Origin of the sequence: Photobacterium sp. J15, from assembly GCF_963870815.1 — a bacterium.
GTDB classification, from domain to species: Bacteria; Pseudomonadota; Gammaproteobacteria; order Enterobacterales; family Vibrionaceae; genus Photobacterium; species Photobacterium marinum.
Genome location: NZ_CAWMUI010000001.1, coordinates 2,708,677 through 2,824,019, shown reverse-complemented (window position 1 = coordinate 2,824,019; position 115,343 = coordinate 2,708,677). Strand labels below are relative to the sequence as shown.

The 115,343-nt window shown below is 46.9% G+C and carries 96 protein-coding genes and 1 tRNA gene (2 of these 97 only partly in view); 55 read left to right on the top strand and 42 right to left on the bottom strand.

Annotated features, from left to right (window positions below; translation table 11 throughout):
- From AACQ93_RS12605 to wecA (AACQ93_RS12595), 3 genes are all read left to right on the top strand, one after another.
- Positions 1-226 carry the 3' end of a nucleotide sugar dehydrogenase gene (locus AACQ93_RS12605; protein ID WP_064605340.1) on the top strand. Its footprint begins 941 nt before the window's first position, so the window shows 226 of its 1,167 coding nt (coding positions 942-1,167); its start codon lies beyond the left edge, outside the window; the stop codon is at positions 224-226.
- 271 nt (positions 227-497) lie between these two features.
- Positions 498-1,418 carry a UTP--glucose-1-phosphate uridylyltransferase GalU gene (galU, locus tag AACQ93_RS12600; RefSeq protein ID WP_064605338.1) on the top strand — a complete coding sequence of 307 codons (921 nt, stop codon included), beginning with the start codon at positions 498-500 and terminating at the stop codon, positions 1,416-1,418.
- Positions 1,419-1,594: 176 nt separating this feature from the next.
- Positions 1,595-2,707, top strand: coding sequence for a UDP-N-acetylglucosamine--undecaprenyl-phosphate N-acetylglucosaminephosphotransferase (wecA, locus tag AACQ93_RS12595; protein WP_064605336.1), 1,113 nt, complete (start codon positions 1,595-1,597; stop codon positions 2,705-2,707).
- Positions 2,708-2,837: 130 nt separating this feature from the next.
- Here wecA (AACQ93_RS12595) and AACQ93_RS12590 read toward each other — a convergent pair whose 3' ends face one another.
- Entirely contained in the window at positions 2,838-3,014 is a 177-nt protein-coding gene (locus AACQ93_RS12590; RefSeq protein ID WP_157097566.1) for a hypothetical protein, read from the bottom strand.
- A gap of 335 nt (positions 3,015-3,349) precedes the next feature.
- Positions 3,350-4,408, bottom strand: a complete 1,059-nt coding sequence (gene wecA / locus AACQ93_RS12585; RefSeq protein ID WP_064605334.1) for a UDP-N-acetylglucosamine--undecaprenyl-phosphate N-acetylglucosaminephosphotransferase — start codon at positions 4,406-4,408, stop codon at positions 3,350-3,352.
- A 443-nt stretch (positions 4,409-4,851) separates the two neighbouring features.
- Between wecA (AACQ93_RS12585) and AACQ93_RS12580 the strand changes: the two genes are divergently transcribed.
- The 3 genes from AACQ93_RS12580 (at position 4,852) to AACQ93_RS12570 (ending at position 8,131) form a co-directional block, all read left to right on the top strand.
- Complete coding sequence (locus AACQ93_RS12580; protein WP_064605328.1) at positions 4,852-6,243, top strand: MBL fold metallo-hydrolase RNA specificity domain-containing protein; 1,392 nt, start codon at positions 4,852-4,854, stop codon at positions 6,241-6,243.
- A 202-nt stretch (positions 6,244-6,445) separates the two neighbouring features.
- The gene (locus tag AACQ93_RS12575; protein WP_064605326.1) at positions 6,446-7,612 is read left to right on the top strand and encodes a nucleotide sugar dehydrogenase; all 1,167 of its coding nucleotides are present in this window, start codon (positions 6,446-6,448) and stop codon (positions 7,610-7,612) included.
- A 204-nt stretch (positions 7,613-7,816) separates the two neighbouring features.
- A complete protein-coding gene (locus tag AACQ93_RS12570) occupies positions 7,817-8,131 on the top strand; it encodes a hypothetical protein (protein WP_064605321.1) in 315 nt (104 codons plus the stop codon).
- A 126-nt stretch (positions 8,132-8,257) separates the two neighbouring features.
- On the opposite strand, the gene mnmC is transcribed toward AACQ93_RS12570, so the two are convergent.
- The gene (gene mnmC / locus AACQ93_RS12565; RefSeq protein ID WP_064606699.1) at positions 8,258-10,273 is read right to left on the bottom strand and encodes a bifunctional tRNA (5-methylaminomethyl-2-thiouridine)(34)-methyltransferase MnmD/FAD-dependent 5-carboxymethylaminomethyl-2-thiouridine(34) oxidoreductase MnmC; all 2,016 of its coding nucleotides are present in this window, start codon (positions 10,271-10,273) and stop codon (positions 8,258-8,260) included.
- A gap of 205 nt (positions 10,274-10,478) precedes the next feature.
- On the opposite strand from mnmC, the gene fabB reads away from it, so the two are divergent.
- From fabB to purF, 10 genes are all read left to right on the top strand, one after another.
- The gene (gene fabB, locus AACQ93_RS12560) at positions 10,479-11,693 is read left to right on the top strand and encodes a beta-ketoacyl-ACP synthase I (RefSeq protein WP_064605319.1); all 1,215 of its coding nucleotides are present in this window, start codon (positions 10,479-10,481) and stop codon (positions 11,691-11,693) included.
- Positions 11,694-12,142: 449 nt separating this feature from the next.
- Complete coding sequence (locus AACQ93_RS12555; RefSeq protein WP_064605314.1) at positions 12,143-13,315, top strand: 4-phosphoerythronate dehydrogenase; 1,173 nt, start codon at positions 12,143-12,145, stop codon at positions 13,313-13,315.
- Complete coding sequence (locus AACQ93_RS12550; RefSeq protein WP_007470139.1) at positions 13,312-14,325, top strand: aspartate-semialdehyde dehydrogenase; 1,014 nt, start codon at positions 13,312-13,314, stop codon at positions 14,323-14,325. Before AACQ93_RS12555 ends, AACQ93_RS12550 begins: the two co-directional genes overlap by 4 nt.
- A gap of 246 nt (positions 14,326-14,571) precedes the next feature.
- Positions 14,572-19,659, top strand: a complete 5,088-nt coding sequence (locus AACQ93_RS12545) for a FimV/HubP family polar landmark protein (RefSeq protein ID WP_157097564.1) — start codon at positions 14,572-14,574, stop codon at positions 19,657-19,659.
- 180 nt (positions 19,660-19,839) lie between these two features.
- The gene (gene truA, locus AACQ93_RS12540) at positions 19,840-20,625 is read left to right on the top strand and encodes a tRNA pseudouridine(38-40) synthase TruA (RefSeq protein WP_064605309.1); all 786 of its coding nucleotides are present in this window, start codon (positions 19,840-19,842) and stop codon (positions 20,623-20,625) included.
- 212 nt (positions 20,626-20,837) lie between these two features.
- Entirely contained in the window at positions 20,838-21,755 is a 918-nt protein-coding gene (accD, locus tag AACQ93_RS12535) for an acetyl-CoA carboxylase, carboxyltransferase subunit beta (RefSeq protein ID WP_064605307.1), read from the top strand.
- A 146-nt stretch (positions 21,756-21,901) separates the two neighbouring features.
- Complete coding sequence (gene folC / locus AACQ93_RS12530) at positions 21,902-23,173, top strand: bifunctional tetrahydrofolate synthase/dihydrofolate synthase (RefSeq protein WP_064605304.1); 1,272 nt, start codon at positions 21,902-21,904, stop codon at positions 23,171-23,173.
- Positions 23,174-23,175: 2 nt separating this feature from the next.
- Positions 23,176-23,742 carry an SPOR domain-containing protein gene (locus tag AACQ93_RS12525; protein ID WP_064605303.1) on the top strand — a complete coding sequence of 189 codons (567 nt, stop codon included), beginning with the start codon at positions 23,176-23,178 and terminating at the stop codon, positions 23,740-23,742.
- A gap of 64 nt (positions 23,743-23,806) precedes the next feature.
- On the top strand, positions 23,807-24,298 hold the full coding sequence (gene cvpA, locus AACQ93_RS12520) for a colicin V production protein (RefSeq protein ID WP_064605302.1): 492 nt from the start codon (positions 23,807-23,809) through the stop codon (positions 24,296-24,298).
- Between the two features lie 137 nt (positions 24,299-24,435).
- Positions 24,436-25,950, top strand: a complete 1,515-nt coding sequence (gene purF, locus AACQ93_RS12515; RefSeq protein WP_064605301.1) for an amidophosphoribosyltransferase — start codon at positions 24,436-24,438, stop codon at positions 25,948-25,950.
- Between the two features lie 151 nt (positions 25,951-26,101).
- Here the strand turns inward: purF and AACQ93_RS12510 are convergent, their stop codons facing one another.
- Together AACQ93_RS12510 and AACQ93_RS12505 are read right to left on the bottom strand one after the other, a co-directional pair.
- Positions 26,102-26,701: a Yip1 family protein gene (locus AACQ93_RS12510; protein WP_007470124.1), complete on the bottom strand. Its 600-nt coding sequence runs from the start codon at positions 26,699-26,701 to the stop codon at positions 26,102-26,104.
- A 284-nt stretch (positions 26,702-26,985) separates the two neighbouring features.
- Positions 26,986-27,861, bottom strand: a complete 876-nt coding sequence (locus AACQ93_RS12505; protein WP_064605300.1) for a LysR family transcriptional regulator — start codon at positions 27,859-27,861, stop codon at positions 26,986-26,988.
- Between the two features lie 345 nt (positions 27,862-28,206).
- On the opposite strand from AACQ93_RS12505, the gene AACQ93_RS12500 reads away from it, so the two are divergent.
- Complete coding sequence (locus tag AACQ93_RS12500) at positions 28,207-29,256, top strand: response regulator (protein ID WP_064605299.1); 1,050 nt, start codon at positions 28,207-28,209, stop codon at positions 29,254-29,256.
- A gap of 136 nt (positions 29,257-29,392) precedes the next feature.
- Here the strand turns inward: AACQ93_RS12500 and AACQ93_RS12495 are convergent, their stop codons facing one another.
- Complete coding sequence (locus tag AACQ93_RS12495; protein ID WP_369808742.1) at positions 29,393-30,784, bottom strand: peptide MFS transporter; 1,392 nt, start codon at positions 30,782-30,784, stop codon at positions 29,393-29,395.
- A gap of 408 nt (positions 30,785-31,192) precedes the next feature.
- Between AACQ93_RS12495 and rfaH the strand changes: the two genes are divergently transcribed.
- Both rfaH and galU (AACQ93_RS12485) read left to right on the top strand, forming a co-directional pair.
- A complete protein-coding gene (gene rfaH / locus AACQ93_RS12490; protein ID WP_064605297.1) occupies positions 31,193-31,690 on the top strand; it encodes a transcription/translation regulatory transformer protein RfaH in 498 nt (165 codons plus the stop codon).
- A 79-nt stretch (positions 31,691-31,769) separates the two neighbouring features.
- Entirely contained in the window at positions 31,770-32,687 is a 918-nt protein-coding gene (gene galU / locus AACQ93_RS12485; protein ID WP_064605296.1) for a UTP--glucose-1-phosphate uridylyltransferase GalU, read from the top strand.
- Positions 32,688-32,800: 113 nt separating this feature from the next.
- Here galU (AACQ93_RS12485) and folD read toward each other — a convergent pair whose 3' ends face one another.
- A complete protein-coding gene (gene folD / locus AACQ93_RS12480; protein WP_064605295.1) occupies positions 32,801-33,658 on the bottom strand; it encodes a bifunctional methylenetetrahydrofolate dehydrogenase/methenyltetrahydrofolate cyclohydrolase FolD in 858 nt (285 codons plus the stop codon).
- A gap of 349 nt (positions 33,659-34,007) precedes the next feature.
- Between folD and AACQ93_RS12475 the strand changes: the two genes are divergently transcribed.
- A tRNA-Arg gene (locus AACQ93_RS12475) sits at positions 34,008-34,084 on the top strand.
- A 99-nt stretch (positions 34,085-34,183) separates the two neighbouring features.
- On the opposite strand, the gene AACQ93_RS12470 is transcribed toward AACQ93_RS12475, so the two are convergent.
- Positions 34,184-34,930: an SDR family NAD(P)-dependent oxidoreductase gene (locus tag AACQ93_RS12470; protein WP_064605294.1), complete on the bottom strand. Its 747-nt coding sequence runs from the start codon at positions 34,928-34,930 to the stop codon at positions 34,184-34,186.
- Positions 34,931-35,397: 467 nt separating this feature from the next.
- Between AACQ93_RS12470 and tig the strand changes: the two genes are divergently transcribed.
- The 7 genes from tig to AACQ93_RS12435 all read left to right on the top strand — a co-directional run bounded on the left by tig (position 35,398) and on the right by AACQ93_RS12435 (position 44,393).
- Positions 35,398-36,705 carry a trigger factor gene (gene tig / locus AACQ93_RS12465; protein ID WP_064605293.1) on the top strand — a complete coding sequence of 436 codons (1,308 nt, stop codon included), beginning with the start codon at positions 35,398-35,400 and terminating at the stop codon, positions 36,703-36,705.
- A 107-nt stretch (positions 36,706-36,812) separates the two neighbouring features.
- Complete coding sequence (gene clpP, locus AACQ93_RS12460; RefSeq protein WP_064605292.1) at positions 36,813-37,436, top strand: ATP-dependent Clp endopeptidase proteolytic subunit ClpP; 624 nt, start codon at positions 36,813-36,815, stop codon at positions 37,434-37,436.
- Positions 37,437-37,552: 116 nt separating this feature from the next.
- Entirely contained in the window at positions 37,553-38,833 is a 1,281-nt protein-coding gene (gene clpX, locus AACQ93_RS12455; protein ID WP_064605291.1) for an ATP-dependent protease ATP-binding subunit ClpX, read from the top strand.
- 137 nt (positions 38,834-38,970) lie between these two features.
- Complete coding sequence (gene lon, locus AACQ93_RS12450) at positions 38,971-41,343, top strand: endopeptidase La (protein ID WP_064605290.1); 2,373 nt, start codon at positions 38,971-38,973, stop codon at positions 41,341-41,343.
- Between the two features lie 224 nt (positions 41,344-41,567).
- A complete protein-coding gene (gene hupB / locus AACQ93_RS12445; RefSeq protein WP_036801403.1) occupies positions 41,568-41,840 on the top strand; it encodes a nucleoid-associated protein HU-beta in 273 nt (90 codons plus the stop codon).
- A gap of 219 nt (positions 41,841-42,059) precedes the next feature.
- Positions 42,060-43,949: a peptidylprolyl isomerase gene (gene ppiD / locus AACQ93_RS12440; protein WP_064605289.1), complete on the top strand. Its 1,890-nt coding sequence runs from the start codon at positions 42,060-42,062 to the stop codon at positions 43,947-43,949.
- 183 nt (positions 43,950-44,132) lie between these two features.
- Positions 44,133-44,393, top strand: coding sequence for a ComEA family DNA-binding protein (locus AACQ93_RS12435; RefSeq protein WP_369808741.1), 261 nt, complete (start codon positions 44,133-44,135; stop codon positions 44,391-44,393).
- Between the two features lie 71 nt (positions 44,394-44,464).
- On the opposite strand, the gene rrtA is transcribed toward AACQ93_RS12435, so the two are convergent.
- Positions 44,465-45,097 carry a rhombosortase gene (rrtA, locus tag AACQ93_RS12430; protein ID WP_198160129.1) on the bottom strand — a complete coding sequence of 211 codons (633 nt, stop codon included), beginning with the start codon at positions 45,095-45,097 and terminating at the stop codon, positions 44,465-44,467.
- Between rrtA and AACQ93_RS12425 the strand changes: the two genes are divergently transcribed.
- Entirely contained in the window at positions 45,051-45,665 is a 615-nt protein-coding gene (locus AACQ93_RS12425) for a tRNA-uridine aminocarboxypropyltransferase (RefSeq protein WP_064605286.1), read from the top strand. The two genes, rrtA and AACQ93_RS12425, sit on opposite strands and share 47 nt — an antisense overlap.
- A gap of 90 nt (positions 45,666-45,755) precedes the next feature.
- Here the strand turns inward: AACQ93_RS12425 and AACQ93_RS12420 are convergent, their stop codons facing one another.
- The 3 genes from AACQ93_RS12420 to AACQ93_RS12410 form a co-directional block, all read right to left on the bottom strand.
- A complete protein-coding gene (locus AACQ93_RS12420) occupies positions 45,756-47,123 on the bottom strand; it encodes an anti-phage deoxyguanosine triphosphatase (RefSeq protein ID WP_064605285.1) in 1,368 nt (455 codons plus the stop codon).
- The gene (gene yfbR, locus AACQ93_RS12415) at positions 47,123-47,707 is read right to left on the bottom strand and encodes a 5'-deoxynucleotidase (RefSeq protein WP_064605284.1); all 585 of its coding nucleotides are present in this window, start codon (positions 47,705-47,707) and stop codon (positions 47,123-47,125) included. The genes AACQ93_RS12420 and yfbR overlap by 1 nt, the downstream gene beginning before the upstream one ends.
- A 201-nt stretch (positions 47,708-47,908) precedes the next feature.
- A complete protein-coding gene (locus AACQ93_RS12410) occupies positions 47,909-49,123 on the bottom strand; it encodes a pyridoxal phosphate-dependent aminotransferase (protein WP_007470061.1) in 1,215 nt (404 codons plus the stop codon).
- A gap of 436 nt (positions 49,124-49,559) precedes the next feature.
- Between AACQ93_RS12410 and AACQ93_RS12405 the strand changes: the two genes are divergently transcribed.
- From AACQ93_RS12405 to menE, 6 genes are read left to right on the top strand one after another with little or no spacing between them, the layout of a single operon-like run.
- Positions 49,560-50,873 carry an isochorismate synthase gene (locus AACQ93_RS12405; protein WP_064605283.1) on the top strand — a complete coding sequence of 438 codons (1,314 nt, stop codon included), beginning with the start codon at positions 49,560-49,562 and terminating at the stop codon, positions 50,871-50,873.
- Positions 50,870-52,621, top strand: coding sequence for a 2-succinyl-5-enolpyruvyl-6-hydroxy-3-cyclohexene-1-carboxylic-acid synthase (gene menD, locus AACQ93_RS12400; protein ID WP_157097563.1), 1,752 nt, complete (start codon positions 50,870-50,872; stop codon positions 52,619-52,621). The genes AACQ93_RS12405 and menD overlap by 4 nt, the downstream gene beginning before the upstream one ends.
- Positions 52,605-53,411, top strand: coding sequence for a 2-succinyl-6-hydroxy-2,4-cyclohexadiene-1-carboxylate synthase (menH, locus tag AACQ93_RS12395; RefSeq protein ID WP_064605282.1), 807 nt, complete (start codon positions 52,605-52,607; stop codon positions 53,409-53,411). The genes menD and menH overlap by 17 nt, the downstream gene beginning before the upstream one ends.
- A gap of 3 nt (positions 53,412-53,414) precedes the next feature.
- Complete coding sequence (gene menB / locus AACQ93_RS12390) at positions 53,415-54,281, top strand: 1,4-dihydroxy-2-naphthoyl-CoA synthase (RefSeq protein ID WP_007470053.1); 867 nt, start codon at positions 53,415-53,417, stop codon at positions 54,279-54,281.
- A gap of 15 nt (positions 54,282-54,296) precedes the next feature.
- On the top strand, positions 54,297-55,271 hold the full coding sequence (gene menC, locus AACQ93_RS12385; protein WP_064605281.1) for an o-succinylbenzoate synthase: 975 nt from the start codon (positions 54,297-54,299) through the stop codon (positions 55,269-55,271).
- A complete protein-coding gene (gene menE, locus AACQ93_RS12380) occupies positions 55,259-56,662 on the top strand; it encodes an o-succinylbenzoate--CoA ligase (protein WP_064605280.1) in 1,404 nt (467 codons plus the stop codon). Before menC ends, menE begins: the two co-directional genes overlap by 13 nt.
- Positions 56,663-56,742: 80 nt before the next feature.
- Here menE and AACQ93_RS12375 read toward each other — a convergent pair whose 3' ends face one another.
- The 3 genes from AACQ93_RS12375 to AACQ93_RS12365 all read right to left on the bottom strand — a co-directional run bounded on the left by AACQ93_RS12375 (position 56,743) and on the right by AACQ93_RS12365 (position 59,915).
- Complete coding sequence (locus tag AACQ93_RS12375) at positions 56,743-58,617, bottom strand: MFS transporter (RefSeq protein WP_064605279.1); 1,875 nt, start codon at positions 58,615-58,617, stop codon at positions 56,743-56,745.
- Positions 58,618-58,634: 17 nt separating this feature from the next.
- Entirely contained in the window at positions 58,635-59,231 is a 597-nt protein-coding gene (locus tag AACQ93_RS12370; RefSeq protein ID WP_007470045.1) for a TetR/AcrR family transcriptional regulator, read from the bottom strand.
- A gap of 288 nt (positions 59,232-59,519) precedes the next feature.
- Positions 59,520-59,915, bottom strand: coding sequence for an NINE protein (locus AACQ93_RS12365; protein WP_064605278.1), 396 nt, complete (start codon positions 59,913-59,915; stop codon positions 59,520-59,522).
- 262 nt (positions 59,916-60,177) lie between these two features.
- On the opposite strand from AACQ93_RS12365, the gene AACQ93_RS12360 reads away from it, so the two are divergent.
- Both AACQ93_RS12360 and AACQ93_RS12355 read left to right on the top strand, forming a co-directional pair.
- Complete coding sequence (locus AACQ93_RS12360; protein WP_007470041.1) at positions 60,178-61,047, top strand: Tim44 domain-containing protein; 870 nt, start codon at positions 60,178-60,180, stop codon at positions 61,045-61,047.
- A gap of 193 nt (positions 61,048-61,240) precedes the next feature.
- On the top strand, positions 61,241-61,486 hold the full coding sequence (locus tag AACQ93_RS12355) for a TIGR02647 family protein (protein ID WP_064605277.1): 246 nt from the start codon (positions 61,241-61,243) through the stop codon (positions 61,484-61,486).
- 44 nt (positions 61,487-61,530) lie between these two features.
- On the opposite strand, the gene AACQ93_RS12350 is transcribed toward AACQ93_RS12355, so the two are convergent.
- On the bottom strand, positions 61,531-61,779 hold the full coding sequence (locus tag AACQ93_RS12350) for a YkgJ family cysteine cluster protein (RefSeq protein WP_007470036.1): 249 nt from the start codon (positions 61,777-61,779) through the stop codon (positions 61,531-61,533).
- A gap of 223 nt (positions 61,780-62,002) precedes the next feature.
- Here AACQ93_RS12350 and AACQ93_RS12345 point away from each other — a divergent pair, with 223 nt between their 5' ends.
- Complete coding sequence (locus AACQ93_RS12345) at positions 62,003-62,440, top strand: YcgN family cysteine cluster protein (protein WP_064605276.1); 438 nt, start codon at positions 62,003-62,005, stop codon at positions 62,438-62,440.
- A gap of 92 nt (positions 62,441-62,532) precedes the next feature.
- On the opposite strand, the gene dusC is transcribed toward AACQ93_RS12345, so the two are convergent.
- Entirely contained in the window at positions 62,533-63,483 is a 951-nt protein-coding gene (dusC, locus tag AACQ93_RS12340) for a tRNA dihydrouridine(16) synthase DusC (RefSeq protein WP_064605275.1), read from the bottom strand.
- A gap of 110 nt (positions 63,484-63,593) precedes the next feature.
- Positions 63,594-64,292, bottom strand: a complete 699-nt coding sequence (locus AACQ93_RS12335; RefSeq protein WP_064605274.1) for an NAD(P)H-binding protein — start codon at positions 64,290-64,292, stop codon at positions 63,594-63,596.
- Positions 64,293-64,523: 231 nt separating this feature from the next.
- On the opposite strand from AACQ93_RS12335, the gene AACQ93_RS12330 reads away from it, so the two are divergent.
- Positions 64,524-65,171 carry a YecA/YgfB family protein gene (locus AACQ93_RS12330; RefSeq protein WP_064605273.1) on the top strand — a complete coding sequence of 216 codons (648 nt, stop codon included), beginning with the start codon at positions 64,524-64,526 and terminating at the stop codon, positions 65,169-65,171.
- A complete protein-coding gene (locus tag AACQ93_RS12325; protein WP_064605272.1) occupies positions 65,171-65,602 on the top strand; it encodes a (deoxy)nucleoside triphosphate pyrophosphohydrolase in 432 nt (143 codons plus the stop codon). The genes AACQ93_RS12330 and AACQ93_RS12325 overlap by 1 nt, the downstream gene beginning before the upstream one ends.
- A 92-nt stretch (positions 65,603-65,694) precedes the next feature.
- Here AACQ93_RS12325 and dsbB read toward each other — a convergent pair whose 3' ends face one another.
- Entirely contained in the window at positions 65,695-66,219 is a 525-nt protein-coding gene (gene dsbB, locus AACQ93_RS12320) for a disulfide bond formation protein DsbB (protein WP_007470025.1), read from the bottom strand.
- A gap of 122 nt (positions 66,220-66,341) precedes the next feature.
- Complete coding sequence (gene nhaB / locus AACQ93_RS12315; protein ID WP_007470023.1) at positions 66,342-67,934, bottom strand: Na(+)/H(+) antiporter NhaB; 1,593 nt, start codon at positions 67,932-67,934, stop codon at positions 66,342-66,344.
- Positions 67,935-68,395: 461 nt separating this feature from the next.
- Here nhaB and fadR point away from each other — a divergent pair, with 461 nt between their 5' ends.
- Entirely contained in the window at positions 68,396-69,247 is an 852-nt protein-coding gene (gene fadR, locus AACQ93_RS12310; protein ID WP_064605271.1) for a fatty acid metabolism transcriptional regulator FadR, read from the top strand.
- 160 nt (positions 69,248-69,407) lie between these two features.
- Here the strand turns inward: fadR and AACQ93_RS12305 are convergent, their stop codons facing one another.
- The 3 genes from AACQ93_RS12305 to AACQ93_RS12295 are packed head-to-tail and all read right to left on the bottom strand — an operon-like array spanning position 69,408 to position 74,212.
- Entirely contained in the window at positions 69,408-70,937 is a 1,530-nt protein-coding gene (locus tag AACQ93_RS12305; protein ID WP_064606695.1) for a SpoVR family protein, read from the bottom strand.
- Positions 70,938-70,967: 30 nt separating this feature from the next.
- Positions 70,968-72,239: a YeaH/YhbH family protein gene (locus AACQ93_RS12300; RefSeq protein ID WP_064605270.1), complete on the bottom strand. Its 1,272-nt coding sequence runs from the start codon at positions 72,237-72,239 to the stop codon at positions 70,968-70,970.
- A 38-nt stretch (positions 72,240-72,277) separates the two neighbouring features.
- Positions 72,278-74,212, bottom strand: coding sequence for a PrkA family serine protein kinase (locus AACQ93_RS12295; RefSeq protein WP_064605269.1), 1,935 nt, complete (start codon positions 74,210-74,212; stop codon positions 72,278-72,280).
- 532 nt (positions 74,213-74,744) lie between these two features.
- On the opposite strand from AACQ93_RS12295, the gene AACQ93_RS12290 reads away from it, so the two are divergent.
- Entirely contained in the window at positions 74,745-75,125 is a 381-nt protein-coding gene (locus AACQ93_RS12290; RefSeq protein WP_007470014.1) for a VOC family protein, read from the top strand.
- 72 nt (positions 75,126-75,197) lie between these two features.
- On the opposite strand, the gene AACQ93_RS12285 is transcribed toward AACQ93_RS12290, so the two are convergent.
- Both AACQ93_RS12285 and gap read right to left on the bottom strand, forming a co-directional pair.
- A complete protein-coding gene (locus tag AACQ93_RS12285; RefSeq protein ID WP_064605268.1) occupies positions 75,198-76,073 on the bottom strand; it encodes a D-hexose-6-phosphate mutarotase in 876 nt (291 codons plus the stop codon).
- Positions 76,074-76,459: 386 nt separating this feature from the next.
- The gene (gene gap / locus AACQ93_RS12280; protein ID WP_007470011.1) at positions 76,460-77,455 is read right to left on the bottom strand and encodes a type I glyceraldehyde-3-phosphate dehydrogenase; all 996 of its coding nucleotides are present in this window, start codon (positions 77,453-77,455) and stop codon (positions 76,460-76,462) included.
- Positions 77,456-77,804: 349 nt separating this feature from the next.
- Here gap and msrB point away from each other — a divergent pair, with 349 nt between their 5' ends.
- Entirely contained in the window at positions 77,805-78,206 is a 402-nt protein-coding gene (gene msrB / locus AACQ93_RS12275) for a peptide-methionine (R)-S-oxide reductase MsrB (protein WP_084419146.1), read from the top strand.
- A 65-nt stretch (positions 78,207-78,271) separates the two neighbouring features.
- Here the strand turns inward: msrB and AACQ93_RS12270 are convergent, their stop codons facing one another.
- Positions 78,272-79,093 (bottom strand): DUF2989 domain-containing protein, encoded by an 822-nt coding sequence (locus tag AACQ93_RS12270; RefSeq protein ID WP_064605267.1) that lies wholly within the window; start codon positions 79,091-79,093, stop codon positions 78,272-78,274.
- Positions 79,094-79,363: 270 nt separating this feature from the next.
- On the opposite strand from AACQ93_RS12270, the gene AACQ93_RS12265 reads away from it, so the two are divergent.
- The gene (locus AACQ93_RS12265) at positions 79,364-79,657 is read left to right on the top strand and encodes a YeaC family protein (RefSeq protein ID WP_064605266.1); all 294 of its coding nucleotides are present in this window, start codon (positions 79,364-79,366) and stop codon (positions 79,655-79,657) included.
- A 69-nt stretch (positions 79,658-79,726) separates the two neighbouring features.
- Here the strand turns inward: AACQ93_RS12265 and AACQ93_RS12260 are convergent, their stop codons facing one another.
- The 3 genes from AACQ93_RS12260 to sppA all read right to left on the bottom strand — a co-directional run bounded on the left by AACQ93_RS12260 (position 79,727) and on the right by sppA (position 83,567).
- Positions 79,727-80,410, bottom strand: coding sequence for a glutathione S-transferase family protein (locus AACQ93_RS12260; protein WP_064605265.1), 684 nt, complete (start codon positions 80,408-80,410; stop codon positions 79,727-79,729).
- 209 nt (positions 80,411-80,619) lie between these two features.
- Positions 80,620-81,630: an asparaginase gene (ansA, locus tag AACQ93_RS12255; protein WP_064605264.1), complete on the bottom strand. Its 1,011-nt coding sequence runs from the start codon at positions 81,628-81,630 to the stop codon at positions 80,620-80,622.
- Positions 81,631-81,713: 83 nt separating this feature from the next.
- Positions 81,714-83,567, bottom strand: coding sequence for a signal peptide peptidase SppA (gene sppA, locus AACQ93_RS12250; protein WP_064605263.1), 1,854 nt, complete (start codon positions 83,565-83,567; stop codon positions 81,714-81,716).
- A gap of 261 nt (positions 83,568-83,828) precedes the next feature.
- On the opposite strand from sppA, the gene AACQ93_RS12245 reads away from it, so the two are divergent.
- The 5 genes from AACQ93_RS12245 (at position 83,829) to AACQ93_RS12225 (ending at position 91,157) form a co-directional block, all read left to right on the top strand.
- Positions 83,829-85,841 (top strand): NADPH-dependent 2,4-dienoyl-CoA reductase, encoded by a 2,013-nt coding sequence (locus AACQ93_RS12245; RefSeq protein ID WP_064605262.1) that lies wholly within the window; start codon positions 83,829-83,831, stop codon positions 85,839-85,841.
- A gap of 221 nt (positions 85,842-86,062) precedes the next feature.
- Positions 86,063-86,611 (top strand): NAD(P)H nitroreductase, encoded by a 549-nt coding sequence (locus tag AACQ93_RS12240; protein ID WP_064605261.1) that lies wholly within the window; start codon positions 86,063-86,065, stop codon positions 86,609-86,611.
- A 134-nt stretch (positions 86,612-86,745) separates the two neighbouring features.
- On the top strand, positions 86,746-87,783 hold the full coding sequence (gene selD / locus AACQ93_RS12235; RefSeq protein ID WP_064605260.1) for a selenide, water dikinase SelD: 1,038 nt from the start codon (positions 86,746-86,748) through the stop codon (positions 87,781-87,783).
- Positions 87,783-88,877, top strand: coding sequence for a tRNA 2-selenouridine(34) synthase MnmH (gene mnmH, locus AACQ93_RS12230; RefSeq protein WP_064605259.1), 1,095 nt, complete (start codon positions 87,783-87,785; stop codon positions 88,875-88,877). The genes selD and mnmH overlap by 1 nt, the downstream gene beginning before the upstream one ends.
- Before the next feature lie 294 nt (positions 88,878-89,171).
- Positions 89,172-91,157 (top strand): DNA topoisomerase III, encoded by a 1,986-nt coding sequence (locus AACQ93_RS12225; protein WP_064605258.1) that lies wholly within the window; start codon positions 89,172-89,174, stop codon positions 91,155-91,157.
- On the opposite strand, the gene AACQ93_RS12220 is transcribed toward AACQ93_RS12225, so the two are convergent.
- Both AACQ93_RS12220 and AACQ93_RS12215 read right to left on the bottom strand, forming a co-directional pair.
- Complete coding sequence (locus AACQ93_RS12220) at positions 91,154-92,773, bottom strand: sensor domain-containing diguanylate cyclase (protein ID WP_064605257.1); 1,620 nt, start codon at positions 92,771-92,773, stop codon at positions 91,154-91,156. The genes AACQ93_RS12225 and AACQ93_RS12220 overlap by 4 nt on opposite strands.
- A gap of 243 nt (positions 92,774-93,016) precedes the next feature.
- Positions 93,017-93,712: an SDR family oxidoreductase gene (locus AACQ93_RS12215; RefSeq protein WP_064605256.1), complete on the bottom strand. Its 696-nt coding sequence runs from the start codon at positions 93,710-93,712 to the stop codon at positions 93,017-93,019.
- 156 nt (positions 93,713-93,868) lie between these two features.
- Between AACQ93_RS12215 and AACQ93_RS12210 the strand changes: the two genes are divergently transcribed.
- The gene (locus tag AACQ93_RS12210; RefSeq protein ID WP_064605255.1) at positions 93,869-94,144 is read left to right on the top strand and encodes a hypothetical protein; all 276 of its coding nucleotides are present in this window, start codon (positions 93,869-93,871) and stop codon (positions 94,142-94,144) included.
- A gap of 69 nt (positions 94,145-94,213) precedes the next feature.
- On the opposite strand, the gene AACQ93_RS12205 is transcribed toward AACQ93_RS12210, so the two are convergent.
- Both AACQ93_RS12205 and AACQ93_RS12200 read right to left on the bottom strand, forming a co-directional pair.
- Positions 94,214-96,073 (bottom strand): DUF3413 domain-containing protein, encoded by a 1,860-nt coding sequence (locus AACQ93_RS12205; protein ID WP_064605254.1) that lies wholly within the window; start codon positions 96,071-96,073, stop codon positions 94,214-94,216.
- A gap of 44 nt (positions 96,074-96,117) precedes the next feature.
- The gene (locus AACQ93_RS12200; RefSeq protein WP_007469979.1) at positions 96,118-96,336 is read right to left on the bottom strand and encodes a YejL family protein; all 219 of its coding nucleotides are present in this window, start codon (positions 96,334-96,336) and stop codon (positions 96,118-96,120) included.
- Positions 96,337-96,410: 74 nt separating this feature from the next.
- Between AACQ93_RS12200 and yejK the strand changes: the two genes are divergently transcribed.
- The 3 genes from yejK to AACQ93_RS12185 all read left to right on the top strand — a co-directional run bounded on the left by yejK (position 96,411) and on the right by AACQ93_RS12185 (position 99,494).
- Positions 96,411-97,424: a nucleoid-associated protein YejK gene (gene yejK / locus AACQ93_RS12195; protein WP_064605253.1), complete on the top strand. Its 1,014-nt coding sequence runs from the start codon at positions 96,411-96,413 to the stop codon at positions 97,422-97,424.
- A gap of 276 nt (positions 97,425-97,700) precedes the next feature.
- Positions 97,701-98,990: an Hpt domain-containing protein gene (locus tag AACQ93_RS12190; RefSeq protein ID WP_064605252.1), complete on the top strand. Its 1,290-nt coding sequence runs from the start codon at positions 97,701-97,703 to the stop codon at positions 98,988-98,990.
- Positions 98,991-99,107: 117 nt separating this feature from the next.
- Positions 99,108-99,494: a nitrous oxide-stimulated promoter family protein gene (locus tag AACQ93_RS12185; RefSeq protein WP_339367449.1), complete on the top strand. Its 387-nt coding sequence runs from the start codon at positions 99,108-99,110 to the stop codon at positions 99,492-99,494.
- 107 nt (positions 99,495-99,601) lie between these two features.
- Here AACQ93_RS12185 and fldA read toward each other — a convergent pair whose 3' ends face one another.
- From fldA to nhaC, 7 genes are all read right to left on the bottom strand, one after another.
- Positions 99,602-100,096 carry a flavodoxin FldA gene (gene fldA, locus AACQ93_RS12180; RefSeq protein WP_064605251.1) on the bottom strand — a complete coding sequence of 165 codons (495 nt, stop codon included), beginning with the start codon at positions 100,094-100,096 and terminating at the stop codon, positions 99,602-99,604.
- A gap of 81 nt (positions 100,097-100,177) precedes the next feature.
- Entirely contained in the window at positions 100,178-103,747 is a 3,570-nt protein-coding gene (gene nifJ, locus AACQ93_RS12175) for a pyruvate:ferredoxin (flavodoxin) oxidoreductase (protein ID WP_064605250.1), read from the bottom strand.
- A 158-nt stretch (positions 103,748-103,905) separates the two neighbouring features.
- Positions 103,906-105,255 (bottom strand): hydroxylamine reductase, encoded by a 1,350-nt coding sequence (gene hcp, locus AACQ93_RS12170; RefSeq protein WP_064605249.1) that lies wholly within the window; start codon positions 105,253-105,255, stop codon positions 103,906-103,908.
- A gap of 568 nt (positions 105,256-105,823) precedes the next feature.
- A complete protein-coding gene (locus AACQ93_RS12165) occupies positions 105,824-106,960 on the bottom strand; it encodes a M20 family metallopeptidase (protein WP_064605248.1) in 1,137 nt (378 codons plus the stop codon).
- Between the two features lie 98 nt (positions 106,961-107,058).
- On the bottom strand, positions 107,059-107,520 hold the full coding sequence (locus AACQ93_RS12160) for a YjiG family protein (RefSeq protein ID WP_064605247.1): 462 nt from the start codon (positions 107,518-107,520) through the stop codon (positions 107,059-107,061).
- The gene (locus AACQ93_RS12155) at positions 107,520-108,251 is read right to left on the bottom strand and encodes a nucleoside recognition domain-containing protein (RefSeq protein ID WP_064605246.1); all 732 of its coding nucleotides are present in this window, start codon (positions 108,249-108,251) and stop codon (positions 107,520-107,522) included. The genes AACQ93_RS12160 and AACQ93_RS12155 overlap by 1 nt, the downstream gene beginning before the upstream one ends.
- 508 nt (positions 108,252-108,759) lie before the next feature.
- On the bottom strand, positions 108,760-110,196 hold the full coding sequence (gene nhaC / locus AACQ93_RS12150) for a Na+/H+ antiporter NhaC (protein WP_064605245.1): 1,437 nt from the start codon (positions 110,194-110,196) through the stop codon (positions 108,760-108,762).
- 796 nt (positions 110,197-110,992) lie between these two features.
- Here nhaC and asd point away from each other — a divergent pair.
- Positions 110,993-112,111: an aspartate-semialdehyde dehydrogenase gene (asd, locus tag AACQ93_RS12145; RefSeq protein WP_064606693.1), complete on the top strand. Its 1,119-nt coding sequence runs from the start codon at positions 110,993-110,995 to the stop codon at positions 112,109-112,111.
- An 87-nt stretch (positions 112,112-112,198) separates the two neighbouring features.
- Here asd and sodB read toward each other — a convergent pair whose 3' ends face one another.
- Positions 112,199-112,783 carry a superoxide dismutase [Fe] gene (gene sodB / locus AACQ93_RS12140; protein WP_064606691.1) on the bottom strand — a complete coding sequence of 195 codons (585 nt, stop codon included), beginning with the start codon at positions 112,781-112,783 and terminating at the stop codon, positions 112,199-112,201.
- 325 nt (positions 112,784-113,108) lie between these two features.
- Here sodB and AACQ93_RS12135 point away from each other — a divergent pair, with 325 nt between their 5' ends.
- Positions 113,109-113,450: a Grx4 family monothiol glutaredoxin gene (locus AACQ93_RS12135; RefSeq protein WP_064605244.1), complete on the top strand. Its 342-nt coding sequence runs from the start codon at positions 113,109-113,111 to the stop codon at positions 113,448-113,450.
- A gap of 122 nt (positions 113,451-113,572) precedes the next feature.
- Here the strand turns inward: AACQ93_RS12135 and AACQ93_RS12130 are convergent, their stop codons facing one another.
- Positions 113,573-114,895: a Na+/H+ antiporter family protein gene (locus AACQ93_RS12130; RefSeq protein ID WP_064605243.1), complete on the bottom strand. Its 1,323-nt coding sequence runs from the start codon at positions 114,893-114,895 to the stop codon at positions 113,573-113,575.
- Between the two features lie 368 nt (positions 114,896-115,263).
- Here AACQ93_RS12130 and AACQ93_RS12125 point away from each other — a divergent pair, with 368 nt between their 5' ends.
- Positions 115,264-115,343 carry the 5' end (the start) of a peroxiredoxin C gene (locus tag AACQ93_RS12125; protein ID WP_007469947.1) on the top strand. Its footprint extends 526 nt past the window's final position, so 80 of the gene's 606 nt are visible here — the first part of the coding sequence; it begins with the start codon at positions 115,264-115,266; its stop codon lies off the right edge, out of view.

Genomic DNA, 115,343 nt, shown 5'->3' with positions numbered 1-115,343 from the left:
CGCATCTAGTATCCAAGGCATCATGAAACGTATCAAAGCCAAGGGAATTGAGGTGGTGGTTTATGAACCAGTACTTAAAGAGAAAGAGTTCTTTAATTCATTGGTTATGGATGACTTAAATGAATTCAAACAAAACTGTGATGTGATTGTCTCGAACCGTATGGCTACAGAGCTCGAAGATGTTGCTGACAAAGTCTATACTCGTGACCTTTTCGGTAGTGATTAACTCTGATTAAACTCAGCTAATTGTCAACGGTTATTTTGACTCATTGGTTGGAGCCATTACCAATCCACAATGGTCTGTTTTCGCACTATATCGCATTCAAGGACCATTGATTTTGTCAGTTGTATATATTTAGTGACTACTTCCTTATTTAACCGGTTGGGCGTGCAGGCCTTACCGGTTGTTGCATTCTCTGCATTCTCGGTGAATAGTTCATCGCTTAGTCGTCACAGTATAATAGACGACAATGTGGACGTATATTTCAAGGTCTTTTATGAAAAAAATAACAAAAGCCGTCATTCCTGTGGCAGGGCTAGGGACACGTATGTTGCCGGCAACAAAGGCAATTCCAAAGGAAATGTTGCCTCTTGTAGATAAGCCACTTATTCAATATATTGTGAATGAGTGTGTGGCAGCAGGAATTAAGGAAATTGTGTTAGTTACTCACTCATCTAAGAATGCCATAGAAAACCACTTCGACACGTCTTATGAGCTGGAAGCGACGCTTGAAAAGCGAGTGAAGCGCCAAGTTCTTGATGAAGTTCAGTCAATCTGTCCACTTGATGTTACTATTATGCATGTTCGTCAGGGACATGCCAAAGGTTTAGGGCATGCAGTATTGTGCGCGAAATCGTTAGTTGGTGAGTCGCCATTTGCTGTTGTGCTACCTGATGTCATTTTGGATGAGTACACTGCAGAGCAATCTTCTGAAAACTTGGCTGTAATGGTTCAACGGTTTGAGGAATCTCGTTTTAGTCAGATTATGGTAGATTCGATACCTATGGAAGAGGTATCAAAGTATGGTGTGGTTGACTGTGGTGGCGCGGAACTTAACAGGGGCGAATCTCATGTAATGACCGCTATGGTGGAAAAGCCAGCAGTAGAAGACGCGCCCTCAAATCTGGCTGTTGTTGGCCGTTATGTACTTTCTTCTAAGATTTGGGATAAGTTAGCCATTACTCCTCCTGGTGCTGGTGATGAAATACAGCTAACGGATGCCATTGATATGCTGATGAGGGATGAGACGGTAGAAGCGTTTCATATGACAGGCAAATCTCACGATTGTGGCGATAAGCTGGGTTACCTGAAAGCTTTTGTTGAGTACGGCCTTCGTCATGACACGTTAGGTAATGATTTTGCTTGTAATCTGAAGACATTGATGTGCGAAGATAAGACCTTGAAGTTGGTTGGATAAAGAGTGGCTTTATGACTTTGTGATTCTATGGATAAGCAGTTTAGAGTCAAGAGATCCTAGTGGATCGGTGATGCAACACAGCATTAGGACTTCAGAGTCCTTGCTTGCAGGACCATTCGTTTAAATCACCATTATTTAATACTATTCCGTTATTCGACACATATAAGAACTAACTTATGACTACCGCATTTCTTTTTGTTTTTGTTTTTGTTTTGTCGTTTTGTAGCCTGTTTGTTTTCAGGAAGATTGCAAAACGTATTGGCCTCGTTGATAAACCAAATGCACGTAAGCTGCATCAGGGAGTGATTCCACTTGTTGGTGGTGTATCGATCTTTGTTACACTCGCTATTGCATTCTTACTCTTTTTAGAAACGGATGCTGATACTTTTCTATTCATAGCTTGTGCAACTGTGCTAGTGATCACTGGGGTAATTGATGATCGCTATGATATTAGCTTTAAGATACGTTTGGTGATTCAGGCAGGCGTCTCATTAGCGATGATTTTGATTGGCGGTAAGAGCCTTCACAATTTGGGCTATCTGATGGGGAGTGAAGCCATTGAGCTATCTGTTGCTGCCAGTTATGTCATCACTATAATGGGGGTGATTGGTGCCATTAATGCCTTTAATATGGTTGATGGTATTGATGGTTTGTTAGGTGGCTTGGCTTCTGTCACGTTTGGCGCTCTGGGCTTTATGTTCCTGGTTGATGGTAACATGAAGCTTGCTATGGTGTGTGGCTTAATTGTGACAGCTATGGTGCCTTACATTTTGCTTAATCTTGGTTTTCCGCTTGGCCGTCGTTTTAAAGTTTTTATGGGAGATGCCGGTAGTATTTTCATCGGCTTTACCGTAATTTGGCTTTTGATTGAAGCGACGCAAGGCACTAATACTACTCATATTCGTCCGGTAACGGCTTTGTGGGTAATTGCGATTCCTTTGATGGATATGGCTACTATTATGATCCGTCGCATTCGCAAAGGACAGTCACCATTTAAACCTGATCGTGAACATTTGCATCATATTTGCCAACGTATTGGTATGTCATCTCATATGTCACTATTTGTGATTTGTTTAATGGCATCTATTATGGCTGGAATTGGTGTGTGGTCAGATATGGAAAAGATTAATGAATGTGTAATGTTCATTAGTTTTCTGTCTGTGTTTGCCATTTATTTCTTTGTCATTAGTTATATTTGGCGCATCACAACCTTCATCCATCGCTTATTTGGTATAAAATCTGCTCAAACTGACAGTACGGTTACTGTTGGTACACAAAGTGCTGATTAGTCACTCTGTGTTTTTAATTAAGCGGTAGCTGTAATGATAAGAGGCGAGAGATTTCTCTCGCCTTTTTATTAAGACGCTATACTACTCACTACTCACTACTCACTACTCACTACTCTCTACTCTCTACTCTCTACTCTCTACTCTCTACTCTTAATCTATCTTCCCGTCGCATCGCTTTTGCCATTTTGTCGTATCTTTCCAGTTCATCGAAAAACAGCTGACACTTCCAGAGTAATACAAATCCATGATGCAGAATTACTTCGAAAACAAAATTTTTGTTGATTAATGTCATCGCTTGGTTTTGCATACATCCCTCCTTGCAGCCGATATTCTGGCTGAGCAATGCGGTCGGAGTTTGAGTGGTTTGAAATCGTAATCTCATGCCGACGAATTGATATGCCATCTAAGACATATTTATAGTGTAGCTCTAAATTGAGAGTAGTTGGTTGTTATTGTTAATAAAATGTGAATCAGCTGGGCGGGAGTGATACTTCACGGGGTATATCACGAAAAACTGAGGACTGTTAGATGAGAATTAGGGGAAAATAGCGCAAGCTGAGTGTCGAGCATCTGGTCGCTAATTTTCGATACTCGATACTCATTTTCGTCATTATTTATAATAAGGACATAAAACTATGTGTCTCAAACCACTTTTACATTCACTCTGTGTAGGAGAGCCGTGATACCCCTGATGTAATTGATGGTGGAGAAGTAGGCAACAAACGTAATCATAAAGGCACAGAACATGACTGACTCACTTATTTGATAGTGTTCACTAACAATACCAACAAGTGCAAAGATACCTGAGAGGGTACAAATGGTCAGCAATGTCATTCGAGGAGACAAGCCAATTCGTTGGCAGATATGATGTAAATGTTCACGATCGGGTTTAAATGGTGAGTGACCTTTCTTTACTCTGCGGATCATAATGGTTGCCATGTCCAGTAAAGGCAGGGCGATAAGCCAAAGGGCTGTGACAGGTCGGAAGGCAGCACTTTCACTCTGTGAGCCAACGATAAGTAACCAGACTACAGTAAAGCCGATAAAGACACTGCCGGCATCCCCCATAAAGATTTTATATCGCCGACCGAATGGTATACCCAAATTCAGCATAATGTAGGGAAGGGTTGCAAGCACAATAACCAGACAGAATAGCGCGGCATTAGTTTGACCTTGTAAATAGAAGAGGTAGCCAAGAGAGGCAAAAGTTACTGTCGACAGGCCCCCTAACAAGCCGTCAATTCCATCGACCATATTGAAAGCATTAATCGCCCCCAGTGTTGCTAAGATAGTGATGAGATAGCCAAGAGGTAGAAGTAGCTTTAACTCTCCCCACCCGAGCAAATTTCCCAAGTTAGTTAAGTAAAGATTACCGGCTGAAATCATAAAAACAGACATCAGAGTTTGGATGATCAGCCTTGCTTTGAAGCTGATGTCATACTTGTCATCAATTGCGCCAGTGAGTACTAATATGGAGGAGCAGAAGAGGTATAGTGTGGGCTCCAAAGTCAGTTCTGAGTTTTGCAATAGTGCTATAGCTACAGTCAGGAAAATACCAATACCGCCAACTAAAGGAATTGCTCCCTCATGGTGTTTTCGGGCAGATGGGATATCAACGAGTTCAATTCTTTGTGCAATCTTTCTGAGGGTTAAAAGACTACAAAAGGAAATGACAAAAACTAGCGCAAGTTCAAAGTTCATCTGTTATACCTTTTGCCGAAAAAGTAAAAACCGACACATATTATACCAGTTGCCTATCTCGATAAAGTTACATTCATATCTGGCAGGTATTTCTTTGCATATATTGAGCTGTTTAACGTTTTGTAGGCGTAGTTTGTCAATAAAAATGGTCCAGCTTATGACAAGTTTTCATTATCGAAAGCTTAGTAAATTTTTGATGTGCTATCTATTAATAAATTAAAAAATTGATGTAACGAAAAATGCTAGGTCTTAGATATTTTTGCCAAAGTTTTGCCTAGCTTACACGATACGATCGACTTGGCGTTATACCTGATTGATGATGTGAGCTGAAAGATTTATCGTGATTTTCCTCTGGCTATCAATTGTTTTCTCTTACCTGTACGTTTGGCTCTGTCATTATCCTTCCATCTGGGTAAGGAAGCTAAAAGGATATTGAGGAGCCAGTGGAAGGCGTAAGAATCATTCATCACGGCGCTCGTGTCGGAGTGACCGGGTCGTGTCATGAAATAACGATTGGAAATTACAGTATTTTGATTGATTGTGGTTTGTTTCAGGGTAAAGAGGCGAACGGTTTTCCTGATATTGACTTTCCTGTTAGCCATATTCAAGCGCTGTTGTTGACTCACTGCCACATCGACCATGTCGGTCGTCTGCCTTGGTTGCTGGCTGCGGGCTATCGTGGTCCGATTTATGCCACTGAGGCGACGGCTGCTTTATTGCCAATGATGCTTGAAGATGGGCTGAAAATTCAACTTGGGTTAAATACGTTGCAGTGTGAACGCTTTACCCGCATCGTCAAAGCTCAAATTAAACCCATACCTTATGATTGCCACGTGCAGTTTATATTACCCGATAGCAAGCAGCTTAGCTTTTGCTTTCGCCCTGCGGGTCACATTCTCGGTTCTGCCTATATTGAACTGAGGATGCCTTGTGGTAAATCTGTCGTCTTTTCCGGTGATATAGGCCCTACCAATACTCCCTTACTTGTTGACCCTCTTCCTCCTGAATCTGCCAATCTTTTAGTTCTTGAAAGTACCTATGGAGACAAGCTACATAACTCAGTGAGTGAGCGAGAAAGCCGCTTATTCGAGATTATTGAGCGCTCACTTCGCGATGGTGGGGCGATACTGGTCCTGGCATTTAGTGTCGGTCGAACGCAAGAGTTACTGTTCGATCTCGAAAACATTATATCAAGAACGGTACAGGAGGAGCAGACAAGAGCCTGCTTTAATTGGCAACAGTTGCCTGTGGTTTTAGATTCTCCTTTGGCGGTTGAAATAACTAAGCAGTATCTGACTTTTCAGCGTCTCTGGGCTAAAGAAGCTAAGTCTCGTCTAAATTCTGGTCGCCATCCTCTTTCGTTTCAGCAATGCATTACTATCAATCAGCACTCCGATCATTTGGCTTTGGTTAATCGTCTAAAGGCGACAGGGGAGCCGGCTATTGTAGTGGCTGCCAGCGGTATGTGTACGGGTGGGCGAATTATGAATTATCTTGAAGCTTTGCTGCCGGACTCTCGGACAGATGTTATTTTGGTTGGTTATCAGTCTGAAGGGACGCTGGGACGTTGTTTAATGGAGCAGCATAAGCAGGTCGAACTTAATAGTCATCGAGTGGAAGTTGCCGCTAGAGTTCATTCGCTTTCAGGCTATTCAGCGCATGCTGATCAGTTTGATTTACTAAAGTTTGTAAGAGGTATAAAGCAAGGGCCGCAGCAAATTCGTGTGGTTCATGGTGATGTAAAGGCTCAGCGAGCTTTAGCAAGTGAATTGGTTAAGTTGAAACCAGGTTGTGAGGTTATTGTTGCAGCCGATGAAATGTATAATCTAATTTGACTGTAATTTGATGATTATCAACATGAAGTAACCTTGGTTTGGAAGATGCGCTACTCTAATAATGCTATTTGAGGTACCATTTTCGCATTAATTTTTTTGTACTGGTTTTGTTACTGATTAATAGAGGTGGTTCTTCACATCGATAGTAATCTCAGTCAATGATGTAACCAGTTGCGGATAGTTTAATTTTTGAGGTCGAGTAATGAAAATTACTGTTGCGGGAACGGGTTATGTTGGCCTGTCCAATGCTGTGCTGCTGGCACAAAATAACGAGGTCGTTGCTCTTGATATCGTTGAAGAAAAAGTCACTTTGATCAATCAACGTGTGTCTCCGATTGAAGATAAAGAGATTAGTGAATATCTTAATGGGCATTCATTAAATCTGACCGCAACAACAGATAAGCGACAGGCTTATCAGGATGCAAAGTTTGTTATTATCGCGACACCGACAGACTATGATCCGATTACCAATTACTTCAATACTTCAACAGTTGAAGCGGTGATAAAGGATGTAATGGCAATTAACCCTGATGCCGTTATGGTGATTAAGTCAACAGTGCCAGTTGGCTATACTCGTCGTATCAAAGAAGAATTCGGCTGTGAAAACCTTATCTTCTCACCTGAGTTTCTTCGGGAAGGTCGAGCACTGTACGATAATTTGTACCCGTCGCGAATTATTGTCGGTGAACGTTCTCAGCGAGCAGAACAGTTCGCACAGCTATTAGTGCAAGGTGCTTGTAAAGAAGATATTCAGGTTCTTTATACTGATTCAACAGAAGCTGAAGCAGTTAAGCTTTTTTCAAACACATATCTTGCAATGCGTGTTGCTTACTTCAATGAACTGGACTCTTATGCCGAAGCTCATGGTTTAAACTCTCGTCAAATCATTGAGGGGGTTGGCCTGGATCCTCGAATTGGCTCCCACTACAACAATCCGTCCTTTGGCTATGGTGGTTACTGTTTGCCGAAAGACACTAAACAGTTGCTTGCGAACTATCAGGAAGTGCCAAACAATATTATTGGCGCAATTGTTGAGGCGAATCGTACTCGTAAAGACTTTATTGCAGATTCTATTTTGCATAAACAACCTAAAGTGGTTGGTGTGTATCGCTTGATTATGAAAGCTGGCTCAGATAATTTCCGAGCTTCAAGTATTCAGGGGATCATGAAACGGATCAAAGCCAAGGGTGTCGACGTGGTCGTTTACGAACCGGTACTTAAAGAAGATGATTTCTTTAACTCTAAAGTTATCAGAGATCTGGAGCAGTTTAAGCAGATGTCTGATGTGATTGTATCAAACCGCATGTCGCCAGATTTAGAAGATGTTGCAGATAAGGTGTATACCCGCGATTTGTTTGGCTCAGACTAAGAGCTAACGAATTTTTGGATGCGAGAGTTTAGATATAAGAATTATTGTATCAATCTAACTCTCGCCTCCATAGTTAATCTATTAAGAATAATATTCTCAGTTCTAAGACTTCTCTCTCCATTCTTAATACTCACCTCAAGATTTTCAGATCTCTCCTATACTTATTTTCATATCAATAAGGTCGCAGCGTTTTCGGGGAATGATATGGATAAGTCAATAATTGCGCTCATATTTGCTGGAATGATGAGTATGTCGGCTTGCGCTGCCGACGGAACAGCGGCTAGGGAAGGATCTGGGATAGCAACTTCTTCTACTGCGACAACGGCTTCACAGGCTGCTGCAGATGTTTCTGCAACCGGGACGGCTGCCGGAGTTAATTCTGCTTTAGCTGCATCAGCTGGAGGGTTGACCGCAACTGTTATTGCTGTCGGTGTGGCGGCAGTCGTGATTGGTGTTGCTGTATCTGACACCGGAGGGGGCGATGATCCGGCTCCTCCAGTAACGGTTCAAGCGGAATAACCATTAGCTTTTGGATAATTCTGTTTTAATAAAGTCGTTTTGGACCATCTTTTCTTTGGTGGAATTAGAAAGCGAGTGACATATGCCACTCGCTTAGTTTTGTTATGGGTTCTTACTTTTCTGCTTTTAAATCTTCTTCCCTTTCAGCAGCTTTCTTACCCACATTCGTCCCGGGTGAAGGGCATCCAGGACATCTAAAGGTAGTGGCAGCGGATCACCGCAAATTTCTGATGCCAGCAGTTCACCCAGTAGTGGTGCGGAGCTTAGGCCGCGAGAACCCAGGCCAATCATTGAATAAAGGTTCTGGTAGGTTGGTACTTGCTCTGCCTGATCTTGTTGGTCTTTCAGGTCATCGTATTGCTCAAGCAGTGATGTGTAATCACAGACATTACCGACAAACGGCAGATGATCACGACTGGCACAGCGTACACCGACGCGAGCCTGGTTTGCAGATACATCAACATCCGTAGGCCAGTCGACACACGGCAGGCAGTTAACCAAGCGCTGTTTATTATCAAGCTGTTCAGCTTCACTGAACATCAGGTCTGTCTGGCCGCGGTTATAGCTGGCACCGATGCAGTGGCTTTGCGTCTCCTGGTTAACCGGGGTTAGATAACCGTCGTAGCAAAGTACGGTTTTCAGCTTTGTCAGTTCGGTATTGGTTGGAATATGGCTCACTTGGCCGCGAACAGAGTAGGCCGGAATTTCTTTGGTTTGGGCAAACTCTGCAAAACGGTGACCATTAGCCACAATGACACTGTTGTGCTGATACTGATTGTTCTGGCTGTCAGTAAGTAACCAACTTGTTTTGTCTGACAACTGTTTCAGCTGACGTATATCAGTATCTGTTTTGATTGTCAGCAGGCCGCTTTCTTCAGCAAGCTGGAGCAGGGCCCGTGTCAGATCCTGAGGACAGAGCCAGCCGCCCAGCGGATAATTAACACTGCTGTGGCCGGAAGGCAGGCCGATGATTTGCTCTGTATCTTCAATGTCTAATGCGCGGATAAGCTCTTTTGGGAAGCCTCCGGTCAGCATTTTGCCCAGTTTCTTTTCAGCATTGTCATCCCAGGCCAACTGAGTGACACCGCACCAGTCATGGGCAAACGTCTTTTTCGTTGCCGCTTGCTCAACAAACTGGCGGGCATAAAGGAATGCCGGGGCAAAAAAGCGCGACAGGGAGTCGTTTGAGCCGTTAAGCAGCGGATAAACTGCGCCCTGGCGGTTGCCAGATGCACCTTCTGCCAGCTGGTGGTCTGCACAGTAAAGGGTAACATTCACACCGCGACGTACCAGTGATAACGCTGTGGTCGCTGAGCCGACACCGCCGCCAATGATAGCGACATCCTGTGCACTGTCAGCTGCAGTTCGAGCATACCAGGGTTTGAAGTTAGCTTTGTAACGGCGCTCGGTAACTTTACCGGCCAGCATTTCACGCTTAGTGCCAAAGCCTTTGACTTTGCTCATCTCAAAACCGGCTTCAATCAGGCCGCGGCGGACAAAACCGGCGGCGGTAAAGGTGGCGGTGGAACAACTTTCACGGGCAAGTTTGGCCATGCCATTGAACAAATCCTGGTTCCACATCTCCGGGTTTTTACTTGGGGCGAAGCCGTCTAAGAACCAGGCATCCACGATACCTTCATCATTGGTCCATACTTGAGGCATACATTCTTTAATATCGCCGAACCATAAATCGAGGGTGATCATGCCGTCTTCCAGTACGATACGGTGACAGTCGGCAACGGCAGGCGGGTAGTGAACGTGCAATTGCTCTGCTAGTTCTGCCAGCTCAGGCCATGACTGGTGAGCCTTGACTAGATCGGCTTTGGTGACCGGGAATTTCTCGAAGCTGATGAAGTGCAGCTCTTTGGTTTTTGCTTCAGGATTAGCCGCGCGGAACGCCTTGAACCATTGCCAGACGGCAAGGAAGTTCAGTCCGGTGCCGAATCCGGTTTCCGCGACGACAAAGCGGCGGCGGTTAAAGGTTTCCCAGCGCTCGGGGAGGCCGTTTTGTTTGAGAAAAACATAACGTGTTTCTTCCAGGCCGTTTGCATTGGAGAAATAAACATCGTCAAAGTCATTGGAAACAGGTGTTCCGGACTCATTCCAGTCAAGAATGGCATTTTCAATGCGCTTGTTGGACAGCTCAGACAAGGGGAAACCTCATTATACGGTGTAACTGGGTGTCGTTAGTGCCTGAATCTGTTCAGTAAAGATACAGAACCAGTAGCAATAACGAACTGAAAAAGTGAAATTGACAGGGATTGTACCTGATTGAAGGGAAAGCTGACCACTTTCTGTAAATAAACCCGTTATTATCTTGGGCGTTAAATGACAGTAGGAATTCATCATGAAACGAGCCGTAATTACAGGCATGGGTATCGTATCCAGTATCGGTAACAACGTTAAGGAAGTGCTGGAATCTTTGAAAGCGGGTAAATCCGGTATTAACTTCTCTGAACAGTTCGCAGAAATGAAACTGCGAAGCAATGTTTGGGGCGATTTGAAGATGGTCCCGTCCGAACATATCGATCGTAAGAAAATGCGTTTCATGGGCGATGCGGCAGCATTTGCGTATTTGTCTATGGAACAGGCAATTGAAGACGCAGGTCTGACTGAAGATCAGGTTTCTAATGACCGAACTGGCCTAGTGGCGGGTTCCGGTGGTGCATCTTCTCAGAATCAGTGCACAGCAGTAGATACACTGCGCGAAAAAGGCGTGAAGCGAGTTGGTCCTTACATGGTACCTCGTACTATGTCATCAACCGTGTCAGCATGTCTGGCAACACCATTTAAAATTCGTGGTGTGAACTACACCATGAGCTCTGCGTGTGCAACATCAGCACACTGTATCGGTCATGCGCTTGAACTTATTCAGCTAGGCAAGCAGGACGTTGTTTTTGCCGGTGGCGGTGAAGAACTGGACTGGACGCTGACTATGATGTTTGACGCTATGGGCGCGCTGTCGACTAAGTACAACGACGATCCAAGCAAGGCGTCACGTACTTATGATGCAGACCGTGACGGTTTCGTGATCTCCGGTGGTGGCGGTATGCTGGTTGTCGAAGAACTGGAACACGCTCTTGCGCGTGGCGCTAAGATCTACGGTGAGATCGTAGGCTACGGTGCAACGTCAGATGGTTACGACATGGTAGCGCCGTCTGGTGAAGGTGCGGTTCGCTGTATGAAGATGGCGATGCAGGATCTGGATGAGCCGGTTGACTACATCAACACTCACGGTACTTCTACTCCGGTAGGTGATGCGAAAGAGCTTCAGGCGATTAAAGAAATTTTCGACGGTAATAGTCCGGCAATTTCTGCAACCAAGGCGATGACTGGTCACGCACTGGGTGCTGCAGGTGTTCACGAGGCGATTTACTCAACGCTGATGCTTGACAACGACTTTATTGCGCCAAGCATTAACATTGAAAACCTGGATCCGGCTGCTGAAGGCCTGGATATCGTTACTGAAACCCGTGATAAGGAACTGAAGACTGTTATGTCAAACAGCTTCGGCTTCGGCGGTACAAACGCCACACTGGTTATCAAGAAGTACGAAGGTTAGTTAATACCCGAGTAATAAAAGGCGGGGTTTGGGACATGAGAAGGAACTTCTCGGCACTCGACACTTGAACCTCGCCTCTCTTAGTATTTTGGTCTTTTTCCGGGGTGGCACTGGCCAGAGAACCAATCTTGTCAGACTTTTGGCGAGGTACCGAAAGATTGGCGATTGTGGCCAGTGCCGTTTAAACAGACGCGGCATTAACTTTTCGTGAATAGTATTTTCTTTTTTGGGAGCTGTCTATCATGAAAGTTAGTGTTTTTATAACCTGGATTTTTTTACCCGGCGCTTAGCCGGGTTTTTTTGTTGCCTCTCTAGTCGCCACTCTAAGCTATTCTCTTTCCTCTACTCCCTTGATTTAACTTGAATCCCCTCACATTCCCCAATACTATTTTGTCAGTTCACTCAGCCAGGCTTTGTTCACAGACCTCGGCCTCTAAAGGAATCCCTTCATGAAAATCCTCATTGACGAAAATATGCCTTATGCCGCTGAGCTATTCAGTCAGCTCGGCGACGTTATCTCCAAACCCGGACGCACACTGAAAGCTGATGATTTAGTTGATATTGACGCTCTGATGATCCGATCGGTCACCAAGGTAAATGCAGTATTACTGGAGAAGGCAAACAAGTTACGTTTTGTTGGCACAGCAACAGCCGGGCAGGATCATGTTGATCAGGCATTGCTGGCGGAGCGAGGGATAACCTTTACGGCGGCACCGGGCTGTAACAAAGTTGGTGTGGCGGAATATGTGCTCAGTAGCTTGATGGTACTAGGGCAGCAACAAGGTTTTTCAGTCTTCGATAAAACTATCGGTATTGTCGGAGCCGGTAATGTCGGCAGCTATTTGGCGCAATGCCTTGATGCATTGGGTATCCGTTACTTGTTGAATGATCCTCTGAAAGAGGCAGAAGGTGATCCGCGTCAGTTTCATAACCTGGATACGCTGCTTGAACAATGTGATGTGATCACCCTGCACACGCCAATTACCCGTGACGGCGACTATCCGACTTATCATCTGGCGGATGAAGCGTTTATTCAAAAGTTAACCTCGGGAGCTATTTTAATTAACGCGGCTCGTGGCCCTGTCGTGGACAATCAGGCGTTGAAGGAAGCGCTGCAACGAAGTGAATCCGGTGAAGGAAAAGCATTGACTGCTGTTCTGGACGTGTTTGAGCATGAGCCTCTGGTCGATCCTGAATTGTTGCCTCTTCTGGCATTTGCAACTCCGCATGTTGCCGGTTACGGCCTTGAAGGTAAGGCTCGTGGTACGACGATGGTTTTCAACAGTTACTGTCAGTTCCTTGGCCTTGATAAGTATGTTGCGGCTTCAAGCCTGCTCCCGGTTGCTCCTGTGCCTTATGTACAATTGAGTCAACAGTGGCAGGAGCCGGATCTGTTCTCGCTTATTCAACTGATCTACGATGTGCGTAAAGATGACGCACTGTTCCGTCGCGAAATGGTGCGCACTGTCGGTGATGATGTCCAAATGGCAAACGCTTTTGACCGGATGAGAAAAAATTACTGGGATCGACGTGAATATAGTGCGATTACAGTAGCCGGAGAGGGCCGTTTTGGGGTAGAGTCGCTGGCTAAATTAGGTTTTACAGTAGAGGAAACTCAATGAGCCAGGAATATGACATTGCAGTACTCGGCGCAACAGGCGCTGTTGGCGAGACTATTGTAGAGGTCCTGGAGGAACGCAATTTCCCTGTCCGCAATCTTCATTTGCTTGCATCTGACCGCAGTGCAGGAAAAACCTTGCGCTTTAAAGGCAAAAGCGTACGCGTAACTGATGTAGAAGAATTTGACTGGGGTCAGGTACAGATTGCCATTTTCTCTGCAGGTGCAGAAGCGTCTGACCGCTGGGCGCCGATTGCTGCCGATTACGGTGTGGTTGTTATCGATAACACCTCTCGTTTCCGCTACGAGTATGATGTACCACTGGTTGTGCCGGAAGTTAACCCGCACGCACTGGCGGATTACCGCAACCGCAATATTATAGCTAACCCGAACTGCTCAACTATTCAGATGCTGGTGGCGCTAAAGCCAATCCAGGATGCATACGGCATTGAGCGAATTAATGTTGCCACTTACCAGTCAGTATCTGGTTCAGGTAAGAAGGGCATTGATGAGTTGGCGGGACAGACTGCGAAGCTGCTTAACGGCTTGCCAGCAGAGCACAATGTTTACGACAAGCAAATTGCCTTCAACTGCCTGCCGCACATCGACGAGTTCATGGATAACGGCTACACCAAAGAAGAAATGAAAATGGTGTGGGAAACGCAGAAGATCCTGGGTGACGGCAATATCCGTGTGAACCCGACCTGTGTGCGTGTACCTGTGTTTTACGGTCATGCTGAAGCGGTTCATGTTGAAACTTGCCAGCCGGTTCATGTTGAAGAAGCGATTAACCTGCTTGAAAATGCAGAAGGTATTGAAGTTTTCCACGGCAATGACTACCCGACTCAGGTCGGTGATGCAACCGGTAAAGATCACGTGATGGTTGCCCGTATCCGTGAAGACATCAGCCACCCTTGTGGCCTGAACATGTGGGTAGTGGCAGATAACGTTCGTAAGGGCGCTGCAACTAATAGTGTTCAGATTGCAGAAAAACTGATTGAAGAATATCTTTAAGTCATTGGTATCCTGAAATCCACTCTTGGGTTTCAGGATATTTTTTCAATCATGATCTTCATTGTAAAACCCTATTGACAACCTTGACATACCTGTCAGGTAAGCAACAATCCTCTTTTACTGCTTAAGAGTCTTGATGAGAGGTCGATAGATTCTTTATGCTAAGCACCATTAACAATCGATCTCGTTCCAATAACTCGGTGCCCGAAACGAATTACTTATCTCTGCCAGAGAGGATTACAGGCAGTGTCTGACCTATCGACTATGATCAAACGAATTTTATTGCCGGCTATTATCGCAAGTGCAGCCTTCCATATGCCGGCTCAGGCGAATGCAGTTCGCATTATTGGCCCTTCAGCGGTTGAAGCGCCAGCCACAGTCGTGGAACGCACACCGGCAAGGACCAGTCCCCAGCGTGTTCCGCAGAATACAACATCTGCAACCAGCAGTGCAGCTGTCGACCCCTCATTCTTATATGGTCCGACTAAGCCGAGTGAAACCTTGTGGTCGATTGCTTCTCGTAGCATGCCAGAAGGGGGCGGAGTTTCTGTTTACCAGATCATCGGTGCTATTCATCGGGCCAACCCGCAAGCGTTTGAGAACAACAACATTCACGGTTTGATACCGGGAAGTACCCTTGTAATGCCGACCCTGGGGCAGGCGATTCAGGAAGATGTCGACAGCGTTAAGCGTCGACTTGAAGCTGACAAGCGCCAGCCACGTCAGCGAGCTGGCAGAAGCTCGGCTCCGAAACCCAAACCGACACCTGCTGCGACTGCACCTGAACCGGTTGTAGTTGCTTCGGTACAGCCAAAGCCAGAGCCGGTTAAAGAAACAGTGGTGAAGGACTCACCAAGAGTGACATCCGCTTCACCACAGGCCGGAGATTCAGCCAAAAACGTAATTCCGCCAAAACCCTCTGCGCTTCAGCAGCAATTGGACTCTTCTGATGTAGAAGTTACTAAGTTGCTGGAGAGTAATCATCTGCTGCGTGTTCGTCTGTCAGAAATGCAACATGAAGTGGCTGCATTGCGTGATCAGGTAAGCAGTGATGACATTCTGCGCGAGCAAATCAAAGATTTTATTGAACAGCAGAAAGCCCAGACCCCGGAAATGGTTGAGCCTGAACCATCATGGGTAGATACCCTGACAGAGAGCCCTTGGGCTCTGGCTGCTGTTGCCTTTATTCCGGGTGCACTGATTGCCGGTGTGCTGGCGTTCTTCATGATGAGACGCAAGAAGGAAGACGAAGAGGATGAGGTTAAGTCACTTGATGCTCCAGAGGCACAAGAGCCGGCAATGGTGCCGCCTCCGGGTGATGATAATGGTCCTGACAGTAACGATGATTTGGATGAGCTTTTCGGCGCTGATGAAGATGTTCTGTTTAACGATCCTGAAACCAGCCTGTTCTCGGCCGAAGGGGATGCATCCGCTGAGAAGGCGTCGGATTCATTGGATATGTTGGACCTTTCAGCGAACAGTAATGATGAGTTCGAAATTGACAGCGGTCTGACTCCAAGCAGTATTTCTGTCAAGAGTGACGAAGAGGCTATCGGCCTTGAAGACATGGAACGCGCGCTTGATGAAATGGATCAGTCGTCGGATCAGAGTTCGGATGAAGCGCTGGCTTCTATGTGGGAGCAGTCGCTGCAGAATGACTCTGATGACGATGATAACTTCGATCTTGCTGACAATGGTTCTGCGGGTAAGCTTGATGATGACCTTGTTTCAGACCAGGGTATTGAAGATGGTCTTCTGGATCAGTCGATTCTGGATGATTTGTTGTCGGAAGTGGACGCTGAAAAAGAGCAGCCGGAAGAAGACCCGTCTGAGCAGATCATCAATCAGGATGATTTAGATTCACTATTTGCAACCATCGGTGAAGAAGCGCCGGAAGATATCAAGGCGGCTCCTGTAAGTGGAATTGATGAGCCTGTCGTAGATGAAGCTGAAGAGACAGCTCAGCAAGCTGCTGTAGATCAGGCTCTGGCCGATGCTGATGCTATTTTCGCAGCTGAAGAGAATGCGCTGCCGGAAGAAGATCTGGATTCTCTTTTTGCTGAAAACAATGCTCAACTACAGAATGAGCAGATTGACGAAACCCAGCCAGCTGACGATGAAAGCGTGTTCGATGAAACCAATGCAGAATTGCTGGATGAGCTACTGGAAGAAAATCAGCCCGCTGATGATGAAAGCGTGTTTGATGAAACCAGTACAGAATTGCTGGATGAGCTACTGGAAGAAAATCAGCCTGTTGCGGATGATGACATCGTAATTGATGAAACCAGCACAGAGCTGTTGGATGAGTTGCTTGAAGAAAATCAACCTGCTGCTGATGATGAAATCGTAATTGATGAAACCAGCACAGAGCTGCTGGATGAGCTGCTTGAAGAAAATCAGCCTGCTGATGACGACATTGTAATTGACGAAACCAGCACAGAGCTGTTGGATGAGTTGCTTGAAGAAACCCAGCCTGTTGATGATGAAATCGTAATTGATGAAACCAGCACAGAACTGCTGGATGAACTTCTGGATAGCGATGACTCAGATAAGTCTTTATTTGATAATGATATATCAATTGACGAAAACAGCACTGCGTTACTTGATGAGCTTGTAGATGGGCTTGATAGTGACACTGGTGATGTTCAGGATATCGCCGAGGCGTTTGATGAGCTGAACATCGAAGAGCCTGCAATTGATGCTACTGATGTCGTTATTGATGAAACCAGCACAGATTTGCTGGATGACATTCTTGAACATCACAGTGATCAGCCAGATGTGGCGGCAGCTGACAGCGAAGGTGACGCAGAGCTTTTAGCTGATGCGGAATTCGATATCCCTTCAGAAGCACCTGAGCTGAATAATGCATCCACAAAGGTGGGTGCAAATGAGTCGGATACACTTGATGATCTTTTCTCTGATCCTGAGTTTGAATCTGAGCTTGCTGTTGATGAGCAGGTGTCACCGCAGCCAGAAGCGTTAGCTGATGATGAATTGATTCCAAGTGTCGAAGCTGCGGAGCAAGAACCTGAAGATGCTGATTTTCCGGATGCCGAAAATAGTGCATTTGATGCGATTTTAAATGATGCACTGAATGAGCAGGAAACTCAGGAACTTGCAGAGCCAGATGTAGGCGTTGAAAGTGATGAGGCGACAGCTGAAGCTCATGAGAGCGTTGATGAGATTAACGCTCTGCTTGATGGTCTTGACGATATATCGGCAACTGATTCAGCAGCAGAACAGCAGCAGGTTGATGATGTTCAAAATATTGAACAAAGTGTCGATGAGTTGCTTGAAAGTCTGGATGCTCAGGAAAACCAGGAAGAGCCGTCAGTAGAAGCACTCGAGCAGGAAGAAGCGGCGTCAGACGAACAACCTGCTTCTGTATTTGAAGATGCTTTCGCTGCAGCAGAAGAGCATGCTGCATCTGATGAGTCAGAGACACAAGAAACACAATATGCTGTAGATTTGGATGAGCTTCTTCAGGATACTGAATCTGCAGAAGCAGAAGCAGAAGCAGAAGCAGAAGCAGAAGCAGAAGCAGAAGCAGAAGCAGAAGCAGAAGCAGAAGCAGAAGCAGAAGCACCGTTTGTTCCAGAACAGCTGGAAGAAGATTTGGAAGAAGGTTTACTCTCAGCTATTGCGGATGATGAGTTTCCGACCTTCGATGAAGAAGTGGCGTTGGCAGAGTCTGAGCCTGATGAGTCTCCGGAGGCCTTTGAGCCGACATCCTTTGATACAGGAGAAATTGAGCCGCTCAATCTTGATGATTTACCTGAATTTGATGAAGACGCCGCATTCAATGATCCTGAAGCTGAAGAGATTGAAGATGAGCCATCTGCACTTTCTGACGGTGATGAGCAGGCTGCACTTGACCAGATCGTAAGGCAACTGCAGCAAGCGGCTGAAGCGGCGCCGGCAGGTAGTCAGCCAGTAGCTGATTTGCAACAGGCTGAAGTAGCAACTGAAGAAGATGAAGTCACTTCGGTTGAGAATTCAGAACTGTCAGAAGAGGGCTCTGATGAGCCTGTTGAGGCGAAGCCTTATTCGGTTCACGGTGAGCAGTCTATTGAATTTGAAACTCTTGACCCGAATTCGTTGCCGGAATTCAGTGAAGATGAAGCGCTGCAGGCATCATTCGATGAACAGCATGAACTTGAACAGTATGAGCGTGAACAGGGTCTGAAGAATAATCGCCAGCCTGCTGTTCCAGAACAGGTTCAAGCTCCGCAACAGTTACAGGCTGAAGAGCCAGCCAGCATCTTTGATGATGAGCTGGTGGATGCAGCGGGCCTGGATATGGCTGCACTGCTAAGTGAGCCGGATGCAGAGCCAGAGTCGGTGCTGGGTGATGCCATTGCTGATGAAAAGCCGTCTGATTTTGATGTTCAGAATCCTGTATCGACAGAACCGGAAGTAGTCTCTGCTCCGGCAGAAGAAAACGTGCCGACTGACAGTTCCGAAGCTGTATTTGATAGTGTTGAAACTGTACCGGATTTCACTGAATCAAACTTGGTCAGTGAAGATGAACGATCAGAGCCGACCCAGCTATTCGCTCAGGATTCTGAAAGCGATGTTGTCGAGTATCCGGAGACAATGGTTGATGACAACGCTGTTGTTTTGGGTACCGGACTTGAGGAGGCCGGAGAGGCTATTGTCGAGCCTGAAGTGCTTGATGAAGAACAGGTTGCGAATAATACAGAGACTGGACCTTCAAGCTTTAATTTTGAACCGGCTGACTGGGCGCTGCATGATGAACTGGATGCAGAGCGTGAGCAGTTGCTTTCCAGCTCATTTGCTGAGGACAGTCTTTCTACGACCGAGTTAGAAATGTCGGAAGAAGATTCCGAGATTTGGGCGGCATCTAGCCCTGAACCGGAAATTGCGACTGAAGACTGGGCTGAACAACCACAGATGCAGCTTGAAGATGTTGATGCTTTTGATACGGAATCTTTGCTGGCTGAGCTGGATGAACAGGGTAATTTCTCTGCTCAGCCTGACAGTGAACTGGTTGATAAGCAGATTTCACCAACCGATTACATCAGCATTGATGAACTGCTAAAAGAAATGGAAGCGGAAGAGTCGGCTGAAGCGGAAGACAAACCGCTGAATCTGGAGGTCGGTCTGGATGAATTCCCGGATGTGTTATCTGATGTTGCAGCCTTTGATGTAGACAGTCAGGGGGAGTACGCAAGCAAGTTGGATTTAGCAAATGCTTACCTTGAGATGAATGACAGAGAAGGTGCGCAGGATTTGCTGGAAGACATTGTTAAAAATGGTGATACGCAAAGCCAGCGTCAGGCGCAAGCGTTGCTGACGAAGATCCTTCGCTAGAACCATCGACAGGGTTAACCTAGAGAAAAAGCGAATGGCTGAAGTCATTCGCTTTTTTATTATTCGGCGTTTCGGTCGTCCCAGGACTGGGCTACCCTCGAAACTCATCGCTTTTTTCCCTATAATCCCCATCTCTTTAAAAACAGGCCATCTGCGCCGACAGTAAGAACGAAGTAAATTATGCGAATAGCTTTAGGTGTCGAGTACGACGGTGCCAAATATTATGGCTGGCAGCGTCAGCGTGAAGTTGACAGTGTTCAGGAGCGACTGGAAAAAGCATTAACCAAGATTGCGAATAAGCCTGTAGAAGTTCAGTGTGCAGGCCGAACTGATGCCGGTGTTCACGGAACTGGCCAGGTTGTACATTTTGACGTTGATGTAAACCGTAAAATGGCAGCCTGGACAATGGGGGTGAATGCCCAATTGCCAAAAGATATTGCTGTTCGCTGGGCAAAGGAAGTCAGTGAGGATTTCCATGCCCGCTTCTCTGCTACTGCTCGTCGCTATCGTTATATCATCTATAATCATGCACTAAGACCTGCAATTCTGGGTAAAGGTGTAAGCCATTACCATGGTGAACTTGATGCAGAAAAGATGCACGAGGCCGGTCAGCATCTGTTGGGTGAGAATGACTTCACATCCTTCCGTGCTGTGCATTGTCAATCACTTAGTCCCTGGCGTAATCTAATGCACCTGAATGTGTCTCGCCAGGGTAACTTCGTTATTATTGACATTAAGGCGAATGCATTCGTTCACCATATGGTTCGAAACATTACAGGCAGCTTGATCAAAGTCGGTCGTGGTGAAGAGAAACCAGAATGGATTGAATGGTTGTTAGAGCAAAAAGACCGCACCCTTGCTGGGGCAACAGCTAAGGCTGAAGGCCTGTATTTGGTTGAAGTGGATTATCCGGAGGAGTTTGAGTTGCCAAAGGCACCAATTGGTCCTCTGTTTTTGCCGGATTAATAGATGATGTCGGGGCCGTTTATCGGTTCCATATCACGCATAATCGGAATTATTTGAACTAAGATCTCAAATTCGGGTCTTGTTAACTAACTAGTACAACCAGTTTTTTATCTACAGATCGATAACTTTGTGCTTTAATTCCACGTCGGTAATTTAACGAATTTGTAATTCTCTGCTATGTAGCAGGGAAATAAGAAGATTAAAGGTCATTCATGAGCTGGCTTGAAAAGATCCTTACGAAAAGCAACATTGTTTCTTCTCGAAAAGCGTCTATCCCTGAGGGGGTATGGACCAAATGTACGTCATGTGAACAAGTGCTTTATCATGCAGAGCTAGAACGTAATCTGGAAGTCTGCCCTAAGTGTGATCATCACATGCGCATGAAGGCGCGTCGTCGCCTGGAAACTTTCCTGGATGCAGAAGGCCAGGTAGAGATCGCAGGTGAGATGGAGCCACAGGATAAACTGAAGTTCCGCGATTCGAAAAAATATAAAGATCGTCTGTCGTCGGCGCAAAAAGCGAGCGGCGAGAAAGATGCTCTGGTCGTAATTAAAGGTACCCTGTTGGAGCAGCCTTTGGTTGCCTGTGCCTTTGAGTTTTCTTTCATGGGCGGTTCAATGGGCTCTGTTGTCGGTGCTAAATTTGTTCGCGCTGTTGACGAAGCGATTGCTAACAACTGTGCTCTGGTATGTTTCTCTGCCAGTGGCGGTGCCCGCATGCAGGAAGCTCTGATGTCTCTGATGCAGATGGCAAAAACCAGTGCTGCTCTTGAGCGTCTGTCAGCCAAAGGTCTGCCATTCATCTCGGTTCTGACAGATCCGACGATGGGCGGTGTATCTGCAAGTTTGGCAATGCTGGGTGATATCAATATTGGTGAGCCGAAGGCCCTGATTGGCTTCGCCGGTCAGCGTGTAATTGAGCAGACTGTACGTGAGAAACTGCCGGAAGGCTTCCAGCGTAGTGAGTTTCTGCTTGAGCACGGTGCGATTGATATGATCGTAGATCGCCGTGAAATGCGTCAGCGTATTGGTGGTCTGGTTGCTAAAATGACTCATGCGACATCACCAATGGTGGTACCGGTACAAAAGCCGGCCGATGAAACACCGGAAGCTGATAACGAACAGGAATAACTGTTTGTTAACGTTGAAGCGGGTCTGAGTGGTAATCACAGCAGGAAATAATCTGTTGATTGAATTTATTGTTGTGATTACATGAATTCAGACTCGTTTCAGTGTTAAATTAGTACCCATTATTGGTACTGATTAGAATGAATACAATGTCCGGACAGACAGCTCCACAAGCCACGGCACCTCTTTCCTCCTGGCTGACTTATTTAGAACATCTCCACACCAGCGCTATCGATCTTGGCCTTGAACGTGCACTTGCTGTTGCAAAGCGCGCTCAGTTAACTAAACCTGCACCTCGCGTAATTACTGTTGCCGGTACCAATGGCAAAGGTTCAACCTGCGCGATCCTTGAAGCCATCTTGCTTGAAGCCGGTTACAAGGTTGGTGTTTACAGTTCTCCTCATCTGGTTCGCTATAACGAGCGGGTACGTATTAATGGTCAGGAACTGGCTGATAGCGAACATACTCATGCTTTTGCTGCTATCGAACAAAATCGTGCTGATACCAGCCTGAGCTTGTTTGAATTCGGTACTCTGGCTGCACTGCAACTGTTTAAGCAAAATTTGGTCGATGTGGCTATTTTGGAAGTCGGTTTGGGCGGACGTCTGGATGCAACCAATATTGTTGACCATGATGTGGCGGTGATCACCAGCTTGGCGGTTGATCATGTTGACTGGCTGGGTGATGACATTGAAGTTATCGGTTATGAAAAGGCGGGTATCTTCAGGTCTGAAAAACCGGCTATCTGTGGTCAGCCGAATCCTCCGGCAAGTGTGCCAGCCCATGCTGATGATATCGGTGCACAGCTCTACCAGGTTGGCTATCAGTTTGATTACCAGCTGAACGGTGATAGTTGGAGCTGGCACTGTGGTGCATTTGATTTGCAGGATCTGCCGATGCCGTCATTGCCATTGCCAAATGCAGCAACGGCGCTGATGGCGCTGGGTGTTGCTGAATTGGATATTACTGATGAGCATATTGCTGCTGGGCTTGCCAAAGCATCGCTGCCGGGACGTATGGAGAGAGTCTCTCTGTCACCGCTGACAATTCTGGATGTTGCCCACAACCCACATTCGGCACAGTATTTTGCTGAGCAACTGACGAAGATCCGACAAAGCCAAAACAAACAACGTATTCACGCCGTGGTTGCCATGCTGCATGATAAAGATATCGCAGCAACAATGGCTGAGATGAAAGGCATTGTTGACGTCTGGTATCCGGCCTCACTTGAAGGCCCTCGTGCTGCTAAAGCGGAAGAAATTATTTCGCATTTAGAAGGGGAGCAGGCTGTTTTTGATTCTCCGGAGCAAGCTTATGATGCGGCACTTGCCCAGGCTGAAAGCGATGATATGGTAATCGTGTTTGGCTCGTTTTACACTGTCGGTCAAGTTTCCAGCCATATTACATCAACACAGGAGTAAACGTGGCAAGTAAATTCCAAAGCCGCCTGGTCGGAACCATTATTCTGGTCGCTATCGGCGTTATCTTCCTGCCTGATTTGTTCGATGGTAAGAAACAGCATTATCAGGAACAGTTCGCCAGTATTCCTCTTCAGCCACAAATTGGTACTGAAGAGGAGTTTACAACTATCCCAGAGCCTGAGTTTGTCGACATCGATTTGCCGCCTGAGCCTGTTACTGTGGTTATTGATGAGCCAACAGAGTCCCAGGGACCAGAAGTCGCAGCTAAACCCTTGAAGGTTGCACCTCAACCTGTCGAAAAACCGAAGGTTGGCAATCATGACAGTGGATGGGTGGTTCAGTTGGGTGTTTTCCGCAATATCGATAACGCAAATCAGCTGGTATCAAAATTACGAGATGCCGGTTATCAGGCGCATGTTTTTCCCAAACAGCCAAAACCTGGAGATCTGGCTCGGGTTGTTGTCGGTCCTGATGTATCCAAATCGAAGTTGTCAGCACAGCTCAAAGATTTGGAAAAATTAACTGGATTGAAAGGCCGATTGCTCAGATTTAACCCACTAAACCCTTAGGTAAACGTTTGCGTTCTCATTTTTTCTGTTAGAATACGCACCAACAAGACGAAAACAACAAATGATGATTTGGATTGATTACGTAATTTTAGGCGTAATAGGCTTCTCTGCACTGGTCAGTTTGATCCGTGGTTTTGTAAAGGAAGCATTGTCACTGGTTATATGGTTTGCTGCCTTTTTCATTGCCAGTAACTTTTATACTCAGCTGGCAGCATATTTCACGAATATTCATGATGAGATGGTGCGGAACGGCAGCGCCATCGCGGCATTATTCATCGCGACACTGATTGTCGGTGCGGTAGTGAATTATGTTATCGGACAATTAGTTCAGAAAACCGGATTGTCAGGAACGGACCGGGTTCTGGGAGTTGTCTTTGGTGGGGTGAGGGGCGTGCTGATTGTATCGGCCATACTATTCTTCATCGACGCTTTTACGGGATTTGCCAAGGCAGACTGGTGGCAGCAGTCACAGTTGATCCCGCAATTTGGTGTAGTGATTGAATGGTTCTTCACTTATCTCAAGGACACGTCAAGTTTCTTACCCGGCGCATTATAGTGCCGGTGTACAGGCTGCTTTTTGATATGCATTTCAGCAGGTGTTTGGTTAAATTTTATTAGCCGGAGCCTGCTGAAAAATGAGTAATTGTTCAAGCAGCTTTAACTGCTACTTAATGCGTGACGAGGATTTAGGACATGTGTGGTATTGTCGGAATCGTGGGATCTACCCCGGTAAACCAGTCTATCTATGATGCACTGACCGTGCTACAGCATCGCGGCCAGGATGCCGCCGGTATTGTTACCTTAGAAAGCAATCGTTTTCGTCTGCGTAAGGCTAACGGTTTGGTGCGGGATGTGTTTGAGGCCCGGCACATGCAAAGGCTGCAGGGGAACGTGGGAATAGGTCATGTAAGATACCCGACGGCAGGGAGTTCCAGTGCTTCAGAGGCTCAGCCGTTTTATGTTAACTCTCCTTTTGGCATTTCTATGGCGCATAACGGCAATTTGACTAATGCCACAGATATTCAGGAGAGTCTTTTTAAAGAGGCCCGGCGCCACGTTAATACCTCCTCAGATTCCGAAATCCTCCTAAACGTACTGGCTAATCAACTGGAAAAAGCCGCTTCCTATCCTCTCTCTCCTAATGATATTTTCTCCGCCGTCCGGGCTGTTCATCAAATTGTATCGGGTGCTTATGCTGTTGTTGCGATGGTGATTGGCCATGGCTTGACTGCATTTCGGGATCCTAACGGTATTCGTCCGTTATGCTTGGGACGACGTGAAGTCGATGGAAAACCGGAATATATGGTGGCATCTGAATCTGTTGCTCTGGATGCGGTCGGCTTTGATTTTGTGCGTGATATCGCACCGGGTGAAGCTGTATACATCGACTTCAATGGTGAACTATACACTGAGCAATGTGCAGAAAACCCAGCGCTTCATCCGTGTATTTTTGAGTTTGTCTACTTTGCTCGTCCGGATTCATTCATTGATAAAGTCTCAGTCTACAGTGCTCGTGTATGTATGGGGCAGAAACTGGGTGAGAAAATCAAACGGGAATGGTATGACCATGATATTGATGTCGTTATTCCTATCCCTGAAACCTCCTGTGATAGTGCGTTAGAAATTGCCCGTACACTTGATAAGCCGTACCGCCAGGGGTTTGTGAAAAATCGTTATGTCGGTCGTACCTTTATCATGCCGGGGCAGCAGATGCGCCGTAAATCTGTGCGGCGTAAGCTTAATGCCATCCGGTCTGAATTCAAGGATAAGAATGTTTTGTTAGTGGATGACTCCATTGTTCGTGGTACTACGTCTGAACAGATCATTGAAATGGCCCGCGAAGCCGGAGCTCGTAAGGTTTATCTGGCATCAGCAGCGCCGGAAGTACGTTTTCCGAATGTGTATGGTATTGATATGCCAAGTGCTAATGAGCTGATTGCTCATGGTCGTGAAGTTGATGAAATCTGTAAGATGATTGGGGCTGATGGCCTGATTTTTCAGGATCTTGATGACCTTGTCGCGGCGGTGGCCGAAGGTAACCCGAATATTAAACAATTCGAAACCTCTGTGTTCAGTGGCACTTATGTAACCGGTGACGTTAACCAGCAATATCTTGATTACCTCGAAAGCCTGCGTAGTGAAGATTCTAAGGCTCGTGAGATTCAGCAGGATCTGGCGAACCTTGAGTTACATAACGAAGGTGTTTAGTTGTTTGATTAGAAGCATGCAAGAAAACAGTGGCGTTTTTGATAATTAGCTACTGTTTTCTCCATAAACCAATCAACAAACAAAAGCGAGAGCCTTTGCTCTCGCTTTTGTTTGAACTCAATAAGCTACCAGAAGGTGGTAGTAAGAAAGATTAGTGGCTAAATTGCGGTCCGAGGCCAAGATTCCAGAGAATAACTGAACCGGCAATGATGGATACCAGCAAAACCAGTCCACAGGTCACAATGGAGCTGGCATAAATAAATCCACGCTCTTCTGGGATGTGCATTAAAATTGGCACTCCTGTGTAAAGCAGGTATACAGAATAGGCGACACCAATCAATCCTGCGATCATCAGGAACCAGACTTGTGGGTAAATGGCTGCAATGCTGACCATAAATAATGGGGTCGCTGTGTAAGCTGCCAGTTCAAGTGCTTGGGTAAAAGTTGGGGTAGAACCAAATGTATGGCTCATCCAGTGGGCCAGATAAGCCAAGGCAAAAACACCGGCAATTAATGCAAAGTACATGGCAACAGACATACCCAGAGCGCTGCTCTGAGTCAGGAATATCGGCTCTCCGGCTCCTATACGCCAGCCGATAAATACGCTGGAGATAAAGGCAAACGTCGGAGGGAGCAGCGCAATCAGCATGATATGAGATAGACTGCTTTGAATACCTTCGTGTTCCTTGTCAATGGTACGCCACTCTTGTTTAGGGTGGGTATATAGCCCAAATAAATGTCCCAGAATCATAGCATTACCTCGTAATCAGGTGCGTAAATCATCATGATAAGTTTGCTTGTTTGAAAACTTACGATGGCACGAAGGTGGAATCGGCGTTCGCAAACATTACATAAAAGAAGGGAGCATGGTTCCGATGTCTGATTTTTTGTACTGATTATTTGGGGTGGTCAGACACCAAAGCACAGATAATTCCCTTATTCAGTACATTAACATTTAGTCGGGGTTATCTGGCTTGGCAAGAAATTGGTAAGCCCAGTCAGCAAGGCTGGCTGGACTTAAAGTGGAGAGTTTGGCTATAACTTGAAGTATTCGCTGGCAAATTCAATAAATAAGCGTAGTTTTTCCGGTTGATAGTCACGGTGGTTATATAGCAGATAAACTTCACGCAGATTGGCAGACCAGTTTTCAAGGATTCGAACCAGTTCGCCAGACTCAATATATTTTTCCAGCATTACATCCGGCATCAGGGTAATACCCAGGCCGTTGACACAGGCTTTACGAACAACATTAAGTTGGTTGGCTTCAAAGCGGCCTCGCTCATTAACAGTAATGGTTTCACCGTTACTGTCGGTCAGACGCCAGCGCAGAAGAGGCTTGCCTTTGAGTAATGAATGCTGGTGAAGATCCTGAGCATGCTTCGGTTCAGCGTTGTTTTTCAGGTATTCAGGGCTGGCGACCAAAATATCTTTAACTGCACTGATCTTTCTGGCAATCAGGGTCGAGTCTCGCTGTGGGCCGACACGGAAAATAACATCCCAGTCAGTTGGATCCAGTTGCTCTGGTTCGCTGCTCATGTGCAGTTCGATACTGATGGCTGGATGCTCCGACATAAAAGCATTGAGCATCGGTTGCAACATCACTTTCGTCAGGTTGGACGGTGCGGCAATTTTTAGTTTACCCGCGGCTCCTTTACATTCTTCGCTGATGTGCTCTGTCGTATCAACCAGCTGCTGGAGCATCGGACTGCATTCGTCATAGAATTTTTGTCCGGCTTCCGTAAGTGATAGCTTGCGGGCGTGACGGTTTAACAGTCGAATACTCAGGCATTCTTCCAGAGCCTGGATACGTCGGGTTAGGGTTGCGACAGGAACCTGAGTTTTGCGCGAGGCGGCGGTATAGCTGCCATTGTCGACAACCATACGAAACAAATTTAAATCGTCAAGCTTCATAGATACACAATAACTGAAAACTTATAATTGGGAATTGTATAACAAAATGTGATAAAAGATGTCACTATCCTAACAGGTTTTGCTGTAAATCAATATTTCCCTGCATTAAATATTAATAAGCACATTATTTTGTCCTAAAAAGGCAATTCTTTGAACCTGGTTGCATTATCAGACTATGTATCCCTGGAAAGTGACTCTTGCCATGACGGAATACAATTTCCGACCTATGCTTTTGAGAGGTTGATTAGCTGTTGGGCTTTCATGCGCACTTATTCAGATAAACCAGTCAATTCCCCTAATGAAAAGCGGGGCATAGCAACCCATCATTCCTGGAGGGCTCAACCTTTGCTTGAGGATAAAGACGTTCTCATCGTTGAAGATGATCCTGTGTTTCGTACTATGATTTCTGGCTTTTTAACCAGCCAGGGATGCCAAGTGCGTGAAGCTGAGGATGGTTTGGCTGGTTTACAGGCGTTAAGAGAGGGGATTCCGGATGTTTTACTGTGTGATCTGGAAATGCCAATCCTGACCGGTATGGAGTTTGTCGAAGAGATCTCAGTGCAGTATCCGATGGTGCCCGTTATTGTGATTTCGGGTACCGGTAACATGGGTGATGTCGCTGCCGCGCTACGCCACGGTGTAAAGGATTTCCTCATCAAGCCGCTTGATAACATCATGGTATTGAAATCAGCCATTCTTCAGGTTCTTAAATCACAGGATACAGTCAGTGAGAATCGTGACTTTTCCAGTCAGTGGTTTGGTGTGAGCGAAGATGAAAGTGGTATTGATGAGGAGCTTGAATGGCACCTTGAGGAGCTTAGAGCTAACCCTCAAGCAGCTCAGGAGCTCCTGATGGGATTGATGCCGGAGACGGAATCAAGTCAGGGAGACTGGCAGCTGAATTATTGTGTGTTGCAGGCAGCTGATGTTCCGCCTGTACTTCTGGATTACACTTGGTTGATGGATGGACGTTTAGCTTTTTACCTTGTCGATTCTTCCTCCGATCCAGACAGAGGCACGATTACTACTTTGTTGATTCGTGCTTTTTTCAACGAGTACCTTCGAACACGTATGGCAGATGAGAACAATATTACTAGTTTGATTCAGTTGATTGAAAAAGGAATGAAGCATTCTGGACATGCTTCTCCGATTAAAGCGTTATTCGGTATTTTCGATGCCTGTGATAAAAGCCTGACTGTGGTTTCATCCGGTTTGGGAGCAATGCTCCAAACCAGTGACGGTAATCACTACATTCCGGTGCAGCCATGGTTGGGTAGTAATGCAAAACAAAATGATGTGACCAGGCTGCAGTTTTCTGAATCCGGCGGACGTCTGTCATTGAGTGAGATGGGAGCGGGAAGCTTTAGTCTGACACTGAAACGTTGTGGTTTTTAAATTATAAATTTGAATAACGTTGAAACTATTGAAAAATACATCTCTTAATCTAATAAAAAACGGGAGCCATTGGCTCCCGTTTGCTTCGATACTTGTTTCTTAATTCAAGAAACTGTCTCTGTGTAATTTTTAATGCTTATGCTTCAACAGGCTGAGCGTCTGCTGTTTCTTCCTCAACGTGGCCTTCGGCACCGTGCATCCAGCGGATTAGCTGGTTAGAGCAAAGAATAAGCAATACGCCGGCGATAGTAGCAGCTACTGCAATACCGCTGAAGATAGCCATTGGACCCGCTTCACCAACTTGTGCTCCGATGATACCGGCTACGTAGTTAGCAACAGCGTTGAAGCCGAACCAAACACCCATCATCAGAGATGCCAGGCGAAGAGGTGCAAGCTTGGTTACCATAGAAAGGCCGATCGGAGACAGGCATAGCTCACCAAGAGTATGGAAGAAGTATGCCCCTACCAGCCACATCATAGATGTTTTAACAGTAATGTCGCCGCCTTGCTGTAGAACTGCACCAATCATGCAAAGGAAACCAGCTGCCAGGAAGAACAGACCCAAGGCAAACTTAATAGGAGAGCTTGGCTCTTTAGGACCCAGTTTCACCCAGATAGAAGCGATAACTGGTGCCAGCGTGATAACGAAGAACGGGTTCAGAGACTGGAACCATGCTGCTGGTACTTCAAAGCTACCAATCATACGGTTGGTGTATTCCTGAGAGAAGATATTCATCAGGCCACCAGCTTGCTCAAAACCAGCCCAGAAGATAACCACAAACGTACCCATGATCATGATCACTTTCATGCGATCACGCTCTTCTTTAGTAAGAGGTTCTTTCTTGCCTGACTTGTTCATTTCAGCTGCACGCTTAGCTGCAGGAACTTTACCGATATCGCCCAGCAGACGCTCAGCAAAGAACAACTGGACTACGAGGCTAAGAAGCATACCGATACCAGCAGTCAGGAAGCCTGCTTTCCAGCCGTATGTTGCAGATGCGGTACCGGCAATAATACCAGCAAGCAGAGAACCCAGGTTGATACCCATGTAGAAAATAGTGAATGCGCCATCACGACGGTTATCGCCTTCTTCGTACAGGTCGCCAACCATCGTAGAAATGTTTGGCTTAAACATACCGTTACCAACGATAAGCAGGCCAAGACCCAGATAGAATGCAGTAACTGCGTGTGGATCAACCATACTGTTAGGCAAAGCCAGTGTAAATTGGCCCAGAGCCATCAGAATACCACCGATGATGATAGAACGGCGCTGGCCCAGGAAGTTGTCGGCAATCCAACCACCAATAAGAGGAGTGATGTAAACGAGACCGGTGTAGATGCCGTAAAGGTTTAGTGCGTCTTGGGTTGACCAGCCAAGGCCGCCGTTAATTGTTTTGTCTGTGAGGTAAAGCACCAGAATGGCGCGCATGGCGTAGTAAGAGAATCGTTCCCACAGTTCTGTACCGAACAGCAAGAACAAACCTTTAGGGTGGCCCAGTATAGTGCCACTATTGAGATTGCTCATGATTATACTCTGTGTTCAATTGTAAGTGTGTTTGCTAATTTTGTTCTTTTTATAAAGGACAAATTTTTAAACTGCAAATCTTCACATTTACAGAACAAAATGAAAACACTGTAAGTTGTTGATATTCAATAGGTTGTACTTATTTTGCGCAAAAATGAAATCTCATTTTTTATTTGCTCTTCTGGTGGAAAATGCTGATTGGGTTTTATTTTTTGGATTATCATTTCTTTTGGTGGCTGTGTTTTGGCTGTAATAACCAAGATTATTGTTTTTTAATGAATGTTACAAAATGTGTTTTGGGTTATGGTTGGAAAGGTAGTTTTATTTCTTCGTTTTGGGAAGTTGTTCTTTGTTTTCCAATACTTATAATTGTTATCAGTGTTTTTTGGCGATAGTTAAGCAGAGATTATTATGAAAGATTGGTATCTTCTTTATTGCAAGCGAAGTGAGCAAGAGCGAGCAGTGATCAATCTTGATCGTCAGGGGGTTGAATGTTATTACCCGCAAGTGACAGTACAAAAAATTGTTCGTGGGAAAAGGGTTGAGAGTTATGAACCTTTGTTTCCAAATTATATGTTTGTGTACTTCGATCCTGAGGATATCAGCTACACAACAATACGCTCGACTCGAGGGGTTGCAGATTTTATTCGTCAGGGAGCGAGGCCACAAATGGTTCAGCCAGATTTAATTTATGGCCTGATGATGAATGAAGACTGTGAAGAGCATCAGTCAAAGCTGTCAAATATGCCTTTGCCGGGTGAAAGCCTTAAATTGGAGCAAGGACAATTCAAGGGCCTGGATGCGATTTACCAGGAACCGGATGGTGAAAAACGCTCATTTATGCTGATTAACTTGCTTGGTAAGCCGGTCAAGGTCAGTGTACAAAATGAAGATATCGTCAAGAAATAAGCAAGTTATGAGGTTACAGGTCGCGACGTATTGACCTGTCTGATATAGTCCGTCTGAATTGAGATTAATGGAATATAAAATGACTACAACTTCCCCTCTGTCATCTGTTCGTAAAGCTGTCATCCCTGTTGCTGGTCTGGGTACACGTATGTTGCCTGCAACGAAGGCCATTCCAAAGGAAATGCTGCCAATTGTTGATAAGCCTTTAATTCAGCATGTAGTTAACGAATGTGTCGCTGCGGGCATTAAAGAAATTGTTCTGGTTACACATTCGTCGAAAAATTCAATTGAAAACCATTTCGACACTTCATTTGAACTGGAAGCAACTCTGGAAAAACGTGTTAAACGTCAGTTGTTGGATGAAGTTCAGCATATTTGCCCGAAAGATGTGACTATTATGCATGTCCGTCAGGGGCAGGCGAAAGGTCTTGGCCATGCAGTACTTTGTGCGCACCCGCTGGTGGGTGATGCGCCTTTTGCTGTGGTTCTGCCTGATGTAATCCTTGATGACGCTGCCAGTGATCTTCGTAAGGACAATATGGCTGCGATGGTTAAGGCATTTGATGAAACAGGGATCAGCCAGGTAATGGTGGAGCCTGTTCCTATGTCAGAAGTTTCCAGCTACGGTGTGGCGGATATTAATGGCGCTGAGTTGAAACCTGGTGAAACGGCACCAATGACTAAGGTTGTTGAAAAGCCTGTTGTTGAAGAAGCTCCTTCAAATCTGGCGATTGTTGGTCGATATGTTTTACCGGCTGAAATATGGAATTTGCTTGAGAAAACACCTGTTGGTGCCGGTGATGAAATTCAGTTGACGGATGCTATCGATATGCTGATGGAAAAGCAGCAGGTTAATGCGTTCCATATGTCAGGTAAGAGCCATGACTGCGGTAGTAAGCTAGGTTATATGCAGGCGTTTGTTGAGTATGGTATGCGCCATGAAACGCTGGGCGATGATTTTAGGGCTTACCTAAAAGATGTAGTGAAATCGCTATAACTTTTATAGAAACTTGCCCCAGAGTTGAGTTTTAGATAATCAAATTGAATAGTGAGAGGCTGCCGCCTCTCGCTTTTTTATTGCTCAATACTGAAATTCAAGCTTTTCGTTTCTTATTTCGAGTGATACTGCTCGCAGGCATGAAGGGTGTTTTCAATCAGCGTTGCCACTGTCATCGGGCCGACACCACCTGGCACCGGGGTAATATGGCGCGCTTTTTCTCGGGCTACGTCATATTCGACATCACCAACAAGTTTGCCACTCTCTAATCGGTTGATACCTACATCAATGACCGTTGCTCCTTCTTTTATCCACTCACCAGGAATAAAGTTTGGTTTACCTACAGCCACAACTAGAATATCAGCTTGACGAACATGGGATTCAAGATCTTGTGTAAAACGATGGCATGTCGAGGTTGTTGCCCCGGCCAGCAGCAATTCTAGTGTCATCGGGCGGCCGACGATATTGGATGCACCGACAATCACGGCATGTTGACCTCGAACCGAAATGTTGTAGCGCTCCATCAGCGTCATTACGCCTTTCGGCGTGCAGGCTCGAAGCTTAGGAATTCGTTGGCATAAGCGGCCCACATTATAGGGGTGGAAACCATCAACATCTTTTTCTGGATCGATTTGCTCAATCACTTTTGTTGTATCAATACCGGCAGGCAGAGGAAGTTGAACCAGGATGCCATCGATAGTGTTATCGTTATTAAGTTCATCGATTAGGGCAAGTAGTTCTGTCTCGTCAGTTGTTGCTGGCAGGTCGAAAGATTTAGATATAAAACCGACTTCGTCACAAGCCTTTCGCTTACTGCTCACATATATTTGAGATGCCGGATCCTGGCCAACCAGAATAACGGCAAGGCCCGGCGCTCGTAACCCTGCTTCGACACGTGCCTTTACACGCGCAGCAACTTCTTGTCGGACTGTCTGAGATATAAGTTTTCCATCAATGATTTGAGCGGCCATGTTCTTCCTTTGGACTTGTTGGATGAGCTACGACATTGTCGCAAAGAATGTGATTAAGATCTATAGCGCAAACGTTTGCCTTTGTGGTTCTGTATATACTTTATATAAAGATGTTAGGTGATTGTTGTGACAAGCAGCTAATGCTGCGGTATTAGCTTGAAGATCGTAATGAGGGGTGTTTGGTGTTCTGGTGGGTAAGTTATGGCGGTTACCTACTGAAATTAATGCAAATTGTTGCTACTTTGAGCACTTGCGCGGTACTTGTTGAAAAATGAGGGAAAAAGCGTTGACGTCACTATCTGACCACGTATAATCCGGTCCCGTAACTTATCGTTACGCACCTAATGATGCGCCCTTAGCTCAGTTGGATAGAGCACGTGCCTTCTAAGCATGTGGTCGCAGGTTCGAATCCTGCAGGGCGTGCCATTTCCTTTTTTTCTCTCTTTAATGCATGCTATTAACGTAGTAATTCCTACAATAGCTTAGGTTTACACTTGTGACGTGAGTCGACATCTGCATTAAACCTTACCAGTCTCTTGGTGTTCCATCCCAGAATAAAAAACAGCCGGTTTGTAAAGGCTCAGCATTTTTGACTATGTTCATTATCCGTTCGGCGGTTTCTGCTGGAGAATAAAGTTTTTCTTTATCTATATTCGCTTGAAATGGCTGAGATAGCGAGGTGTCAGTGGTACCTGGGTGTATAGCAAGCACTGTTGCATTGGGGTAGAGCCGTTTCCATTCAATACTCAGGGTTTTGATGAACATATGCAGGGCTGCTTTGCTCATACGATAGCTATACCATCCTCCGGATATGTTTTCTGATATTGAACCGACCAGGGCGGAAAGTGCAGCAAAGCAGAATTTATCCTGATTCCGATAAAGTCGTGACAGATATTGTGCGATTAATACACTAGTAAAACAGTTAACAGTCATATTTTGCCGGAAGAAATCAAACCTGACTTCTTGCAGCCGCTTTTCAGGCATCAATTCAGCAATCGAAGTTTTGTCATGAAGGAGCCCTATCGTATTGATTATAATATCCGGAAGGCCATGGGCCTGAAACAGAGTATCTAGTTGGTGGGTCAGACTGGCTTGCCAGTCCGAAATTTCAGCTTGGATAATCGCAATCTGTGCCGGGGTTGCTTGTTTTAGTTGTTGCAGCTCATCAGATTGCTTCCTGGTTATAGCGGTAACAGAGTCCCCGGCTTGAATACACTTTTCGACTAGCGCTAGCCCTATTCCTCCGGAAGCACCAAAAATTAGAAAATTCATCACTTCCTCCGTATTCATAGATTTAACAGGCCGGGTTAGAGTTAGGAGCTCTCGTAGAAGTTCTCGTCTAAAATATAGTCGCTGAGTTGAAATTGAATTGAACAGAAAAGAATCACCATAGGTTCAAATCACGTTGATAATTTCAGTTCATTGTCAAAAAAACACAAAAAGGACGGAAAATTTTGCCGTTTACCCTTGTAAATGGATTTTTTGCCCCTATTTTGTGTGAAAGGTTTGATTGCGGTGCGGTTTATCTGTCTCGACGACAGCGTGCAGGGCCGCTATAATACCGCGTTTTTAATTTTTGGTTCAGTGGCTTTATTGGCCAGTAGAAACAGAAATTATCAGAATTAAGGCGTTATGGTATCGGCATAGACCGGCCATAACACGAAAGGATGCCACCGTCAGCAAGGGCTGATCGGCAACACCACTCAGATAGCACTGAGTAAGTTTTGAGGTTAAATAAAATGCAAGTTACCGTTGAAACCACTGAAGGTCTAGAACGCCATCTAACTATCACAGTTCCAGCTGCAAACATCGAAGATGCAGTTACAGCTGAACTGAAGAAAATTGCTAAGAATCGTCGTTTCGATGGTTTCCGTCCAGGTAAAGCTCCGCTGAAAATGGTTGCTCGTATGTTTGGCGCATCTGTACGTCAGGACATCCTGGGTGAAGTGATGCAGCGTCACTACATCGAAGCGATCGTTAAAGAAAAAATTAACCCAGCTGGCGCACCTACTTTCACTCCAGTTGAAATGGCTGAAGGTAAAGACCTGGTATTCAAGGCTACTTTCGAAGTATTCCCTGAAATCGAACTTGCAGGTCTAGACAAGATTGCAGTTGAAAAGCCAGTAGCAGAAGTTAAAGACGAAGACGTTGAAACTATGCTGGAAACTCTGCGCAAGCAGCAGGCTACTTGGAAAGAAGTTGAAGAAGCTGCAGTTGCAGATAGCCGCGTAACTATCGACTTCACTGGTTCTGTAGACGGTGAAGAATTCGAAGGCGGTAAAGCTGAAAGCTTCGCTCTGGCAATGGGCCAGGGCCGCATGATCCCAGGTTTCGAAGACGGTATCGTTGGTAAGAAAGCTGGCGAAGAGTTCACTGTAGAAGTGACTTTCCCAGAAGAATACCATGCTGAAAACCTGAAAGGTAAAGCTGCATCTTTCGCTATCAAACTACACAAAGTTGAAGCACAGGAACTACCTGAGCTGACTGAAGAGTTTGTAGCTAAGTTCGGTATCGAAGACGGTTCTGTTGACGCTCTTAAAGCTGAAGTTCGCAAGAACATGGAGCGTGAGCTGAAGCAAGCTGTTAAAGGTCGCATCAAAGACCAGGTTCTTAATGGCCTGATCGAGCAGAACGACATCACTGTTCCTGCTGCACTTATCGACCAGGAAATCAACGTTCTTCGCCAGCAGGCGACTCAGCGCTTCGGCGGTGATGCTAAGAACGCTCCAGAGCTGCCACGTGAACTGTTCGAAGAACAAGCTAAGCGTCGCGTAGTTGTTGGTCTGCTTCTGGGTGAAGTGATCAAGTCTGAAGAGCTGAAAGCAGATGACGAGCGCGTTAAAGCAATCATCACTGAAATGGCTTCTGCATACGAAGATCCAACAGAAGTAGTTGCTTACTACGAAAAGAACGAGCAGATGATGAACAACATGCGCAACGTAGCTCTTGAAGAGCAGGCTATCGATGCGCTTCTTGCTAAAGCTCAGGTTTCTGAGAAAGAAGTTGGCTTCAACGAGCTGATGAACCAACAGCAGCCAGTAGCTTAATTTGCTGAAATTACTGTAGGGATTTGACTTTGATTCAAATCTTCTGCTAACAATGGTCCGTGTGAGAGTAATTTCATTCGGGCCATTTATTTTAGGGAAATAACGTTATGAACTACCAAGATAAAAACGCCATGTCACCGATCATGGATGCACTGGTTCCTATGGTGGTCGAGCAGACTTCTCGTGGTGAACGTTCCTACGACATCTATTCCCGACTACTAAAAGAGCGTGTGATTTTCTTGACTGGCCAGGTTGAAGATCATATGGCCAACCTAGTAGTTGCACAGCTTTTATTCCTGGAATCTGAAAATCCGGATAAAGACATCTTCCTATACATCAATTCACCGGGCGGTTCGGTAACTGCGGGTATGTCTATTTATGACACTATGCAGTTCATCAAGCCAAATGTGAGTACTGTATGTATGGGTCAGGCATGTTCAATGGGTGCATTCCTACTGGCTGGTGGCGCACCAGGCAAACGTTACTGTCTGCCTAACTCACGCGTGATGATTCACCAGCCGCTGGGTGGCTTCCAGGGACAGGCTTCTGATATTCAGATCCATGCGCAAGAAATTTTAACTATCAAGCAGAAGCTAAATAACTTGCTTGCTGAGCATACTGGTCAGCCACTTGAAGTGGTTGAGCGTGATACTGATCGTGATAACTTCATGTCAGCAGAGCAGGCAGTAGAATACGGCTTGGTAGATGCTGTTTTGAGACACCGTGACTAACTTTGTTTTTTGACTCCGCGACGCAGCTTTGCGGTGTCGCGGAGCAAAACGACAAGAGTTGTTATACACTCAAAACAAGGCAATGATGGGGTGAGACCCGATAAAGAGGTTAGCGAATGACAGATAAGCGAAAAGAGAGTGGTAGTGGAAAACTGCTGTACTGCTCTTTCTGCGGCAAAAGTCAACATGAAGTTCGCAAGCTGATTGCAGGCCCTTCTGTATATATTTGTGATGAGTGTGTCGATCTGTGTAACGACATCATTCGTGAAGAAATAAAAGAAGTGATGCCTAAGCGTGACGGCAGTGAGCTTCCGACGCCACAGGAAATTCGTGCAAACCTGGATGATTACGTTATTGGTCAGGGCCATGCAAAAAAGGTGCTGGCGGTAGCGGTATATAACCATTATAAACGTCTTCGTAATGGCGACACCAACAGTGAGGGTGTTGAGCTTGGCAAGAGTAATATTCTGCTTATCGGTCCGACCGGTAGTGGTAAAACTTTGCTGGCTGAAACACTGGCTCGCATGCTGGATGTGCCATTTACAATGGCCGATGCAACCACGCTGACAGAAGCGGGTTATGTTGGTGAAGATGTGGAAAATATCATCCAGAAGCTGCTGCAGAAGTGTGATTACGATGTAGCAAAAGCGGAACGTGGTATTGTTTACATTGATGAAATCGACAAGATTTCACGTAAATCAGACAACCCGTCAATCACTCGTGATGTATCGGGTGAGGGTGTTCAGCAGGCGCTGCTGAAACTGATTGAAGGTACAGTGGCATCAGTGCCGCCTCAAGGCGGTCGCAAGCACCCACAGCAGGAGTTCCTACAGGTTGATACCTCTAAGATCCTGTTTATTTGTGGTGGTGCTTTTGCTGGCCTGGATAAAGTTGTCGACCAGCGTGTTTCTACTGGTACCGGTATTGGTTTTGGCGCTGACGTTCGCTCCAAAGATCAGTCTCGTACCCTGAGCGATTTGTTTGAGCAGGTAGAGCCGGAAGATCTGGTTAAATATGGCCTGATCCCAGAATTCATCGGTCGTCTGCCTGTGACAGCGATTCTGAATGAGCTGGATGAAGACGCACTGGTGCAGATCCTTCGTGAACCGAAGAACGCACTGACCAAGCAGTATGCTGCGTTGCTTGAGCTTGAAAATGTTGAGCTTGAGTTCCGCGATGATGCTCTGGTAGCGATTGCCCGTAAGGCAATGGAGCGTAAAACTGGTGCTCGAGGCCTTCGCTCAATCGTTGAAGCAGTATTGCTGAATACAATGTATGAGCTGCCTTCTACCGAAGGTGTGAGCAAGGTTGTTATTGATGAATCAGTAATTAAGGGCGAATCTGACCCATTACTGATCTACGAAAATACCGAAAATCAGGCAGCTGGTGCTGAATGATTGTTTAATAAGTGCTCATAAAGCATGAAAAAAGGAGGCTTTTGCCTCCTTTTTTATTTTCTGTTGGTTATCCCGTTGAATCTTTCTGCTTTACCCCCATATACTCATTAAAGAGATTGAACGGAAGAGAGAAGAATATGAACTTGGAGCGTTCGGAACGCCTTGAGATCCCCGTTCTGCCACTGCGAGATGTGGTGGTCTACCCGCATATGGTTATTCCATTGTTTGTAGGCCGGGATAAATCCATCCGTTGTCTGGAATCGGCAATGGATGACAACAAGCAAATTTTATTGGTAGCCCAGAAAGAAGCGGCTACCGATGAGCCTTCAATCGATGATCTTTACGATGTCGGTACGGTTGCAACTATTCTTCAGTTGCTGAAGCTGCCGGACGGTACGGTGAAAGTATTGGTTGAAGGCCAGCAGCGAGCTAAGGTCCAGAAGCTGCGTGATGATGAGTTCTTCAGCGCAGAAGCGGAATTCCTGATGACCCAGGAGATGGATGAGCGCGAGCAAGAAGTCCTGGTTCGTACGGCGATTAACCAGTTTGAAGGTTTCATCAAACTGAACAAGAAGATTCCGCCGGAAGTACTGACGTCGCTAAATGGTATTGATGAAGCGGCACGCCTGGCTGATACCATTGCTGCACACATGCCACTGAAACTGGCAGACAAGCAGAAAGTGCTGGAAATTATTGACGTGACGGAGCGCCTTGAGTTCCTGATGGCGATGATGGAATCGGAAATAGATCTGCTTCAGGTTGAGAAACGCATCCGTGGTCGCGTCAAAAAGCAGATGGAAAAGAGCCAGCGCGAGTATTACCTCAATGAGCAGATGAAGGCTATCCAGAAAGAGCTGGGTGAGCTGGATGAAGCGCCGGATGAGTTCGAGTCTCTGAAGAAGAAGATCGAAGAGTCTAAAATGCCGGCTGAAGCTCGTGAGAAAACAGAGCAGGAACTGCAAAAGCTTAAAATGATGTCGCCGATGTCTGCTGAGGCAACGGTTGTCCGTGGCTACATCGATTGGATGCTGAGTGTTCCTTGGTACAAGCGCTCTAAGGTTAAGAAAAACCTGGCAAAAGCTGAGGAAGTACTTAACTCAGACCACTACGGTCTGGAGCGAGTGAAAGAGCGTATTCTGGAATACCTCGCAGTTCAGAGCCGTACTAACAAGATCAAAGGTCCGATCCTTTGCCTTGTTGGTCCTCCTGGTGTTGGTAAAACCTCTCTGGGTCAGTCGATTGCAGCGGCAACAGGTCGTAAGTATGTTCGTATGGCGCTGGGTGGTGTGCGTGATGAAGCGGAAATCCGTGGTCACCGTCGTACCTACATTGGTTCGATGCCTGGCAAACTGATCCAGAAAATGTCTAAGGTTGGTGTTAAGAACCCGCTGTTCCTGCTGGATGAAATCGACAAAATGTCTTCTGACATGCGAGGCGATCCGTCATCAGCATTGTTGGAGGTTCTTGATCCTGAGCAGAACAACGCTTTTAACGACCATTACATGGAAGTTGATTACGACCTGTCTGACGTGATGTTCGTGGCTACTTCGAACTCAATGAATATTCCAGGACCATTGCTTGATCGTATGGAAGTGATCCGTCTTTCCGGTTATACCGAAGACGAGAAGCTGAATATTGCCAAGCGTCACCTGCTGGAAAAACAGATCAAGCGCAACGGTCTGAAGCCGGACGAGATCGAAGTGGATGATTCTGCACTTGTTGGCATTATTCGCTACTACACTCGCGAAGCGGGTGTGCGTGGTCTAGAGCGTGAAATTTCTAAACTGTGCCGTAAGGCTGTGAAAGAGATTCTGCTTAATACTGAAGCTAAGAAAGTGTCCATCACCATGGATAACCTGAAGGATTATCTGGGTGTTCAGCGTCATGACTACGGTAAAGCGGAAGAGAGCAACCGTATCGGTCAGGTAACCGGTCTGGCATGGACTGAAGTTGGTGGCGACTTGCTGACCATTGAAACTGAATCTATGCCAGGTAAAGGTAAGCTGTCGTTTACCGGTTCTCTGGGCGATGTGATGCAGGAGTCGATTCAGGCCGCAATGACAGTAGTTCGTACTCGTGCAGAGCGTCTGGGTATCGCCGCAGATTTTTACGAGAAGCGTGATATTCACGTTCACGTACCTGAAGGTGCAACACCGAAAGATGGCCCTAGTGCCGGTATTGCGATGTGTACTGCGCTGGTATCTAGCCTGACGGGTAACCCGGTTCGTGCCGATGTTGCAATGACGGGGGAAATTACCCTGCGTGGCGAAGTGCTTCCAATTGGTGGTCTGAAGGAAAAGCTACTGGCAGCTCATCGTGGCGGTATTAAAACAGTACTGATCCCGAAAGAAAATGAGCGTGATTTGGAAGAGATTCCGGATAACGTTATTGCTGATCTGGTCGTGCGTCCGGTTCGTTGGATTGACGAGGTGCTTACTGTAGCACTGCAGAACAATCCTACTGGAATTGAGCTGGTTAACGCGCAAAACAGTGACATGCAGCAAAGTTAATTAAAGAAAAAACGCTTTCAGGTGCGAAAAGCCTTGTCAGCGTTTTTTTGTATAGCTATAAGATAGGTCTAATTCGCCGTAAGCTCAATAATATCAAGGCTTACACGTTTTTAAGGCGTTCGGTGCTTATATAATTAAAGCCTGATACAACTTGATTATCCGAAAAAGTAACAGCTCAATTGATGAGCTTGCATACGGATGATGTTCATAGAGGGGATGAAATCGTGAACAAAACTCAGTTAGTTGATAAAATTGCTGAAAATGCAGATATTTCTAAAGCGTCAGCTGGTCGTGCGCTAGATGCATTCATCGACGCAGTTTCTGAAACATTGAAAGAAGGTGATCAGGTATCCCTTGTTGGTTTCGGCACATTCTCTGTACGTGAGCGTTCTGCTCGTACAGGCCGTAATCCTCAGACAGGCGAAGAGATCCAGATCGCTGCAGCAAAAGTACCAGGCTTCAAAGCGGGTAAAGCGCTTAAGGATTCTGTAAACTAATTGATGGGCATTAGCCCGTTGTTTGTATTGAACAAACATCGATGCGGGTTGTCAGAGTTACTGGCAACCTGGCATGAAATAAGGGCGCATCAGGTGATGCGCTTTTTTTACTTTGTAACTGTGTGATATTTTTCGCAACCAAACATCCCTTGGATCGGTATACGAAGGCATTCTTCAAAACACCATGCCAGATCGAATAAGTAGGAGATACGGCAAATTATGATGGAGCGAATGCGCGAAGGCGCAAGCAGCATTTGGGTTAAGATTATTCTTGGCTTAATTATTTTTTCTTTTGTCTTTGCCGGAGTAGGCAGCTACCTGGCCGGAAGCAGCCAGCAGCCAGCCGCAAAGATTGATGATCGAGAAATCAGTCAGCGTGAGTTTGAACAGGCTTACCAGAATGAGCGTAATCGCATGCAGGCTCAACTGGGCGATTATTTCTCAACGCTGATGGGTGATCCTGCTTATGTGCAGCAATTCCGTCGTAGCGTGCTTGATCGCATGGTGAACGATGTGTTGATTGAGCAGCGTGCCAATGAACTTGGTATGCGTATCAGCGATGAGCAAATCCGTGATGCCATTCTGACTATGCCTCAGTTCCAGCGTGACGGTAAATTCGATAACGAAATCTACAACACGCTTCTGCGCCGTTCTGGTTTTACGCCGGATATGTTTGCTGAATCTATGCGTACAGACCTGCTTCGTCAGCAGCTGCTTGTCGCTCTTCAGGGCAGTGACTTCACTCTGAACAATGAGCTGGCAGCGTTGACTAAGCTGGAAAAGCAGCAGCGTGTTATTCGTAGCCTGACACTTGATGTAGCTGAGTTCACCAAGAAAGCTGAAATTTCTGATGAAGAAGTTCAGAAGTTTTACGATGAAAACCCACAGATGTTCACTCGTCCTGATCAAGTGAAAGTGGCTTATATTGAACTTTCAGGTGAAGGTCTGAAGACCTCGCTTAAAGTTTCTGAAGAAGATGCTAAGGCTTACTATGATGAGCATCAGGCGAAGTACTCTACTGCTGAACAGCGCAAAGTCAGCCATATCTTGGTTGAAGGCGACAGTGATGAAGCGAAAGTAAAAGCTGAAGAGCTGCTGGCACAACTGAATGACGGTGCTGATTTTGCCCAGCTTGCGAAAGAATCTTCTAACGATACTTTCAGTGCGAAGGACGGTGGTCAGCTTGATTGGTTTGAGCGTGGTGTAATGGACCCTGCATTTGAAGATGCGGCATTTGCGCTGGAGAAAGGCGAAACTTCTGCGGTTGTTCAGTCTTCTTTCGGTTACCACATCATCAAACTTGATGACGTGAAAGCATCTCAGGTTAAGCCTTTTGCTGAAGTTCAGGATGACATTCTTGCTGAGGTTCGTGAGCAGCGTGCAGCAGAAGCTTTCTATGATCTGCAAACTAAACTGGCTGAAACTGCGTTTGAAATGCCGGACTCTCTGGATGATGCGGCGAATGCAGTTAACGCTAAAGTTGAGCTGACAGATTTCTTCTCTCGTAACGATGCATCTGGTGTACTGGCAAACCCTGCTGTACTTCAGGCGGTATTCAGCCCTGAAGTTCGTGAAGACGGCCTGAACTCTGACCTGATTGAAGTTGGTCCAGAGCATGTTGTGGTTGTTCGTGTAGAAGACTCTCGTGAAGAAATGGTACTGCCATTCGATGAAGTATCTGCATCAGCTAAGCAGCAGCTGGCGGCCCGTCAGGGTGAGCAGAATGCCAAGGCGAAAGCCGACGAAATCATCACGGCACTGCGTGAAGGCAATACCGAGATTCTGGAAAAAGAGTCTGTGAACTTCTCTGACGCTGAAACCATCAGTCGTATCGGTGCTGACCGCATGATTGCTGACGTTGCTTTTGGCCTGGCGAAGCCTGCTGATGATAAGCCTGTTTACGGTATGACCCGTGACATGGCGGGCAACGTGCTTATTATTGCTCTGGACAAGGTTATTGAAGCTGACGTAGATGCAGCATCAGTAAACCGCCAGCTGGCTGGTCAGGTTGAGCAAATGAATGCTCAGCAGGACGTAATGGCTACGCTGGAAGTGTTGCGTAATACTGCCGAAGTCAGCTACCCGTCACTGGACGAATCAGAAAACTAATTGTAATTGATTAGTGAATTAGCGGGCCGCCATTGTGCGGCCCGTTGTTTTTTTACTTTTCCGAATTTGTTTTGTATTTACCTCTGCTTTTGCTCCGTTATGCTGGCGTCACTGCTGTGGAATAAAGCAGGATCAAACAGTTATAGGAGATACGAGATGAAATTCGTTGTGCGTGTGTTGTTTATGGTGGCGATGCTGGGGGCTGCTCCGGTCAGCTTCGCAGAAACAGACCAATATGAAGGTATAGAGATCACCGTTAACATCAATACGGCTAATGCAGAAGAGTTGGATAAACTGCTTGTTGGTGTTGGCCCTGAAAAAGCCGCCAGAATTGTTGATTACCGTGATATTAACGGTAAGTTTGCTGCGGCGGATGATTTGGTGAATGTGAAGGGAATCGGTCCGGCGACAGTCGATAAAAACCGGGAACGGATTAAGCTCTAAACAGGATCAGAAACATAGTTTGACAGACACTAAATTGAAGGAGAGAGGTGAGTAGTTCTCCTTCGTTTATATCAGTTTTTTACTGGATTACTCTGCTTCCATTTACGGTATAGCAGAGGGAGTAACGCTATTGCGATACCTGCAATACCACCGGCAAGGTGAGCTTCTGTCGCGACTCTCGCACCTATCAGAGCAGCAGAACTTACGGAACCGCCAAAAATCTGCTCCCAGCCAATTTTCCCTGCTAGCCCAAACAGTAACAGCCATCCCCCTTTGTATTTCCCTTCAATATCTTTTATTGCTCCCCAGCCAAACAAGCCGTGCAGAACACCGGACAGGCCTGCGTACCACTGAATGTCGGTAATAATAATTGCAAGTCCGACTGCGATGGAGAGTGTCAGCAGCAGGAAAGTGAACTGACGGGCGGAAAAATGCCAGCGGAAGATGAAAGTGATTATTGCCAGCGCCAGACTATTCATTATCATATGCGGCCAATTAGTGTGAGTCAGGTTACCGGTAAGGAGCCGCCATACTTCGCCATGGTTTAAAATTGCGCTACGATCCCATGCTAACCAGTTTTGCACTGTTGGCCATTGGGTAATGAACAACAGACTGATGGCGAAAATTAAATAGGTACGAAAAGACAAGGTCACCTCAATGAGCAGATATTGCGAACAGTGTGGTAAGGCGAAAAAAGCCTGCATCTGTAGTTGGATTGAAGTTATTGATGCTAAAACTGAATTGCTGATTTTACAACACCCGTCGGAGGTGAAACGGGCAATTGGTACAGCGCGAATACTGACATTGTCGCTGCCCAATGCAAAACTTTTTGTTGGAGAGGATTTTTCTGCGCATCATGAGCTTAATCTCTTGCTCAATGATCCAGTGCGAGATGTTTACCTGATCTATCCTGGCGAGGGTGCAATTCCGGTTTCACAACTGACTGATTCTGTTGTAGCTAAAGAGAAAATTCGCACTTTAATCCTGCTCGATGGTACCTGGAAGAAGGCTTACAAAATGTGGCAGTTGTCGGATAATCTTCACCGATTGCCAACGGTGTCGCTCGATAATGTTGAGCAGGGAAACTACCGGATCCGAAAATCACCGAAAGAGCAGGGTGTTTCGACCGTTGAAGCCGGATATCTTGCTCTGAGCGCATTAGAAGGCGACAGTAACAAATTTGAACCTTTGCTCAATGTTTTTAATCGGATGATTGAATACCAGATCCGTCAGATGCCTGAAGGAGTGTTTGAGAGAAACTATCAGCAGTAGGTGCGAGTGTGAATATATAAGATTAGAGATACGAGACGTAAGTTTTTCGCTTCGTTCACCTCGTATCTCGATACTAATCCCTATCTGTTCCTAGAATCCATGCCCCTCATTACCCACACCTACCGCAGTAGTCGGCTGGAACAGGGTGCTATAGAGTCGTTGGGCAAAACCATCGGTCATTCCGGAAATGTAATCGGCAATGATGCGATGTGCGTTTTCTCCGTTGCTGGTTGCTTGTCGCCAGCGATCGCAGGTATTGGCTGGTAGCAGGCGCTCAGGGTCGGAGGCGAAAGCCTCAAACAGTTCCATAACCAACTGTTGTCCTTTGTATTCCAGCAGCTGTATTTCCGGCTTTTTTACCACGTATTCGCTGACAAACTGTTTGAGGACTTCAAGGACTTTTTCCATTGGCTCCGACAGGAAGGCATTCCATTGCAGCAAAGGCTCGTTAAAGCTGTCTATATCGTTTTGGATTGCAGGAGCAATGTGAATTGAGGTCAGTAGGGCATTAACCATGGCACCGATGGCATCTTTACGCTCATGGTGATTGCTGAACAGTTGCTGGCTGATTTTACCGACTTTCTCTTCAAACCAGGGCTCACCACAGTCAGCTAGCTTACTGGCTACGGCTTCTTGCCATTGCTCTCGGGTGATAATCCCCATGACGATCGCATCTTCCAGATCATGGACTCCATAGGCGATATCGTCGGCTAGTTCCATGATTGAGCAATCCAGCGATTTAAAACGCGTCTTCAAATGCTGGGTTGGATTTTCCCGTTCGTGACGCATCTGGCTGAACAGTTCCCGGTCATGCTCTGAAAGCAAAGCCAGAACCCACTCGAAAGTTTCTATATCGTCGTTATAGACGCCTTTAGCCGGATGCCAGTCTTTGGCCTTCAGGTGACGGAAGTTGGCAACATCGGCTGGCAGCTCTGTTGCCCGGGTATTGCTGATCAGCGCCGGGTATTTAAGCAATCCGAGTAGGGTGCGACGTGACAGGTTCATACCAAAATGTTCGGTATATGGTTCCAGCAGGGTAACGATGCGGAATGTCTGGGCATTGCCTTCAAAGCCGCCATGTTCACGCATCATATAGTTCAGAGCGACTTCACCACCATGACCAAAAGGTGGATGGCCTATGTCGTGAGCCAGGCACAGGCTTTCCATTAGGCTGGTGGATGGTAGTAACTCTCTGAAATTGGGATGTTTCAGTTTTAACTGAGCGACAATACCTGTACCGATTTGGGATGCTTCAAGCGAGTGGGTCAGGCGGGTACGGTAGAAATCGTGGTGTCCGGCTCCGTGGACCTGGGTTTTAGCCTGAAGTCGTCGAAATGCAGCAGAGTGGAGGATTCTGGCACGGTCGCGTTGATAAGCCGAACGGTGGTCGTTACGGCGCATTTTCTGTTCATTGCTTTGGCGGTTTTCCCAGCCGGGAGCAAGATTGAATTCTGTCATTAGCTGATATCATCCAGCGTTAAGTTAAAACTGTCGGCAAAGGTCGTAAGGAAATATTCCATTTCCTGCGTGGAGCGTTCGGAGAGCGTTTGCTCGAGCCGTTTCTTCGCTTGGGCAAATTCGTGGTTACCGACATTGAGTTCTTCCAGGCATTTGAGATAAGCGCACAGGCTGTCAGCCTGCTTCACTATTGCGTAGTCTTCCTGGTTGATTTTGTGACTGTCGAGCAGCGGGGCGTAATCATCCTGAAACTCTTCCGGCAGCATGGAAATCAGTTTTTGTTCGGCAGCCAGTTCAATTTTCTTATATTCCTCGGCAATGGCCGGGTTGTAGTACTTAATCGGGGTTGGCATATCTCCGGTTAACACTTCGCTGCTGTCGTGAAACATTGCCAGCAGGGCAACGCGCTCAGGGTTAGTGTTGCCACCGAATTTACGGTTTTTGATCAGAGCAAGGGCATGGGCAACGAATGCTACCTGCAGGCTGTGTTCTGAGATGTTTTCAGATGAAACGCATCGCATCAGCGGCCAGCGCTGAATGAGTTTCATCCGTGCCAGGTGGGCAAAAAAGTGACTTTTTTCCATATCGGTACTTCTTGGCAGTCAGGAGCGATAATTCTCGGGTCGATAGCGGTTTCCGTTTGACCCATTTCAATTGTTTTCCCGGGTAACTTGCTGTTATCGGACAAACATTTTTCCTATATCTAGCTATAAAGGTAACAGAAATATTGCGGAGGTAAAAAAGCCTCAGTAAAACTGAGGCTTATGATGGGAGCTGAAATACAGTTACTGACGGTAGTTGTGCAGGAAGCGTTCCAGTCGACCAATTGCCACTTCCAGATCGTCCACCCGCGGCAGGGTAACGATGCGGAAATGATCCGGTTTTTTCCAGTTAAAGCCGGTACCGTGCACGATCAGGACTTTTTCCTGGTGTAAGAAGTCCAGCGCCATTCTTTCATCATTGATGATATTGAATTTCTTCTGATCCAGCTTCGGGAAAAGGTACAGCGCACCTTTCGGTTTGACACAGCTCACTCCTGGAATCGCCGTCAGCATCTCATAGGCTTTATTGCGTTGTTCCAGCAGGCGACCGCCGGGCAGGATCAGTTCGTTAATGCTCTGATAACCGCCAAGGGCTGTCTGAATTGCGTGCTGCATTGGTACATTGGCACACAGTCGCATTGAAGAGAGCATTTCCAGCCCCTCAATGTAGCCTTTTGCCAGATGCCTTGGTCCGGACAGGATCATCCAGCCGGAGCGGAAACCACAGACCCGGTATGATTTCGACAGGCCGTTGAAAGTGACGCAGAATACATCCGGTGCCAGGGCCGCTATAGATGTATGCTGAGCTCCTTCGTAAAGGATTTTGTCATAAATCTCATCGGCAAAAATAATCAGCTTGTGCTGACGGGCGATTTCGACCACTTCCAGCAGAAAATCCCGGCTGTATACGGCTCCGGTCGGGTTGTTCGGGTTAATCAGTACGATACCGCGTGTATTCGGGGTGATCTTTTTGCGGATATCGTCGAGGTCTGGATACCAGTCGGCTTCTTCGTCACAGATGTAGTGAACCGCTTTACCGCCAGACAGGGAAACCGCAGCGGTCCACAGCGGGTAGTCGGGGGCCGGAACCAGAATTTCGTCGCTATTGTTAATCAATGCCTGCATCGACATCATGATCAGCTCTGAAACACCGTTACCGATGTAGACGTCTTCAACATCCAGATCCAGCATACCGCGCTTCTGGTAATGCTGCACAACGGCCTTACGTGCCGGGTAAATGCCTTTGGAGTCACAGTAGCCCTGTGAGGTAGGCAAATTACGGATCACGTCTACCAGGATTTCATCCGGGGCATCGAAACCGAACGGCGCAGGGTTGCCGATATTCAGTTTCATAATCTTATGGCCTTCCTCTTCCATGCGTTTGGCATGTTTCAGGACCGGCCCGCGTATGTCGTAACAGACGTTATTTAATTTGGATGACATCCCGATGTTATGCATTGCTGTGTTCCTGCGCAAAAATTGTCTCTTATGGCAACAAATTACACTATAAATCTGTGCAAAATAAATACCCTACAGAAAAAAATCACGAAGAAGAGTATTTCGTATAATTAAATTCTGATTTGATAAGTGAGATCCTCTGTAGGAGCGTTGTTTTCGGAGGCTCTTCTGTTAGTAGAGTGTTACGTATTATTTGATGAGAAATATATACCCTGTAGACAAGGTTGATTAAGGAATATGTTGAGATATGAAGATTAGTGTTGAGTCATGTCTTTATTAGTCAGAATCGATTTAGTGAGGTAGAATGGCACATTCACTATGCAGCTAATCAGGTAGGTTAGCTGACATAAAGGTAGAACTATGTGCCAAGTGACAGGCATATTAAAAATCAGCCAGGGATGAGCCGTTACAGTGCTTAGAGCTGAGTGAGGTTACCTTGACCGCGTTACAACAAGCAGTTGAGTCTTTGATTGAACAGATTCAAACAGCAACAAAAACAACTCAAAGATTAATGGTGAAGCTGGATCTGCCGGCTAACACTGACCTGATTGACTGGATTGAGTCTCAGCCTCTTTTCCCGAAATTTTACTGGCAGTCTCGCGATAGCCGTGAAGAGGTTGTGGCACTAGGCCAGCTAAAAACATTTACCGATCCGATGGCAGCGGAAAAGGTGTTGTCGGATGATCAGCGAATTTGGGGCGGACGCTCTTTTGATGGTCGTTCGAGCCGAAACCGTCGCTGCCTTTCTTCTTTTTTCTTCCTTCCTGTGCTGGAAATCATCCGTTTTGATGGCTGCTGGCAGTTAGCTGTCAATATGTCTGATGATAAAGAGAAAATATTACAGACTCTGGCACAGGTAAAACCTGAAGCATCTGAAATCTCAGCTATCAAGAGCAAGATTTTGGGCCGTACTTACGCACCTGATTTTTCCGGCTGGTCGACGATGATCAGCAATGCCCTTGAAGCGATTTCGCAAAAAGTATTTGAAAAAGTGGTATTGGCACGCAGGACAACCCTGAAGCTCGATACGCCTGTGTCTCCGGCCCAGCTTCTTAAAGCCAGTCGCGGTAGTAACATGAACAGCTTTCACTTCATGATGGCAATGGATGAAAAGCACTGCTTTGTCGGTTCAACGCCGGAGCGCCTGTTTTTACGCCACAATCGCGATTTGTTGACGGAAGCCTTGGCCGGAACAATAGGACGTAGCCACGATCCTTCTGAGGATAATCGCCTGGCGCAATGGTTGCTGGATGATAACAAAAACCGCTATGAGAACCGGCTGGTGGTTGATGATATCGTCAGTCGTCTCAATACCTGCTGTGAATCGATGAATGTCGCGCAGACCCCAGAGTTAGTGCGCTTGCGCAAGGTACAGCACCTTAAACGCAGTATTGATGCCCAGCTTAATGATCAGGTGTATAGCGCTGACTTGCTCGATAGTTTACAGCCAACAGCCGCAATTGCCGGTTTGCCGCGTGATAAGGCGCTGGACTTTATTTCTGAGCATGAGCCGTTTGCCCGAGGTTGGTATAGCGGAGCTGTCGGCTTTTTGAGTCGTCAGCGCAGTGAGTTCTGCGTGGCTATCCGCAGTGCCCTGATAATGGGCGAGGAGCTTCACTTGTTTGCAGGAGCCGGGATTGTACCGGGCTCGACAGCAGACAGTGAGTGGAAAGAGCTGGACAGAAAAACGTCGACACTGTGTAGCCTGCTGAGTTCGGAAGAACCGGAGCTGGAGCGGAGAAGCGCATGAGCAAATCAGGAATGATGTCGGTCACCGGATCGCTACTGCCAGCCCGTGCTGCTCTGAATAAGTTGTGGGCAGGCCTGATGCTCGAAGAGGTGGCCCGTCTTGGAGTGAAGCATGTGTGTATCGCGCCGGGCTCCCGCTCTACGCCTCTTACGCTGGCGGCGTCTGATAATGACAGGCTGACACTGCATACTCACTTTGATGAGCGCGGACTTGGCTTTATGGCGCTTGGGCTTGCCAAGGCCTCAGGAGAGCCGGTTGCCGTGGTGGTAACATCCGGTACTGCTGTGGCCAACTTGCTTCCAGCGGTTGCTGAGTCTGGGTTGACCGGCGAAAAGTTGGTTTTGCTGACCTCAGATCGCCCTCATGAATTAATCCAGTGTGGTGCCAATCAGGCTATTCGCCAGCACGGTATTTTTTCTGATCACGTTACTGAATTTCATGATTTGCCGTCGCCTACCCAGGATATCTCTCCTGGTTGGTTGCTGACGACGATTGATTCTGCCATGTATCAGCAAAAGGTGCGTGGCGGGTCTGTTCATTTTAACTGTCATTATCCCGAGCCGTTGTACGGTGAAGAGCAAGACTTTTCATCCTATCTAACCCCGGTTCAGGATTGGTGGGCAGACGGAAAGCCTTACACTCATTATCACCAGGCAATGTCGGAACAGGCTGTCATAAATCCGGAGTCACTGGCCGAGTTTGCTTGCAGTAAAGGCGTGGTGATTGCAGGCCGGATGGCTCCGGGTGAGCTAACTCTTGTTGCAGCACTTGCCGAGAAAATGGGCTGGCCGTTGCTGGCTGATCCTCAGGCCGGTGGCAGTAGTGACTGGGCCGGTTTTGATGTCTGGATGCAAAATGATCTATGCCGCCAGCATATTGAACAGGCTGAAGTCGTGTTGCAGTTTGGCGGACGTTTGGTATCCAAGCGTTTGTTGCAGTTCATCGGCTCTCATCAATGGCAGCAATATTGGTTGGTTGATCCGCTGGATGGAAGGCTGGATCCGGCTCATCGCCGTAGCCACAGAGTTCAGGCTGCTATCGGTAACTGGGCCGAGCAGGCCTGTGAGTTATTGGGTGAGGTGTTTACATCTCCGTCAGTGGGTTGGGCCGAAGGCTTGAAACGTGCCTCTGTCGCTTACTTTCATTTGCTGGCAGAGCAGAATGACCAGCTTACCGAAATCAGTCTGGCTGCGAATCTGCCTAAATGGTTGCCGGAACAAACCGAGCTCTTTTTGGGTAACAGTCTGATTGTACGTTTGCTTGATATGTGCGGGCAGTTGCCACAAACCGCCACTTTCGCTAACCGCGGGGCGTCCGGTATTGACGGCCTGATTGCCACTGCTGCCGGCGTGCAGCGGGCTCGTCAGGCTCCGTTGCTTTGCCTGCTGGGTGATACTTCACTGCTTTATGATCTTAACTCGTTAGCACTGTTGAAAAGCAGCCCCCGTCCGATAGTGGTGCTGGTTACCAACAATGACGGTGGGGCAATTTTTGATATGCTTCCGGTTCCGGATGCAAAGAAAGATGCCTTGTATCGGATGCCGCACGGACTGGAGTTCAGCCATGCGGCTGCCATGTTCGGGATCGACTATCATAAGCCGGAAACATTAGCTGAAGCCGAACAGGCATGCCGTCAAGGGCTGACTCAGCCGGGAGCGACACTGATTGAAGTTCAGACTCCGCCGGGTCAGAGCGGGCAGATGTTGAAGTCTCTGTTTGCCGAGGTTAAGCATGCCGCTTTACTCTGAAACATTCGGATGTCGTCCTGCAAATGATGACAGTCGCCCGACATTGGTTTTCCTGCATGGTTTGCTGGGTTCCGGTCGAGACTGGCGTCATGTAGTAGACCGGTTGTCGCGTTCTCATTTTTGCCTGACCATTGATTTACCGGGCCACGGGCAAAGCAGCATGGTGTCACCGGAAGGCTTTGAGTCGGTAAACCGGCAAATCACAGAAACGCTGGAGCATCGTCATGTCGGTGCTTATGTGCTGATAGGCTATTCGATGGGGGCGCGGCTGGCAATGTACCATGCGTGCCATCAGGTTCCGGTCTCTGATTCAGAGAGAAATAGTCACGCTGAGCTGGTCGGTCTGATTGTAGAAGGCGGTCATTTGGGTCTGCCGGAAAGCGAAAGGGCTGCAAGGCTGGAAAATGATCAGCGTTGGGCCCGTCGTTTTGCCGCAGAACCGCTTGCTGATGTTCTGGATAAGTGGTATCAGCAACCTGTATTTTCGTCACTAAATCATGACCAAAGACAAGGTTTAGTTAAGAAACGCAGTGATAACCTTGGTGCCGGTATAGCACGTATGCTACTGGCTACATCACTGGCCAGGCAGCCTGAGCTGAAACAGCAGGTTGCACAACTGGCGTTACCTGTTCTCTACCTGTGCGGAGAGAACGACAATAAATTCAAAAGCCTGGCTGAAGACTCGGGATTAGAGATCAATATTATTCCGTCAGCGGGGCATAACGTCCATGTCGAACTGCCTCATGAGTTCGGTATGGCTGTCACTCATTTTTTAGATAGATTGGAATAAATCATGGCTAGAACCGTAGGTCTGACTGAAGAAGAACTGTACGCACCGGTAGATTGGACTGATTGTTCAGAAGGTTATCAGGATATTCTTTTTGAAAAATCAGCTGATGGTATTGCTCGAATCACCATTAACCGTCCAGAAGTGCGCAATGCATTCCGTCCTCAGACGGTAAAAGAGATGATTAATGCTCTGGCAGATGCTCGCTATGACGAGAATGTGGGCGTGATTATCCTGACCGGTCAGGGCGAGCACGCGTTTTGCTCCGGTGGTGACCAGAAAATCCGTGGCGACTACGGTGGTTACCAGGACGACGAAGGCACGCACCACCTGAACGTGCTGGATTTCCAGCGTCAGATCCGTACTTGTCCTAAGCCTGTTATCGCCTCTGTTGCCGGCTACGCGGTTGGTGGCGGCCATGTCTTACATATGATGTGTGATCTGACTATTGCGGCTGAGAATGCTCAATTCGGTCAGACTGGCCCGAAAGTGGGTTCCTTTGATGGCGGTTGGGGGGCTTCTTACATGGCCCGTATCGTTGGTCAGAAGAAAGCTCGTGAGATCTGGTTCCTGTGTCGTTTCTATGATGCGCAGGAAGCTCTGGACATGGGTCTGGTAAACCACGTTGTACCGTATGCAGAGCTAGAGCGTGAAACTATTCGCTGGTGTCGTGAAACCCTTCAGCATAGCCCGATGGCGCTGCGTTGCCTGAAAGCGGCCCTGAACGCTGACTGTGACGGTCAGGCAGGTCTTCAGGAGCTGGCCGGCAATGCCACTATGCTGTTCTATATGACAGAAGAAGGCCAGGAAGGTCGTAACTCATTCAACGAGAAGCGTCGTCCGGACTTCACCAAGTTCAAGCGCAACCCGTAAGGGGAGGCTTTGACTATGCGTAGTGCAAAACTATACAGATACTCTCTGCCGATGGATTCCGGCGTGATCCTGCGTACTCAGCGTTTGGATTCCCGCGAAGGCTGGATTGCGGAGCTGCGTGACGGTGATGCTGTCGGCTATGGTGAAATTGCACCATTGTCGGAATTCAGTAAAGAAACGACGGCGGAAGCCGGAGAGCAGGCCCAGGCACTGCTTGAGCTGTGGGTAAAAGGTGAAGCTTTCGCGCTTGCTGACGCCTTGCCGTCTGTCGCTTTCGGGCTGAGTATGGCCGAGCTGGAACTTACCGGTGACCTGCCTGCTGAAGGTAATTACCTGACTGCTCCATTGTGTGCCGGTGATCCGGATGCCCTGGTTGTTGCCCTGAGCAAGATGCCGGGTGACAAGGTGGCAAAAATCAAAGTTGGCATGTACGAAGCTGTTCGTGATGGCATGGTGGCGAATATGTTCATTGAAGCCATTCCCGGCCTTCGCTTGCGTCTGGATGCCAACCGTCAGTGGACGCCGGTGAAAGCACGTCAGTTTGCCAAGTATGTGAAACCGGAACACCGCAGCGGTATCGCTTTCCTTGAAGAGCCGTGTATGACGCCGGAAGATAGTCTGGCGTTTGCGCAGGAAACCGGGATCAACATTGCCTGGGATGAAACTGTGCGTGATGAAGGTTTTGAAGTTAAGGCTGAGCCGGGCGTATCCGCGATTGTTATCAAGCCAACCATGGTAGGCTCGGTGCAGCGTTGTATGGAACTGGTGAAGCAGGCACACGAAGCTGGCCTGACTGCTGTGATCAGCTCAAGCATGGAATCAAGCCTGGGTCTGAACCAGCTGGCTCGTTTTGCTGCGTGGCAGACGCCGGATGTTATTCCGGGGCTGGACACCATGCAGTTATTTAAAGCACAGCTTGAAACACCGTGGCCTGAATGCGGGCTGGCGGTGACCCCGTTGTCAGATCTTGAGGTGGTATGGCAGGAGTAACTCCTTACTTTGCTACCTGGCCCTGGCAACATTGGGCAACAGAGCGGCCGTCAGCGGCCGCTTTGCGTTTTGGTGAGCAAACATTCAGTTGGGCAGAAGTCTCGGCCCGGGTTGATGAATATGCCCAGGGGCTGGCTGAACAGGGCGTCAAACGAGACCAGCTGGTGGGCGTGATTGCGCCAAATTCACTTCAGGTTCTGTGGCTGATTCTGGCAACAATTCGGGTTGGAGCCCGTTATGTCGGACTGAATCCGAAAAATACCCAAGCCGAGCTGGAGCAGCAATTAAACCAGCTGCAATGTGATTTTCTCTGGTATCCGCCAAAAGCTAGCTATGCTTTCGATGACTATCCCCGATTGATGTTGCTGCCGCCGCCCAGCCCTCGTCTTGTACCGGTAACCTGGCAGCCGACTCGTGCCGCAACTCTGACTCTGACTTCAGGATCAACGGGTACACCGAAAGCGGTTGTTCACTCGGCGCAAACTCAACTCGCAAGTGCTGAAGGTTTACTGGCGTGGATGGAGTTTGGTGAGCAGGACTGCTGGTTGTTGTCACTGCCGTTGTTCCATATATCCGGACTGGCGATTGTCTGGCGCTGGCTTTACCGGGGCGCCCAATTGGTTGTTGCGGAGCCGACGCAGTTTGATAAAGCCTTGTCAGAAGTCACGCACGCATCCTTAGTGCCGACTCAGCTACATAGGTTGCTGGCGTCTCGATCTATTAACAAACAGCCTGTGGCATTAAAAGAGGTACTGCTTGGCGGTGCGGTTATCCCAGTGAGCCTGACCGAACAGGCAGAAGAGGCGGGAATCCACTGCTGGTGTGGTTACGGTATGACCGAGATGGGTTCGACAGTCACAGCCAAGCGCGCTAATGCCAGTGCCGGAGTCGGTAACCCGTTGCCAAACAGGGAGCTGATGCTGCACGACGGCGAAATCTTGGTTCGCGGTAAAACCTTGTGTATTGGCTATTACCGCAACAAGACTATCTTTCCTGTCGGTGAAGATGAGTGGTTTGCAACCAAAGATCTTGGCTGCTGGCATGATGAAGAGCTGCATATTCTTGGTCGGGCCGACAACATGTTTATCTCCGGTGGTGAGAACATCCAGCCGGAGTCGATTGAAAAGGTACTGTTGGGACATCCCGAAGTGAAGCAGGCGTTTATTCTGCCGATTGAAGATGCGGAATATGGCCAGCGCCCTGTTGCTATTGTGGAAACCTGGCAACGGCTTGATGAGTTGCTTAAAGAGCAACTTAGCGGTTTTATGCAGTCGAAGGTAAACGGCCTCTGCCGACCTGTTGACTACCTGGCGTTGCCTGAATCACTGGGCAGTACAGGGATTAAAATCTCACGTAAGCAGCTGGCGGAATGGTTAGCAGAAATTAGCTAATCAGGGCGCTTTCAGCAACTCAATAAAAAGCGGAAGCCACTGGCTTCCGCTTTTTTATTGGGTGTCTAGTTCTCAGGACCTTATTTATAGTCGCCCCGCAGCGCGAGCACTTCTTCTCTGAGTTGGTCGCTGCTGGCTTCTCTGGCGTTGATTGGCTTACCAACCACAATGTTGACCCGTGACCAGAAGCGTTTCGGACACTTGAGTAGAGCACATCCACCTTCACGGCTAAAAAAGCTCCCCCACAATCCCTGTAGTGCAACCGGAATTACCGGTACCGGGCTGCGTTTAATAATGAGATCAATCCCACGCATGAAAGGGCCTATTTCGCCGTCATAGGTCAGCTGGCCTTCGGGGAACACACATACCACATCGCCTTGCTCCAGGTAGCCGCTCACTCTGGTGAAGGCTTTCAGGACTGAGCGGCGATCGGTGGCATCTATCGGGATCACCTTACAGGCTTTGCAGAATGCCCTGATAAACGGAAGGTTATAGATATCTCTGTCCATCAGAAAACGGATCGGACGCGGGCAGGCCCCGGCCAGCAACAGGGCATCCATATAACTGACGTGGTTGCAGACGATTAACGCGCCACCCTCAGTCGGTATATTGGAAATATCTTTGTGCTTAACCCGGTACATGGTGTGGCTGATCAGCCATACCATAAAACGCCAGAAAAAGTCCGGTACCTGAGTATAGATATAAACCACGACACACAGGTTCAGCAATGACAGGAATAGGAAGAACTGAGGAATTGTTCCTCCGATAACTGACAAAAAGACAATCGCGGTAATGGCACTGAAGACCATAAAAAAGGCATTCCAGATATTATTGGCTGCAATGATCTGTGCCCGCTCTTCTTCTTTTGCTCTGCTTTGCATTACGGCATAGAGGGGAATAATGAAAATACCGCCGGAGACACCAAGCATGGTCAGCGAGACAAAGACCCTGAACAGTTCAGGGTTGGTAATAAAATCAACAATCGACTGGGTTGCCGGTACGATATCAGGCGATGCAAACATCAGGTCGGCCCCAAATAATGTGATCCCCAGGCTGCCCAGCGGCACGATACCCGGTTCAATGCGGTGGCCAGACAAGCGGTCACACAACAGAGAGCCGATAGCGATACCAACCGAAAATAGAGTCAGCAGGAAGGAAACTGATGCAGCATCGCCGCCAAGGTGCAATTTGGCGAAGTTCGGGAATTGGGTCAGGTAACAGGCTCCAAGGAACCAGAACCAGCTGATGCCCAGAACACACTGGAAAATGGTTTTATCACGGTGTGCAATTGACAGGGTATGGCGTGTTTGGCGGTAGGGACGCCAGCGGAATACTTTGTCAGGATCACTCGGTTTGGCTTCCGGGATCCAGCGTGAACTCAGGTAACCGATAACAGCAAAACTGATCACACTGATTGCCGCAACTACAGGTGCATTCGGCTGGTTGGCAATGAAACCCGCAAGCAGAGTGCCAAGCAGAATGGCTAGAAACGTACCGGTTCCAACCAAGGCGTTACCAGATACCAGTTCTGATTTATCCAAGTGCTGTGGCAGTAGGGCATACTTGGCTGGGCCAAAGAAAGCCGACTGAGATCCCATAAGAAACAGTAATACCAGCAGGGCCATGTAGCTTTCAGTAACAAAAGCCATGGCTGCCAGCGACATAATGACTATTTCAGCCATTTTTACAACGCGCATAATCAGCGCTTTGTCATACTTATCAGCAAGAACGCCGGCAGATGCTGAGAACAGGAAAAACGGCAGTATAAACAGGCCTGCAGCAAGATTGATAATAAGATCGGAATCAATCGGCAAGGTGCCAGGGGCGGCAAAGGCAATAAGAATGAGCAGAACATTCTTATAGACATTGTCATTAAAAGCCCCAAACGCCTGGGTGAGAAAGTAGGGTAAAAAACGTCGTTTTGTTAACAGGCGCGACTGGGGCTGGACACTCATTCTAATCTACACTCCGCTTAAGCTTTCCAAGCGTTGAGGTAGGTATCGATAAGGTTGTCGATCAGTGCTTTGCCATCAACCGGCGTCGAGGTAAAGAGCTTGTCATCTACAGAAAGCAGGGTGATACCGTGAACACCTGCCCACAATACGCGGCTGGCTTCCAGTACTTCTGCATCTGTTTTTTCTGGGGTAATGTCGCGGATCAGTGCTTCCAGCATACCCGTCATATTGTCGATACGATCAGACTGCCATTCCGGTAGCTCTTCGCCCTGCATAGTGTGTTGGAAAATCAGCTGCCAGCGATAAGGGTGTGCAGCTGCAAAATTAAGGTAGCAGTATGCTAGCTTACGCAGAGCATCTTCAGGAGATGTTACATCTTTCATCTGCTCTTCAGCTTCAGCAAAAAGTTCATCCAGAGTTTGGGCGACAGCGTGAAGAAGCAGTAGGTTGTAGTTGCCGAATACGTTAACCAGGGTGCTTGGCACGTAGCCGATCATGCCGGCAACTTTGCGAAGGCTAAGCTCGTGATGCGGGTGTTCATTGAGAAAGTTTTTGACTTGCTCCAGTGTCATATTTACCAACTCTTCACGAGTATGGTCATTTCGTCTTGCCATTGAATTTTACTCTCAATTGAAAATAGTTTTACTTTGCTAATTGTAATATGGATAAACACAGCCAGGTGTTTGCAAAGTAATAATGTATACCGATAGCTTAAGCCGAACGGATATAATATAGAACGATGTTCGATATTTTAGTTGTTATCTGTCTTTAGGGTCAAGCTTAAAGGAAGTCACTTTGCTGATTACTCGGTCACTTGTGATTTATATCAAACACAATCGAGCACAATTCCGACTAGATTAAAGCTGAATATTGGCTTCTGGTGAAACCATAGGCAGTGCACTTTATTTTCTTTGCTCTGCATTCCGAATGGAAATCTGATCATTTAATGTCCAGAAATCGATAAGCACACCGATCAGGAAAAAACCAAAGGTGAGCAAATAGAGGATCCCAGTCAGCCATTTGCCCATGTACATTCGATGTACGCCGAATACGCCAAGAAAAGTAAGCAACAGCCAGGCAACGTTATAATCGGTTTCTCCGCTTTGGAAACGAAGGTCGGCTTCTCGGTCCATTGAAGGGATCAGGAAAAGGTCAATCAGCCAGCCGATACCGCAAAGTCCCAGAGTTAAGAACCAGATTGTTCCGGTAACAGGTTTGCCGTAATAAAAACGGTGAGCGCCAGTGAAACCAAAAATCCAAAGAAGGTAGCCGATGAATTTGCTGTGGGTGTCTTGCATGACCAATACGTCCTGTTGTTATCGGTGATATCCTTGTTACCGATATTATTAGCAATTAGTGCTGTAATACCAATTGGATAATGGAATTATTGATAGTTTGAGCCTGTTTAATATGAATGTAAACAGATAATTTACCACCTGTTTTATTAGCTAATTTTCAAGCGATAAATATTAGTAACAATTTGCTCATGCTGTTTAGTTGACATTCAGTTGTTGCCCGCTAGGATTCAAGGGCATAAATTTGGCAAAGGTATCCATATCCATGAAACGCTTCTTCACAGTATTTGCTTTGATTCTGACGGTGTCATTTATGACACCGCATGCGGAAGCAAAGAAATTTGGTGGTGGTAAATCGTTCGGCAAAAGCTTTAAAACTGCGCCGGTAAAACAACAGAAACCACAACAGACCGATACACTGAAACAACAGAACCCGACGGCTAATCCGGCTAAGAATTCTAGTAAGAAAGGACTGATGGGTGGCCTGCTGGGCGGCTTATTGGCTGGTGGCCTGTTGGCTGCATTCTTCGGTGGCGCTTTTGAAGGTATCCAGTTCATGGATATTCTGATTATTGGCCTGATTGCATTTGTGATCTTTAAGCTGTTCAAATCCATGCGCGGAGCGAAATCAACGCCAATGGGGCACCGTGAAGCTTATGCCGGAAATTCGCCGCATCAGCAATATCGCCAGTCAGCACCGGAAATGAATTCAACTTCGTCTGAATCACAGGGCTTTGCTTCTTCAGACAGCGATGTGCCGTTTAATCTGGTTCCGGGCTTTAATATGAATGCCTTCCTGAACGGTTCTCGTGAACATTACCGTATTCTTCAGGGCGCATGGAACCATAACGAGCTGGAGACAATTCGCGAGTATGTCAGCCCGGCATTGTTTGATGATCTGGTAGCTGAGCGCGCCAAACTTGAAGGTGAGCAGCATACAGAAGTGATGTATGTTGATGCTGAACTGGTTCGTGCTGATTATGACGTGAGCATTGCTCAGTTGAGTGTGAAGTTCTCTGGTCGATACAAAGATCGTCATGAGGATGTTGAAGAAGAGATCACTGATATCTGGCACCTGGAGCGTGATTTGCTGACGCCGAATGCGCCTTGGCTGATTGTTGGTATCCAAGCTTAATTATTGAACAATAAGAAAAATTAACTCAAAGGCCGCTTAGAACAGCGGCCTTTTTGTTTTCACAAATGTGCATTTCTTTGAAGCACGTCGCTTTTTCGCTGCTGTAACCACGACCAGATATGATCTTGGCACCTACTTTTCTTCCGGCAAGCCGCTAGTATTAACTCATCACGGAAAAAGAAAGAGGTTTACTATGCCGTACACGCCAGAACTAGTTGAAGAAATGAATCTGCTGGTGAAATTCCCAATGCACAGCAATATGGAAGGGATTAAGGTGCATAGTTCAGCTGCACCGGACATGGTAGCAGCAGCAAAGCGTCTGTATGCGAAAGGATTAGTTACTCAGGAGGATGGTGGTTACCTGACTTACTCAGGTCATCAGGCTGTTGAGCATGCTAAATCGGTATTACGTATTCTTACCGGAGAAGTGACTGAATAACGACAATAATCGTTAAAATAAACAGGCTTTCGGAAAACATGACCTCAGGTCATGTTTTCCAGTTCGGTAATATTATCCAGTGCCTGTTGGGACGTTTTCCCACAGACATCCGGACAGGCTTTGAACTTGTGGCATACCGCCGGGCGTTCCGGTTTACCAAACAGCTTACACAGATTGTCGTCGTTGAGCTGGACACAGCGTACTCCCGCTGGCTTTCCGTTGGGCATTCCCGGAATGGCAGACGAGATACTCGGGGCAATACAACAGGCACCACAGCCTAATCTACATTCCATAACTCACCTATACTTTATCTGTCACTTAAATCGGCTGCGAAAGTTATCATTCATAAGCTGACGAATCAAAAAATATTGGTTATCACTACGCTAAATAATAATGACTATTATTACAGCTCCTTTTCGGCCCGGATCCCGCTTAAATGCTTGCACTTTACCGTTCAGAGGGCTATAAAACCGCCTCCTTACAAAGGTAAGACGTGACACAGAAAAGGCTGGGTATATGGTACATTTTTGGCAAGAAAAGAATTTAGAGGTAATGACTGAGCAGGAGTGGGAATCACTCTGTGACGGTTGTGGTAAATGTTGCCTGCATAAATTGATCGATGATGATACCGACGAAATTTACTACACCAATGTTGCATGCAGCCTGCTGGATGACCAAACCTGTTCCTGCAAAGATTACCCGAACCGCTTTAAATCTGGTGAAGAGTGCCTGAAGCTGACTCGTGATCGCATTGATGAATTTGTCTGGTTGCCGGAAACCTGTGCTTATCGTTTGCTGGCCGAAGGTAAAGACCTGCCGGAATGGCACCCGCTGCTAACTGGCACGAAAGAAGCGATGCATAAAGCTGATGAATCGGTACGCGATAAAGTGGTTTATGAAATCGATGTGATAGATTGGGAAGACCACATCCTGAATCATCCTGATCGCTGCTGATAAGGGTAATAACCCCGCTAAAAGACAGAAAAATCCCGGCCTTACGCCGGGATTTTTGCTTTTAATCTTGTATTTGAAGTGGGCTGGGTTAGCTATGCCGCCAGATTCTGTTGAGCGCTTTGCAGAATTTCTACAATTGGTGCCGCTTTATTAAGTCGGCGGATATCAGTAAACAGTTCTTTTGCCTGCGGGTATTCATGACGCAGGTAGGCGAACCATTGCTTGACCCGGTTAGGGTAGTACAGGCCCTTGTCACCCTTGATTTCGTATTCTGAATAGCGGAGTAGCAGAGTCAGTACATCAGCCCAGCTCATATGTTGGTGATTGTGTTTAACCACATTCCCCAGGTTTGGCAGGTTGAGTGCGCCACGGCAGACCATCAGAGAGTCAACACCGGTAGCATTCAGGCAATCCTCGCCGTTCTGGTGGTTCCAGACTTCGCCGTTGGCGATGATTGGAATAGCAACCCTGTCTTTGATTTCGCGAATGTATTCCCACTTAATGGTTTCGGCCTTGTAGCCATCTTCTTTGGTGCGGGCATGAATGGTGACTTCTGTTGCTCCAGCCTGAGCGACCGCATCTGTGATTTCAAGGCCATGTGATGGGTCATCCCAGCCCAGACGGATTTTTGCCGAAACTGGCTTAGCAGGATCAACAGCCTCACGTATAGTTTTGACGATTTGGTAGATAAGTTCAGGCTCTTTGAGCAGAGATGCTCCGCCGCGGTTTTTATTTACCGATTTAGCCGGACAGCCAAAGTTGATATCTACGCCGGGAGAGCCGAGCTCAATTGCCCTACAGGCATTTTCTGCCATCCAGTGAGGGTCCTGGCCGAGCAGCTGTATACGGACCGGAGTTCCGGATGAGGTTTTACCGCCGTTGTGCAGCTCTGGGCACAGGCGATAGAAGACACTGTTAGGTAACAGTTGGTCGACAATGCGAACAAATTCGGTCACACACAGATCGTAATCATTGATTTCGGTGAGCATCTCCCGCATCAGGTGATCAAGGACGCCTTCCATCGGGCCTAAAATAACTCGCATAGCCTGTCTCGTAATGCACTATTGACTGTTTAAGAGGCGAGATTCTAGTTCGGAAAGGCTGGCTTGTCACCTAGTCAGTACTGGTTAGTTCTAATCAGTTCTAGTCAGTTCTAGTCAGTTTGATGTTCCAACGGATCGGGAAATAACGCCTTGCCGGAGATAATGGTTACTTTGCTCAGGACGTTATCTTCAGCCAACAGAGAAAGCTCCAGCATGGCTCTGGCAACATCTTCAGCCGGGATGGGGTTAAGGTGGGCCAGTGGGCCAATCGCTATAGGGTGAAGCAGTTTGAAAATACTTTGAACCAGCAGTTCGTCTTTGCGTGGTTTGACGCGCTCACCTTTGAGCGGACCAGGGCGAACAAATACGCAATGGTCAAAGCCTATCTTTTTCAGCGCCCGCTCCATTTTTCCTTTGCAGCGAAGATAGTGGGAAGGGGAGTAGCGGCTGGCGAACAGGCTGGAAATTACTACGATATGCTTCACGCCAAGCAGGTGCATGGTTGTTGCCACCTCTTTGACAAGGTGGAGGTCGACGGCTTCCAGAGCTTTGTTACTACCGGCTCGTTTTTTGGTGGTGCCGAGACAGATAAAACCAATGGTCGGGGTTAAATCAGAGTCTTCCCAGGAAGTGACCCTTAATTCAGGATGAATTATCTGCACCAGCTTATTGCTGTGAAAAGGGAGTTCGTGACGAGAAAGAGAATAGACAGTCTGGAAATGCGGATGACCGAGAAGCTGGTGAAGGAGCTCATCTCCTACTAAGCCACTGGCTCCGGCAATAATTGCATTTGCTGTTCCCTGAGACATTAATTTCTTCCTGAGTTTTGTCGCTACGACATTCTTTTTTGCCAGTATCCGAGGAAAAATTCAACGAAAATAGTTCGGTTCTGTTGGTTTGATAGTCAAATGATGGCAAAACGTCACTGTTTACTTTCATTGGGGCTATTTGGCATCTGCGTAACTTTACTTCTTGGTAAAGGTCTATTGGGTATATAATCTGCGGCTTATTTCTGATTTGCTCGATAACCGGAATACATGATGACAGAATTAATGACCCTGCCAGCCGACTGGGATGGCATGCCAGCTGCTTTTATTGAAGGTGCTTTACTTGCAGCGAATGCCAACCCGAAACCGATGGAACCGGAAACATGGTTGCCGGTGCTGGTAACAGGTGGCGTTGATGAAGACGAACCGGTAGCTGTGGCCGAAGAGCAGAAAATGGCGATCCTGAATCACTTTGAGATGCAATACCGTCACATTAAAGCTGGTGAGTATGTGCTTCCTTCACAGGTGAACTGGGAAGAAGAAACGGGTATCACTGACGAGCTGAGTCATTTTGCCGAAGGTTTCTTAGCTGTGTGGTCTTTCATTGAACCTAACTGGGAAGAACAGCCGATTTCTGATGGCACGATGCGTATGCTATCGGCACTGCTGACAACCTGCATGTTGCTGGTCGATGAGAGTTCAACTCTGGCTCAGATGGAAGAAGCGGGTGTAACAGGTATGCCACAACCAGAGTCGCTTTATGCTCAGTTGTCGTTGATGTTGACGGAAGTGGTGATGGCTGCCGACGAGCTTCAGCAAGGTGCGGGTGCACAGGCAGTAAATCCATATAAAGAAACCGGTCGTAATGATGCCTGCCCATGTGGTAGCGGTAAAAAATTCAAACAATGCTGTGGTAAGTAATGACTGACTTGAGCTCAGCTTCCCAAGATAAGCCGGAAATTCTGGTGGTTGCCGGAGTGATTGAGAAAGAAGGTAAGTACCTGCTTGCTCAGCGGTTTGAACATGCCAGCCAAGGCGGCTTGTGGGAATTTCCCGGCGGAAAGGTTGAAGCGGGTGAAACACCGGAGCAAGCGCTTGAGCGCGAGCTGCAGGAAGAGTTGGCGATTGAAACTGAAACCGGTGACTGGCTCGCTGATAGCGTCTTTGATTATGGCGACAAGGTGATACGCCTGCGAGGTTTTGTCAGCCACTGGCGTTCTGGTGAGTTGGCGTTGCACAGCCATCAGGATGCCGTGTGGGTTGAAGATTCGCAGATGACGGCCTACCAGCTTTGCCCGGCAGATTACCCGATAGTGGATGCGCTGGGTGTGAAAAATCGGGCTAAGGACTAAGCACCTCACTGGCCAGTTTGGTAATAATAAAAAAGGCGGCAAACTTAGGTTTTCCGCCTTTATCTTTTTTTGAGTATTTGAAGCTTTGAACGTTAGCTTTGTTTCTTATCTACACTTCCCAAAAACTGCGCCACAGCAATGATGGCCAAAGCGACAAGGTTAGCGGTGAAGATGATAACCAGCCACTGAGGCATTGACTGGCCAAGGAAAGACCAGACAACTTTGCTGCAGTCCCCAGTTGCTTCAAACATCCATGGTACCCATTTATTCAGCGGTGCCCACTCCGGAAACTTCACGAACAGATCGCAAGTTGCAAACGGCGACGGGTTGAACTGGTAACCGACGTGTTCCTTAGCCAGCTCAAGACCACGGTAAGCACTGTAACCCCATGCGGCAAGGCCTGCCCAGCGGATAATTGCATTCTGAGGGGCAATCATGCCAATCAGGGCTGCAAAGCCAACACCCATCATCGCCACTCGTTCATAGATACACATTACGCATGGATCCAGCTTCATGACGTGCTGGAAAAACAGTGCGCACAGCTCAAAGAAAACGATGAAGCCAAACAGAAGCAGCCACGACAGCCGGCTTTTAGAAAATGTATACAAAAATTGCATGGATTGATCTCACTTCAAGTTATACCAAACCCAATGTATATGACTTGGTATTATAATAAAGCCCTGACGAATCAGGGCTTTAATGTCATCATTTCTGACACTTATCTTCAAGGAAGATTCAATTAATGTCCAGTTGCAGGAGCAATATGTGATACAGCTTCCGCAACATGGTGAGAAAGCCATCCCATGTCATGGAACCATTCTGTCATCGGAACCAGCATAAACTCGATACCAGCCAGGCCAACGAATGTCAGGACGATGGTGTAAGGCAGAGCCATGTAAACCATGCGGCCGTAAGACAGACGGATTAACGGAGCCAGTGCCGAAGTGAGCGCAAACAGGAAGGCTGCCTGACCGTTTGGCGTTGCAACAGACGGCAGGTTTGTACCTGTGTTGATTGCTACTGCCAGCATGTCGAACTGGTCACGGGTGATGATACCGTTCATCAGTGCCGTCTTCACTTCGTTGATGTAAACCGTACCAACGAATACGTTATCCGATACCATCGACAGCAAGCCGTTGGCGATGTAGAACATCGTCATCTGTGCACTGCCTTCCAGCTCCAGCACCATGTTGATGATTGGCGCAAACAGGTGCTGGTCGATAATTACCGCAACAATTGAGAAGAAAACAGCTAATAGAGCGGTGAATGGCAGGGCTTCTTCAAATGCTTTACCCAGTGCATGCTCTTCCGTTACACCAGTGAACGAGGTTGCCAGGATGATAACGGTCAGGCCGATAATACCTACTGCTGCCAAGTGAAGGGCAAGACCTAGGATCAGCCAGACTGCGATGATTACCTGAACGAAAAGTTTCGCGTAGTCGATGTTAGTCCAGGTTCTGCGTTCTTCGTCATCGAAGTCCACTAGAATTTTACGTACGTTTTCTGGCAGTTTTGTGCCGTAGCCGCAGATTTGGAATTTCTCAACCAGAATACAGGTCAGGATACCGCAGATAAACACAGGAACAGTTACCGGTGCCATGCGAAGAATAAATTCGCCAAACATCCAACCGGCCTGGTCGGCAATGATTAGGTTCTGTGGTTCACCAACCATGGTCATTACACCACCTAAAGCAGTACCGATACCGGCATGCATTAGCAGGCTGCGCAGGAAGGCACGGTAGTTTTCCAGGTCGTCACGGCTTACTTCACGAATGTGTTTGTCGGAAGTATGGTCGTGGGCGGCATGGGGCTCCTGGCCTGATGCAACCTTGTGGTAAATGCTGTAGAAGCCTACGGTTACACTGATCACAACAGCGATAACTGTCAGGGCATCAAGGAATGCTGACAGGAAAGCCGCTGAAATAACGAATGACAGAGACAGCAGCGTCTTTGAACGAATGTTGATCAGTATCTTGGTGAAAATGAACAGCAGCAGCTGCTTCATGAAATAGATACCGGCAACCATGAAGATCAACAGTAATAGTACTTCAATGTTAGCAACCAACTCGTGTTTTACCTGTTCTGGACTGGTCATCCCGATAGCAACGGCTTCGATAGCCAATAGGCCACCAGGCTGAAGCGGGTAACATTTCAGGGCCATTGCAAGCGTGAAGATAAATTCAACAACCAGCAACCAGCCAGCAACGAAAGGGTCAATCAGAAAAAATACGATTGGGTTAATGACAAGGAAGGAAATGATAGCAACCTTGTACCAATCAGGCGCCTTGCCTAAAAAATTCTTTATAAAGGCGTTCCCTAGCGAAATAGCCATGTTCTTGGATCTCTTATAATACGCGGATAATTCTACGAGCTGCTTGCTCACATACCTTTTTGCCTGCGAATAAATACCTAAAGGGTAAGTTTTCTTGTCAGCTCTTTAAGATAAAAATCACGTCCTTGATGGTCTTTAACTAAAGCAGGCAGCAGCACCCATTCAGCTCCCAATTTTTTGTTGTGCTAACTCTACAGTGTGATCTTTAACCGTCAAGTAGTGGGATGAGTATTAAGTCAATTAGGTGTATTTTCACCCCGTAACGGGAGATCGAGGCGATAAGATTACCATGCTCTGAAATATTTTCTTACAATTCTCATGAAACGTTGAGCATTATCAAATTTAGTAATACAAATTAAAACAATTCATTTACATAGTCAGCAAAGTTTCTTCGAACGCATAACTAGTGGTATGATGAGTTCAATAACATATAAGCAAGAAGCGATTGGAAAACTAATCTGATGGTTATAAAGGCTGATAGCCCAGCAACATTTGCTGAGAAATACATTATTGAGAGCATCTGGAATAATCATTTTCCACAAGGCTCTATTCTTCCGGCGGAGCGAGAGTTATCCGAACTTATTGGGGTAACCCGAACTACATTGCGCGAAGTACTTCAGCGTCTCGCCCGTGATGGCTGGTTGACAATCCAGCATGGCAAACCAACCCGTGTAAATAACTACATGGATACCTCTGGTCTGAGTATTCTGGATACGCTGATCACCCTTGATGGTCAGGACGTTCAGGGTGTTCTTGAAGACCTGCTTTCTGCACGTACCGATATCAGCAGCGTATACATGCGTTATGCGATTAAAGGTAACCGTGAAGAATCCAGCCAGTTGCTGGAAAGCATTATTCACTCTTGTGAAGAACTGTTGAAAATTGATAGTTTTGAAGAGTTTATAGAGCAGAGTGAAGTGAAAGCTGAGCTTCTGCAGGAAGTGAAAAAAATCACTGACAAGTACGGTAAAGATCAGCCTGAACTTTGTGAAGCTATCTGCCGTGCTCGTGCATTTAACTATTACGACTACCGTATGTTCCAGGGTATGGCGGCGAAGTCCGGCAATACACTTTATGTATTGACCATTAACGGTCTGCGTAAGATCTATACCCGTGTTGGCGGTTATTACTTCATGTCTAAAGAAGCGTGTGAACTGGCGCTTGAGTTCTACCGTGATATGAAGACTTTATGTGACAATAACCAGCCTGAACTGGTTGCTGATCGCATCAAGAAATATGGTCGTGAGAGCGGTGCAATCTGGTACAGTAATCGTGAAGAGATTGCTCGTTACCTGTATGAAGAAGAGCAGTAATTACTGTTTTCTGTTGTAAAAAAGAGGGTATTTACAATAGTATTTCGGAATTTAAAAAGGAGATGCCGGTGGCATCTCCTTTTTTTACTTATATCTTTATTTGATTTACTTATATTTTTTGAAAGATGTTTAACTTTCGTTATTTAATAAGGCTCGGAACCTAGATCTCTGAGTTATATTGATTTCGAACCGGGCAGGTACCGATGATCTGGGTACGTCCGTCCGGCAGCTCCTCTTCCAGCGTCACATCAAATCCCCACAGGCGGTAAAGGTGCTTGAGCACTTCCTGATAGCCATCTCCCAGCGGAATACGGTTGTGCGGTACATACCTTAATGTCAGCGAACGGTCACCTTTGAGTGCAACATTCCATACTTGGATATTCGGTTCGTTGTTACTCAGGTTGTACTGTGATGAAAGCTTTTCACGGATAGCCCGATATCCTTCTTCATTATGGATCGCACAGACTTCGACATAGTTATGACGGTCATCATCATCTACCGCAAACAACTTGAAGTCTCTCATCACCTTAGGTGACAGATATTGGCTGATGAAACTCTCATCTTTGAAGTTTGCCATTGCGAAGTGAACCGTTTCCAACCAGTCTTTTCCGGCAATGTCCGGGAACCAGTGTTTGTCTTCTTCTGTTGGGTTTTCACAGATCCGGCGAATGTCCTGGAACATGGCAAAGCCCAATGCATATGGGTTAATCCCACTGTAATACGGGCTGTTGTAATCCGGTTGTGCCACGACATTGGTATGGCTGTGAAGGAACTCAATTATGAACCTGTCAGTTACCAGACCTTCATCATAAAGATGATTGAGGATGGTGTAATGCCAGAAGGTGGCCCAGCCCTCATTCATGACCTGAGTCTGTTTTTGCGGGTAGAAGTATTGGCTTACTTTACGGACAACTCGCACAACTTCACGCTGCCATGGTTCCAGAAGCGGTGCATGTTTCTCGATAAAGTACAGGATATTCTCCTGTGGTTCTTCCGGGAAACGGATTTCTTCCGCTTTTTCTTCTTTTTCTTCAAGAACTGGAATGGTTCGCCAAAGTGCGTTGACCTGAGTCTGCAGGTAGTCTTCCCTGGCTTTCTGCCGGGCTTTTTCCTCGACCATTGAAATTTTTTGTGGACGTTTGTAACGGTCCACACCGTAATTCATTAGGGCATGGCAGGAGTCGAGCAGTTTTTCGACTTCGTCGACACCGTATTTCTCTTCACACTCCGTAATGTATTTACGGGCAAATAGCAGGTAGTCGATGATTGAACTGGCATCGGTCCAGGTTTTGAACAGGTAGTTGTTTTTGAAAAAAGAGTTATGGCCATAGCAGGCGTGCGCCATTACCAATGCCTGCATGGTAATGGTGTTTTCTTCCATGAGATAGGCAATACAAGGATTGGAGTTGATAACGATCTCGTAAGCTAACCCCATTTGACCATGCTTGTAGCCACGCTCTGTTTCGATAAAACGCTTACCGAATGACCAGTGGTGGTAGTTGATGGGCATACCGATACTTGAGTAGGCATCCATCATTTGTTCTGCAGTAATGATCTCAATCTGGTTAGGATAGGCGTCCAGCCGATAAAAATCGGCTACACGCTTAATTTCCTTGTGATACTGCTCCAGCAGATCAAATGTCCAGTCCGGACCATCACTGAGTGTTTTGGATTTAGTGGCTGTTACCATAACACGCTCCCCTAAAGCGATAGCTGACACCTAGTGGACTTGCTTTTTGAAAAGCTCCCTGAAGACAGGGAAGATGTCCTCCACACTCCTTATGTTCTGCATCGCAAAGTTACCGTGGCCTCCCAGTAGCGCTTCATATTCCCGCCATAGTGTCTGGTGGGCCCGACGGGTAATTTCAATATAAGAATAATAACGACATACAGGCAGAAGCTGTTTGTCCAATAGTTCTCGACAGCCGGGTGAATCATCTGCCCAGTTATCACCGTCCGAAGCTTGAGCGGCGTAGATGTTCCACTCAGCCGGTGAATACCGCTTCTTGATAATGTCATCCATCATTCTCAGTGCACTGGAGACAATGGTGCCCCCGGTTTCCTGGGAGTAGAAGAACTCATGCTCGTCTACTTCTTTGGCCTGAGTATGGTGGCGGATAAACACGACATCGACGTTTTTATAGGTTCGGTTCAGGAACAGATACAGCAGGATGTAAAAACGTTTTGCCATATCTTTGGTGGCCTGATCCATTGAACCGGATACGTCCATCAGACAGAACATAACTGCCTGGCTGGTGGGCTGAGGTCGACGTTCATAGTTCTTGTAACGTAAATCAAAGGTATCAATAAACGGTACACTGCTTATTTTTTCACGCAGCGTTTTGATTTCCTGTTTTACACGTTCTTCTTCAAGCGGCTGAGCGGGCTCGGTATTCATCAGGTTGTCAAGAGCCTGCTCCAGCTCATGGAGCTGGCGTCGCTTAGCTGCGGTCATTGCTGTACGGCGGGCCAGAGAATTCTGCAATGATTTAACAATGGCAATATTGGCCGGCACACCTGAAGACTTGTAGCCGGAGCGGAAAGTCTTCCATTCGACAATTTTGTTTAGCTGGTTTTTTTCCAGGTTCGGCAGTTCCAGATCCTCAAATAAGAGGTCCAGGTATTCATCTTTCGAAATCTGGAATACGAAGTCATCCTGACCTTCACCATCAGGGCTGGCCTGTCCTTCGCCAGCACCGCCTTGACCCGCCCCTCCTTGGGGGCGTTCAATGCGATCGCCGGGACTGAACTGGTCGTTGCCCGGGTGGACAACTTCACGTTGTCCACCACGGCCTTGGTGAAAGCTTGGCTCGCGGATATCACGGGAAGGAATTGCAATATCTTCACCGCTTTCCACATCAGTAATCGAGCGTTTGTTTACCGCATCAGCAATTGATTCTTTGATCTGTTGCTTATGTCGGCGCAGAAAACGCTGGCGGTTTACTGTGCTTTTGTTCTTACCGTTGAGCCTGCGGTCTATAAAATGCGCCATAAGCTCCCCCCTTATTCATCCCAATCATCCACGGCTGTTTACGAAGACTTACGTACGCGCAGATACCATTCGGATAGCAGGCGTACTTGCTTACGTGTATAGCCTTTCTCCATCATACGTGCGACGAAATCATCGTGCTTCTTCTGCTCTTCTGTGGAGGTCTTGGCGTTGAAGGAGATAACAGGAAGCAGTTCTTCAGTATTCGAGAACATTTTCTTCTCAATCACAGTGCGCAACTTCTCGTAACTGGTCCAGTTCGGGTTCTTGCCTGCATTATTGGCACGGGCACGAAGTACGAAGTTGACGATTTCGTTACGGAAGTCTTTAGGGTTACTGATACCTGCCGGTTTCTCGATTTTCTCCAGCTCATTATTCAGTGCTGAACGGTCGAACAGCTGGCCGGTTTCCGGATCTCGGTATTCCTGATCCTGGATCCAGAAGTCAGCGTAGCTGACGTAACGGTCGAAGATGTTCTGGCCGTATTCGGAGTAAGATTCCAGATAAGCGGTCTGAATTTCTTTGCCGATAAACTCGACATATTTCGGAATCAGATAGCCTTTCAGGTGTTCAAGGTAGCGTTCAGCCAGATCTTGCGGGAACTGCTCACGCTCGATTTGCTGCTCAAGAACATAGAACAGGTGAACCGGGTTTGCAGCAACTTCAGAGTGATCGAAGTTGAATACGCGCGATAGGATCTTGAAGGCGAAACGGGTCGATAGGCCTGCCATACCTTCATCCACACCAGCATAGTCACGGTATTCCTGGTAAGACTTGGCTTTTGGATCCGTATCTTTCAGGGTTTCACCGTCATAAACCCGCATCTTCGAGTAGAGGCTGGAGTTTTCCGGCTCTTTCAGTCGTGACAGAACAGAGAAACGGGCCAGAATCCCTAAGGTACTAGGTGAACATGGTGCCGCAGACAATTCACTGTTCTGCAACAGTTTTTCGTAAATCTTGATTTCTTCCGAAACTCGTAGACAGTAAGGCACTTTGACGATGAATACACGGTCAAGGAATGCTTCGTTATTCTTGTTGTTTCGGAAGGTTTGCCATTCTGATTCGTTGGAGTGAGCCAGAATAATACCGTCGAATGGCAGGGCAGACAGGCCTTCAGTACCGTTATAGTTACCTTCCTGAGTTGCAGTCAGTAACGGGTGTAGTACTTTCAGCGGAGCCTTGAACATCTCAACGAATTCCATCAAGCCCTGGTTAGCTTTACAAAGGGCTCCGGAGTAGCTGTAGGCATCCGGATCATCCTGGGCAAAGTGCTCTAGCTGACGGATATCAACTTTACCGACCAGTGATGAGATATCCTGGTTGTTTTCGTCGCCTGGTTCAGTTTTGGCGATACCAACCTGATCCAGGATAGAAGGGCGAACTTTAACAACTTTGAACTTGGTGATATCACCACCAAACTCATGAAGACGTTTCGCTGCCCATGGCGACATAATGGTGTTCAGGTAGCGCTCCGGAATACCAAATTCTTTATTGAGAAGATCTCCGTCTTCGTTTTTATCGAATAGGCAGAATGGGTGGTCGTTAACAGGGCTGCGTTCGCCGTTAGCTGTCAGTACATAGACAGGCACTTTCTGCATCAGGCTCTTAAGTTTTTCTGCTAGTGATGATTTACCACCACCAACCGGACCTAGCAGATACAGAATCTGTTTACGTTCTTCCAGACCCTGCGCAGCATGTTTGAGATAAGAAACAATTTGTTCAATGGCATCTTCCATGCCATAGAAATCCTGGAACGTTTTGTATCGGGAAATGACGCGGTTAGAGAAAAGACGGCTCAAACGTGGATCCTGAGCAGTATCGATCATTTCTGGTTCACCGATTGCCATCAGCAAGCGTTCAGCTGCGTTGGCGTAAGCACTGCGGTCGTTACGACAGATCTCAAGGAATTCTTGCAATGAAAGCTCTTCATCCTTGGCTTCTTCATAGCGTTGACGATAGTGGTCAAAAATACTCATGGTATGCCCCCTGAATCGTTCTTCAATCAGTTAGAGAGGATGAAGATAAAATCTTTCAAGTCCCTCATATCTTAAGACTAGACCTAACTGATCAAATTGCTCCACTGAGTTGTTGGTTTATAAACTAAATTTCCTTTTTACGTTGGCCTTGCTAGCTCATACATAAACTTACTATCCTCCTATAAATTGTTATGTGCAAGGGTATTTATTTAAAAAATCCGCGTGACAATGTTGCAAAAATGTGATCGCAGCGATTTGGTGGGTGAATAGTCACAAATGGCGGATATTATTCCCATGCTAGTTATATCAACTAATCGAAAGGTGTTTTTATGCCGGAAAATAGATGATTTGCTTAATCGAATGGTTCAATATCGCATTTTGTAAGAAATTGAGAGAAGCGTATTTTGATGTGATAAGTAACTGGTTTTATATTTGCTGATACAGAGTAATTATACCAGGTGCTTATTTTGTGAGCTAAATCAAAGACCCTGACTTAAGCTAGAAAAGCAGAGAACAGTTAGGGAGAAAATTGATGGGGATTTCTCGCGTTGATACGGTTTCAATTCCTGTTTCTGATCAGAATCAGGCTTTATTGTTTTATCGTGATGCACTGGGTTTTCAGTTAATTCGCGATCATCAGGCAGATAACCATAAACGTTGGATTCAGCTTGCGCCTAAAGGGGCTGAGACAACGATTAGTCTGGTGACGCCATTTGGGGGAATGAAGGCGGGATCAGTTCAGGGCCTTGTAGTGCAGACCGATGATATTCACTTAACCCATAGTGAACTGAGTGAAAGAGGAGTGCCTCTATCTGAAATCGTGACTATTATTGGCGGTCGATTTGCTACTTTTGCCGATCCGGATGGGAACGGCTGGGTTTTAATTGAGGCAAATACGCATATGATGGCTTGAGAGGCTAAGAATATAAATGCCGCATGACTGGTAGCTTTCAGTTATGCGGCAAGTATTAGTCAGGCTTTTGTCTTATTTGCTTACTGCAATATGTGTAGTCAGGGTATGAGATTCACCCGGAGCCAAAGTTACCCCTTCGCCGTGGATTGTTGATTCCACGCAAACCATTGTTTCAAAGCTGTTGTCTGCCATATCAGCCATGCTGATAGACAATTCCTGCCATGGGTTCCAGATCACAGCGGCATTATGACCTTTGTTGGTCACAAGGATTTTGCGTGACAGCTTACTGTCACTAATTGTTACCGTATCTTGAGGTTGGGTGTAGACGCGGTCAGTTTCTTGGGTAAATGTCAGCTTTTCATCACCCTGGCATGCTTTGCCGTTTTGAATATTATCCAGGTAAGACTGACCCATATCTGTGATAACCACATCCTTGATATCGCCTACCTGGAAGTAAGAGTGCAGGGCTCCGGAGAAAGACCAGTCAGCGTCATCGGTATTGGTTGAAGTCAGGCTAACTTTTAGTTGCGGGCCGAATTCAAATGTCAGTTGGTTATGGAATTTGTGCGGCCAGATTTCGCGGGTGGCTTCGCTGTCTTCCAGTTCCAGTGCCACAATCACACCATATTCATTTTCTCTGTGTTCCTTCAATGACCATTGGCTGTTACGGGCAAAGCCATGTGATGGAGTACCTGCTTTGCCAAACCACGGCCAGCAAACAGGAACGCCACCACGGATAGCTTTGCTGGTATCAAACTCAGCTTTCTCACTCAGCCAGATCACATCATCTTCATCGGCTGGCTTGTACCAGATCAGATGTCCGCCATGAAGAGAAATCCCTGCTTCAGCCGTCTCGTGGATCACTCGGATAATTTTGATGCCCTGAAACTCACACACAGTTACAGCATCAGACAGAACCGCAATTGCTGGAAGGTTACGTATATCCATCAGATTGTATTCCTCAACAGTATCTAAATTCTCATTTGGTTGGTTTTTACTAAACCGAAAGAAAAAACCATTCTAATAAAAACTTATTTTTATATAAAAAATATCTGCAAAAATTAAAATTTATTTGTTAAATTTGTAATTAAAGTTGAACCCACTTCACGGTATTTTGTCGCCGTGAAATGAGATTATGATAGGTTATTGGAACAAAAACACGCAATTAGAAGGTCAGTTGATCAGCGCTGAGGCTGTTTGTATTAGCCTTTTTATCTTCTTATGTGTACCCATCGCTGCTTATGAGCTGGTGGTTTTTTGCCATTCCACAAAAACCAGATACAAAAAAGGCGCCGCCGTAGCGCCGCCTTTTGAATCCTAGCTAAAAGCTTACATTACTTAGAGATGTGAGCGATTAGGTCTAGAACTTTGTTTGAGTAACCGATTTCGTTGTCGTACCAAGATACAACTTTAACGAAGTTATCAGTTAGAGCGATACCAGCTTTAGCATCGAATACAGAAGTCTGTACTTCACCGATGAAGTCCTGAGAAACTACTGCGTCTTCAGTGTAACCTAGAACACCTTTCAGCTCGCCTTCAGAAGCTTCTTTCATTGCTGCACAGATAGCTTCGTAAGATGCGCCAGTCTTCAGGTTAACTGTTAGGTCAACAACAGAAACGTTAGCAGTTGGTACGCGGAAAGCCATACCAGTTAGTTTGCCGTTTAGTTCTGGAAGAACAACGCCTACAGCTTTAGCTGCACCAGTTGAAGATGGGATGATGTTCTGAGAAGCACCACGACCGCCACGCCAGTCTTTAGCAGAAGGACCGTCAACAGTCTTCTGAGTAGCTGTAGTCGCGTGAACTGTAGTCATAAGACCAGATTCGATACCGAACTTGTCGTTAAGAACTTTAGCGATTGGCGCTAGGCAGTTAGTAGTACAAGACGCATTAGAAACGATATCCTGACCAGCGTAAGTGTCTTGGTTAACACCCATTACGATCATTGGAGTAGCGTCTTTAGAAGGACCAGTTAGAACAACTTTCTTCGCACCAGCAGTGATGTGCTGACGAGCAGTTTCGTCAGTCAGGAAGATACCTGTTGCTTCTGCAACAACGTCAACACCGATTTCGCCCCACTTAAGGTCAGCTGGGTTGCGTTCTGCAGTTACGCGAACTGTTTTACCGTTAACGATTAGGTTACCGTCTTTAACTTCTACAGTACCGTTGAAACGACCGTGAGTTGAGTCGTACTTCAGCATGTAAGCCATGTATTCAACGTCGATAAGGTCGTTGATACCAACAACTTCGATGTCGTTACGCTCTACAGAAGCACGGAAAACAAAACGTCCAATACGGCCAAAACCGTTAATACCTACTTTGATAGTCATTACAGTTGCTCCACAACTTAATTTCTAATGAAAGATAACTGGTAGTAAAATTACAGAATCTAACGTGACGCTGCAAGTCAAAAACGAACTTAAATTGCGTGAGGTCAAAAAAAAGTTCGGATTTTTTTTACATTCCCACTACAACGATGCAAATTTAAACGGAAACTGTATGAATATCCATCGTTGCTGTTGTTAACTTTTAATATCCACTCTCAGCTCAATTAAATTATGCTTAAATGAGCCGGGTAAATGAAAGAACCATACGAGCAGAAAGTATGTGCCACAGTGCGGTAAATTGGCAACATTATTTCTCGGCTCGGAAAGGGAATTAATAATAATAGGGTAAGTAATGTCAGAAAAATCAGATTCTTATTGGCGTGAAACTTTAACTACAGAGCAATATCACGTATGTCGGGAGCGGGGGACAGAGCCGCCATTTTCAGGAACGCTGCTTCATAATCGTGAGTCGGGTGTCTATCACTGTACTTGTTGTAATAAGTCGTTGTTTAAATCTGACAACAAATATGACTCAGGTTGTGGCTGGCCAAGTTTTGATGCTCCGATCAGTCCGGAGAAGATTCGATACCTTGAGGATCATAGTCATGGTATGAGCCGAATCGAAATCCGTTGTGCCAATTGCGACAGTCATCTTGGTCATGTTTTCCCGGATGGACCACAAACGACCGGGGAGCGTTACTGTGTTAACTCGGTTTCGCTGATATTTTCTTCGGAAGAAAGTGAGGGGAAGTAATACAAGAGATTTTTAGAAGGGCTTCTAGAGCCCTTCTTTTAGTTGAAGCTTCATAATGTATATGTTCAGTTAGCCATTCGTGCTTTGAATCGACCGTCCTGAATCGCTTCCGAAATCTTTTTAGCTTGTTCATCGAGTTGTTGGCGCTGTTCATCCGACATGGGGTAGAAGGAGATCAGTTTTTTCTGACTAGCGACCGGCATGCCAAGCTCACTACTCACTTTTGCCCATAGGTATGCTTTATCAGTTGATTTGTTCTGATGAGATAAGGTGGCCAATGACTGAATGATTTCCGGCTTGATGGCCTGTCCTTTCTGATATAACTCCAGAGCGTGTTTCAGCAACCTGATGGTTTTTTCTTTGTCTTTATCGGTATAGAAGGTCGCCAGTGCCAGTTGTAGCTCTGGTGTTTCCATTTCCGGCTTGCCTTCCAGAAGTAAAAATTGACGCAGTGCGCTTTTATCACCTTGTGTCAGGCGGTAGTAGATAATCTCTGGATCGGTTGAGTGCGCTAGCTCTGTATTAAGGCGATCGATGTTCCTGTAACTGGCCAGCAGCGCATTGGTACGGTTGGTTTTGCGCTCTTTAAGTTCAGTCGGCTCGATCCTTGCCGCGAATTCTAAACATTTCTGGTATTCGTAAGTGAATTTGAGTTCTTTGAACTTTTCAATATCTGTCGGATCCTTCAGCACATCATAACGTTGCCAGATAAGCTTGGTTCGCTGAAGTCGGCATTGCCCGTCATTGAGGTTGGTATCGGCACAAATTTGCGGGTAGCTTTCGCAAAGGCTGTCCGTTGAACGGTGTCGATCGAAACAGCCGTTGAGTAGCGTCAGACAAATTGCCGGAAGCCATAATTTGATATGAGTTAGTGATGATCGGGCCATGTGTATATTAATCAGAGTCAGCCAGTGCTGACTGCAAAAATTCCCTAATTGAGATTGTGCGATTTTTGAGCAAAGTTATTTTAACCTATACATAAATTAAAAACGTCCACCTGACCGATTATTTAAGCATTGTGATCATGGGAGCAAAAAAACTTGTGATCTGTTAGGAATATACAAAATTGTTAGGTGGATAGACTTGATGTTTGGCATAGTGTCTGAACTGAGAAAAATGATAATCAGACCCACAGCGGACTAGAAAGGAAGTTTCAAATGGAGTTAGAACAACTGCTCAACTCGATGACCCCGGATGTATATCAGCGAATTGTTACTGCGGTTGAATTAGGCAAATGGCCTGATGGAACGCCATTAACGCAAGAGCAACGGGATTCTGCTATGCAGGCGGTAATGCTGTATCAGTCACGCCACAATATTAATCCTGAACACATGTCTGTAGCTGCTGGTGGTGAAATGAAATTTAAATCCAAGGCTGAGCTTAAACGTGATTTTGGGGTTGAGGAGTCTGAGCAAGATGACATCGCCCGTTTCAAGCATAATCAGATTTAGCCTGATGTAACTTTAAGAACAGTAACACCAGGCTCATCAACAGGAATGAGCCTGGTGTTATTCCTCGCCTTAAGCGTCGTTACTGCCTTGATGGTTGTCGAAAATCATTGGCTCACAATAAAAACTGCCCAGCTCATGGTCTTCCTGACTGATCAGATTAGCAATCCAGGGCTCTTTTTCGATATTCGCCAGATAGGTTTGTAATTTCGGGTATCGGGTGAGTCTTAGTCCCGCCATCCAGCCTGAACGAAAAATACTCCAGAGGCTGATCTCAGCCATAGAAAAGTGGTCGCCTACGTATCCTTCCTTCGGTAGTTGTTCTTCGAGGTACTGGAGAACCTGTGGCAGATGATGCTCAAGGCATTGAGCTATAGCTTCGTGATCCACTTCCTTGCCTAGCATTTTTCCCCGCATGATTTTCTGGTAGAACAGCACGCCACCAATAAGTGATGTCAGGCGGGTATCAGCATATTCTTCAAGCCAGCGTATTTGGGCTCTCGATGTGGCGCTGCCCGGGTAAAGTGGTGGTATCGGACAGATATCATCAAGGTAGTGCGCAATGACTGTCGAATCTATGATGTTGCTGCCGTCATGTTCCAGCACCGGGATCTTTCCCATCGGGTGTCGTTTTTGAGCTAGCTCTTTTTCAAGGTAAGGGTTGAGTGGTTGCAGGTCGTAGGCGATCCCTTTGTAAGAAAGGGCGAGCATGATTTTTCTGACAAAAGGGGAAATCGCAGCACCGTGTAAAATCATATTATTATCCCGGGCTAGTTGAACGTAATTACAACCAACAGAAGAAGTTGATTAATTGGTATAAAGTGTAGCCAAGATAAATTGATGCAATAGCGAATGTGCGAATTGAGTATGTAAAAACAGTAAGATAAGAGAAGGAATCTGGCTGGGATCACAAAACAAAAAACGGGAGCCGTCATTGGCTCCCGTTTTCTCGGTAACAGTCAAACTTAGTGAGTTAACTCACCCCGCAGGTTTTGCTGCATCAGGCTGCGGATGGTTTCAAGTGGCAGATCCTGACTTAGCAGGAAGTGCAGTTTGGCAAGCGCGGCTTCCGGAGTCATATCGTATCCACTCAGAACACCGGCATCAGCCAGTGCACAGCCGGTAGCATAGCCACCCATGTTAACTTTTCCTGACAGACATTGGGTCAGGTTCATCACGATGACGCCACGATCCGCGGCTTCTTTCAACTGGGCCAGCAGCTCAGGGTTCTGAGGTGCGTTACCAACACCGAAGGTTAGCAGGATCATCGCATTTACTGGTTGGCGAAGTGTGTTACGGATCACTTCAGGCGAGATTCCCGGGTACATAGTAATTACACCAATTGGTTGTGGTGTAATGTTATGAACCTTGAACTTGCCTTCCGGCTTCTTATCCAGCTCAACGTTATTCAGCTGAATATTGATACCGGCTTCCAGCAGCGGTGGCATATTCGGAGAAATGAAGGCGCCAAAGCCATCTGCGTGGGCTTTGGTACTACGGTTACCACGAATTAGCTGGTTGTTGAAAAACACGGTCACTTCATTGATTGGGTAGTTAGCCGCAATATGAAGTGAGTTCAGCAAGTTACTCTGACCGTCAGAACGAAGTTCTGCCAGAGGAATTTGCGAGCCTGTAACAATAACTGGCTTATCCAGGTTTTCAAACATGAACGACAGTGCTGAAGCGGTATAAGCCATGGTGTCCGTACCATGTAGAATGACAAAACCGTCATATTCGTCGTAGTTTTCTTTGATATCGTCTGCGATGCGCTGCCAATCCGCTGGCGACATATCCGATGAGTCGATCAGTGGCTCGTACTCATGGATGGTGAATTTCGGCATCTCTGGACGTTGGAACTCCGGCATGCTTTCCAGCTGCTTCTGCATAAAGCCTGCTACCGGCACGTAGCCGTGATCAGACTTCTGCATCCCAATGGTGCCGCCGGTGTAAGCAATGTAAATGTGTTTTCTTTCCATAATCTGGTACAGACATACGATTCGGTGGTCGCATTATACGACCTGTGCGCAGTAAAAAAAGCCCGGCATGTGCCGGGCTGGTCTCACTTTTCAATATTGCTGCAGTTCAGGCAGAACGCATATTGGCCTTTTGGATCGTTAAAGTTACTGAGTGTGGTCAGGTCTGTTACAACTTGTTGTGTAATCGGTTGAATTGCTGCCGGCAATTCACCAAAGACCATACTCATTAACTGAGTGCGAGCTTCAGAAGCAAACTCCTGCAGAAGCATTTCAGCAGGACTTAACGGCTCTTCCATCCAGCGCAGCTCATAGCTGTCTAGTTTGGCTAGTTCAACAGCGGCTGCAATCGCATCATCAAAATCACCCAGCTGATCGACAAGGCCAAGTTTTAGTGCGTCCTGACCAGTCCATACACGCCCCTGAGCAATCTTATCCGCCTCTTCTAAAGACATATTGCGGTATTGGCTTACCAGGCCGATAAAGCGTTGGTAACCATGCTCAATACCAAGCTGGAACACTTCAGCAACGCCATCAGGAAGCTTGCGGGTTACGCCGACACCTGAGAATGGCGTAGTTCCGACACCATCATTATAGATACCCATGTTCTCAAGACCTTTCTCAAACGTGGTCATGATGGCGAAGATACCGATAGATCCGGTGATGGTTGTTGGTTGTGCCAGGATTTTATCTGCGCTTGATGAGATCCAGTAACCGCCGGATGCTGCCAGGCTGGACATGGAGACCACAACAGGCTTGCCTGCCAGCTTTAATGCATCAACTTCGTTGCGGATCACTTCTGATGCAAATGCACTGCCTCCCGGGCTGTCAACACGCAGAATGACCGCTTTTACATCGTCGTCAAGGCGAGCTTCACGCAGCAGGGCGGCAGTTGAATCACCGCCTACGGTGCCCTGACGTTGTACACCATCGACAATAGCTCCGCTGGCAACAACAACTGCCACCTGGTTAGGGCTTGGCAGATCAGTATTGAAGACTGTTGGCAGGTAATCGTAGTAACTGATTTGGTTAAAGCTGTTTTCGCCGTCACTGCCGAATTCCTCAATCAGTTTCTGGCTAAGCGCCGGGCGGGTGATTAGCTCATCGATCAGGCCCATTTTCAGGCTCAGTTTGGCAAAATCACCTTTAACGCTCTTCAGTTGCTCTACGAAGCTGCTCAGCTCCGGAGTCAGGGAAGCCACATCAATATGACGGTTCTTGGCGACATCTGTGGTATAGGCTGCCCATAACTGGTTCAGCCAGGTTGTGTTTGCTTCGCGGGCAGCATCAGACATGCTGTCGCGGGTGTAAGGCTCGACAAACGACTTGTAAGTGCCGACACGGAATACATGGGTATTGATATCCAGCTTTTCCAGCAGGCTCTTATAGTAAAGCGTGTAACTTCCGTAGCCTGTAAGCAGAACGCCACCGTCAGGTGACATAAACACTTTGTCAGCATAGCTAGACAGGTAGTACTGGCTTTGTTTGTAGTTGTCACCAACTGCGTAAACTGGTTTGCCTGCTTGCTTGAACTCTTCGATTGCTTTAGCGATATAACGCAGCTTGGTCAGATTGGTTTCTGCCATGCCTTTCAGGTTCAGCACCAGGCCAGTGATCCTGTTATCAGTAGATGCAGCACGAATGGTGTCAACGATATCGAACAGAACGTTTTCCTGAACCGGTGGCTGGCCCAAGGCACTGCTCGTCAGCTGATCTACCGGATTGATATAAGTGCGTTGCTCAACTATTGGTCCGGATAAATCCAGAACCAGAGCGGCTTTTTCTGGCAGGCTTGGCTTTTCACCACTTTGGCTGAACGCAAAGAAAATAAGGCCGATAAAGAATAAAAAGAACAGGTTTAAAATCAGTTGTCGCGTGAAACTGATTAGTTTCCATATAGCTCGGAATATTTTTCCAATTCCTTTGAATATCACTTTCATTAACATTCCTGATGATGTGATAGGTATTGCTTTTATCCTAACTTAGTAAACAAGTAATTACAGTAATAATCTGTATGTACAACATGTCCCCTCTGTTAAGTATTGCGGCTGTTCCGAATTGTCGACAGGAAATATCATGGAGTTCAGTAATTTTATGAACTGCCACGAGAAATTAATGTTGCGACAATGTAAACAAGTGTTTGAAAAATGTTTGTTTGATTTATATACTGGTCAGACCATAACAACGAAAGATTGGAAGCCATGGACGATAAATCTTACCCTCATTTGTTAGCGCCGTTAGATCTTGGTTTCACTCAGTTGCGTAACCGTGTGTTAATGGGATCTATGCACACTGGCCTTGAAGAGGCCCGTGACGGTTTTAAAAAACTTGCTGCATTCTATGCTGCCCGTGCGCGTGGCGGTGTCGGTTTAATTGTTACAGGCGGTTTTTCTCCGAACTTCCGTGGACGGTTACACCCGTTAAGCGCAGAGTTCAGTTCGGCTCGGGCGGCCAGGGCGCATCGGGTAATTACTGATGCGGTTCATGGTGCCGGCGGTAAGATCGCCTTGCAGTTGTTACATGCAGGGCGATATGCAATGCACCCTTTTGCCGTGAGTGCATCGGCTATTCGTTCTCCTATCTCGAAATTCACACCGAGTAAAATGAGTAACCGTCAGATTCTCAAAACCATTGACGCTTTTGCCCGCAGTTCAGAGCTGGCGCGCGAAGCCGGTTATGACGGCGTTGAGTTGATGGGATCAGAGGGGTACTTGATCAATCAGTTTATCTGTAAGCGTTCAAACCACCGTCATGACGAGTGGGGTGGCAGCTATGAAAATCGTATTCGTTTCCCGATAGAGCTTGTTAAAGCTGTTCGTGCCCGTGTCGGGCGTGACTTCATCATTATTTTCCGCCTTTCTATGCTGGATCTGGTTGAGCAGGGCAGTACCCATGAAGAGGTGGTGCAGTTGGCAAAAGAGCTGGAAGCTGCCGGGGTCACCATTATCAATACCGGTATTGGTTGGCATGAGGCCCGAATTCCGACGATTGCCACACAGGTGCCGCGTGCTGCGTTTAGCTGGGTAACCGAAAGACTGAGAGATGAAGTGAATATCCCGCTGGTGACTTGTAACCGGATCAACACACCTCAGGTTGCCGAAGATATTCTGGCTTCGAATCAGGCAGATATGGTGTCGATGGCGCGTCCTTTCCTTGCTGACCCTGATTTTGTGGTTAAGGCTGAACAGAACCGCGCTGATGACATTAATACCTGTATTGGCTGTAATCAGGCCTGTCTGGATCATGTGTTTGTCGGTAAACGGGCCAGCTGTCTGGTCAACCCGCAGGCCTGTTACGAGACAGAGTTAGTGTTAACTCCTGCTGCAACAAAACGTCGTATTGCGATTGTCGGGGCCGGTCCGGCCGGTATGGCTAGTGCCGTTGCTGCTGCTGAGCGCGGATTTGATGTCGATCTGTTTGAAAAGAACGATCATGTCGGCGGCCAGTTTAATCTGGCGATGCAGATCCCAGGTAAAGAAGAGTTCAAAGAGACTATTCGCTATTTTGTTCGCCGCATGGAGCAGACAAATGTCAACGTTAAACTGGGTCATGCGGTACAGGCTGATGAGTTGAAAGATTATGACGAAGTGATTGTTGCCACCGGTGTTCAGCCTCGTAAGCCGAATATTCCCGGTGTTGATCATGAGAAGGTCATTGATTATCAGACCTTGATCCGCGACAAGGTGCCGATGGGCTCGAAGGTTGCCGTTATCGGTGCTGGCGGTATCGGGGTGGATGTTTCAACTATGCTGACTGAGCCGGAAAATCAGGAGCTTGATGATTGGCTTAAGGATTGGGGCGTTGATAAAACCCTAGAGCATCCGGGAGGACTGTATCCGTTTGACGAGTATGTCAGTCAGCGTCAGGTCTGGTTGTTGCAGCGACGTTCGGGAAAGATGGGGAAAGGACCGGGTAAGACCACTGGCTGGATTCACCGCAAGGTACTGGAAAAGCGTGGTGTTGAGATGCTAAGCGGTGTTTCCTACGACAAGATTGACGATCAGGGGCTGCATATTACCGTAGAAGGTCAGTCTCGGGTACTGGATGTCGATAATGTCGTACTGTGTGCCGGGCAGACATCCGTTGAATATATCTCAGATAAGTTACGCGAAATGAATGTGAATGTTCACGTTATTGGTGGGGCAGATGTGGCGGGCGAGGTTGATGCCAAGCGAGTGATCCGCCAGGGCGTTGAGCTTGTCGCTAAGATGTAACAACTAACTTAAGGCAGCGTGTAATTGAAGCAACACGTTTCAGCTACGAGTTACGAGGTGAGCCGTCTTACTTAGCCAGGGTAAGGTATGCTTTTCCTCGTAGCTCTTTTCCATTTCTAAGCCCCTCTTTTTTTGCTCCTAATCCTTATATTCTCAAGGGTTTAACAATTCGTTAATTATGATATTGTAAAAACAATAATCATTTTCATTATGAGGTTGTTATGGAAGCACTCTCGTTATTGTTAAGTCGCCGCTCACTACCGAAGCTAATGGAACCTGCACCTCAGGATGATGCGCTGGATAATATTTTCCGTGCAGGGCTGAGGGCGCCGGACCATGCGGCACTGGCACCATGGCGGTTCATTGTGTCTCATGGTGAAGGTTTGCAAAAGCTGGCTGATATTCTAGTCGAAGCGGCTAAGGCCGACGGTGCAGATGACGCAACCATTGAGAGAGCAGGCAAAGCACCGTTTCGTGCTCCTATGGTTATTACCGTGGTAGCGAAAGTGACTGAGCATGAAAAGGTGCCAGTGATTGAACAACACCTTTCTGCCGGTTGTGCGGTCCAGGCGATGCAAATGGCTGCGGTTGCTCAGGGCTTTTCCGGATACTGGCGAACCGGTAAATGGGCTTATCATCCCGTTGTCCGTGAGGCTTTAGGTGTTCAGGGAGAGGATTTGATCGCCGGTTTCTTGTATTTGGGTACGCCGGGTTGCCGGGAAGCTAAAGTGCAGGAGCGCGACCTGAAGCAGTTTGTCGAGTATCTGTGAGACGAAATTGATTGAATAATCACTTAAAAGGAGCCGCTGACAGCGTTCAGTGGCTCCTTTTTGATCCAGAATGGTGACAGGGTATAGCCGCAGGAGTAGAATTCTTCGCTCTTGTCATTATCCCGGAACGTGTCATGGAAAATGTTCGCCTAACTCAATATAGCCACGGTGCAGGCTGTGGTTGTAAAATTTCTCCCCAAGTTCTTGATACTATTCTCCGAACTCAACTCACCCCATTTGCAGATCCTAACCTGCTGGTAGGTAATGAAAGTAAAGACGATGCTGCTGTCTATGATCTGGGCAACGGCAGTGCAGTGATCAGCACCACTGACTTCTTCATGCCTATTGTTGATGACCCGTTTGATTTCGGCCGAATTGCAGCAACTAACGCTATCAGCGATATTTACGCGATGGGCGGTAAGCCAATCATGGCGATTGCGATCCTGGGCTGGCCCGTCAATGTGCTGGCACCTGAAATTGCCCAGCAAGTTATTGAAGGTGGTCGTTCTGTTTGTCGTGAGGCTGGTATTTCACTTGCTGGTGGTCACTCTATTGATGCACCTGAGCCGATTTTCGGCCTGGCGGTAACCGGTATCGTTGATACAGACCGTGTGAAACGAAACAACCAGGCAGAAGCTGGCTGTAAACTATACCTGACCAAACCACTGGGTATCGGTGTTCTGACAACTGCTGAGAAAAAATCCAAGCTGGCAGATGAGCATGTTGGCCTTGCTCGTGACTGGATGTGCAAGCTGAACAAGCCTGGTGCAGATTTTGCCGATATCGCCGGTGTGAAGGCGATGACGGATGTAACCGGTTTTGGCCTGATGGGTCACCTGAACGAGATCTGTGAAGGCAGTGAGCTGAAAGCCAAAGTTTGGTTTGATCAGGTTCCGCACCTGCCGGGTGTGTTTGACTATATTGGTCAGGGCTGTGTTCCTGGCGGTACTGGTCGTAACTTTGCCAGCTATGGTCACCGTATCGGTGAAATGAGCGATCAGCAGATGGCATTGCTGTGTGACCCACAGACATCAGGTGGTTTGCTACTGGCCGTTACGCCGGAAGCGGAGCAGGAAGTACAAGCTGTGGCTGAGCGCCATGGTATTGAGCTGAATGCAATTGGTGAACTGATGCCAGCAAATGGCGAGAAAACCCTGATTGAGATTTGCTAATGTCACGCCCTAATTGTGAAGATTTCCGACAACTTTTTGTCAACGACACGCCGCTGATGGATATGCGAGCTCCGGTTGAGTTTGCTCAAGGTGCGTTTCCGACCTCGGTAAACCGTCCTTTGATGCTGGATTCTGAACGGGAAGCTGTCGGTACCTGTTATAAAGAGCAAGGGCAGGAAGCGGCACTTGCTTTGGGGCATGAGCTGGTTCATGGTGACATCAAAGCTGAGCGTGTCGCTCAGTGGAAGGCATTTTGTGAAGCGAACCCGAATGGCTACCTTTACTGTTTCCGTGGCGGTCTGCGCTCGGAAATCACTCAGCAGTGGCTGAAAGAAGCCGGTATTGAGTACCCAAAGATCGTTGGCGGCTATAAAGCACTGCGACGTTTTCTGATCGATACTATCGAACAGGTTGCAGCACAGCCGATGACGCTAATCGGTGGTAACACAGGTTGCGGTAAAACCATCATGGTCAATGAGCTGGGAAACGGTATTGATCTTGAGGGTGCAGCAAATCACCGCGGTTCATCATTTGGTCGCTATGTCACAGAGCAGCGTACGCAGATTAACTTCGAGAACGTGCTGTCTGTTGAAATGCTGAAAAAGCAGGATCGCGGTTTTACTCATTTCGTTTATGAAGACGAAGGTCGAATTATCGGCTCTGCCAATGTTCCGCTGGCGCTGAATGCAGCTATGCAGCATGCACAGATTGCCGTGGTTAATGATCCGGTTGATGTCCGTATTGGCCGACTTATCGATGATTATGTAGTGCGGATGCAGCGTGATTTCGTTGCCCGTGACGGCGAAGAGCAGGGCTGGATTAATTTTGCTGAGTACCTGGCTCGCGGCATGTTCGGTATTCGCAAACGTCTTGGTCTGGAGCGTTATGAAGCGTTGCTTAATGTTCAGCAGCAGGCTATTAAAGCGATGCAGAATAACGGCTCTCTTGCCGGCCATGACGACTGGCTAAGACCTTTGCTGGTTGAATATTACGATCCTATGTACACCTATCAGCTGAGTAAGAAAGCCGACCGAATCGTATTCCGTGGCGAGTACGATGAAGTTAAAGACTGGCTGATTGAAAAAACGAAATAGGTTGGGGTTCTGGTTTCAATATCCGGAATAAGGGGCTTTATTTTAAGCTGCCGGATCGAAATCAAGTCCTAATGGTAAAGAGAAGCGAAGTTACTGTTTACTTCGTTTCTCTTCCCTTTAGTATTTGTCGCACCTCGCACCTCGCACCTCGCACCTCGCACCTCGCACCTCGCACCTCGCACCTCGCACCTCGCACCTCGCATTTATTTTCCCTGTATCTATATCCAGTATTTTCTTGTCCTCATCGTTCTTTTTTCTTATAGTTCAGCTCAAAAGAATGAGTGAACAACTTCCATGACCCGTTTGTATATTGCTGAAAAACCAAGCCTAGGTCGCGCCATTGCGGCTGTGTTACCTCGTCCCCATAAAAACCATGACGGTTACATCGAGGTAGGCAATGGAGACATCGTGACCTGGTGTATAGGGCATTTGCTCGAGCAGGTTGAGCCTGATGCCTATGATGTGAAATACAAAAAATGGAACATGGGTGATCTGCCGATTATTCCTCAGCAATGGCAACTGGCACCGAGAAAGTCGGCCAGTAAGCAGCTATCTGTGGTCAGAAAGCTGGCAAAGAAAGCATCGGAAGTTGTTCATGCCGGAGACCCGGATCGGGAAGGGCAGTTGTTGGTCGATGAAGTGATCGATTACGTTAAACTGGCACAAAGCAAGAAAGCCAACATGCAACGGTTGCTGATTTCAGATTTGAACCCGGCGGCAGTGAAGCGTGCATTAGGTAAGATGCGCAGCAACCGGGACTTTATCCCGCTATCTGTCTCCGCTTTGGCTCGCTCTCGTGCAGACTGGCTTTATGGTATGAACATGACTCGGGCTTATACCCTGCTGGGTCAGAAGGGCGGCTATCGAGGCGTGTTGTCTGTTGGGCGGGTGCAGACTCCGGTTCTGGGACTGGTGACACGCCGTGATGACGAAATTGCCAATTTTGTTCCTAAGCCATTTTATGAAGTGTTTGCCCTGATTCCGTATCAGGACATCATGATCCGTGCGCGCTGGAAACCAAGTGATGCCTGCAAACCCTGGCAGGATGAAGATGGGCGGATTCTCAACCGACAGTTGTGTGAAAATGTTGTTGGCCGAATTAAGGGGCAACCTGCGGAGGTTACAGAGTCTGAACGAAAAGAAACCCGGCAGGCTCCACCTTTACCTTATTCACTTTCAGCATTGCAGATCGACGCTGCCAAGCGTTACGGTATGAGTGCTGCCGATGTACTGGCAAACTGTCAGTCGCTTTATGAAAAGCATAAAGTGATCACTTACCCTCGCTCTGACTGTCGCTATTTACCGATGGATCATTTCAGGCAGGCAAATGATGTCTGCCAGGCTATCGCCAATAATGCTGGTGAGCTGAGCAACGCGGTAAACGGTGCTGATACTTCTTTGAAATCCAAAGCTTGGAACGATAAGAAAGTAGACGCTCACCATGCGATTATTCCTACCCCTAAGGCAGTGAATGCTGCGGCTTTGAGCAGCAGCGAAAATAGAGTTTATCAGCTGATTGCCCGCCAGTATCTGATGCAGTTTTATCCGCCAGCGGTTTATAGCGAGGCGAAACTGGCTTTTACGATTGCTGGTGGACTCTTTATTGCCAAGGGGCGTCAGTTGATGAGTCCGGGGTGGCGCGAACTGCTGGGACGTAATGATTCAACTGATGAAACAGATTTAGCGGATAAGGTGCCACCTTTGGAAAAGGGAACAGTGCTGACTTGTCAGGATGGTGAAATCAAAGACAAGATGACAGAGCCGCCAAAGCCGTTTACTGAAGCAACACTTTTGCAGGCGATGACAGGTATTGCTCGTTTTGTTTCTGATTCATCGCTGAAGAAGATATTGCGGGAAACCGATGGTCTCGGCACCGAAGCCACCCGGGCTGGCATTTTGGATACCTTGTTTAAACGTCAGTTACTGATGCGTCAGGGGAAAAGTATTCATGCAACTGAAGCTGGTCGTGGTCTGGTTTATGCGCTGCCGGATGAGGCTACCTATCCGGATATGACGGCACACTGGGAGCATCAGTTGCAGGATATGGCGGAAAAGAAATGTGCTTATCAGCCTTTTATGGATGCCCTCCAGTCAAGGCTGTTGCTGATGATGGATAACGTCAGACAAAGCGAGGTGCCTCCAAGCCTTCGCGAGCTGAAATCGCCGGAACCGTTTAAAGGCGGCAAGAAGCGTCGATATCGTAAAGGCACAGGTAAGTCCGGCTCGAAAACAGCGGTACGAAGCGGTTCGGGACGAACCTCGAAGAAGAAAACAAGTTAACTGCAGATGCAGAATTGGTTTCTGCCATTGTCTTTTGCCTGATAAAGTGCTTTATCTGTTTGCTTGAAGAATATATCCGGTGAATTAACTTTTGTTGGGATAATAGTGTTGACCCCGATACTGATCGAGACAATGGTCGGTGCGCTGTCTGCACCATTGATTCTCGGGATCTCCAGCATCTGGATGGCATGTAATGCGCGTCGGGCGACATAACCGGCGCTGTATTTATCTTGATTAGGTAGTAGTAAGACAAATTCTTCACCGCCATAACGGGCAAATAAAGCACCTGATCGCCGCTCAAGTGATTCCAGGGTGCTGGCAATCATTTTCAGGCATCGGTCTCCGGCGGCATGGCCATAGGTGTCGTTGTAGGTCTTAAAATGATCCACATCGATGATCAGCAGTGACAGTGGCTGCTGGTGGCGCAAGGCATGTAACCACTCTTCCTGAAACCTTTGATCAAACACCCTGCGATTGGATACAGAGGTCAGGGGATCAAGGCGTGATATTTTTTCCAGCTGCCCGTTCACCCGTTCCAGCTCAGCGGTTCTGTCCAGTACTCGCTGCTCCAATTCTTTGTTCAGTTTTATCAGCTTTTCTTCGGCCTGTCGGCGTACAAGGTGTTGAGAAACGATGAAGCCGAATTGTTTTAACAGCTGGCGGTGATAACTGAGAAATGGCATTCCCGTCAGTAGGTTGTCACAGGCTATCCATCCGACAGGTTTATCTTCATCCCATAGGGAAATATAGGCATTCCATCCAAATCCCACTTGCTTGAAGTCATGATAGAGTGGGGTGTTTTCATTTACAGAAAGGTACTCTTTCAGTACTTGCTTGTTGCTGGTGTACCAGTAATCATCCGGAATGTTTGATTCGAAATATTGCTCATCAATGGTGTTACCAAACAGGTCAGTACCGTAAGTGCCCTGCATACGGTAGTTCCCTTTACACAAAAAGATCGCCATTCGGTCGATGTGGAGTACTTTTTTAGCCTCATCAACGGCTGTAAAAAGCATGTCATCGATAGAGCAGGCACGCCAAAGCTTGAATGAGATGTCATGAAGGGCCTGAAGTTGTTCCTGCAACGTTTGTTGCTCATGCTGGCTGATTTGTAGTTCACGTTCTGCTGTCCGACGGCCATGAAGCTCATTTTCGATACTTTCACTTAGCAGGCAGGCATCAAGTTCTGAAGCAAGTAAGGTGGCTAAATAACAGAAGTCGCCCGACTTGATCTGAATGTTTTTAGGGAAATCGATGATCAGCATGCCGACAACAACTGAGCGTCTTTCCAGTGGTAACCATAATCGGTTACTGTTTTCTGTATGGTCTAACCGGGCAGTATGTGTCTTCACTATTTGGGTGAAGCAATGAAAGGGAATCGGGCCATTTTTTGTGAGCTCAACCGGCGGAAACTGATAGTGGATTCCTGTCTCATCCATATTCAGTAAGGTATTCCAGCGGGATTGATAGGCAACTATCAGCTGCACCTGGCAGACAGAAAAGCTTTCGGCCAAGTGGCGGCAAGTGAGTTCACAGATTGTTCTCAGCCCGTGTGTTTTTCCCCATACATCCATAAGGTGTTGGTAAAACGTATTTAATTTTGCATTTTCTGCCAACGTCAACTGTCCATTCTGATATTAACTCATTGTTGATGAAGGTATTTTTGACGATCAGTGAAATTAATGTTTGTACAGATCACACACATTGATGTGAAATTTTTTGCATCTTTATAAATTGCGAGTCATTGCACAGCTTATGCCGTTTGGACTTTGTTTAAGGAAGGATGTTGGAAAACTCATTCAATAATGAATGTCACCGGGAGATACGTTACTCCCGGAGCAAGATGGAGTAAGTGATGGCTACCAGGCAATAGCTTTGCCCTGATAATCAAGGAAAGTGCCGGAGTCTGTTTTTGACAGGTTATTGATCAGCTGCATCATACCTTTTGCTGAAGTTTCGGTATTAATTAAAGCATTAGGCCCGCCCATTTCGGTTTGGACCCAGCCCGGATGAAAGGCTACAGAAATAATGCCTTCAGGCAGCAGGTCGTTGGAAAGGCTTTTAACTACCGAATTGAGTGCTGCTTTTGAAGAGCGGTAGATATAACCGCCGCCGCTGGTATTTTCTGTCATGCTGCCGACTTTTGATGAAATACAGGCAATGATGCCCGGATTTTCTGATTTTAACTGCGGATAAAACGCTTCAGCCAGCTTTAACGGCGCAATAGTGTTGATCTCAAATACTTTTCGCCACTCATCGGCATCGGTATTCCCGAAGCCATAACCTTTAGGTCCGTAGTAGCCTGCATTATTGATCAGTAAATCCAGCGGGATATCTGCCATTTGTTGGCTGAGCGATGAAATGGCCTGATGATCGGTAACATCCAATGTAAGCAGAGTCAGGGTTTCAGTTTCGTTCTGGCGCTGTTGCAGTTCTTTGGCTTGGTCTGGTTTTCGGCAACAGGCAAAGACATGCCATCCGGCATCCAGATAAGCATTAACCAGCGCCAAGCCGACACCACGGTTTGCGCCGGTGATCAGGACATTCTTTTTCATTATTAACTCTCTGTTTTTTATGAACTCATTGGACCCATTGTTCGGCTCATGGATCGGACTTAGCACTAAAAGTAGCAGAAGTGTCGAAACTAAGACAGTCTGCTGAGAATGGCTTACATATTATGATATGTAGTGCTTATTTTCAGGGAGTGTCGCATGCTTGTTTTATTTCGGAAAGGTTGGATTATCGGCCTTTCGCTGGTGCTTATCAGCTGTGCGGATACCCGGCATGACAGGTTAATGGAGCTGGGTTTTACCCGTAACTATCTTGATGGTTATCAGGATGGTTGTAGCAGCCGGAAGGAAGAAGCACAAACCTTTAAGGATGGATTTCGTCGTGATCCTGAGCGGGCGGAAAGAGATAAAAAATATGCAAATGGCTGGAATGACGGCTACGAACAATGCTATGCCGGTAATATCGATTACTATTGAGCATGTAATATAGCCGGAAAGACAAAAGGCAGCTTCAAGGCTGCCTTTTGTCTTTGTGCTTAACTGAGCTTAGTCGGTTGGGTAAAAACGTTTAAGTTCGTGCATTACCTGCATTAACGTTGAAAGCTTTGGTTTGCCCTCATCTTTTAGCTGGTAGTTGTGGTCGAATACCCGGTAATTGCCGTATTTATCAACAACTGTGACAGTATTGTTCTGTAGCACCACAATATCCTTGCTACCACCGACAAGTACCCAACGACGTTTCGGATTCGGTTCAAACAAGTTGATACCACTGCTGTAAGCCGTTGTTGGCGTTGTTGTGTTCAGCATAGATTCCATCAGCGTAGGAACAATATCCAGGTGACTGGTTACACGCTCGGTCACAGACGGAACTGTGTCCGGCCAGCTGATAATCAGTGGCACCTGAAGCTGGTATTTGCTGTAGTTGCTGTTTGCCCCCCAACTGTTGGTGCCGGTCTCATTGAATTCGGTACCGTGGTTGGATGTCACAATAACAATTGTGTTTTCCAGGCTGCCGGTTGCTACCAGCTTTTCAAAAACATCAATCAGCAACTCATCGGTATGGTGAACCGCATTCCGGTAGCTGTTTTTTAGCAGCAGGCTGGTATCAGCGTGGCCTGCAGTAAGGTTGGTTGTACCCAGTGATGGTTTGAAGTGCGGGATGTAGTCACCGCCTTCTTCAAAGTTTTCAACTGTAGCCAGTTCTAGGTAGCTGAACCAAGGCTTATTACCTGTTTGCTCATCCAGCCAGGCTTTCCAATCGGAAATTGCCTGCTTATCACTGTAAGTTTTATCTGCACTTTCATCTTGTTTCAGCCATTTTTTGCTGTTGAAAATGGCTTCTTCATAAATCGATGTATCAAAACCGTTTCCGCTAAACAGGCCGAATTCATAGCCACGTTTACTCAGAGTATTCAGCAGCACTGGAGTATTGCCAGTAGAACGGATACTGTTCATATATCCCCCCGGCAAACCATAAAACAGGCCGAATAGGCTGCCTGCATTTTCATTGCTGGCACTGAAGTGGTTGCTGAAACTCAGGTTTTGCTGCGCAAATGCAGATAGGTACGGCATGGTTTCTGTGTTGACCATATCGCTTCGCAGGCCATCAACAACCACCAGCAGAACATTTTGTCCTGTACCCTGATCATTGAATGTTAGCTTCTCAATCGGATAGCGAATTTGTTCGCTTTCCTCTACACCTTGGGCATCCAGGCGTTTTTTATATTCCTGGCGATCAAGTAACCCGTGCTTTTCCATAAAGGTTTTTGCTGTCATCGGGTATGACAGCGGGAAGTTTGAACGCTGCATGGTTACCGGGCGGTAGAGATGTGCATCCGCCCAGATATAAATCAGGTGGCTACTCAGGAAGCACAGGCCGAAAACGGTGGCAATAGGCACACCGACATGTTTACGGGTTAACTTCCTGAGTTTGCGCCAGAGCCATTCCGACAGAATTAACTGCATCAGGAAAATTACCGGAACGGTAATAAACAGGTATTGCCAACGGGCGTTTAACTCCGTTTTCTCTCCGCTTAGCAGCAGATCCCAAACCAGTGGGCTCAGATGAAGCTCCAGCGATTCATAGGCATGGGTATCCAACAGCAAAGCTGTCAGGCCAACAGTACCGATTAATACCGCAAACAGACGCATCAGGCGCTGTGACGGGATTAGGAAGCTGGCTGGAAAGAGAATGAGGATATAAAAACCAAAGACCAGAAATCCAAAGTGCCCGATCCAGCTGAACCCGAGGTAGAGCTGTCCCAGGATGGTTTCCGGCCATTCAGAATGAACAATATATCGCGTGCCCAAAAGCATGGCCGCGATGATATTGAAAAAGCTGAACCAGTGTCCCCAGCTGATCAGCTGAGAGACCTTGTCTTTATAATTGTTACCGCTGGTGACCATAGATGTCAGTTATTCCCGGTCTTATATGAGACGCTTAAACAAGCTTAATCTTCTTTGATAGAGGTCTGCAGAGCTTGGGCGAATTTCTCCGCGATTGCTTTCCTTTGCGATGCAGGTACATCTGCATTGATGATGTTGGTAGCAATGTTACCCATGATCATCAGTGCAAGTTCTGCTGAAGCATCATGCTTCTCTAGTACATCGAACACATCTTCAATGATTTGTTCAACTTTTTTATTCGGGTATTTTGAAATAATTGGCATAAGAAGTCTTGTTTAATGTTAAAGAAAGCGACTTATAATAACCTACACTTTAGATTAACTGAAACTTTTCCATTATGAGCCTTACTCTTTCGAACGTCATTCTTCATCAGCTGACAAAAAATGAGCAAGATGAGCTTGAAGTTCATCTTAGAAACCAAACGCTTGAAAATGATCAGGCAACTGAAGACCTGGTTGCAGAGCTGCACCGAATTTACAGTAGTAAGGGAGCCAAAGGTTTTGCCCATTTTGCTGATGATAGTGAGTTCTGCCACTGGCTGAAGCAGGTTCGCTCCGGTGAAATGGATTTCCTGACATTTTCTAGCCAATCAGCGCAGCGACTGCAGGCAGAGTTGGCAAAATACCCGTTTGCAGAAGCGGGCACATTGGTTCTGGCAGAATATCAGTCACTGGCGACTGATTATCTTTTCATCGGTCTGCTACCAACCTGTCACAGTATGAAGGTGACAGAGCAGTTGGATATTAGTGCAACTGATTATCTGGATGTGAGCAAAATGGATATCGTTGCCCGAATTGATCTTTCATCATGGGAAACTGATGCCGATTCAAATCGTTACCTGACGTTCCTGAAAGGGCGCGTTGGCCGTAAGATTGCCGATTTCTTCCTGGACTTCCTTCAGGCGGAAGTAGGTCTTGATGTTAAAGAACAGAATCAGGTTCTGATGCAGGCGGTTGAAGACTTCTGTTCTGATTCGAGAATGGACAAGGAAGAAAAGCAGGAATACCGCAAGCAGGTTTATGAATACTGTAATGGTCAGTTACAAGCCGGTGAAGAAGTTACGGTGAAAGAGCTGGCACAAGAGCTGCCGGCTTCTGATGATGGCTCGGATTTCTATCAGTTCACCTCGAACCAGGGTTATGAACTGGAAGAGAGCTTCCCGGCAGATCGTACAACTATGCGTAAGCTGACTAAATTTGTTGGTTCTGGCGGTGGTATTTCTATCAACTTTGATAGCATGCTGTTAGGTGAGCGTATTTTCTATGATGCAGATACTGACACCCTGACAATTAAAGGTACGCCACCTAACCTTAAAGACCAGTTGCAACGCCGCTTGAATACTGAGAACTAAGCGTTCAATTAAGCATCAGTCTTGTGAAGAAACCACCTTGTCTGCCCGATAAGGTGGTTTTTTTATATTTGTGTGATGCTGTGCTCTTGTTTGCATAATGATGGTGGAACGGAGAGCGGTAGTTAACTAAGGTTAGCTTTACTGAATAATATATGGGATTAGTTGCGTTATCTTGCTTTTCTATAACCGATTATCAGCTATTAGCTATCAATATTGGTGTTTCAATTTGTAGCGCAGCCGCAAAAGCCTCTTCCCGCAGAGATAACAGGAGCTGACATGGGAGATAAACAAACAGGAGATATGGCCGAGAGCTTTTCAAAAGCCAGGACTCCGGATAAGCCTTCGTTTGATGTCGGAGCTTCGAGGTGTATTTCTTTATCTTTATTGATGTCGATAACCTTCTTTTTTGTCGGATGTCTGTTGCTTGTTGTTTGCTTTGCAGCACTGACGTCGCTATTTCCAGACTCGATGCCATTAAAACTGTTCTGGTTTGATACTGGTGCAGTTTCATTGTCGGTCTTGCTAGGTGTAATGGTGGCAGTCACAGTGATGCTGGCTGTCGGGTATTACTGGCTTAAGCAGCGGCTCGGCCAGCAAGAAACATCAAATGATCTGAACTCTACTGAACCAGCACTAGAGCAGGCTGCAATTTCACATTATGAGCAAAGTGCTGAGAATCATACATCGGTTAAGAGTTCAGACGTTCAGGATGCCAAAGTTATTCTGGATTATGACCTGCTGCTTGAAAATATGGATGGTGATCAGGAAGCAGTGAAAATGCTGCTGGAGATTTTTATCGATGAGCATAATGATGATGCCAGTTTGCTTTCTGAGTACCTGTTAAAGGGACAGACTGAAGATGCCTGTCGAATTGCTCACAGTCTGAAAGGCGTAGCAAGCAGCCTTGAGGCAAACCAGTTAAGAGAAATAGCAGAGCAGCTTGAGCGCACGATTAAGCATGAAAAACCGGTAGATATTGAAGATATTGGCTTGTTGGATGAAGCGATAGCCGTATTGAATGCTGAGATGGCCGTTTATTTGAAGTCAGAGGCGCTAATCAAAGTAAGCGAGGATGAGGCGGTTGTTGTTGAAGAAGTCGTTGATAATTTGTCGGTTCGTGAGGCCTGTTCAGTTGAAGAGGTTACCGTGGTGTGTCATGAGCCTTCCGGCGATCAGACTGATTATGAGCAGGAATTGGCTCCACCTGTTCTGAATGTTGATTGTTTTTTGCACGCCATGGATGATGATGTAGAGTCTGCAAGAATCCTTTTGGAAATTTTTATCAATGAGCATGCTGATGATGTCAGTAAGCTGGCTGTGTTAGTCGGAAACAGTGAGCCGGAGAATATTTGCGAACATGCGCTACGTTTGGTGCACAGCCTCAAAGGGGTAGCCGGTAATATTAGTGCTGATGCTTTGAAGCAGCAGGCAGAGATGATTGAGTTTCGGTATAAACGCCGTCAACGCGTAGAGGATGTCGAATACAAAAGGTTGGAGTGGTTACTGGACAGAACCGTGGAAGAAGCTGCTCAATATTTGTCTGAACAGTCAGCCGAGATGGCCTGAAATGGAAAGGGTGATTGTATAACGGGAAAAACGCAGAGGTTTCTACTATAAGATTTGTTGAATTGTAGTGGAAAAATTTGATCTTAGTGCAAAATTGATCTTTATCAAATTTAGTTTATGGCGGCTCTGGATAATACCGCCACTATGATAGTTCAAAGCAAACATTCAGTTCGTCAGCAGCGTGAACTGGACACAGCAAAAGCGATGATTCGCTTGTATTGTAAAACGTTGCACCGTGGGGCAGTTATTTGTCCTGAATGTGAAGGGCTAATCGAATATGTTGAATCACGAGTGGCTGCATGTCGCTTAGGTAAGGATAAGCCTAACTGTCTAAATTGTAAGAGCCAATGTTATCACCCGGCCAAGCGGCTTCAGCTAACTCATGTGTTGCGCTGGTCTATGCCCAAATTTGCATGGCGACGTCCCTGGCAGGCTCTGCAATTTAAGTTAAGTCGTTTCCGTTCAGTAGAAACAGTAAATACACAACCAGTATCATCAAGATAGTTTTCTTTTAGCCGTTCAGGCTCGCAATTTAAAACTTGTTGATAAGGAAGAGATAAAACAAAGGCTGCATGATGCAGCCTTTGTTTTTTTGTATCCTACGACATGAATCAGGCGGTCAGCCCAAGTGAATTCAGCCATGTCGCGATACGATCATCGGTCAATTCCGGTTGACGATCTTCGTCCAGTGCCAGACCGACAAAACGCCCATCGTTCACTGCACGGGAGTCGTTGAACTCGTAGCCTTCGGTTGCCCAGTCACCAATCAACTCGCCGCCAGCTTCTGTAATGAGTTCAGCCAGATCGCCCATGGCGTCCAGGAAGCTGTCTGGATAATCTACCTGATCACCCAGTCCGAATAAGGCAACTTTCTTTCCACTCAGATCTGCATCTTCAAGCTCCGGGACAAAGTAATCCCAGTCCGGCTGCATTTCACCGTAGTTAGCCGTTGGGGTGCCTAGAATCAGCAAATCATAGTCATCAAAGATGTCGTTGCTGCAACCGGCAATGTCTTGTGCTTCCAGGTTAAGGCTGGCGGCAATTTTCTCTGCCACTTTTTCAGTATTACCTGTGTCACTGCCAAAAAAGATACCAATGTTTGTCATGTTCATCTCCAGCTTTACGCTTAAATTCGGTTGATTCTTGTCCCGCAAAATCAGTGGATGCAGTAGTGCGGGACATGGTTGTTATTTTTTAGGTTTCCACTGGCCAAGTTGATCCAGCAGTAAGTGTTTGTGTTCTACCTGTTGGCGAAGTCGTTCAAGGTTGGCCTGATACTGTTCCGGATTACGGCGCAGGATTTGGGTGAAGCGAGCTTCTCGGCTGACCAGCTCTTCGACATCTTTCTTTGGTGGCTTGGAGTCCATTTGCAGAGCAGCCCGGCCTTTTTCTGTTCGGCGCGGATCAAAGCGGAACAGCGGCCATAGTCCGGTTTCAACCAACAGTTGCTGATGTTCGACACCTTCAGCCATATCAAAGCCATGGGTAATACATGGTGAATAGGCGATAACCAGTGACGGCCCCGGATAAGCTTCTGCTTCCTGAAGTGCTTTAATGGTCTGGTTCATGTTGGCACCAAGTGCGATTTTGGCGACGTACACATTGCCGTGCATCATCATATTCAGTGCCAGATCCTTTCCGTTGCTGCTCTTTCCCTGAGTTGCAAATTTGGCGACAGCACCGGTTGGTGTCGCTTTCGATTGTTGGCCGCCGGTGTTGGAGTAACCTTGGGTATCCATGACCAGAACATTCACGTTATCACTGCCGGCTAGTACATGATCCAAGCCGCCGAAACCAATGTCGTAAGCCCAGCCATCACCGCCGACAATCCAGTTGCTCTTGGCGACCAGATCATCTGCTCGGTTATTTAGCTGGTTGTGGCTGTATGGCAGTTCAGCCCGGAGTCTGGCGATGTTCTGGCGTTGACGGTTTACTGCGGCTTCGCTGCTGTCAAACGCATCCTGACGAATTTGGTCTAGGAGCTCTGCAGGCAGGAAATCTGCAGCTGTATCCAACAGGCTAAGAGCTGAGTCTCGTTTGCTGTTGAGTGCCAGGCGCATGCCCAAGCCAAATTCGGCATTGTCTTCAAACAGGGAGTTAGCCCAGGCCGGACCGCGGCCGTGTTTATCTACTGCATATGGTGTGGTCGGTAGGTTACCGCCATAGATGGACGAGCAGCCGGTTGCATTAGCAATAAGCAGGCGATCGCCGAACAGTTGGGTCAGCAGCTTGATGTATGACGTTTCACCACAACCGGAGCAGGCACCGGAGTATTCAAACAACGGCTGTAATAACTGGCTGGTGCGGGCATCAATACGTTTGATGTCGATACGTTCCAGCTCCGGCAGATCAAGTAAGAAGCGGTAGTTTTCACTTTGTTGTTCAAGCAGTGGTTGCTTCGGTGCCATATTGATGGCTTTGCGCGACGGATCGTTTTTGTCACTGGCCGGACAGGCCATGGTGCACAGGTTACAGCCGGTACAGTCCTGAGGGGACACCTGCAGAGTATACTGCTGCCCTTTGAAGTCGCGCTGTTTGTACTCGGTATGTTTGAACCCTTCCGGTGCGCCTTGCAGGGCTTCCTGAGTAGCCGCTTTAGCACGAATTGCCGCATGCGGACAGACCAGGGTACAAATATTACATTGGGTACACAGGTCTTGTTCCCAGACAGGGATTTCTTGGGCTATGTTGCGTTTTTCCCACTGGCTGGTGGCGGTCGGCCAACGTCCGTCGATTGGGAAAGCACTGATTGGCAGCATGTCACCTTTGTTTGCCATCATTATGGCGCTGACACGCTTAACCAAATCCGGTGCATTTTCGCTCACAACTGGCGGGCGGCGGAACAGGCTGGTGGCCTGCTGCGGAATAACGACTTGCTGTAAACGGGCTACGGTCGCATCGACAGCATTGTGGTTTGCCTCGACAATTGCAGGGCCGCGTTTGCCGTAGCTTTTCTCTATCGCCTGCTTCAGCTGGCTGATGGCCTGTTCCAGTGGCATCAGTTCACTCAGAGCAAAGAAGGCTGTTTGCATTATGGTGTTGAGACGGTTTTTCAGCCCAAGTTCACGCGCCAGCTTTACTGCATCAATGACGTAGAGATTAAGCTGCTTCTCGATGATGACTTGCTGGACTTCATGCGGCAGGTATTCCCATACTGTTTCTGCCGGATGCGGGCTGTTTAGCAGTATGGTACCTTGATGTGCTGCATGCTCGAACATCTCCAGTTTGTCGATAAACTGGAACTGGTGGCAGGCAATAAATTCTGCCTGATCAATCAAATAGGGCGCTTCGATCGGATTTGCATCAAATCGCAGATGAGAAACAGTTGTACCGCCGGACTTCTTCGAGTCATAAACAAAATAGCCCTGGGCATGTAATTCGGTATTCTCACCAATGATTTTAATGGTGTTTTTATTGGCACTGACTGTACCGTCTGCACCCAAGCCATAAAAGAGTGCGCGCAGGCGCTCTTTCGGTTCTGCATCTAGCGTGATTTTTAAAGGCAGTGACAGATGGGTAATATCGTCATTGATACCCACAGTGAAGTTATGGCTCAGCGTTTGCTCTGCCATTGCATCAAAGATACTGACAACATGGCTCGGATTGAATTCTTTCGATGATAAGCCGTATCTGCCACCCATAATGGCAGGCATATGCGGATACTGACCATTAGCATGAGCCTGCTGAATGGTGGCGATAACATCCAGGTATAGCGGTTCACCGGTTGCGCCTGGTTCTTTGGTGCGATCCAGCACAGCGATTTGCTTCGCGCTGGCTGGCAGAACCGACATGAAGTGTTGCAGAGAAAACGGACGATACAGGTGGACGGCCACGACACCGACTTTTTTGTCAAGTGTGAGCAGGTGATCGACGCACTGTTGTACAGCTGAAGATGCCGAACCCATAATCACGATGACATCCGTTGCTTCCGGATGACCATAATAATCAAACAGCTTGTATTCTCTGCCGGTTAAGCGGGCAAACTCGGCCATTTTTCCTGCCACAATATCCGGACATGCCTGATAGAAGCCGTTGGCGGCTTCGCGAGCCTGGAAGAAGGTATCCGGGTTTTGAGCTGTACCGCGAATGCTTGGTGCATCCGGTGTGAGCCCGCGCTGATGGAATGCATCGATATCTTCTTGCGAGATCATTTGGCGGATCGTGTCATCGTTGATCGTGACGATCTTATTGATCTCATGCGATGTGCGGAATCCATCAAAGAAGTGAACAAACGGTACTCGACTTTCAAGCGTGGCTGCCTGGCTGATAAGCGCAAAATCGTGGGCCTGCTGAACAGAGTTTGCTGACAGCATCGCAAATCCGGTTTGGCGAACAGCCATGACGTCAGAGTGATCACCGAAGATAGATAGCGCATGGGTCGCGATAGTGCGGGCGGCAACATGCATCACAAAAGGTGTCAGTTCTCCGGCAATTTTGTACATGTTCGGGATTTTCAGTAGTAACCCCTGAGATGAAGTAAACGTTGTTGCCATTGAGCCAGCCATCAGAGCCCCATGAACCGCGCCGGCTGCCCCGCCTTCTGATTGCATTTCAATTACGCGCGGAACTTGTCCCCACAGGTTGGTTTTCCCCTGACTTTCCCAAACTTCACAGGCTTCAGACATCGGGGAGGATGGTGTAATAGGGTAGATACCGATGACTTCATTACAGCGGTAAGCGACAGATGCGGCAGCTTCATTGCCATCCATCGTACTGTAGGTATTTGTTTTGCTATTAATGCGTGGATGTTCAGACATAACTAACTCCAGCGAACAGGCACTGTATATCCGGCTGAGACGGTAGCATCAGGAAAGACGGATACCGTAAACGTCAGCGTTTATCGTTATTTTTGAGGAGGGCCGACCTCTGAGTGGGTAGGGTGAAGTCGGCCCGTGAGATTAATCAGGAAGGCGAATTACGCTTCCACAACCTCAATTTGTGGCTGAGGGTTCAGCATCTTCGCCAGATCATCCTGAGCGTTACTTGTCAGTTGCAGGTTGAACTGTGCTTGCAGGAATTCAAAAATGGCTTCGTTAACGAACTCTGGCGGGTTAGGACCCAGGTATATGTTCTGAATACCCAGGTTGAATAGTGCCAGTAGGATCAGAACGGCTTTTTGTTCCATCCATGACAGCACAATGTTTACTGGCAGTTCGTTAACTGGTACGCCCATTGCGTCGCTAAGAGCCAGGGCAATCATTACTGCACCATAGCTGTCGTTACACTGACCCAAATCCAGATAACGCGGGATTTCAGTACCCGGAACTGTACCGAAGTCGTGATCGTTGAAACGGAACTTGCCACAGGATGACGTCAGGATAATGCAGTCATCCGGAATCGACAGGGCCAGGTCGCGGAAATAATCATTCGGTTTGCCCGGCTTGTCACAACCGGCAACAACGAAGAACTGTTTGATCTTTCCTTCATTTACCGCTTCCAGAATCTGTGGTGCCAGACCCAGAATAGTTTTGTAGTTGTGGCCGGTCATCAGCGTATCTTCGCTGTCGAAGCCTTCAATATCTGGCAGGCTCAGCGTATGCTCAATGATCGGTGCGAAATCATCTTCTAGGGTACGGCAGTTATCGATACCGACGATGCCATAGCTGTACAGGCGGTCGGCGTAGTCTGCTCGGCCTGTCGGGGGGACGATACAGTTAGTGGTTACGATGATAGTGCCATTCCACTGTTGGAACAGTTTCTTTTGGTCAAACCAGGCTTTACCAATGTTGCCTTTCAGATGGCTGTATTTACGCAGTTCCGGGTAACCGTGAGCCGGTAGCATTTCTGAGTGAGTGTAGATGTTAATGCCTTTGCCTTCGGTGGCGATAAGCAGGCGTTCCAACAGATCCAGATCATGGCCGGTTACCAGGATGCCTTTACCTTCGGCTTTGTTCTGCGGTACGCAAACAGGAGTAGGGATCCCTAAGCGACCGTGGTGTGCTTCACCTAAACGAGACATGATTTCGCTGCCGGCACCACCGACTTTCATCAACTGAGCGATATGCTGTTCAAAGCTGAAGTTTACGTTTGTCAGTGTGAAGTAAAGGGTTTCAGCAATAACATCATCTACTGATTTGGTTTCAGCACCCAGATCATCGGCGTGGGTACGGTAGGCTGAAAGGCCTTTCAGGCCGAAGATCATAATATCCTGCAGGCGTGACAGAGTTTCGTCTTTACCACAGGTGCCTTGGGTTTTTCCGGTGCTGCCGCAGCCGCCGGATTGGGCCATAGAGCACTGGTGGCAAAACATTGCTAGGTTCGACATTATGCTTTCCTTAAAAGGTGTATTTATATTGCATCTTTATGGTGGCGAGAATATCGGGTGTACGGCCGCCAGGTCTTTGATCCAGATCATATTCTTAATTTAAAATATGTATTTTAAATGAAACATTTGAAACTGAGCAGTAAATCGCATTTCTGTAAGACAATGTCAGGATTTTGTAAAAGGGGTTGAGCTCATCTGAAAAGGTATATTATTCTCTTGAGTGATATATCAGTAATTCATATCGAACAAAAGTGATGATTATTTAGCCGACAAAAAGCATGATGTCTGGCTTTGTTTTCAGAACATCACAAGGGTATGAATACTGGTGTAGAGATGAGTAATATCGAGGTGGTTGATGAAATCTTGCAAAATGGACCAGAAGCTTCGCAGAGTTGCGGTAGAAGAGTCACAGAGGCATCTTTGTTCTGTGCGGGAAAAGTTTATGAAGCGGTACCATAGTAGCAGGCATCGAAGCTTGAAGCCGGAGGTTGAGCGAAACGCTCCGACAAACTTTTATTGATTTTATACAAAGGGCGCTAACTGGCGCCCTTTGTCGTTATAGCGCTGTTTAACCTGCCAGTTTAGTCAGTACTTTTTGCAGTAGCAGAATTCGTGGTTCAATCGAATCTAACTCAAGATATTCATCAGCACTGTGGAATCCGGCACCGGCCGGACCAAGGCCATCCAGGGTTGGGATCCCCATTACTGCTGTCAGGTTCGCATCTGAGCCGCCACCGACCTCCTGCCATTTGATGTCGATATCTAACTCTCTGCCTGCTTCTTCGACCAGTGCCATCAAGGCTTGTGTTTTCTCTGAAGGGACCATTGACGGTTTATGCGCTTCGCGATCGATCGTCACCGTCACACCATCTATAAAAGGTGTTTCTGCCATTTGACGGATTTTAGCGTCAGCTTCAGAGTATTCATCATTATCCCAGAAGCGAACATCCACAATGGCTTCGGCTCGCTCAGGAACAATGTTTGCCCCGGCACCGCCATTAACTACACCTACATTCAGGGTTGTACCGGATTCGAAATTGGTCAGGCTATTGATGCCCAGAATCCAGTTTGCCATTTCGGTGATCGCACTGCGGCCGTTTTGCGGGTCATTTCCGGCATGAGCGGCTTTACCTGAGAACGTCAGGCGGTAGCGGGCCATTCCTTTACGGGCTTTTACCAAAGAGCCGTCAGCACGAGCAGCTTCCGCAACGAGAACATTTTTAGCGTTGGCTGCAACTGTCTTCAGCCAGGCTTCCGAATAGAGGGAGCCGATTTCTTCATCCGGGTTCATGCAAATGCAAACAGAAAGCTTATCCAGGATCTCTTTATCCATACCTCGAAGGGCATAAACGATATTGAGCAAACCAGACTTCATGTCTGAAACGCCAGGACCATAGGCTCGCTTGTCGTCGAAGGTCATCGGGCGTGCCGCGGCAGTACCGATCGGGAATACGGTATCCATATGGCCAATCAGCATCACATCAATTTCTTTACGATCCGGTTTATTGCGGATTTCAAGGCCGGTTCCGGCTACACCACAGTTGACCCGCTTTACATACCATCCCATATCCAGATATTTCTGTGCCATCTGGTTTACGATGGTTTCGATACCGTCCTTGGTTAAGGTTCCGCAGTCTACATCGATGAGCGGGCGTAATTCTTTCAGGTATTCCTGAAGTGAAAAGTCTTGTAGTGAGTGATTCATAGTAACTCCTGAGAGAGCCCCCCGGATTTTCCGGGTGAATTGCTACAGAGATAAGAGGGGAGGCTCTCCTTTCTCCCCTCTGTATTAAACCGGAGTAGTTAAACGAGAATGTTCATGACGAACATGGCGGCGAAGGCATTCAGCACAGAAATGGCGATCATCACCGGGATGTAGCGACCTTCAGTACCGATTGGCCCCATAACACGCCCCATGTACTGAACCTGTGAGCCCATCAGGTAAATAGCCGGAGCTAGTATCGCGATGTGCTGGCCGTTCAGAATTCCTTGGTCGAACAGCGTGATAACAACACCAACAGCACCACCCATCGACATCCAGGCTCCAATCAGGACCGCTGCCGCTTCACCCGGCAGGCCGAAAATCGCCATAACCGGGGAAAACAGGCTGCCCATGGCATCCAGTGCACCTGTGATTTGCAGCGCTTTGATGATCACAAAAGCCATCACAACGTTTGGAAGTGTTGAGGTGGTGGCGATTGTCCAGCCTTTCTTAGCACCTTCAACGAAGATGTCGGTCACCATAGGTTTCTTTGCAGTGGTCATTATGCTGTTTCCTTCTTCATTTCATGTTGCTGCTTGGTTTTCTCTTCTTTGCCTTCTGTAATGTTCAAGTAGAGGCGGAACAGATTGGCACCGATGAACTTGAAGATGAACATGATGGCAACAGCTAAACCGATAGATGATGTGACGGCTGGTGTACCGTCCATATTGGTAAGGGTGAACAGCACTGCCCCGGATGAGAAGAAGTTAACGATGGCTGCTCCGGCAGAGAACTGGAACATGGTAAAGACATCTGTCTCACGTTTGGTCAGGTGGCCTTCGTCTTTCAGCTGGCGGGTCATCGCAGCACCGGCATCGGTGCTTTGTAGGGATGCGATAAGTGCCAGTCCAGAGTTGCCCGGAATCCCCATCAATGGGCGAAGCAGAGGTGTCAGCAGTTTTCGTGCTGCATCCAGTGCACCGTAATGTTCCAGCACATTGATCATGCCCAGAGCAAACATAACTGTAGGGATCAGTGTCAGGGCGAACAGGAAGCCATCTCGGGCACCGCTGCCACCTTTACCTCTTAGCGTGGTAGCTGCAGTTTGAATGCCTTCAGTTGTTTCATTGACGGAATAAACGACCTGACCAAAAGAGCCGTTCAGTGTGGTGAAGTCGAAAACACCATACCACTGGTTTGACTGAAGTAGGCCTGAGAAAAAAACGATGGCAAAGGCGAGGGCAATATAACTGCCAATCGTTACTTTGCGGCCTTGCTCCGCTGGATTGCTCATAGTGTAACCTCGTTGGAATCTAAAAATCGCTGTTGCGAAAACGGACAGGCTTTATATTCAATAGTGTGATATGTGTACCTGTGCTTAATGGTTGAAGCGAGGCTATTTTCGTCAATTGCAACGTGAAGTAATTGATTGGGGTCAATCTGTGCCACTGAAGTGCAAGGCTTGTGGACTGTAATTATTTATTTGTGATCCAGATCGATACTTTTGAGGAGTTGAAACTCTTGCGGCTTTAAGTGTGCATAAATGAAGTTATTTATATTTATTTTCCTTATTTATTATTGGCTTAAGCAATTGCTATGTTGGTATATATATTGCCATTATGGCTATGGAATATCACTTACAATGGTACTTTTGTTGTGTCCATGAAAATATCGCGCTCATTAATAAATATTTACAAAATAATGAGAAGAGAGAAGCGAAATCAGTCGGGTTGATCAAAACTGTCCATATAAACAAAAAGAGCGCCCTGAGGCGCTCTTTGTCGTCAATAGAGACTAATTAATTAAGCCGTTTGCTGCTCAGCAACAGTTTCTTCGTTTTCTTCAGAAACTACAGCTGTTGGTTCACAGCGGTCAACGAACCAGCCCATGTAAGAAGACACGATGGTTACGATGATACATACGAAGCTTAGCCACATGAAAGGTGCGTAAGAGAACGTCGCCACACCCAGGATACTTGCCATGTAGATACCGTTATCACTCCAAGGCACCATACCTGAAGTCAGCGTACCACCGAATTCTGCGTTACGAGACAGGTTCTTACGCTGGAAGCCAAGACGGTCATAGTTTTTCGCACAGATTTTCGGAGTCAGGATCAGTGATACATACATCGCTGAACCGAATACGTTACCCAGGAAGGCTGTTGCGATAGTCGATACAGACAGGCTACCAGCAGAGTTAACGCGTTTTTCGAACAGTTTAGCAATTGTCTGTAGTACACCTACTTTATCCAGCAGGCCACCGAAACCAAGACCGAATACGATCACGGCTACAGAGCCCAGCATAGATGACATACCACCACGGTTCAGGATTGCGTCGATGAAATCAACACCAGAGCTGATTGAGAACGGAGCCCATGCAGTGTTGAATGCTGCCAGTGGGTCCATGTCCTGAACCATTACAGCCCATGCGATACCCAGCAGTGAACCCAGTGAGATTACAGGGAATGAAGGAAGACGCATCGCCAGCAGAGCCAGAACGATAATCACAGGAACAAAAGACAGCGGTGAAATCACAAACTGTTGTTCCATTGCAGAGATTACGCTCTCTACTTGGGACATGTCCACGTTACCAGAGTAGTGGAAGCCAACTGCTGTGAACAGAATACCTGTAATGATGTAGCTGATCAGCGCGATTGGTAGCATGCCTTTGATGTGTTCAACGATTTCTACGTTAGACATAGAAGAAGCCAGGATTACTGAATCAGACAGCGGAGACATCTTGTCACCGAAGTAACAGCCTGAAAGTACAGCACCGGCAGTCATTGGAGCTGGAATGCCTAGACCCTGACCGATACCCATCATCGCAATACCAGCTGTACCAGCTGCACCCCAAGAGGTACCGGTTGCCAGTGCTGTCAGCGAACAGATAACCATAGTCGCCAGCAGGAAGATAGAAGGGTGGATAGCCTTAAGGCCGTAGTAGATGATAGTCGGAACGATACCACCGGCAATCCAGGTACCAACCAAAGCACCTACTGCCAGCAGAATCAGTACAGCACCAAGACCGTTTGAAATACCGGTAGTTGCTGCTTTTTCAAGAGATTTGTAGTCGTGACCCAGTTTGACACCCAGAGCCATAATAACGAACCAGCCAATATATAGTGCTAGCTGGATTGGTAGATCTAGTTTTGCGGTGAAAGAAAATGCCAGCGCAAGAAAAATACCAAGTGCAAGAAAAACTTGCATTAGTGATGGTAGTCTCACTGTCTGTTTGTCCATGTTTCTAACCTTGTTAGTTCGAGCCTGTAAAAAGTAAAGGTCCTGAATCGAAGTGATTTCGGGACCAATTATTAATTGTTTTTATGACTTAATGTCATTTATTAGGGTACTTGCCTTGTTTCAGCGCTACTCTATCTGAATGAAACAAGCACCGCGATAGATATTGTGTTTTTCTGTGAGCTTACCCAACCAGCGCCGCGAACAAGGAAAAAATTTATATTAACTCTTTTATCAGATGTTAAAAATAAGTGTTTTGTTGTGGTTTGGTTGTTTTTTAGCTGTTTTGAATTATCGAGTCCTTTATTAAATATCCCTGTTATCTCAGGCTTAACCTCTACTGAATAGTGGTTTGTGCAGATAAAAAGCCCAAAATAGATAAGGTTAATAGGTTATCAGAGTGTGAGATGATTTTCAAAAATAGTGAATTGATGAGATTTATTATGTTAACGATCGAGAATCATGTATAGGCTGCAAAATAGACGAATATTTAAGCTCTAGATGCGGAAATATTCATTTTTTGGTTGCTTTCTGGCCCGTTAATAGCGTCAATTTTAATCTCATCCGATGTGTTTTATTCGAATGAAATACGTAATTATGTTGTAATTTATTCAGGCTTTCGCTTCTTTTTTCTGCGATTTATGCAAAATATGCTTGTTTTTCCCTGATTAAATCTCTATAGATGAATGAATCAGATGTCAGTGGGCAAAACTATCTGCGCCTGCCGGGGATAAACAGGCCAGATAGCTCTGCCAACTGGCAAATCGTACATGCAATATAATCAGGGAGTATGGAAACAATGATGAAAGTCGGTTTGGTTGGTTGGCGTGGTATGGTGGGTTCGGTGCTGATGCAACGAATGGTTGAAGAAGGAGACTTCAATGTTATTGACCCTGTCTTTTATTCCACATCTCAGGTCGGTATTCCTGCACCTAATTTTGGAAAAGATGCTGGTTTGCTTCAGGATGCGTTCGACATTGAAAGTCTGAAGCAGCTTGATGCCGTTATTACTTGCCAGGGCGGTGGTTACACTGAAAAAGTTTACCCAGCATTACGTCAGGCTGGCTGGAAAGGCTACTGGATTGATGCCGCTTCTACACTGCGTATGAGTGATGAAGCCATTATTGCCCTTGACCCAGTAAACCTTGAGCAAATTAAGCAGGGGATTCATTCTGGCACAAACACTTTTGTCGGCGGTAACTGTACTGTTAGCTTGATGCTGATGGCTGTCGGTGGCCTGTATCAGGCAGGTTTGGTTGAATGGATGACTTCGCAGACTTACCAAGCGGCATCTGGTGCCGGCGCTAAGAATATGCGCGAATTAATCAGCCAGATGGGCGTGATTAATGATGCGGTATCCAGCGAGTTGGCAAATCCTGCCACTTCTATTCTTGATATTGACCGTAAAGTAGCAGATGTTATGCGTTCACCTGATTTCCCGGCCAGTGAATTTGGTGTACCGCTTGCTGGCTCATTGATTCCGTGGATTGATGTGAAACGCGAGAATGGCCAGAGTAAAGAAGAATGGAAAGGCTCTGTTGAGACTAACAAGATCCTTGGCCTGGATAACAACCCGATTCCAATTGACGGTACTTGTGTTCGCATTGGCTCAATGCGTTGTCACAGTCAGGCACTGACATTGAAGTTGAAGAAAAATGTGCCGCTTGATGAGATTGAAGAGATCATCGCGTCTCATAATGACTGGGTGAAAGTGATACCGAATGATCGCGATATCACAATGCAGGAACTGAGCCCGACAAAAGTAACCGGTACGCTTTCTATTCCTGTTGGCCGTTTGCGTAAATTGGCTATGGGTGATGATTTCCTGAATGCCTTTACGGTTGGTGACCAGTTGCTATGGGGAGCCGCAGAACCGCTTCGCCGTACTCTACGAATTCTTTTGACTGAAAAGCAATAAAATTTCCCTTCTATATATAGTCATAAAAAAACGCCTGCGATTGCAGGCGTTTTTTATAGGGCTTCACTGAGCTGAATCTACGAGAGATTAAGCTGCCAGGTTCTTCGCAACGAATTCCCAGTTAACCAGTGCCCAGAATGCGTTCATGTAGTCAGGACGCACATTACGGTAATCGATGTAGTATGCGTGCTCCCACAGGTCAACAGTCAGAAGCGGAGTTACGCCTTCTTCTGTTAGAGGAGTACCTGCGTTTGAGGTATTTACGATGTCCAGAGAGCCGTCAGCTTTCTTAACTAGCCAGGTCCATGAAGAACCAAAGTTGTTAATTGCTGCATCTGTGAACTTCGCTTTGAACTCTTCGAAAGAGCCAAATGCTTTAGCGATAGCGTCTGCTACTTCGCCTGTTGGCTCGCCGCCTGCGTTAGGGCTCAGGCAGTGCCAGTAGAAAGTGTGGTTCCAGATTTGAGCTGCGTTGTTAAAGACACCGCCTTCTGAAGTCTTGATGATTTCTTCCAGAGATTTTTCAGCAAGTTCAGTGCCTTCGATTAGACCGTTTAGCTTAACTACGTAAGTGTTGTGGTGCTTACCGTGATGGTACTCAAGAGTTTCCTGAGAGATGTGTGGCTCAAGAGCGTTGATTGCGTACGGTAGAGCTGGTAGTTCAAATGCCATTGCTCGGTTCTCCATTCTGGTTTTCGGGGTCATGCCCCGCGACATTGCTTCCAGTAGACTTCGTGCCTACTTATTTTTTGAAACTGACTGATTTTAGTCTTATTTTGTCGATTCAGCTTTGTGCTGTCCGACAAAATTTACTTTATGAAGGTATTTTAGCAAGTTTTTACTTTATTAAAAGCCCTGTATACTAAAAATTAGAACATCAGAGTTAATCTGCGGAAAAATTAACCATACAATTAATAGGCATTTTTTTCCGTGGCATGACCAAGTAGAATGATGTCTGTGAAATTCAACTTATAAGTAAGCGTCGTAAGAGGAAGCTATGGAAACTATCGACAAGATCAAACAGCAGATCGAAGAAAATGCCATTCTGCTTTACATGAAAGGTTCTCCGAAACTGCCAAGCTGCGGTTTTTCATCTCAGGCAGCACAAGCACTGATGGCATGTGGTGAGAAGTTTGCTTATGTCGATATTCTGCAAAATCCGGATATTCGTGCTGAACTTCCTGCCTATGCACAATGGCCGACATTCCCACAGCTATGGGTTGAAGGCGAACTGATTGGTGGCTGTGACATCATCATCGAGATGTTCCAGAAAGGCGAACTACAGCCATTGATTAAAGAAGCGGCAGAGCGCCGTGACGGTGCAGCTGCTGAGGAATAATTCCTAGCCACCACTGTTTATGAACAATAAAGCCCCGATTTATCGGGGCTTTTTTTTACGTATTTCAATACGAAAAGACCGCCAGTGAAGGCGGCCTTATTGTAGTATCAGAAGAATTCCGATTACAGAATCATTGATGCCAGCCAGCCAAACGCAATCAGTGGCAGGTTATAGTGGATAAAGGTTGGTACAACCGTCTCCCATACGTGCTCGTGCTGCCCGTCAGCATTCAGACCGGCTGTCGGGCCCAATGTTGAATCTGAAGCCGGTGAACCCGCATCACCCAGAGCGGCTGCAGTACCTACGATAGCTACCGTTGCCAGAGGAGAGAAGCCGAATGTCAGGCAAAGCGGAACATAAATCGTTGCCAGAATAGGGATGGTTGAGAATGAAGAACCGATACCCATGGTAACCAGCAGGCCTACAACCAGCATAAGAAGTGCAGATAGCGGCTTGTTATCACCAATGACTTCTGCCAGAGAACTTACCAAAGTCTCAACACCACCAGTAGCTTTCATTACTGAAGCAAAACCTGCTGCTGCAATCATGATGAAACCGATCATCGCCATCATGTGTACACCTTTGGTGAACACATCGTGGGTTTCTTTCCATTTGATCACGCCGCCGAAGGTGAAAACCATAAAGCCAATTAGGCCACCGATGATCATTGAGCCGCTGTAAAGCTGAGCGCCTAGTGCCGCAATGATTGCGCCTACAGCAATGTAAACATGCTGCATGTTGATTTCTTTGTGCTCTGGTTCGGTAGCCAGAATCTTCTCTTCAGAGTATTCACGTGGTTTACGGTAGCTGATGAAAGTTGCCACAAGCAAACCGAAGAGCATGCCCATCGCAGGCAGAAGCATGGCATATGGAACCTGGCTTGCAGTGACATCAAGGCCGTTCTCATGAAGATTCTTCAGCAGAATGTTGTTCAGGAAAATGCCACCAAAGCCAACAGGCAGAACCATGTAAGGTGTTACCAAGCCGAAAGTCAGTACACAGGCGATCAGACGACGATCCACCTTAAGTTTTGCAAATACATGCAAAAGAGGCGGGATCACGATTGGAATAAACGCGATATGAACCGGAATTGCGTTCTGAGAAGAGATTGCAAGAAGCACCAAAATGGAAAGAACGGAATATTTAACACCGGTTGCAGCAGCTGCATTCTCATGGCCGCTGATACGCTTAATCACTTTTTGGGCCAGTACGTCGGTAATACCCGAACGAGAAATGGCAACAGCAAAAGTACCTAGCATTGCATAGCTAAGCGCAGTGGTAGCACCACCACCAAGGCCGCTTTCAAAAGCAGCAACTGTTTCAGTTAAAGGCATCCCGCCTATTAGGCCACCTAAGATGGCACTGAAGGTAAGCGCAACCACGACATTAACCCGCATTAGCGCGAGTATCAGCATGACGCATACCGAAATGACTACTGGGTTCATAAAACTAGATCCATCCGTTGTACATACCAAGTTGAATCAATTGATCATTCATTTTAGTCGAATAATTTTTCTCATCACCAACCCGGCATTATTTGCATATGTATTGGGTTTATTATGTTTTTTGGCTATTTGCTCAAAACATCCAGTTTCCTGAAATTTTGCAACATGTCGAGAAAAATTTGATGTCAGGCAGGAATTTTATCGTTATGTGTTCGATCTCTTAGCCGAGTCAGGTGCCAATGCTTATACTTTGTGAGCAATTGATGTTAAGTGTAATCACAAGCAGAACAATATGTTACTGCTACATTTCATCTATATTACCGCGTTGGCTGGTTGCCTTGGCGGTAATCGATAAAAGGAGTTAGTTAATGAGTGTACTTGTTGGCCGTCCGGCTCCGGATTTTACCGCTGCGGCAGTACTTGGAAATGGCGAGATTGTTGAGCAGTT

Coding starts and splice junctions, on each gene's coding strand:
- lon (WP_064605290.1), top strand. CDS start 38,971: ATGAACTTGGAGCGTTCGGAACGCCTTGAGATCCCCGTTCTGCCACTG.
- AACQ93_RS12270 (WP_064605267.1), bottom strand. CDS start 79,093: ATGGCCCGATCATCACTAACTCATATCAAATTATGGCTTCCGGCAATT.
- AACQ93_RS12375 (WP_064605279.1), bottom strand. CDS start 58,617: ATGAGTGTCCAGCCCCAGTCGCGCCTGTTAACAAAACGACGTTTTTTA.
- AACQ93_RS12370 (WP_007470045.1), bottom strand. CDS start 59,231: ATGGCAAGACGAAATGACCATACTCGTGAAGAGTTGGTAAATATGACA.
- AACQ93_RS12245 (WP_064605262.1), top strand. CDS start 83,829: ATGGACGATAAATCTTACCCTCATTTGTTAGCGCCGTTAGATCTTGGT.
- AACQ93_RS12240 (WP_064605261.1), top strand. CDS start 86,063: ATGGAAGCACTCTCGTTATTGTTAAGTCGCCGCTCACTACCGAAGCTA.
- AACQ93_RS12590 (WP_157097566.1), bottom strand. CDS start 3,014: ATGCAAAACCAAGCGATGACATTAATCAACAAAAATTTTGTTTTCGAA.
- hcp (WP_064605249.1), bottom strand. CDS start 105,255: ATGTCGAACCTAGCAATGTTTTGCCACCAGTGCTCTATGGCCCAATCC.
- AACQ93_RS12210 (WP_064605255.1), top strand. CDS start 93,869: ATGCTTGTTTTATTTCGGAAAGGTTGGATTATCGGCCTTTCGCTGGTG.
- fadR (WP_064605271.1), top strand. CDS start 68,396: ATGGTTATAAAGGCTGATAGCCCAGCAACATTTGCTGAGAAATACATT.
- AACQ93_RS12165 (WP_064605248.1), bottom strand. CDS start 106,960: ATGAATCACTCACTACAAGACTTTTCACTTCAGGAATACCTGAAAGAA.
- rrtA (WP_198160129.1), bottom strand. CDS start 45,097: ATGCAGGCTTTTTTCGCCTTACCACACTGTTCGCAATATCTGCTCATT.
- accD (WP_064605307.1), top strand. CDS start 20,838: ATGAGCTGGCTTGAAAAGATCCTTACGAAAAGCAACATTGTTTCTTCT.
- AACQ93_RS12325 (WP_064605272.1), top strand. CDS start 65,171: ATGACTGACTTGAGCTCAGCTTCCCAAGATAAGCCGGAAATTCTGGTG.
- AACQ93_RS12365 (WP_064605278.1), bottom strand. CDS start 59,915: ATGCAAGACACCCACAGCAAATTCATCGGCTACCTTCTTTGGATTTTT.
- yfbR (WP_064605284.1), bottom strand. CDS start 47,707: ATGGAAAAAAGTCACTTTTTTGCCCACCTGGCACGGATGAAACTCATT.
- dusC (WP_064605275.1), bottom strand. CDS start 63,483: ATGCGAGTTATTTTAGGCCCGATGGAAGGCGTCCTTGATCACCTGATG.
- gap (WP_007470011.1), bottom strand. CDS start 77,455: ATGACTATCAAAGTAGGTATTAACGGTTTTGGCCGTATTGGACGTTTT.
- purF (WP_064605301.1), top strand. CDS start 24,436: ATGTGTGGTATTGTCGGAATCGTGGGATCTACCCCGGTAAACCAGTCT.
- AACQ93_RS12160 (WP_064605247.1), bottom strand. CDS start 107,520: ATGACCACTGCAAAGAAACCTATGGTGACCGACATCTTCGTTGAAGGT.
- AACQ93_RS12470 (WP_064605294.1), bottom strand. CDS start 34,930: ATGAATTTTCTAATTTTTGGTGCTTCCGGAGGAATAGGGCTAGCGCTA.
- AACQ93_RS12360 (WP_007470041.1), top strand. CDS start 60,178: ATGAAACGCTTCTTCACAGTATTTGCTTTGATTCTGACGGTGTCATTT.
- clpX (WP_064605291.1), top strand. CDS start 37,553: ATGACAGATAAGCGAAAAGAGAGTGGTAGTGGAAAACTGCTGTACTGC.
- selD (WP_064605260.1), top strand. CDS start 86,746: ATGGAAAATGTTCGCCTAACTCAATATAGCCACGGTGCAGGCTGTGGT.
- AACQ93_RS12410 (WP_007470061.1), bottom strand. CDS start 49,123: ATGCATAACATCGGGATGTCATCCAAATTAAATAACGTCTGTTACGAC.
- AACQ93_RS12190 (WP_064605252.1), top strand. CDS start 97,701: ATGGGAGATAAACAAACAGGAGATATGGCCGAGAGCTTTTCAAAAGCC.
- galU (WP_064605296.1), top strand. CDS start 31,770: ATGACTACAACTTCCCCTCTGTCATCTGTTCGTAAAGCTGTCATCCCT.
- asd (WP_064606693.1), top strand. CDS start 110,993: ATGATGAAAGTCGGTTTGGTTGGTTGGCGTGGTATGGTGGGTTCGGTG.
- wecA (WP_064605334.1), bottom strand. CDS start 4,408: ATGAACTTTGAACTTGCGCTAGTTTTTGTCATTTCCTTTTGTAGTCTT.
- AACQ93_RS12285 (WP_064605268.1), bottom strand. CDS start 76,073: ATGGATATACGTAACCTTCCAGCAATTGCGGTTCTGTCTGATGCTGTA.
- ansA (WP_064605264.1), bottom strand. CDS start 81,630: ATGGAAAGAAAACACATTTACATTGCTTACACCGGCGGCACCATTGGG.
- AACQ93_RS12570 (WP_064605321.1), top strand. CDS start 7,817: ATGGATAAGTCAATAATTGCGCTCATATTTGCTGGAATGATGAGTATG.
- dsbB (WP_007470025.1), bottom strand. CDS start 66,219: ATGCAATTTTTGTATACATTTTCTAAAAGCCGGCTGTCGTGGCTGCTT.
- AACQ93_RS12575 (WP_064605326.1), top strand. CDS start 6,446: ATGAAAATTACTGTTGCGGGAACGGGTTATGTTGGCCTGTCCAATGCT.
- AACQ93_RS12135 (WP_064605244.1), top strand. CDS start 113,109: ATGGAAACTATCGACAAGATCAAACAGCAGATCGAAGAAAATGCCATT.
- AACQ93_RS12200 (WP_007469979.1), bottom strand. CDS start 96,336: ATGCCAATTATTTCAAAATACCCGAATAAAAAAGTTGAACAAATCATT.
- ppiD (WP_064605289.1), top strand. CDS start 42,060: ATGATGGAGCGAATGCGCGAAGGCGCAAGCAGCATTTGGGTTAAGATT.
- menC (WP_064605281.1), top strand. CDS start 54,297: ATGCGTAGTGCAAAACTATACAGATACTCTCTGCCGATGGATTCCGGC.
- nhaC (WP_064605245.1), bottom strand. CDS start 110,196: ATGGACAAACAGACAGTGAGACTACCATCACTAATGCAAGTTTTTCTT.
- AACQ93_RS12435 (WP_369808741.1), top strand. CDS start 44,133: ATGGTGGCGATGCTGGGGGCTGCTCCGGTCAGCTTCGCAGAAACAGAC.
- AACQ93_RS12305 (WP_064606695.1), bottom strand. CDS start 70,937: ATGGTAACAGCCACTAAATCCAAAACACTCAGTGATGGTCCGGACTGG.
- AACQ93_RS12225 (WP_064605258.1), top strand. CDS start 89,172: ATGACCCGTTTGTATATTGCTGAAAAACCAAGCCTAGGTCGCGCCATT.
- AACQ93_RS12185 (WP_339367449.1), top strand. CDS start 99,108: ATGGCGGCTCTGGATAATACCGCCACTATGATAGTTCAAAGCAAACAT.
- msrB (WP_084419146.1), top strand. CDS start 77,805: ATGTCAGAAAAATCAGATTCTTATTGGCGTGAAACTTTAACTACAGAG.
- AACQ93_RS12510 (WP_007470124.1), bottom strand. CDS start 26,701: ATGATTCTGGGACATTTATTTGGGCTATATACCCACCCTAAACAAGAG.
- AACQ93_RS12215 (WP_064605256.1), bottom strand. CDS start 93,712: ATGAAAAAGAATGTCCTGATCACCGGCGCAAACCGTGGTGTCGGCTTG.
- sppA (WP_064605263.1), bottom strand. CDS start 83,567: ATGAAAGTGATATTCAAAGGAATTGGAAAAATATTCCGAGCTATATGG.
- AACQ93_RS12555 (WP_064605314.1), top strand. CDS start 12,143: ATGAAAATCCTCATTGACGAAAATATGCCTTATGCCGCTGAGCTATTC.
- cvpA (WP_064605302.1), top strand. CDS start 23,807: ATGATTTGGATTGATTACGTAATTTTAGGCGTAATAGGCTTCTCTGCA.
- AACQ93_RS12335 (WP_064605274.1), bottom strand. CDS start 64,292: ATGTCTCAGGGAACAGCAAATGCAATTATTGCCGGAGCCAGTGGCTTA.
- AACQ93_RS12155 (WP_064605246.1), bottom strand. CDS start 108,251: ATGAGCAATCCAGCGGAGCAAGGCCGCAAAGTAACGATTGGCAGTTAT.
- mnmH (WP_064605259.1), top strand. CDS start 87,783: ATGTCACGCCCTAATTGTGAAGATTTCCGACAACTTTTTGTCAACGAC.
- rfaH (WP_064605297.1), top strand. CDS start 31,193: ATGAAAGATTGGTATCTTCTTTATTGCAAGCGAAGTGAGCAAGAGCGA.
- yejK (WP_064605253.1), top strand. CDS start 96,411: ATGAGCCTTACTCTTTCGAACGTCATTCTTCATCAGCTGACAAAAAAT.
- AACQ93_RS12130 (WP_064605243.1), bottom strand. CDS start 114,895: ATGAACCCAGTAGTCATTTCGGTATGCGTCATGCTGATACTCGCGCTA.
- AACQ93_RS12300 (WP_064605270.1), bottom strand. CDS start 72,239: ATGGCGCATTTTATAGACCGCAGGCTCAACGGTAAGAACAAAAGCACA.
- AACQ93_RS12330 (WP_064605273.1), top strand. CDS start 64,524: ATGACAGAATTAATGACCCTGCCAGCCGACTGGGATGGCATGCCAGCT.
- AACQ93_RS12295 (WP_064605269.1), bottom strand. CDS start 74,212: ATGAGTATTTTTGACCACTATCGTCAACGCTATGAAGAAGCCAAGGAT.
- menB (WP_007470053.1), top strand. CDS start 53,415: ATGGCTAGAACCGTAGGTCTGACTGAAGAAGAACTGTACGCACCGGTA.
- folD (WP_064605295.1), bottom strand. CDS start 33,658: ATGGCCGCTCAAATCATTGATGGAAAACTTATATCTCAGACAGTCCGA.
- menH (WP_064605282.1), top strand. CDS start 52,605: ATGCCGCTTTACTCTGAAACATTCGGATGTCGTCCTGCAAATGATGAC.
- AACQ93_RS12345 (WP_064605276.1), top strand. CDS start 62,003: ATGGTACATTTTTGGCAAGAAAAGAATTTAGAGGTAATGACTGAGCAG.
- nhaB (WP_007470023.1), bottom strand. CDS start 67,934: ATGGCTATTTCGCTAGGGAACGCCTTTATAAAGAATTTTTTAGGCAAG.
- AACQ93_RS12290 (WP_007470014.1), top strand. CDS start 74,745: ATGGGGATTTCTCGCGTTGATACGGTTTCAATTCCTGTTTCTGATCAG.
- wecA (WP_064605336.1), top strand. CDS start 1,595: ATGACTACCGCATTTCTTTTTGTTTTTGTTTTTGTTTTGTCGTTTTGT.
- AACQ93_RS12425 (WP_064605286.1), top strand. CDS start 45,051: ATGAGCAGATATTGCGAACAGTGTGGTAAGGCGAAAAAAGCCTGCATC.
- sodB (WP_064606691.1), bottom strand. CDS start 112,783: ATGGCATTTGAACTACCAGCTCTACCGTACGCAATCAACGCTCTTGAG.
- tig (WP_064605293.1), top strand. CDS start 35,398: ATGCAAGTTACCGTTGAAACCACTGAAGGTCTAGAACGCCATCTAACT.
- AACQ93_RS12420 (WP_064605285.1), bottom strand. CDS start 47,123: ATGACAGAATTCAATCTTGCTCCCGGCTGGGAAAACCGCCAAAGCAAT.
- AACQ93_RS12355 (WP_064605277.1), top strand. CDS start 61,241: ATGCCGTACACGCCAGAACTAGTTGAAGAAATGAATCTGCTGGTGAAA.
- AACQ93_RS12265 (WP_064605266.1), top strand. CDS start 79,364: ATGGAGTTAGAACAACTGCTCAACTCGATGACCCCGGATGTATATCAG.
- fabB (WP_064605319.1), top strand. CDS start 10,479: ATGAAACGAGCCGTAATTACAGGCATGGGTATCGTATCCAGTATCGGT.
- AACQ93_RS12505 (WP_064605300.1), bottom strand. CDS start 27,861: ATGAAGCTTGACGATTTAAATTTGTTTCGTATGGTTGTCGACAATGGC.
- AACQ93_RS12260 (WP_064605265.1), bottom strand. CDS start 80,410: ATGATTTTACACGGTGCTGCGATTTCCCCTTTTGTCAGAAAAATCATG.
- truA (WP_064605309.1), top strand. CDS start 19,840: ATGCGAATAGCTTTAGGTGTCGAGTACGACGGTGCCAAATATTATGGC.
- menE (WP_064605280.1), top strand. CDS start 55,259: ATGGCAGGAGTAACTCCTTACTTTGCTACCTGGCCCTGGCAACATTGG.
- folC (WP_064605304.1), top strand. CDS start 21,902: ATGTCCGGACAGACAGCTCCACAAGCCACGGCACCTCTTTCCTCCTGG.
- galU (WP_064605338.1), top strand. CDS start 498: ATGAAAAAAATAACAAAAGCCGTCATTCCTGTGGCAGGGCTAGGGACA.
- AACQ93_RS12350 (WP_007470036.1), bottom strand. CDS start 61,779: ATGGAATGTAGATTAGGCTGTGGTGCCTGTTGTATTGCCCCGAGTATC.
- AACQ93_RS12205 (WP_064605254.1), bottom strand. CDS start 96,073: ATGGTCACCAGCGGTAACAATTATAAAGACAAGGTCTCTCAGCTGATC.
- fldA (WP_064605251.1), bottom strand. CDS start 100,096: ATGACAAACATTGGTATCTTTTTTGGCAGTGACACAGGTAATACTGAA.
- AACQ93_RS12550 (WP_007470139.1), top strand. CDS start 13,312: ATGAGCCAGGAATATGACATTGCAGTACTCGGCGCAACAGGCGCTGTT.
- menD (WP_157097563.1), top strand. CDS start 50,870: ATGAGCAAATCAGGAATGATGTCGGTCACCGGATCGCTACTGCCAGCC.
- clpP (WP_064605292.1), top strand. CDS start 36,813: ATGAACTACCAAGATAAAAACGCCATGTCACCGATCATGGATGCACTG.
- nifJ (WP_064605250.1), bottom strand. CDS start 103,747: ATGTCTGAACATCCACGCATTAATAGCAAAACAAATACCTACAGTACG.